The 110,282-nt window shown below is 74.5% G+C and carries 98 protein-coding genes, 2 pseudogenes and 2 riboswitches; of the genes and pseudogenes, 47 read left to right on the top strand and 53 right to left on the bottom strand.

Features of this window, described 5'->3' with window-relative positions; genetic code table 11:
• Nucleotides 1-39: 39 nt before the first annotated feature.
• The 3 genes from ACYVO2_RS22210 to ACYVO2_RS22220 form a co-directional block, all read right to left on the bottom strand.
• Nucleotides 40-996 (bottom strand): sigma-70 family RNA polymerase sigma factor, encoded by a 957-nt coding sequence (locus ACYVO2_RS22210; protein ID WP_461009682.1) that lies wholly within the window; start codon nucleotides 994-996, stop codon nucleotides 40-42.
• 10 nt (nucleotides 997-1,006) lie between these two features.
• Nucleotides 1,007-2,242, bottom strand: a complete 1,236-nt coding sequence (locus tag ACYVO2_RS22215) for an NAD(P)/FAD-dependent oxidoreductase (protein WP_461009683.1) — start codon at nucleotides 2,240-2,242, stop codon at nucleotides 1,007-1,009.
• 412 nt (nucleotides 2,243-2,654) lie between these two features.
• A complete protein-coding gene (locus ACYVO2_RS22220; RefSeq protein ID WP_461009684.1) occupies nucleotides 2,655-3,035 on the bottom strand; it encodes a VOC family protein in 381 nt (126 codons plus the stop codon).
• Nucleotides 3,036-3,183: 148 nt separating this feature from the next.
• On the opposite strand from ACYVO2_RS22220, the gene ACYVO2_RS22225 reads away from it, so the two are divergent.
• The 3 genes from ACYVO2_RS22225 (at nucleotide 3,184) to ACYVO2_RS22235 (ending at nucleotide 6,047) form a co-directional block, all read left to right on the top strand.
• Nucleotides 3,184-4,500 carry a sigma-70 family RNA polymerase sigma factor gene (locus ACYVO2_RS22225; protein ID WP_461009685.1) on the top strand — a complete coding sequence of 439 codons (1,317 nt, stop codon included), beginning with the start codon at nucleotides 3,184-3,186 and terminating at the stop codon, nucleotides 4,498-4,500.
• Nucleotides 4,501-4,555: 55 nt separating this feature from the next.
• Nucleotides 4,556-4,623: riboswitch (guanidine-III (ykkC-III) riboswitch) on the top strand.
• Nucleotides 4,624-4,634: 11 nt separating this feature from the next.
• Nucleotides 4,635-5,462 carry an MBL fold metallo-hydrolase gene (locus ACYVO2_RS22230; protein ID WP_461009686.1) on the top strand — a complete coding sequence of 276 codons (828 nt, stop codon included), beginning with the start codon at nucleotides 4,635-4,637 and terminating at the stop codon, nucleotides 5,460-5,462.
• 141 nt (nucleotides 5,463-5,603) lie between these two features.
• A complete protein-coding gene (locus ACYVO2_RS22235) occupies nucleotides 5,604-6,047 on the top strand; it encodes a nuclear transport factor 2 family protein (protein ID WP_461009687.1) in 444 nt (147 codons plus the stop codon).
• Nucleotides 6,048-6,458: 411 nt separating this feature from the next.
• Here ACYVO2_RS22235 and ACYVO2_RS22240 read toward each other — a convergent pair whose 3' ends face one another.
• The gene (locus ACYVO2_RS22240; RefSeq protein WP_461009688.1) at nucleotides 6,459-7,241 is read right to left on the bottom strand and encodes a DUF899 domain-containing protein; all 783 of its coding nucleotides are present in this window, start codon (nucleotides 7,239-7,241) and stop codon (nucleotides 6,459-6,461) included.
• Between the two features lie 475 nt (nucleotides 7,242-7,716).
• Here ACYVO2_RS22240 and ACYVO2_RS22245 point away from each other — a divergent pair, with 475 nt between their 5' ends.
• The 5 genes from ACYVO2_RS22245 to ACYVO2_RS22265 all read left to right on the top strand — a co-directional run bounded on the left by ACYVO2_RS22245 (nucleotide 7,717) and on the right by ACYVO2_RS22265 (nucleotide 18,135).
• Nucleotides 7,717-10,701, top strand: a complete 2,985-nt coding sequence (locus ACYVO2_RS22245) for an alpha-L-rhamnosidase (protein ID WP_461009689.1) — start codon at nucleotides 7,717-7,719, stop codon at nucleotides 10,699-10,701.
• Entirely contained in the window at nucleotides 10,698-12,005 is a 1,308-nt protein-coding gene (locus ACYVO2_RS22250; protein ID WP_461009690.1) for an ABC transporter substrate-binding protein, read from the top strand. The genes ACYVO2_RS22245 and ACYVO2_RS22250 overlap by 4 nt, the downstream gene beginning before the upstream one ends.
• Nucleotides 12,002-13,015, top strand: coding sequence for a carbohydrate ABC transporter permease (locus ACYVO2_RS22255; protein WP_461009691.1), 1,014 nt, complete (start codon nucleotides 12,002-12,004; stop codon nucleotides 13,013-13,015). The genes ACYVO2_RS22250 and ACYVO2_RS22255 overlap by 4 nt, the downstream gene beginning before the upstream one ends.
• On the top strand, nucleotides 13,012-13,908 hold the full coding sequence (locus ACYVO2_RS22260) for a carbohydrate ABC transporter permease (protein ID WP_461009692.1): 897 nt from the start codon (nucleotides 13,012-13,014) through the stop codon (nucleotides 13,906-13,908). Before ACYVO2_RS22255 ends, ACYVO2_RS22260 begins: the two co-directional genes overlap by 4 nt.
• Before the next feature lie 72 nt (nucleotides 13,909-13,980).
• On the top strand, nucleotides 13,981-18,135 hold the full coding sequence (locus ACYVO2_RS22265) for a glycosyl hydrolase (protein WP_461009693.1): 4,155 nt from the start codon (nucleotides 13,981-13,983) through the stop codon (nucleotides 18,133-18,135).
• A 74-nt stretch (nucleotides 18,136-18,209) separates the two neighbouring features.
• On the opposite strand, the gene ACYVO2_RS22270 is transcribed toward ACYVO2_RS22265, so the two are convergent.
• The 3 genes from ACYVO2_RS22270 to ACYVO2_RS22280 all read right to left on the bottom strand — a co-directional run bounded on the left by ACYVO2_RS22270 (nucleotide 18,210) and on the right by ACYVO2_RS22280 (nucleotide 21,676).
• The gene (locus ACYVO2_RS22270; RefSeq protein WP_461009694.1) at nucleotides 18,210-19,658 is read right to left on the bottom strand and encodes an FGGY family carbohydrate kinase; all 1,449 of its coding nucleotides are present in this window, start codon (nucleotides 19,656-19,658) and stop codon (nucleotides 18,210-18,212) included.
• A 142-nt stretch (nucleotides 19,659-19,800) separates the two neighbouring features.
• Complete coding sequence (locus tag ACYVO2_RS22275; protein WP_461009695.1) at nucleotides 19,801-20,817, bottom strand: 2-hydroxyacid dehydrogenase; 1,017 nt, start codon at nucleotides 20,815-20,817, stop codon at nucleotides 19,801-19,803.
• Nucleotides 20,818-20,884: 67 nt separating this feature from the next.
• Nucleotides 20,885-21,676 carry a DeoR/GlpR family DNA-binding transcription regulator gene (locus ACYVO2_RS22280; RefSeq protein ID WP_461009696.1) on the bottom strand — a complete coding sequence of 264 codons (792 nt, stop codon included), beginning with the start codon at nucleotides 21,674-21,676 and terminating at the stop codon, nucleotides 20,885-20,887.
• Between the two features lie 369 nt (nucleotides 21,677-22,045).
• Here ACYVO2_RS22280 and ACYVO2_RS22285 point away from each other — a divergent pair, with 369 nt between their 5' ends.
• Together ACYVO2_RS22285 and ACYVO2_RS22290 are read left to right on the top strand one after the other, a co-directional pair.
• Nucleotides 22,046-23,605, top strand: a complete 1,560-nt coding sequence (locus tag ACYVO2_RS22285; RefSeq protein ID WP_461009697.1) for an FGGY-family carbohydrate kinase — start codon at nucleotides 22,046-22,048, stop codon at nucleotides 23,603-23,605.
• Entirely contained in the window at nucleotides 23,602-24,219 is a 618-nt protein-coding gene (locus tag ACYVO2_RS22290; RefSeq protein ID WP_461009698.1) for a histidine phosphatase family protein, read from the top strand. Before ACYVO2_RS22285 ends, ACYVO2_RS22290 begins: the two co-directional genes overlap by 4 nt.
• Nucleotides 24,220-24,492: 273 nt before the next feature.
• Here the strand turns inward: ACYVO2_RS22290 and ACYVO2_RS22295 are convergent, their stop codons facing one another.
• From ACYVO2_RS22295 to ACYVO2_RS22320, 6 genes are all read right to left on the bottom strand, one after another.
• Nucleotides 24,493-24,885, bottom strand: coding sequence for a helix-turn-helix domain-containing protein (locus tag ACYVO2_RS22295; RefSeq protein WP_461009775.1), 393 nt, complete (start codon nucleotides 24,883-24,885; stop codon nucleotides 24,493-24,495).
• Between the two features lie 236 nt (nucleotides 24,886-25,121).
• Nucleotides 25,122-25,406, bottom strand: coding sequence for a DUF7848 domain-containing protein (locus ACYVO2_RS22300; RefSeq protein WP_461009699.1), 285 nt, complete (start codon nucleotides 25,404-25,406; stop codon nucleotides 25,122-25,124).
• The gene (locus tag ACYVO2_RS22305; RefSeq protein WP_461009700.1) at nucleotides 25,403-25,858 is read right to left on the bottom strand and encodes a hypothetical protein; all 456 of its coding nucleotides are present in this window, start codon (nucleotides 25,856-25,858) and stop codon (nucleotides 25,403-25,405) included. Before ACYVO2_RS22305 ends, ACYVO2_RS22300 begins: the two co-directional genes overlap by 4 nt.
• Before the next feature lie 38 nt (nucleotides 25,859-25,896).
• On the bottom strand, nucleotides 25,897-26,232 hold the full coding sequence (locus ACYVO2_RS22310) for a hypothetical protein (RefSeq protein ID WP_461009701.1): 336 nt from the start codon (nucleotides 26,230-26,232) through the stop codon (nucleotides 25,897-25,899).
• A gap of 151 nt (nucleotides 26,233-26,383) precedes the next feature.
• Entirely contained in the window at nucleotides 26,384-27,589 is a 1,206-nt protein-coding gene (locus ACYVO2_RS22315) for a helix-turn-helix domain-containing protein (protein WP_461009702.1), read from the bottom strand.
• A 331-nt stretch (nucleotides 27,590-27,920) separates the two neighbouring features.
• The gene (locus ACYVO2_RS22320) at nucleotides 27,921-28,778 is read right to left on the bottom strand and encodes an NAD(P)-dependent oxidoreductase (protein WP_461009703.1); all 858 of its coding nucleotides are present in this window, start codon (nucleotides 28,776-28,778) and stop codon (nucleotides 27,921-27,923) included.
• 157 nt (nucleotides 28,779-28,935) lie between these two features.
• On the opposite strand from ACYVO2_RS22320, the gene ACYVO2_RS22325 reads away from it, so the two are divergent.
• A complete protein-coding gene (locus ACYVO2_RS22325; RefSeq protein ID WP_461009704.1) occupies nucleotides 28,936-30,033 on the top strand; it encodes an epoxide hydrolase family protein in 1,098 nt (365 codons plus the stop codon).
• A gap of 1,515 nt (nucleotides 30,034-31,548) precedes the next feature.
• Nucleotides 31,549-33,999, top strand: coding sequence for a GH36-type glycosyl hydrolase domain-containing protein (locus ACYVO2_RS22330; protein WP_461009705.1), 2,451 nt, complete (start codon nucleotides 31,549-31,551; stop codon nucleotides 33,997-33,999).
• Between the two features lie 49 nt (nucleotides 34,000-34,048).
• On the opposite strand, the gene ACYVO2_RS22335 is transcribed toward ACYVO2_RS22330, so the two are convergent.
• A complete protein-coding gene (locus ACYVO2_RS22335) occupies nucleotides 34,049-34,993 on the bottom strand; it encodes a LysR family transcriptional regulator (RefSeq protein ID WP_461009706.1) in 945 nt (314 codons plus the stop codon).
• Between the two features lie 38 nt (nucleotides 34,994-35,031).
• Here ACYVO2_RS22335 and ACYVO2_RS22340 point away from each other — a divergent pair, with 38 nt between their 5' ends.
• Nucleotides 35,032-36,249: a nuclear transport factor 2 family protein gene (locus ACYVO2_RS22340; protein ID WP_461009707.1), complete on the top strand. Its 1,218-nt coding sequence runs from the start codon at nucleotides 35,032-35,034 to the stop codon at nucleotides 36,247-36,249.
• A 49-nt stretch (nucleotides 36,250-36,298) separates the two neighbouring features.
• Here the strand turns inward: ACYVO2_RS22340 and ACYVO2_RS22345 are convergent, their stop codons facing one another.
• A complete protein-coding gene (locus ACYVO2_RS22345; RefSeq protein ID WP_461009708.1) occupies nucleotides 36,299-37,060 on the bottom strand; it encodes an SDR family NAD(P)-dependent oxidoreductase in 762 nt (253 codons plus the stop codon).
• Nucleotides 37,061-37,158: 98 nt separating this feature from the next.
• Nucleotides 37,159-37,983, bottom strand: a complete 825-nt coding sequence (locus ACYVO2_RS22350) for an SDR family oxidoreductase (protein ID WP_461009709.1) — start codon at nucleotides 37,981-37,983, stop codon at nucleotides 37,159-37,161.
• A 71-nt stretch (nucleotides 37,984-38,054) separates the two neighbouring features.
• Between ACYVO2_RS22350 and ACYVO2_RS22355 the strand changes: the two genes are divergently transcribed.
• Nucleotides 38,055-38,924: a LysR family transcriptional regulator gene (locus ACYVO2_RS22355; RefSeq protein WP_461009710.1), complete on the top strand. Its 870-nt coding sequence runs from the start codon at nucleotides 38,055-38,057 to the stop codon at nucleotides 38,922-38,924.
• Nucleotides 38,925-38,954: 30 nt separating this feature from the next.
• On the opposite strand, the gene ACYVO2_RS22360 is transcribed toward ACYVO2_RS22355, so the two are convergent.
• Together ACYVO2_RS22360 and ACYVO2_RS22365 are read right to left on the bottom strand one after the other, a co-directional pair.
• On the bottom strand, nucleotides 38,955-39,764 hold the full coding sequence (locus ACYVO2_RS22360) for an ArsR/SmtB family transcription factor (protein ID WP_461009711.1): 810 nt from the start codon (nucleotides 39,762-39,764) through the stop codon (nucleotides 38,955-38,957).
• Between the two features lie 219 nt (nucleotides 39,765-39,983).
• Nucleotides 39,984-40,652 carry a TetR/AcrR family transcriptional regulator gene (locus ACYVO2_RS22365; protein ID WP_461009712.1) on the bottom strand — a complete coding sequence of 223 codons (669 nt, stop codon included), beginning with the start codon at nucleotides 40,650-40,652 and terminating at the stop codon, nucleotides 39,984-39,986.
• Between the two features lie 154 nt (nucleotides 40,653-40,806).
• Here ACYVO2_RS22365 and ACYVO2_RS22370 point away from each other — a divergent pair, with 154 nt between their 5' ends.
• The gene (locus tag ACYVO2_RS22370; RefSeq protein ID WP_461009713.1) at nucleotides 40,807-42,252 is read left to right on the top strand and encodes an amidase; all 1,446 of its coding nucleotides are present in this window, start codon (nucleotides 40,807-40,809) and stop codon (nucleotides 42,250-42,252) included.
• Between the two features lie 187 nt (nucleotides 42,253-42,439).
• Here the strand turns inward: ACYVO2_RS22370 and trpS are convergent, their stop codons facing one another.
• A complete protein-coding gene (gene trpS / locus ACYVO2_RS22375; RefSeq protein WP_461009714.1) occupies nucleotides 42,440-43,555 on the bottom strand; it encodes a tryptophan--tRNA ligase in 1,116 nt (371 codons plus the stop codon).
• A 329-nt stretch (nucleotides 43,556-43,884) separates the two neighbouring features.
• Here trpS and ACYVO2_RS22380 point away from each other — a divergent pair, with 329 nt between their 5' ends.
• Together ACYVO2_RS22380 and sugE are read left to right on the top strand one after the other, a co-directional pair.
• Entirely contained in the window at nucleotides 43,885-44,022 is a 138-nt protein-coding gene (locus ACYVO2_RS22380) for a SapB/AmfS family lanthipeptide (protein ID WP_461009715.1), read from the top strand.
• 44 nt (nucleotides 44,023-44,066) lie between these two features.
• Nucleotides 44,067-44,134: riboswitch (guanidine-III (ykkC-III) riboswitch) on the top strand.
• A gap of 32 nt (nucleotides 44,135-44,166) precedes the next feature.
• Nucleotides 44,167-44,487, top strand: coding sequence for a quaternary ammonium compound efflux SMR transporter SugE (gene sugE, locus ACYVO2_RS22385; RefSeq protein ID WP_461009716.1), 321 nt, complete (start codon nucleotides 44,167-44,169; stop codon nucleotides 44,485-44,487).
• Between the two features lie 15 nt (nucleotides 44,488-44,502).
• Here sugE and ACYVO2_RS22390 read toward each other — a convergent pair.
• Nucleotides 44,503-45,096, bottom strand: a pseudogene (locus ACYVO2_RS22390) (transposase family protein); the annotation flags it as partial.
• Nucleotides 45,093-46,064 carry an SDR family NAD(P)-dependent oxidoreductase gene (locus tag ACYVO2_RS22395; RefSeq protein ID WP_461009717.1) on the bottom strand — a complete coding sequence of 324 codons (972 nt, stop codon included), beginning with the start codon at nucleotides 46,062-46,064 and terminating at the stop codon, nucleotides 45,093-45,095. The gene ACYVO2_RS22395 and the pseudogene ACYVO2_RS22390, both read right to left, overlap by 4 nt.
• A gap of 55 nt (nucleotides 46,065-46,119) precedes the next feature.
• On the opposite strand from ACYVO2_RS22395, the gene ACYVO2_RS22400 reads away from it, so the two are divergent.
• The gene (locus tag ACYVO2_RS22400; RefSeq protein WP_461009718.1) at nucleotides 46,120-46,542 is read left to right on the top strand and encodes a MerR family transcriptional regulator; all 423 of its coding nucleotides are present in this window, start codon (nucleotides 46,120-46,122) and stop codon (nucleotides 46,540-46,542) included.
• A 106-nt stretch (nucleotides 46,543-46,648) separates the two neighbouring features.
• Nucleotides 46,649-47,509, top strand: coding sequence for a viomycin phosphotransferase (gene vph / locus ACYVO2_RS22405; protein ID WP_461009719.1), 861 nt, complete (start codon nucleotides 46,649-46,651; stop codon nucleotides 47,507-47,509).
• On the opposite strand, the gene ACYVO2_RS22410 is transcribed toward vph, so the two are convergent.
• On the bottom strand, nucleotides 47,500-47,829 hold the full coding sequence (locus ACYVO2_RS22410; RefSeq protein ID WP_461009720.1) for a hypothetical protein: 330 nt from the start codon (nucleotides 47,827-47,829) through the stop codon (nucleotides 47,500-47,502). The genes vph and ACYVO2_RS22410 overlap by 10 nt on opposite strands.
• Nucleotides 47,830-48,545: 716 nt before the next feature.
• On the opposite strand from ACYVO2_RS22410, the gene ACYVO2_RS22415 reads away from it, so the two are divergent.
• From ACYVO2_RS22415 to ACYVO2_RS22445, 7 genes are all read left to right on the top strand, one after another.
• Nucleotides 48,546-49,664 carry an FAD-dependent monooxygenase gene (locus ACYVO2_RS22415; RefSeq protein ID WP_461009721.1) on the top strand — a complete coding sequence of 373 codons (1,119 nt, stop codon included), beginning with the start codon at nucleotides 48,546-48,548 and terminating at the stop codon, nucleotides 49,662-49,664.
• 240 nt (nucleotides 49,665-49,904) lie between these two features.
• The gene (locus ACYVO2_RS22420; protein WP_461009722.1) at nucleotides 49,905-50,903 is read left to right on the top strand and encodes a helix-turn-helix domain-containing protein; all 999 of its coding nucleotides are present in this window, start codon (nucleotides 49,905-49,907) and stop codon (nucleotides 50,901-50,903) included.
• 138 nt (nucleotides 50,904-51,041) lie between these two features.
• Nucleotides 51,042-52,028, top strand: coding sequence for an MmyB family transcriptional regulator (locus tag ACYVO2_RS22425; protein ID WP_461009723.1), 987 nt, complete (start codon nucleotides 51,042-51,044; stop codon nucleotides 52,026-52,028).
• Between the two features lie 277 nt (nucleotides 52,029-52,305).
• Nucleotides 52,306-53,136, top strand: a complete 831-nt coding sequence (locus ACYVO2_RS22430; RefSeq protein ID WP_461009724.1) for a helix-turn-helix domain-containing protein — start codon at nucleotides 52,306-52,308, stop codon at nucleotides 53,134-53,136.
• Nucleotides 53,137-53,352: 216 nt separating this feature from the next.
• On the top strand, nucleotides 53,353-53,601 hold the full coding sequence (locus ACYVO2_RS22435; RefSeq protein ID WP_461009776.1) for an ArsR/SmtB family transcription factor: 249 nt from the start codon (nucleotides 53,353-53,355) through the stop codon (nucleotides 53,599-53,601).
• Nucleotides 53,602-53,603: 2 nt separating this feature from the next.
• On the top strand, nucleotides 53,604-54,146 hold the full coding sequence (locus tag ACYVO2_RS22440) for a YbaK/EbsC family protein (protein WP_461009725.1): 543 nt from the start codon (nucleotides 53,604-53,606) through the stop codon (nucleotides 54,144-54,146).
• A 135-nt stretch (nucleotides 54,147-54,281) separates the two neighbouring features.
• Entirely contained in the window at nucleotides 54,282-54,776 is a 495-nt protein-coding gene (locus tag ACYVO2_RS22445) for a MarR family winged helix-turn-helix transcriptional regulator (protein ID WP_461009726.1), read from the top strand.
• 36 nt (nucleotides 54,777-54,812) lie between these two features.
• Here the strand turns inward: ACYVO2_RS22445 and ACYVO2_RS22450 are convergent, their stop codons facing one another.
• Nucleotides 54,813-55,787: a hypothetical protein gene (locus tag ACYVO2_RS22450; RefSeq protein WP_461009727.1), complete on the bottom strand. Its 975-nt coding sequence runs from the start codon at nucleotides 55,785-55,787 to the stop codon at nucleotides 54,813-54,815.
• Nucleotides 55,788-56,051: 264 nt separating this feature from the next.
• On the opposite strand from ACYVO2_RS22450, the gene ACYVO2_RS22455 reads away from it, so the two are divergent.
• Complete coding sequence (locus tag ACYVO2_RS22455; protein WP_461009728.1) at nucleotides 56,052-56,921, top strand: 4Fe-4S domain-containing protein; 870 nt, start codon at nucleotides 56,052-56,054, stop codon at nucleotides 56,919-56,921.
• Between the two features lie 105 nt (nucleotides 56,922-57,026).
• On the opposite strand, the gene ACYVO2_RS22460 is transcribed toward ACYVO2_RS22455, so the two are convergent.
• Both ACYVO2_RS22460 and ACYVO2_RS22465 read right to left on the bottom strand, forming a co-directional pair.
• Nucleotides 57,027-57,710: a hypothetical protein gene (locus ACYVO2_RS22460; RefSeq protein WP_461009729.1), complete on the bottom strand. Its 684-nt coding sequence runs from the start codon at nucleotides 57,708-57,710 to the stop codon at nucleotides 57,027-57,029.
• Between the two features lie 82 nt (nucleotides 57,711-57,792).
• The gene (locus ACYVO2_RS22465; protein ID WP_461009730.1) at nucleotides 57,793-58,533 is read right to left on the bottom strand and encodes a DUF899 domain-containing protein; all 741 of its coding nucleotides are present in this window, start codon (nucleotides 58,531-58,533) and stop codon (nucleotides 57,793-57,795) included.
• Between the two features lie 102 nt (nucleotides 58,534-58,635).
• Here ACYVO2_RS22465 and ACYVO2_RS22470 point away from each other — a divergent pair, with 102 nt between their 5' ends.
• Nucleotides 58,636-59,103: a winged helix-turn-helix transcriptional regulator gene (locus ACYVO2_RS22470; RefSeq protein ID WP_461009731.1), complete on the top strand. Its 468-nt coding sequence runs from the start codon at nucleotides 58,636-58,638 to the stop codon at nucleotides 59,101-59,103.
• 272 nt (nucleotides 59,104-59,375) lie between these two features.
• Here the strand turns inward: ACYVO2_RS22470 and ACYVO2_RS22475 are convergent, their stop codons facing one another.
• The 4 genes from ACYVO2_RS22475 to ACYVO2_RS22490 all read right to left on the bottom strand — a co-directional run bounded on the left by ACYVO2_RS22475 (nucleotide 59,376) and on the right by ACYVO2_RS22490 (nucleotide 62,757).
• Nucleotides 59,376-59,534, bottom strand: a complete 159-nt coding sequence (locus ACYVO2_RS22475) for a hypothetical protein (protein WP_461009732.1) — start codon at nucleotides 59,532-59,534, stop codon at nucleotides 59,376-59,378.
• 81 nt (nucleotides 59,535-59,615) lie between these two features.
• Entirely contained in the window at nucleotides 59,616-60,758 is a 1,143-nt protein-coding gene (locus ACYVO2_RS22480) for a glycosyltransferase family 2 protein (protein ID WP_461009733.1), read from the bottom strand.
• A 537-nt stretch (nucleotides 60,759-61,295) separates the two neighbouring features.
• A complete protein-coding gene (locus tag ACYVO2_RS22485) occupies nucleotides 61,296-61,739 on the bottom strand; it encodes a hypothetical protein (protein WP_461009734.1) in 444 nt (147 codons plus the stop codon).
• A 295-nt stretch (nucleotides 61,740-62,034) separates the two neighbouring features.
• Complete coding sequence (locus tag ACYVO2_RS22490; RefSeq protein WP_461009735.1) at nucleotides 62,035-62,757, bottom strand: TetR/AcrR family transcriptional regulator; 723 nt, start codon at nucleotides 62,755-62,757, stop codon at nucleotides 62,035-62,037.
• 101 nt (nucleotides 62,758-62,858) lie between these two features.
• Here ACYVO2_RS22490 and ACYVO2_RS22495 point away from each other — a divergent pair, with 101 nt between their 5' ends.
• Nucleotides 62,859-63,191, top strand: a complete 333-nt coding sequence (locus ACYVO2_RS22495; protein WP_461009736.1) for a DUF1330 domain-containing protein — start codon at nucleotides 62,859-62,861, stop codon at nucleotides 63,189-63,191.
• A gap of 1,215 nt (nucleotides 63,192-64,406) precedes the next feature.
• A complete protein-coding gene (locus tag ACYVO2_RS22500) occupies nucleotides 64,407-66,728 on the top strand; it encodes a beta-L-arabinofuranosidase domain-containing protein (RefSeq protein WP_461009737.1) in 2,322 nt (773 codons plus the stop codon).
• 5 nt (nucleotides 66,729-66,733) lie between these two features.
• On the opposite strand, the pseudogene ACYVO2_RS22505 reads toward ACYVO2_RS22500, so the two are convergent.
• Both ACYVO2_RS22505 and ACYVO2_RS22510 read right to left on the bottom strand, forming a co-directional pair.
• Nucleotides 66,734-66,823: pseudogene (locus tag ACYVO2_RS22505) on the bottom strand (IS982 family transposase); the annotation flags it as partial.
• A gap of 509 nt (nucleotides 66,824-67,332) precedes the next feature.
• Entirely contained in the window at nucleotides 67,333-68,175 is an 843-nt protein-coding gene (locus tag ACYVO2_RS22510; RefSeq protein WP_461009738.1) for a right-handed parallel beta-helix repeat-containing protein, read from the bottom strand.
• A gap of 734 nt (nucleotides 68,176-68,909) precedes the next feature.
• On the opposite strand from ACYVO2_RS22510, the gene ACYVO2_RS22515 reads away from it, so the two are divergent.
• The 3 genes from ACYVO2_RS22515 (at nucleotide 68,910) to ACYVO2_RS22525 (ending at nucleotide 72,250) form a co-directional block, all read left to right on the top strand.
• On the top strand, nucleotides 68,910-69,323 hold the full coding sequence (locus ACYVO2_RS22515; RefSeq protein WP_461009739.1) for a hypothetical protein: 414 nt from the start codon (nucleotides 68,910-68,912) through the stop codon (nucleotides 69,321-69,323).
• 167 nt (nucleotides 69,324-69,490) lie between these two features.
• Nucleotides 69,491-70,141 (top strand): class I SAM-dependent methyltransferase, encoded by a 651-nt coding sequence (locus ACYVO2_RS22520; protein WP_461009740.1) that lies wholly within the window; start codon nucleotides 69,491-69,493, stop codon nucleotides 70,139-70,141.
• A gap of 576 nt (nucleotides 70,142-70,717) precedes the next feature.
• Nucleotides 70,718-72,250: a pectate lyase family protein gene (locus ACYVO2_RS22525; RefSeq protein WP_461009741.1), complete on the top strand. Its 1,533-nt coding sequence runs from the start codon at nucleotides 70,718-70,720 to the stop codon at nucleotides 72,248-72,250.
• Nucleotides 72,251-72,361: 111 nt separating this feature from the next.
• Here ACYVO2_RS22525 and ACYVO2_RS22530 read toward each other — a convergent pair whose 3' ends face one another.
• The 3 genes from ACYVO2_RS22530 to ACYVO2_RS22540 are packed head-to-tail and all read right to left on the bottom strand — an operon-like array spanning nucleotide 72,362 to nucleotide 74,391.
• Nucleotides 72,362-73,276 carry a MauE/DoxX family redox-associated membrane protein gene (locus tag ACYVO2_RS22530; RefSeq protein ID WP_461009742.1) on the bottom strand — a complete coding sequence of 305 codons (915 nt, stop codon included), beginning with the start codon at nucleotides 73,274-73,276 and terminating at the stop codon, nucleotides 72,362-72,364.
• Nucleotides 73,277-73,318: 42 nt separating this feature from the next.
• Nucleotides 73,319-73,951, bottom strand: a complete 633-nt coding sequence (locus ACYVO2_RS22535) for a cell wall protein (protein WP_461009743.1) — start codon at nucleotides 73,949-73,951, stop codon at nucleotides 73,319-73,321.
• A gap of 14 nt (nucleotides 73,952-73,965) precedes the next feature.
• Nucleotides 73,966-74,391: an RlpA-like double-psi beta-barrel domain-containing protein gene (locus ACYVO2_RS22540; protein WP_461009744.1), complete on the bottom strand. Its 426-nt coding sequence runs from the start codon at nucleotides 74,389-74,391 to the stop codon at nucleotides 73,966-73,968.
• Nucleotides 74,392-74,884: 493 nt separating this feature from the next.
• On the opposite strand from ACYVO2_RS22540, the gene ACYVO2_RS22545 reads away from it, so the two are divergent.
• Entirely contained in the window at nucleotides 74,885-76,453 is a 1,569-nt protein-coding gene (locus ACYVO2_RS22545; protein WP_461009745.1) for an N-acetylmuramoyl-L-alanine amidase, read from the top strand.
• 96 nt (nucleotides 76,454-76,549) lie between these two features.
• Here ACYVO2_RS22545 and ACYVO2_RS22550 read toward each other — a convergent pair whose 3' ends face one another.
• Nucleotides 76,550-77,218, bottom strand: a complete 669-nt coding sequence (locus ACYVO2_RS22550) for a TetR/AcrR family transcriptional regulator (protein WP_461009746.1) — start codon at nucleotides 77,216-77,218, stop codon at nucleotides 76,550-76,552.
• A 78-nt stretch (nucleotides 77,219-77,296) separates the two neighbouring features.
• On the opposite strand from ACYVO2_RS22550, the gene ACYVO2_RS22555 reads away from it, so the two are divergent.
• Together ACYVO2_RS22555 and ACYVO2_RS22560 are read left to right on the top strand one after the other, a co-directional pair.
• The gene (locus ACYVO2_RS22555) at nucleotides 77,297-78,082 is read left to right on the top strand and encodes an SDR family NAD(P)-dependent oxidoreductase (protein WP_461009747.1); all 786 of its coding nucleotides are present in this window, start codon (nucleotides 77,297-77,299) and stop codon (nucleotides 78,080-78,082) included.
• Nucleotides 78,079-78,420, top strand: a complete 342-nt coding sequence (locus ACYVO2_RS22560) for a DMT family transporter (protein WP_461009748.1) — start codon at nucleotides 78,079-78,081, stop codon at nucleotides 78,418-78,420. Before ACYVO2_RS22555 ends, ACYVO2_RS22560 begins: the two co-directional genes overlap by 4 nt.
• A gap of 43 nt (nucleotides 78,421-78,463) precedes the next feature.
• Here ACYVO2_RS22560 and ACYVO2_RS22565 read toward each other — a convergent pair whose 3' ends face one another.
• Nucleotides 78,464-78,823 carry a DUF6463 family protein gene (locus ACYVO2_RS22565; protein WP_461009749.1) on the bottom strand — a complete coding sequence of 120 codons (360 nt, stop codon included), beginning with the start codon at nucleotides 78,821-78,823 and terminating at the stop codon, nucleotides 78,464-78,466.
• Between the two features lie 261 nt (nucleotides 78,824-79,084).
• On the opposite strand from ACYVO2_RS22565, the gene ACYVO2_RS22570 reads away from it, so the two are divergent.
• Both ACYVO2_RS22570 and ACYVO2_RS22575 read left to right on the top strand, forming a co-directional pair.
• Entirely contained in the window at nucleotides 79,085-79,381 is a 297-nt protein-coding gene (locus ACYVO2_RS22570) for a hypothetical protein (protein WP_461009750.1), read from the top strand.
• A complete protein-coding gene (locus ACYVO2_RS22575; protein ID WP_461009751.1) occupies nucleotides 79,378-80,214 on the top strand; it encodes an alpha/beta fold hydrolase in 837 nt (278 codons plus the stop codon). The genes ACYVO2_RS22570 and ACYVO2_RS22575 overlap by 4 nt, the downstream gene beginning before the upstream one ends.
• A gap of 66 nt (nucleotides 80,215-80,280) precedes the next feature.
• Here ACYVO2_RS22575 and ACYVO2_RS22580 read toward each other — a convergent pair whose 3' ends face one another.
• The 9 genes from ACYVO2_RS22580 to ACYVO2_RS22620 form a co-directional block, all read right to left on the bottom strand.
• Nucleotides 80,281-82,038: an ATP-binding cassette domain-containing protein gene (locus tag ACYVO2_RS22580; RefSeq protein ID WP_461009752.1), complete on the bottom strand. Its 1,758-nt coding sequence runs from the start codon at nucleotides 82,036-82,038 to the stop codon at nucleotides 80,281-80,283.
• A 280-nt stretch (nucleotides 82,039-82,318) separates the two neighbouring features.
• Complete coding sequence (locus tag ACYVO2_RS22585) at nucleotides 82,319-82,558, bottom strand: helix-turn-helix domain-containing protein (RefSeq protein ID WP_461009753.1); 240 nt, start codon at nucleotides 82,556-82,558, stop codon at nucleotides 82,319-82,321.
• A complete protein-coding gene (locus ACYVO2_RS22590; RefSeq protein WP_461009754.1) occupies nucleotides 82,558-83,052 on the bottom strand; it encodes a DUF2975 domain-containing protein in 495 nt (164 codons plus the stop codon). The genes ACYVO2_RS22585 and ACYVO2_RS22590 overlap by 1 nt, the downstream gene beginning before the upstream one ends.
• A gap of 157 nt (nucleotides 83,053-83,209) precedes the next feature.
• Nucleotides 83,210-83,356, bottom strand: coding sequence for a hypothetical protein (locus ACYVO2_RS22595; protein ID WP_461009755.1), 147 nt, complete (start codon nucleotides 83,354-83,356; stop codon nucleotides 83,210-83,212).
• Between the two features lie 133 nt (nucleotides 83,357-83,489).
• Nucleotides 83,490-87,344, bottom strand: coding sequence for an nSTAND1 domain-containing NTPase (locus ACYVO2_RS22600; RefSeq protein WP_461009756.1), 3,855 nt, complete (start codon nucleotides 87,342-87,344; stop codon nucleotides 83,490-83,492).
• Nucleotides 87,345-87,533: 189 nt separating this feature from the next.
• Nucleotides 87,534-87,899 (bottom strand): hypothetical protein, encoded by a 366-nt coding sequence (locus ACYVO2_RS22605; protein WP_461009757.1) that lies wholly within the window; start codon nucleotides 87,897-87,899, stop codon nucleotides 87,534-87,536.
• 429 nt (nucleotides 87,900-88,328) lie between these two features.
• Nucleotides 88,329-88,526 carry a ferredoxin gene (locus ACYVO2_RS22610; RefSeq protein ID WP_461009758.1) on the bottom strand — a complete coding sequence of 66 codons (198 nt, stop codon included), beginning with the start codon at nucleotides 88,524-88,526 and terminating at the stop codon, nucleotides 88,329-88,331.
• 416 nt (nucleotides 88,527-88,942) lie between these two features.
• On the bottom strand, nucleotides 88,943-89,929 hold the full coding sequence (locus ACYVO2_RS22615; protein WP_461009759.1) for an aldo/keto reductase: 987 nt from the start codon (nucleotides 89,927-89,929) through the stop codon (nucleotides 88,943-88,945).
• Between the two features lie 225 nt (nucleotides 89,930-90,154).
• Nucleotides 90,155-90,601 (bottom strand): SRPBCC family protein, encoded by a 447-nt coding sequence (locus tag ACYVO2_RS22620; RefSeq protein WP_461009760.1) that lies wholly within the window; start codon nucleotides 90,599-90,601, stop codon nucleotides 90,155-90,157.
• Nucleotides 90,602-90,964: 363 nt separating this feature from the next.
• On the opposite strand from ACYVO2_RS22620, the gene ACYVO2_RS22625 reads away from it, so the two are divergent.
• Nucleotides 90,965-92,089, top strand: coding sequence for a serine hydrolase domain-containing protein (locus ACYVO2_RS22625; RefSeq protein ID WP_461009761.1), 1,125 nt, complete (start codon nucleotides 90,965-90,967; stop codon nucleotides 92,087-92,089).
• 90 nt (nucleotides 92,090-92,179) lie between these two features.
• On the opposite strand, the gene ACYVO2_RS22630 is transcribed toward ACYVO2_RS22625, so the two are convergent.
• A complete protein-coding gene (locus ACYVO2_RS22630) occupies nucleotides 92,180-92,653 on the bottom strand; it encodes a winged helix-turn-helix transcriptional regulator (protein ID WP_461009762.1) in 474 nt (157 codons plus the stop codon).
• A gap of 65 nt (nucleotides 92,654-92,718) precedes the next feature.
• Here ACYVO2_RS22630 and ACYVO2_RS22635 point away from each other — a divergent pair, with 65 nt between their 5' ends.
• A complete protein-coding gene (locus ACYVO2_RS22635; RefSeq protein WP_461009763.1) occupies nucleotides 92,719-93,657 on the top strand; it encodes an NADP-dependent oxidoreductase in 939 nt (312 codons plus the stop codon).
• A 273-nt stretch (nucleotides 93,658-93,930) separates the two neighbouring features.
• Nucleotides 93,931-94,956, top strand: coding sequence for a helix-turn-helix domain-containing protein (locus ACYVO2_RS22640; RefSeq protein ID WP_461009764.1), 1,026 nt, complete (start codon nucleotides 93,931-93,933; stop codon nucleotides 94,954-94,956).
• 293 nt (nucleotides 94,957-95,249) lie between these two features.
• On the opposite strand, the gene ACYVO2_RS22645 is transcribed toward ACYVO2_RS22640, so the two are convergent.
• The 4 genes from ACYVO2_RS22645 to ACYVO2_RS22660 are packed head-to-tail and all read right to left on the bottom strand — an operon-like array spanning nucleotide 95,250 to nucleotide 100,417.
• Entirely contained in the window at nucleotides 95,250-97,208 is a 1,959-nt protein-coding gene (locus tag ACYVO2_RS22645; protein ID WP_461009765.1) for an amylo-alpha-1,6-glucosidase, read from the bottom strand.
• Complete coding sequence (locus ACYVO2_RS22650) at nucleotides 97,205-98,563, bottom strand: MGH1-like glycoside hydrolase domain-containing protein (protein WP_461009766.1); 1,359 nt, start codon at nucleotides 98,561-98,563, stop codon at nucleotides 97,205-97,207. The genes ACYVO2_RS22645 and ACYVO2_RS22650 overlap by 4 nt, the downstream gene beginning before the upstream one ends.
• Nucleotides 98,560-99,360: a TIM barrel protein gene (locus ACYVO2_RS22655; protein ID WP_461009767.1), complete on the bottom strand. Its 801-nt coding sequence runs from the start codon at nucleotides 99,358-99,360 to the stop codon at nucleotides 98,560-98,562. The genes ACYVO2_RS22650 and ACYVO2_RS22655 overlap by 4 nt, the downstream gene beginning before the upstream one ends.
• Before the next feature lie 10 nt (nucleotides 99,361-99,370).
• Nucleotides 99,371-100,417: a zinc-dependent alcohol dehydrogenase gene (locus ACYVO2_RS22660; protein WP_461009777.1), complete on the bottom strand. Its 1,047-nt coding sequence runs from the start codon at nucleotides 100,415-100,417 to the stop codon at nucleotides 99,371-99,373.
• Nucleotides 100,418-100,542: 125 nt separating this feature from the next.
• Between ACYVO2_RS22660 and ACYVO2_RS22665 the strand changes: the two genes are divergently transcribed.
• The 6 genes from ACYVO2_RS22665 to ACYVO2_RS22690 all read left to right on the top strand — a co-directional run bounded on the left by ACYVO2_RS22665 (nucleotide 100,543) and on the right by ACYVO2_RS22690 (nucleotide 107,593).
• Nucleotides 100,543-101,946, top strand: a complete 1,404-nt coding sequence (locus tag ACYVO2_RS22665) for an ABC transporter substrate-binding protein (RefSeq protein WP_461009768.1) — start codon at nucleotides 100,543-100,545, stop codon at nucleotides 101,944-101,946.
• Nucleotides 101,947-101,977: 31 nt separating this feature from the next.
• Nucleotides 101,978-103,006, top strand: a complete 1,029-nt coding sequence (locus ACYVO2_RS22670) for a carbohydrate ABC transporter permease (RefSeq protein ID WP_461009769.1) — start codon at nucleotides 101,978-101,980, stop codon at nucleotides 103,004-103,006.
• Nucleotides 103,003-103,887 (top strand): carbohydrate ABC transporter permease, encoded by an 885-nt coding sequence (locus ACYVO2_RS22675; protein WP_461009770.1) that lies wholly within the window; start codon nucleotides 103,003-103,005, stop codon nucleotides 103,885-103,887. The genes ACYVO2_RS22670 and ACYVO2_RS22675 overlap by 4 nt, the downstream gene beginning before the upstream one ends.
• A 19-nt stretch (nucleotides 103,888-103,906) precedes the next feature.
• On the top strand, nucleotides 103,907-105,106 hold the full coding sequence (locus tag ACYVO2_RS22680) for an ROK family transcriptional regulator (RefSeq protein ID WP_461009778.1): 1,200 nt from the start codon (nucleotides 103,907-103,909) through the stop codon (nucleotides 105,104-105,106).
• Between the two features lie 49 nt (nucleotides 105,107-105,155).
• On the top strand, nucleotides 105,156-106,049 hold the full coding sequence (locus tag ACYVO2_RS22685) for a Gfo/Idh/MocA family protein (RefSeq protein ID WP_461009771.1): 894 nt from the start codon (nucleotides 105,156-105,158) through the stop codon (nucleotides 106,047-106,049).
• Nucleotides 106,050-106,243: 194 nt separating this feature from the next.
• Entirely contained in the window at nucleotides 106,244-107,593 is a 1,350-nt protein-coding gene (locus tag ACYVO2_RS22690; protein WP_461009772.1) for a S28 family serine protease, read from the top strand.
• Between the two features lie 95 nt (nucleotides 107,594-107,688).
• On the opposite strand, the gene ACYVO2_RS22695 is transcribed toward ACYVO2_RS22690, so the two are convergent.
• The 3 genes from ACYVO2_RS22695 to ACYVO2_RS22705 all read right to left on the bottom strand — a co-directional run.
• On the bottom strand, nucleotides 107,689-108,351 hold the full coding sequence (locus tag ACYVO2_RS22695) for a response regulator transcription factor (RefSeq protein ID WP_461009773.1): 663 nt from the start codon (nucleotides 108,349-108,351) through the stop codon (nucleotides 107,689-107,691).
• A 70-nt stretch (nucleotides 108,352-108,421) separates the two neighbouring features.
• Nucleotides 108,422-109,636: a sensor histidine kinase gene (locus ACYVO2_RS22700; protein WP_461009779.1), complete on the bottom strand. Its 1,215-nt coding sequence runs from the start codon at nucleotides 109,634-109,636 to the stop codon at nucleotides 108,422-108,424.
• A 459-nt stretch (nucleotides 109,637-110,095) separates the two neighbouring features.
• On the bottom strand, nucleotides 110,096-110,282 hold a 187-nt coding region (locus ACYVO2_RS22705; RefSeq protein ID WP_461009774.1), incomplete at its 5' end, for a hypothetical protein.

Raw genomic sequence — 110,282 nt, forward strand, 5'->3', positions numbered from 1 at the left:
GGTCGGCGCCGGTGCCGACCGCCGCCCCGCCGCGCCGGGTCACCACCGGGTGATGAGCGGCGGCGTGTCCGGTTCGTGCCGTCGCCAGGCCTCGGTGAGACGGACGAGGCGGGCGGGGGCGGCGATGCCGCGCACGGTCGCGATCCTGCCGCCCGCGATGTCGAACGTCACGGCGCCGACGACCCGATCGCCGAGCACGAAGAGGACGGCGGGAGCGTCGTTGACGCGCGCGTGGTGGACGGCGAGCGTGCCGCCGGCGAAGCGCCGTTTCGCGGCGGTGGGTGTGAAGCCGGCCCGTGCGACGGCGGCGATGCGCCGCGGAGTGTCGTACCGCAGCAGCGTCCCGGTCAGGCCGGCGCCGTCGGAGACCGCGATCGCGTCGTCGGTGAGCAGCGCCACCAGCCGTTCGGTGCGGCCCGAGGAGGCAGCGGCGAGGAACTCCTCGACGATCCTGCGGGCGGACGCCGGGTCGGCTTCGCCGCCGCGGCGGCGCGCCGCGGTGACGCGGCGCCGGGCCCGGTGGAGGTGCTGCTGGCTGGCGGACTCGGTGATGTCGAGGATCCCGGCGATCTCGGCGTGGCTGTAGGAGAACGCCTCGCGCAGGAGGTAGACGGCCCGCTCCAGGGGGGTCAGGCGCTCCATGAGGGTCAGCACGGCCAGGGAGACCGATTCGCGCTGCTCGAAGGTGTCGGCCGGGCCGAGCATCGGGTCGCCGTCGAGGAGCGGTTCGGGCAGCCAGGCGCCTACGGCGCGTTCGCGGCGGGCCCGCGCCGAGCGGAGCCGGTCGAGGCACAGATTGGTGACGACCTTGGTCAGCCATGCCTCCGGCACCTCGATCCGCTGCCGGTCGGCGGCCTGCCAGTGCAGGAACGCGTCCTGCACGGCGTCCTCGGCGTCGGTGGCGGAGCCGAGCAGCCGGTAGGCCAGCGAGGCCAGCCGGTTCCGGCTGGCCTCGAACCGGCCGGTGTCGAAGCGATCAGCGGGGGTGCTGTCCACTCGGATCACCCTAGGCGGCAACGCGACCGCCTCCCCGGTGGGCGGCCGCCTTCCCGGCGGTCGCGTCCGGCGCGGCGGCCAGGCGACGCCTGCGCCTCGGCATGCCGAAGGTCGGGTGCCAGGTGGCCCACAGCGCCCCCTTCTCGATGGCCGCCTTGATCCGCGCGACCCTCCGCCCGCCCATGTACCCGGGCTTCGCCCGCGCCTCGTCGTCGAACGACTGCCAGATCCCGTCCCGCCGCCCGAGACTGATGGCGTTGTACCGGTGGACCAGCTTGACGTTCGCGATCTCGCGGCCGGTCAGGCGTCCCACGATCGCCTCGATGGCCTGCCGGCCGGTGTAGCCGGCCGAGCCGCAGGACATCGGCAGCGGCCGGCCGTTGTCGCCGATGGCGTGAGCGCTGTCGCCGACGGCGTGGACGTCCGGGTGGGAGACCGACCGCATGGTGCGGTCGACGACGATCCGACCGCTCTCGGTGACCTCAAGCCCGGCGGCGGCGGCGATGGGGTCGACCGCGAACCCGGCCGCCCACACGGTCGCGTCGGACGCCAGGGCGGTGCCGTCGGCGCACAGCACCCGCGTCGCCTCGACGGCCACGACGCCGGTGTGCTCCAGGACGGTGACGCCCAGCCGGTCGCAGGCCCGGCGCAGGTGGCCGCGGGCCCCGGCGGAGAGCCGGGCGCCCAGCTCCCCGCGGGCGATCAGCGCCACCGAGAGGCCGGGCCGGGACTCGGCGATCTCGGTGGCGGTCTCGATGCCGGTCAGCCCGTCGCCGACGACCAGCACGCTCCCGCCCCCGCCCCGCCCGCCCCGCCCGTCCAGGCTGTCCAGGCGCTCGCGCAGGCGCAGCGCCGAGGGCCGGCCGGCGACGTCGAAGGCGTGCTCGGCCACGCCCGGGACGCCGTGGTCGGCGACGTGGCTGCCGAGCGCGTGGACGAGCGTGTCGTAGCCGAGTTCGCCGCCGCCGTCGGCGTCGGCCACGGCGACGACCCGGCGCTCGGGGTCCACGGCGGTGACACGGGCCAGGCGCAGCCGTATCCCCGTGCCCGCGAAGACGTCGGCGAGCTTGGGGGCCTCGATCTCCTGGCCGGCCGCGAGCCGGTGCAGTCGCAGCCGCTGGACGAAGTCCGGCTCGGCGTTGACCACGGTGATCTCGGTGTCCGCCGGGGACAGCCGGCGGGCCAGGTTCCCGGCCACATGGGCCCCGGCGTAGCCGGCGCCGAGGACGACGATGCGGTGCTTCATGGGCTGCTCCTGTCGTTTCGCTCGTTCCCGGTGGTTGAGCGGGACGGCGGCCCGATTGCTGACAGGAACCGTGTGTGGCGTGGGTCACAGGGCGGGGTGGGGCGTGGGACGGTCTCGGAGGAGCAGGCCACCCGGCCGCTCCCTGGGAGTTCGAGACGCCGCTCGGCCTCGGCCCCGACCGCCTCCGCGCCATGGCCCGGCGGGGCCACCCCACCCGCGAGTACGTCGTCTTCGGCACCGAACCGAGTGGTGGCTCTACGTGTGCAGCCGGATCGCCGAGGACCCCCAGCGCCTCCTCCAGGCCCTGGTGGACGCCGCCTGCCGAGGGCTCCACGGCACCGCGCGACGACAACCGCGTCCCCGGGCTCGCCGGGCGCGGCGTGCCCGGGGACGCTCGTGTGCGGGGTGCGGGTCAGGAGGCGTAGGTGGTGACCTTCCACAGATGGCCGTCCGGGTCGCTGAAGTAGCCGAAGTACCCGCCCCACTCGGCGGGACCCGGCTCCTTCACCACGGTGCCCCCGGCGGCCACCGCGTCGCGGATCAGCTCGTCCACCGCTTCCCTGGAGTCGGGGTTGACGTGGAACGAGGCACCGCGGAACCCGGAGCCCTCCGCGGAGACGCCGGCGTCCTGTGCCGCCGCCCCCCATTCGTACAGGGCCAGTTGCGGGGATCCGTCGCCCAGGCTGAGCGAGACGAAATGGGGGGTGTCCCTGTCGATCCCGCAGCCCAGGCCCTCGGTGTAGAACCTCTTGGCGCGGGCCAGGTCCTCGACGCCGAGCATGATGGCGCTCATCCGTAGTGGCACGGTATTTCTCCTGATGGTCTCGGTGTGTTCGCCGCCCGCGCTCGCGGTCCGGACGTCCGGGCCGGGCCCGGCTGTCACATCGGCGCGGGTTCGCCGGTCATTGGGTATGACAGGCGCGGACGGAGGAATGTGACCGATGGTCGAACACGACTGGCTGAGCGAGCGGTTCGCCGAGCACCAGGACCGCCTGCGGGCGGTGGCCCAGCGGATGCTGGGCTCGCCCGGCGAGGCCGAGGACGCGGTGCAGGAGGCGTGGCTGCGGGTCAGCCGCGCCGACACCGGCCGGGTGGAGAATCCGGCCGGGTGGCTGACCACGGTCGTCGCCCGGGTCTGCCTGAACATGCTCGAGGCGCGCCGCACCCGGTACGAGGAGCCGGCCGGGGCGCTGCCGCCCGAGCCCGCCGTGCCGCGGACGGGCATCCACCCGGGCGGCCGGGCCGGTCCTGAGGAGGAGGCGCTGCTGGCCGACTCGGTCGGTGTCGCGCTGATGGTGGTGCTGGACACGCTGACTCCCGCCGAGCGGCTCGCGTTCGTGCTGCACGACGTCTTCGCCGTGTCGTTCGGCGAGATCGGCGCCGTCATCGACCGCTCCCCGGCGGCGGCCCGGCAACTCGCCAGCCGGGCCCGGCGTCGGTTGCAGGGGGCGGCCGGGGCGTCGGACGCCGCGCGATCCGCGAAGCGGGACGTCGTCGCCGCCTTCCTCGCCGCCGCCCGGAGCGGGGACTTCGCCGCCCTGCTCGAACTGCTCGATCCGGACGCCGTGGTCGGCGAGATCCGTGGCGCCGACGCGGTGGCGGCCTTCTTCACCGGACGGGCCCAGGCCGCGCGGCTCGCTCTGGTCGACGGCGTTCCGGCGGCCGTCTGGTCGCACCGCGGCCGGGCGAAGGCCGTCCTCACGTTCGGCGTCAGCGGCGGGAGGATCACCCGCATCGCCATCGACACCGACCCGGACCGGCTGCGCGACCTGGACATCGTCCTTCTTCCCCCACAGCGGCAAGGAGCGGTGACGAGCCGTACGCCCCGGCCGGCGCGCGGTGCGACCGGTACCGATCTCAGGCTCTCGTCCTACGCTCTCGCCGTCCACGACCTCGACGAGGCGCTCGGCTTCTACGTCGACGTGCTCGGCTTCGAGATACGCGCCGACGGCCGAGCCGAGGGGGCGCGGCGGGTGGGCGTCGGCCCGCCGTCGCAGCCGGAGGTGCACATCCTCCTCGAAGCGCCCGGCGCGGCCCCGGGTGTCCCGCCGGCCGACCGGCGGGCGGTCGAGGAGCTGATGTCCAAGGGTCTGCTGGGCCGTGTCGTCCTGGGGACCGACGACTGCGACGCCGCCTTCGAGCGGATCGAGGCCGCGGGCGCGGAGGTGATGCAGGAACCGATCAGCCGGCCCGACGGCGTCCGCGACTGCGCGTTCCTCGACCCTTCCCGGAACATGGTGCGGTTCGTCCAGCGGTGAGCGGCGGCCGCGGGCCGGCGGCGTCACCGCGGCGGGCGGTCTGCTACATTCCGGCGCGGAGGCCCGTTCGGGCCTGCCCCGGACGAGATGTGCGCCGTACCCGGCCGGCGAAGACGACGCACACGGGAGTCGTCGTGCCGCACACCGTTCCGCCGCTGGACGTCCGCTGGATCCACGGCTCGCCCCCGGACGGGCCCGACACCGACCCGGCCGTCCAGGTGTACGCCCACGACGAGGACACGTTCATCCTCCGGCAGAGCAAGGCGGTGCACTGGGAGGCGCCGTTCCTCTTCCTCCTGGTGGGGAGCGAGCGGGCGCTGCTCGTGGACACCGGGGCCACCGAGTCCCCGGAGCTGTTCCCGCTGCGGCGCACGGTGGACGGGCTGCTCGCCGACCGCGGCGGGCTGCCCCTGCTCGTCCTGCACACGCATCCGCACGGGGACCACGTGGCGGGGGACGGGCAGTTCGCGGACCGGCCGCTCACCACCGTGGTGCCCGCCGAGCGGGACGCGGCGTGGGCGTTCCTCGGCCTGGACCGCGACCCGGACGGCACGGGCAGGCTCGACCTCGGCGGCCGGGTGATCGAGTACCTCGCCACGCCCGGCCACCACCGGGCCGCCGTCACCTACCACGATCCGCGCACCGGGTTCCTCCTCACCGGGGACACCGTCTACCCGGGGCGGCTGTACGTGGAGGACTGGGCGGCGTTCACCAGGACCGTGGACCGCCTCATCGCCTTCTGCGACACCCGCCGGGTCACCCACCTGCTCGGCTGCCACATCGAGATGAGCACGACGCCCGGCGTGGACTACCCCGCGGGCACCGTCCACCAGCCCGACGAGCCGCCCCTGGAGATGGCACCCGAACGGCTCCGCGCCATCCGCCGCGCCATCGAGGAGATCGGCGACCGGCCGGGGCGGCACCCCTACCCGGACTTCGTCGTCGTCCGCCACGACGGCTGAACGGGCGGGCCGGGCGCTCCGGGCGGGCGAGGAGTCGCTCGTCCTTACCTCGGAGGTAATCGTCCTCGCCCGGCCGCGCGGCGCAGTATGGGGGCACCTCCGCGTCAGTGGGACGGGGACCGGGAAGGGAAGAGGCCAGTCATGTCCACAGCCGCACCTCAGGACACGCGCACCGTCGTCGAGGAGCTGCTGCGCAGGATCGGTGAGGGCGACCCGGAGCGCATCGCCGAGCTGTACGCCGAGCCGGGCGACTGGAAGCTGAGCTGGCCGGAGGCGGAGCACGGCCGGACGGCCACACCGTGGATCCGCCACCGGTCCACCCGGGCCGACGCGGCGGCCCACTATCGGGAGCTCGCCGAGCACCACGTGCCCGAGCAGGTGGCGACCGAGATCGAGCGCATCCTCGTCGACGGCGACCACGCGGTGGTCCTCGGCGAGATCCGCCAAACCGCCCGCCCCACCGGACGCGCCTACCGGGCCCGGTTCGCCCTGCACCTGACGATCGAGAACGGCCTGGTCACCCGGCACCATGTCTACGAGGACAGCCTGGCCGTCGCCCAGGCCTTCGACACGGCCGGCGGGTGACCGCTGCCACAGCGGCGACGGGGCGGCCCGCCACGGCCACTCGTTGACCGCCGCCGCACGACGGACGACCGGAGGTGCCGGGCGGCGTGGGGCTCGCGGGCGGTCGAGTGCGGGACCGGGCGCCGGGTCCGCTTCCCGGGCCCGCCCCACGCGGCCACCGGTGCCCCCGCCGGGGCGGCGGCGTCAGCGGCGCCCGCTGCCCGTCGGGCGTCGTCGAGCCGAGGTGGAAGCGCCGCGGCGACGGACCATCACCGGCCCGGACGACGCGCGCACCCGGACTCCCGGTGGCACCGGCATGCCTTGGGCACGCCGGTGCCACCGGGAGTTCCCCGTGTTCCGGGCGAGGGCCCGCTCTCGCGTCGTTCCGGGTCGCGGGCGGCGGGTCTGCGCCGGGTCGGCGGTGGTGGGGCGTCAGTGGTGGTGGGCGGGGCGGCCCAGGGTTTCCTCAGGGGTTGCGCCGGGGCGGGTCCACTGGGGGACGGGGCGGCTGGTGGGGCCCCAGGTGGCGTTGCCGTCGGCGTCCGAGCGCCAGGACCAGCACGAGTCGCGTCCCTCGGGCCAGCCCTCGGGGGTGTCCTCCCATGCCTCCCCGCGGCCGTAGGGGGTCATGTCGAGCAGGGCGAGGGAACCGTTGACCCGCTCGTTGCCGCGGCCGGTGGTGGAGTAGGTGAGGAAGGTGCGGTCGCCGTCGCGCAGGAAGCAGGTGAGGTAGCCCATCTCCCCGCCGACCGGCGCATCCAGGCCGCGCACCGAGTACCAGGGCTGGGTGTAGCCCATGAACTCGACGTAGGGGGCCACCTCCTCCCACCGGCCCGTGGTCAGGACGGCGAACGAGACGCCGCGGGCGTTGAGGTAGACGGCGTCCTTCAGATGCCAGGCCGTGGTGGTGCAGCCTTCGCACTGCCCCTGGTGCGGGGCGCCGTCCCACCACATGTGCTGGTAGACGACGAGCTCGTCGCGGCCCTGGAACAGGTCGAGGAACGGGACCGGGCCGTCGGGTCCGACGACCTCCACCGTTCCGTCGAACTCCACCATCGGCAGTCGGCGGCGGGCCGCGGCGAGGGCGTCGCCCTCGCGGGTGTGGGCCTTCTCGCGGACCAGCAGCTCGTCGCGGGCGGCCTGCCAGGTGGCCAGGTCGACGACGGGCGGGCGGCCGGGCAGCGCGGTGGCGGGGTTGTCCGGTGTGGTGGTCACGGTGTCCTCCGTGGTGTTCGCGGTGTCGGTGGTGTCTCGTGCCGGGCGGCGCCCTGCGACGGTCACCAGGGAAGACTCGCGGCCCGGCCGGAACTCATCGCGGCGGGGCCACCGACCGGGAGCGGCCGGGACCGGGGCGGCGTACCCACGGGCTCGCACTCGTGATTTAACGCTTTACCATGTTGTAATCACAGGGCAGGTATCACGTGGCCATCGCCCGCCCCACGCCACCGCCACCCGAGCCCCAGCGCCCGCAACAAGTCTCTGTACAGGACAAACATGCTGCGGCGCGCCATCGGGTCCCCACCTCCCGGCAACACCCTTGACACCTCTCGCGAGGGGCTCCTAGTCTCCGAGCCACAGAACTGACGTTAGATTTCACATTCAAGCATGGTCGTCTTCACGTCGGACGGGTGAAGGCGGTCGGCAGCCGATGGTGATGCGCTGACGCGCCTTCCGGGCGCGAAGGAAGGACGTGCTCGTGTCCGGTCCCTCGGCGGCGGACGTGCCCGCTCCCGCCGGAGAGCGGCCCCTGCGGCCGCACGCGCTCCGGTGCGACCACCGGGCCGCCCCGCTCGGCATCGACGAGCCCGCTCCCCTGCTGTCCTGGCGCCTGGCCTCGGACCGCCGCGGCGACGACCCCGCCGCCTACCGCGTCCGCGTCGCCGAGGCGCCGGAGGACCTGGACGAGGGCGGGCGGCCGCTGTGGGACACCGGGCGGGTGGCGGACCCCGCCGCGACCGGCGTCGTCTACGCCGGGCCCGCCCTGCGGGACCGCACCCGCTACCACTGGCGGGTCACCGTGTGGCCCGCCGCGCCCGGCGCCCCCGCCGAGGACACGTCCTGGTTCGAGACCGCCCGGTACGACCGCTCCGCGTGGCGGGCCTCGTGGATCACCCACGACCCGAACCCGGTGGACGTGGTGGACGCCCCCACCGAGGGCGAGCGCGCCCTCGACCACCACGGGCTCGCCCCCTGCCCCGTCCTGCGCCGCTCCTTCACCGGCCGCGCCGCCGCCCGCGCCCGCCTGTACGTGAGCGCGCGCGGACTGTACGAGGTGCGGCTCAACGGCACCCGGGTCGGCGACGCGGAGCTCGCGCCCGGCTGGACCGACTACCGCCACCGGGTGCAGTACCAGACCTACGACGTCACCGGCCTGGTCCGGGACGGCGAGAACGTGCTCGCGGCCACCGTCGCCGACGGCTGGTGGAGCGGGTTCGTCGGCTTCGACCCGCGCCGGGCCGGGGCCCACTACGGCACGTTCCCCCAGTTCCTGGCCGAGCTGCACCTCACCCACGACGACGGAACCACCACCTCGGTGGTCACCGACGGCACCTGGCGCACGAACACGGGCCCAGTCCGCCACGCCGACCTGCTCATGGGCGAGTGCCACGACCTGCGGCACGCGCGGGACGGCTGGGACCTGCCCGGCTTCGACGCCTCCGGGTGGCGTCCCGCGCTGGTCACGGACGACGACCACGACCGGCTGGTGGCGTCCGTGGACGAGCCGGTGCGGGCGACGGCCGAGCTGCGCCCCGCCTCGATCACCCGGGTCGCCGACGACACGCACATCGTGGACTTCGGGCAGAACCTCGCCGGGCGGGTGCGCCTGCGCGTCGGCCACCTCCCGCACGGCTCCCGGGTGGTCGTCCGCCACGCCGAGGTGCTGGACGGGACGGGGCGGCTGTACACGGCCAACCTGCGCACCGCGGCGGCCACCGACACGCTCATCGGCGACGGGCGCCGGGAGGTGGTGTTCGAGCCGCGCTTCACCTACCACGGCTTCCGCTACGCGGAGATCAGCGGGCTGCCCCGGCTCCGGGAGGCGGACGTCGCCGCCGTGGTCCTGCACAGCGACACCCCGTGGGCCGGCACCTTCGACTGCTCGGACCCGGACGTGCGGCGGCTCAAGGAGTGCGTGGAGTGGGGCCAGCGCTCCAACTTCGTGAGCGTGCCCACGGACTGCCCGCAGCGCGACGAGCGGCTCGGCTGGCTCGCCGACGCCCAGGTCTTCCTGCCCACGGCCGCGCTCAACGCCGACGTCGCCGCGTTCTTCACCAAGTGGCTGCGGGACGTGGACGACGCCCGCGACGCCGACGGGGGGTTCACCAACGTGGCCCCCCGGCTGGCCGGCGTCGCGGACGAGGGCGCGCCCGGCTGGGGCGACGCCGGGGTGATCGTCCCCTGGCACCTGTACCGGGTCTACGGCGACCCGCGGTTCCTGTCCCGCGCCCTGCCCGGCATGCGTGCCTGGGTGGACCTGATCCGCCGGCACAACCCCGACCTGATCTGGCGGCGTCGCGTCGGCCCCCACTTCTCCGACTGGCTCGCCCCGGGCCGCCCGACCCCGCGCGAGCTCATCGCCACCGCCTACTTCGCGCACAGCGCCCGGCTCACCGCCCGGGCGGCCGCCGAGCTGGGCGAACCGGGCACCGCGGACGCCTACGGCCGGCTGGCCGCGGACATCCGCGCCGCGTTCACCCGGCGGTTCCTCGCCGTCACCGTCACCAGGGGCGGCCGCCCCGCGGTGCGCCTCGACGGCGACACCCAGACCGGCTACCTGGTGGCCCTGGCCTTCGACCTGCTGCCGCCGGAGCACACCGCGGCGGCGGCGCACCGCCTCGCCGAGCTGGTGGAGGCCGCGGGCCCCGCCCTCCAGACCGGCTTCCTCGGGGTGGCGCTCGCCGCGCCCGTCCTGGACGCGCACGGGCGCGACGACCTCGCGCACGCCCTGCTGCGCCGCACCGAGGTCCCGTCCTGGCTGTTCCCGCTGCGGCACGGCGCCACCACCATCTGGGAGCGCTGGGACGGGTGGACCCCGGAGGGCGGCTTCCGGGCGGCGGCGATGAACTCGTTCAACCACTACGCGCTCGGCTCGATCGGCGAGTGGCTCCACCGCGGCGTCGCCGGACTCGACCAGAGCCCGGACTCCGTCGGCTACCGCCGTCTGCGCATCCGCCCCGTCCCCGGCGACCTCGGCCACGCGAGCGCCGGGTACGAGACGGTGCGGGGCACCGCCGCGGTGCGCTGGCGGCGCGAGAACGGCCGGATCGACCTGCGCGTGCGGGTGCCCCCCGGGGCCACCGCCGAGGTGCACGTGCCCACCGCCGACCCGGACTCGGTCCGCGAGTCGGGCGCGGTGCCGGACGGCGGCCAGGTGACGCCCGCGGCGGTCCTGCCCGGGTACGCGGTGTACCGCGTGGCCTCCGGCGCCTACCACTTCACCGCCGCCTGTCCCTCGCCCGGCGAGCCCGGGACCCGACACGCGCGGCTCCCGGGCGACCCGCACCACCACGACCCGAACCGGCACGACCCGCACCGGCACGACGCACGGCCCCACGCGAGCAAGCACGCCGACACGCCTCCGGCGGGCACGCCCCTGCCGTCCCCGGCCCACCGCCCGCGCACGACGAGCCCGGCCGCTCCCCTCGCCGGCACTCACCAGGAGGACACACCATGACCACGCGATTCGGCAGCCTGTCCGACCGGGGCGCGTTCAGCCGCCGCGGCTTCCTCCGCATCGGCGGCGGGGTCGCGGCCGCCGCCGCGCTGCCCGGGGCCCTCACCGCGTGCTCGGGTTCGGGCGGCGGTTCGGGCAAGGTGCGCATCGTCGGCGTCACCGACCAGCAGAAGCCCATCGAGGAGCTGCTGAAGCTGTACCGCAAGGCCCACCCGGACGACGACTTCAGCACCTCCTTCGCGCCCACCGACCAGGTGCAGACCTCGGTGCGCACCCAGCTCGCCGGCGGCAACGCCCCCGACGTGCACGTGCTGTACCCGGGCAGCGGCAGCGCCATGTCCATGGCCGAGCTGGCCAAGGCCGACCTGCTCACCGACCTCAGCTCCCAGGCGTGGACCAGGACCATCCCGTCGAACTTCGACGGCGCCTACCGCGTCGACGGCAAGACCTACCTGTACTCGGCGGGCAGCAGCGTCATCGGCGCCGTCTACAACAAGCGGGTCTTCGCCGACGCCGGGGTCGAGCCGCCCACCACCTGGGAGGAGCTGCTCGACGTCTGCGCCAGGCTGAAGGCGAAGGGCGTCACCCCGATCGCGCTTGGCGCGCAGACGCCGTGGGTCACCCAGCTCATCACGTACGCGCTGGTGCCCAACGCCGTCTACGCGAAGGACCCGGACTTCGACGAGAAGATGGCCGCGGGCACCGCCACCTTCGCCGGCTCCGGCTGGGCCGACGCCATGGACCAGTACATGGAGCTGAAGAAGCGCGGCTTCTTCAACGACAACCCCAACGGCACCACCTACGAGCAGCAGACCTCGATGGTCGCGGGCGGGAAGGCCGCCATGGCCGTGCAGGTCTCCGCGGTGCTCTCCGCCTTCCGCTCGGCCGCGAAGAACCCCGACGACCTGGGCATGTTCCCCTTCCCCGGCGGCGACGACGCCAAGGAGCAGTGGATACCCGCGGGCATCGTCGTGGGCCTCGGCGTCGCCAGGAGGGCCGAGAACCAGGAGAAGGCCGCCGCGTTCGTGGAGTTCCTCGGCAAGCAGGAGAACATCAACCGCTGGGCCGCCGCCGTCTCCGCGATCCCGGTCACCCGCGACAAGTCGTCCACCATCGACCCCGTCCTGGAGAGCTTCCTGCCCGCCATCGACGGCGACCGCGCCGTGCCCTTCATGGACCAGCGCTGGCCGAACGCCGAGGTCCAGCCCGCGCACTTCGCGGCCGTGCAGAACCTGCTCGCGGGCAAGACCGACGTCAAGGGGGCGCTGGGACAGATGGACAAGGCCTACGGGAAGAAGTCATGACCTCGCACACCGCCGGCACCGGGCACGCCGCCGGGACCGGCCCCGGCGGGACCGGCGCGGCCGGGACCGGCGCGGCCGCGGTGAAGACGGCCGCCGGGGCCGCCGGGCGCCGCCCGGGGCCGCGCTCCCGGCTCCGCCGGGACGCCACCCTCCCGCCGTGGGTGTTCGTCGTGCCCGCGCTCGCGGTCTACGCGGCCGTGGTGCTCTACCCCAGCCTCGCCGGGGTGGTCTACGCGTTCACCGACTGGTCGGGCGTGGGCGACTACTCCTTCACGGGGCTGGAGAACTTCCAGAACCTGCTGGACGACGACCGCGCCCTGGACTCCGTGGGCAACACCCTGCTGCTCACCGTGGCCATCGTGGTGGTCCAGAACGGCGTCGGCCTGCTGCTCGCCCTGGGCGTCCACGCGAACATCAAGTCGCGCCAACTGCTGCGGGTGGTGTTCTTCGCGCCCGCCGTGGTGAGCCCGGTGATGGTCGCGTTCCTGTGGAAGTACGTCTACAACCCCGACGACGGCGAGGGCCTCAACGGCGTCCTCGGCGCGATCGGCCTGGGCGGTCTGCGCCAGGACTGGCTGGGCGACCCGTCGCTCGCCCTGTGGTCGGTCGCTGCCATGGTGGTCTGGCAGTACGCCGGGTACTCGATGGTCATCTTCCTGGCGGGCCTCCAGGGGGTGCCGCCCGAGCTGCACGAGGCCGCCAGGATCGACGGCGCCGGCACCTGGCAGCGCTTCCGCCACGTCACCTGGCCGCTGCTGGCCCCCGCCCTGACCGTCAACCTCATGCTGTCGACCATCGGCGGCCTCAAGCTCTTCGACCAGGTCTACGCCGCCACCAACGGCGGCCCCGGCACGTCGAGCGAGACGCTCTCGACCGTGCTGTACAAGGAGGCCTTCGTCTACGGCAAGTTCGGGTACAGCACCGCCGTGGCCCTGGTCCTCGCGCTGTTCGTCGCCGCCGTCTCCCTGGTCCAACTCCACTACCTGCGCTCCCGGGAGGTCACCGCGTGAGCACCGCCACGCCCCAGGCGCCCGCCGGGGGCGCCCCGCCCCGGCCGGGCGGACCGCGCCCGGCCCGGCGGCGCCGCCCCGGCTACGGGCGCTACGCCCTGGAACTCGTCATGATCGCCGTCGCGGCGGTGTTCCTGTTCCCGGTGTACGCCCTGATCACCCTGTCGATGAAGGACTCGCGGCAGATCTCCGAGTCCCCGCTGGCCCCGCCGTCGCCGCCGACGTTCGCCAACTTCGGCGACGCCTGGTCCTCGGCGTCCCTGGGCTCCGCCCTGCTGAACAGCACGATCATCACCGTGGCCAGCCTGCTGGTGCTGATCGTGCTGGGCTCCACCGGCGCCTACTACCTGGCGCGGCGCGCCCGCGGGCTCGGGTACGGGCTGTACATCCTGTTCCTGCTGGGCATCGTGCTGCCGTTTCAGCTCGGGATGATCCCGCTGTACAAGCTCGTGGACGACCTGGGCTGGCTCGGCACGTACCACGGCATGGTGCTGTTCTACACGGGCATCCAACTGCCCTTCACCGTGTTCCTGTACACCGGGTTCATCCGCGCCCTGCCGCAGGACTACGCCCACGCCGCGCTGATCGACGGCTGCAACCACCTCCAGGCGTTCACCCGGGTGGTGTTCCCGCTGCTGCGCCCGATCACCGGCACCGTGGTCATCCTGAACGCGGTGTTCATCTGGAACGACTTCTTCACGCCGCTGCTGTACCTGGGCGGCTCCGACAAGGAGACCGTGCCGGTCGCGGTGTTCTCGTTCCAGGGGCAATACGTCTCCGACTACGGCCTGGTGTTCGCCGGACTGGTGCTGGCGGCCCTGCCCGTGCTCGTGGTCTTCCTGCTCCTCCAGCGCTATGTGATCAAGGGCTTCGCGGGCGGCCTCAAGGGGTGAGGCCCCCGCCTCCCCGGCGGCCCCGCCCGGTACAGCCCGCCCCCCGCACCGAACGACGGAGACGCACACGCCATGAACCCTCCTCCCTCCGCCGGCGGCGTGGGAGCGGCCCTGCCCGCGAGCGTCGCCGCGGCCATGGGCGAGCCGCCGCGCGCCTTCTCGCCCACCGCGATCTGGTGGTGGAGCGGGGAGCGGCTGGACCGCGCCCGGCTGCGGGACCAGCTCGAACGGTTCGCCGACGGCGGGGTGTACAACCTGGTGCTGCTCAACCTCGCCCCGTCCGGGCCGCTGTTCGGCTCCGACGCCGACGACCCGCCGTACCTGTCCGAGGAGTGGTGGGCCCTGCTCGAAGGCGTGTGCGACGACGCGCGCGCCCTCGGGATCGGGCTGTGGTTCTACGACCAGCTCGGGTTCTCCGGCGCCGGCCTCCAGGCACGGCTGGTGGACGAGCGGCCCTCCTTCGCCGGACGGCGCCTGGAGCGGACCCGGGCCGTGGTGGAGGACGGCGGGGAGCTGCGCTGCCCGGCGGGCGGGGAGCCGCTCGCGGGCCGCGCGGAGCCGGTGGACGGGGCGGGGCGGCCGCTGGGCCCCGCGGTGCCGCTCGACCCCGGGACGGGGGTGCTGCGCGCGCCCGGTCCCGGGCGGTGGCGGCTGACCCTGCACCACCACACGGCGCTGGGCTTCGACTACCTGGGCGCGGACGCGTGCGCGGCCCTGCTGGACCGGGTGCACGGCGAGGTGGAGCGGCGGCTCGGCGACCGGCTGGGGAGCGTGGTCGTCGGCTCGTTCCAGGACGAGCTGCCCGGCCTGCCCACGTGGTCGCGGGAGTTCGCCGGCGCCTTCGAGCGGCGGCGCGGCTACGACCTGCTCCCCCGTCTGGACGCCCTGTACCTCGACGGCCCCGGCGGCGAAGGACCGGACGCCCGCCGGGTCCGGCGCGACTACCACCTCACCCGCGCCGAACTCGCCGAGGAGGCGTTCTTCCGGCCGCTGGCCGCCTGGCACGAGCGGCACGGGCTCACCGTCGGCTGCGACCAGCAGGACCCCGCCCGCGCCGGGCACCCCGTCGCCGGGGTGGAGCTGTACGCCGACTACGCCCGCACCCACCGCTGGTTCTCCGCGCCCGGCTCCGACCACCACGGCGACGCCCGGATCCACTCCTCCCTGGCCCACCTGTACGGCAGGCCGCGCACCTGGATCGAGGCGTTCCACTCCACCGGGTGGGGCGGCACCCTGGAGGAGACCCTCGACTGGCTGCTGCCGTGGCTGCGCGCCGGGGCCACCCTGTACAACCCGCACGCCGTCTACTACACGACCAAGGGCGGCTGGTGGGAGTGGGCGCCGCCCGGCACCGACTGGCGGCAGCCCTACTGGCGGCACCACCGGGTCTTCGCGGACGCGGTGGCGCGGCTGTGCGCGGTGCTGAGCCTGGGCCGCCACCTGTGCGACGTCGCCGTGCTGCTGCCCACCGCCACCGCGCAGGCGGGGGCCGCCCTGGACGGGGTGTCGGTGCGGGCGAAGGCCGCGCAGGCGGCGTACCTGGAGCTGGTCGGGGACATGGCGTGGTTCCGGACCCGGCCGGGGCTGCTGGACCGGCTGGGGCTGGACGCGGACGTGATCGACGACGCGTCCGTGGCGCGCGCGGTCGTCGAGGGCTCCCCGGACTCCCGCGCGGGGGACGGCGTCCGGCTGCGGGTGGCGGACGAGGCGTACGCGGCGGTGGTGCTGCCGGCGTGCGCGGTGCTCGAACAGGACACCGCGCTGCGGCTGGTGGAGTTCGCCTCCGCCGGAGGGACCGTGGTCGCGCTCGGCGCCCTGCCGGAGCAGGTCCTGGGGCCGGACGGGGACGCCGTCCTGCGCGAGGTGCGCGCGTGCTTCGCCGACGGGCGGGCCGTGTTCGCCCCCGCGGCCGGTGAGACGGCGGCGGCCCCGGAGCACGCGCTGGGGAGCGCCCTCACGGCGCGGGAGGGGCGGCGGGCCGGGGTGCGGCCGGTGGTGCGGGCGCCGGTTCCCGCGCTGGCGCGCCGGGTGGACGACGCCACCGTGGTGTTCCTCACCGCGGGCTCGCCCCGGGCCACCCGGGCGGCCGTGGCGGCGCCCGACGAGCGCGGGGCCGCCCTGGGCTGGCTGGACGTCCGATACGACTTCGACCCCGGCCGCTGCGCGGAATCCGCGACGGTGCGGGTGCGCGGGGTGGCGGGCCGCCCCGCCGTGCTGCTCGACCCGTTCGGCGGGCCGCCCCGCACCCTGCCGGCGCGGCCGGCGGGGGACGAGGCCGGGGCGGTGGAGGTGGAGGTGCCGTTCGACGGCGGGCCCGCGGCGGTGCTGGTGTTCCCCGGCCCGGGGCCGGGGGGAGAGCCGGGCGGAGAGCCGGGCGGCGGGGAGGCGGCGCCTGGGGGCGGGCGCGCGGGCGGGCGGGGCGAGCTCGTGGTGGAGGTCCCGGCGGACCGGGAGTGGGACGTGGAGCTCGTGCCCACCCTGGACAACACCTGGGGCGACTTCGCCCGGCCCGCGGCCGTACCGTCCGCCGGGCCCGCGGTGACCGAGTGCCGCGCGTTCCGCCACCGGACCGGGGACGGGGAGTACGGGCCGGACGTGCACGCCACGTTCGGGCCGCGCGCGGTCCTCGCCGGGGACGGCGGGGAGGTCCTCGCGGTGCTGGAGTGGTCCGGCAGCCGGGGCGTCCGCAAGGACCCGGTCCACCGGGACGTCCTCGGGCCCAAGGGCCATGTGCCGGAGGAGTTCGTCCGCGTCGGCCCCACGCCCGCGGGGGCGGTGGCGCGGCTGCGCACGGACCTGCTGCTCGACGCGCCCTTCGACGGGCACCTGGCCGTCGGGGCCGCGGCCGCCAAGTCGGCCAGGGTCGGCGGGGTGCCCGTGCATCTGGACGACGGCGGCCACCTGGCCCTGGGACGGGTGCGACTGGACGCGGGACGGCACCGACTTGAGCTGGACCTGACACCGGACCGGGACACGGACCTGCGGGCGCACATCGCGCTGGTCCGCGACGCGGAGCGCCACCGGCGCCCGGAGTGGATACTCGCGGACGGGACGCCCGCGGACGGGACGCCCGCGGACGGGACGCCCGGGGACGGGACTCCCGAGGACGGGGCCGTGCTCGGCACGTCCCTCACGCTGGCGGCGGTGCCCGCGCGGGCGGTCGTCCAGGTCGCCTCCCGCGGGCGGTGCGTGCTGCGGGTCAACGGGCGGGTGGTGGGCAGGCAGGGCGGCTTCGACCCGTACGCCGAGCACGCCGTGCCGCGGGTGCGGCGGCACGACGTCACCGCGGCCCTGCGCGCCGGGGAGAACGAGATCACCGTGGAGACCGGCGGCGGCGACCCCGCCGTCCTGGTGGACGCGCTCTTCGAGGACGCCGCGGGCGCCCCGGTCGCGGCGCCGCACAGCGACCGCTCCTGGTGGGCGCGGCGCGGGGGCGGGCGGGTGCCGGTCGCGGTGCGCCGGGAGCCGGTGGGCGACCCGGCCGCGCTGTACCTGCGCCGCAGGCCGCACCCGCTGCCCGGCGCCGCCTGGCTGGACCCGGACGCCGACGACGGCACCGTGGTGCCGGTGGGCTTCGCCGTGCCGGGCGCCGGGGGCGCGGTGGAGTGGTTCCGGTGCGCGCTGCCGCCCGGGGCCCGGCGGCTGTCGGTGGACACGCACGGGCCCACGACCGTGTTCGTGGACGGCGGGGAGTGCCCGTCGGCGACGGCCCCCGGCGCGGACGGGGCGCGCACCGTGACCGCGGAGCTGCCGGACGGCGGCCCCACGGGCCCGCGGGTCGCCGAGCTGCGGGTGGAGACCGGCCCCGCGCACCGGGGCGGCGCCGCCCTGGCCGGGCCGCTGCGCTGCGTCACCGGCCCCGGGCTGCTGCGCACCGGGGACTGGGAGGAGCGCGGGCTCGCCGAGTACAGCGGCGGGGTGCGGTACCGCACGGTGGTGGCGCTGCCCACCGCGGCCGCGGGCGGGCGGGTCCTGCTGGACCTGGGGCGGGTGCGCGGCACGGCGGAGGCGCGGGTGGACGGCGTGCCCGCCGGGGTGCGGATCTGCTCGCCCTACGTGTTCGACGTGACGGGCCTGGCCGGGCCGGGCGACGTCACCGTGGAGGTGACTGTGTTCGGCACCCTGGCGCCGTACCTGGACGCGGTGAGCCCCACCCACTTCGTCTTCCCCGGCCAGCGGGTCAGCGGACTGCTGGGGCCGGTGCGACTGCGGGTCGCGTCCGCCTGAGACCGGACCGGCCGCCCCAGGGGAGTGGCGGCCGGTCCGGCGCATCGGGGCCCGCGGCTGCGCGCCCGGGCGGCTCAGGCTCCCGTCGGGCCCAGCCAGCGGGACCGCGCGGCGGTCACCCGGAACAGGTAGTCGGCGTAGGCGGCCTCGTAGAACGCCACGCCCTCCGGATCCGGGTCGATCACGACTTCCGGGGCGGTCCACGCGGCGGCGTCCAGCTCGTGGCCGAGGTCGCGGCCGTGGGCGGCGACCGCGGCCAGGACGGCGCCGCGGGCGCCGGGCTCGGGGCCGCGGGCCACCCGCAGCGGGCGGCCGAGGACCTCGGCGAACAGCCGCAGCCAGGGCAGGCTGCGGGTGCCGCCGCCGCACACGGCCAGCTCTCCGGTGAGGCCCGCCGCCTCCAGGCAGTGCCGGGCCGCGAACGCTATGGCCTCGCACATGCCCCGCACCAGGTCGGCGCGGGTCGCCCGCAGGTCGAGGCCGGTGAACTCGGCGCGCGCCGCGGGGTCCACGAACGGCGCCCGCTCCCCCGAAGGCGACAGGTACGGCAGCGCGGCGACGCCGCGGGCTCCGCGCGGGCTGTCCTCCAGCATCCCGGAGACCTGCTCGTGCGAGGTGCCGGTGACGCCCAGCACCCAGTCCAGGGCGGCCGTGCCGGTCATGGCGGGCAGGGCGCGCAGATGGCGGTCGGGCCGGGCCGTGGCGAGGTGGAACCCCACGGGGTCCTCGTCCAGCGCGACCCGCTCCGCCACGACCTCGCAGGCCAGGGTGGTGCCGACGATGAGCAGCCCGTCGCCGGGCTCGGTGACGCCCGCGCCGAGGGCGCACGCGGGCAGGTCGTAGGGCCCCGAGCTGACCGGGGTGCCGCGGGTCAGGCCGGGGGTGCTCCCGTCCGCCTCGCCGTACGGCAGGGTCTCGGCGATGGGCGGCAGCAGCCCGGCGCGGTGCTCAAGGCCGAGGGCCGCCAGGACCCGCGGGGACCAGGCGCGGGCCGTCGGGTCGAGGAACGGGACGGAGGCGTCGGACAGGTCGGTGCCGCGCTCCCCGGTGAGCCGCAGGTGGATGACGTCCTTGCAGGAGGCGGCGGTGACCGCGGCGTCGAGGGACCGCGGCTCCTCGCGGTCCAGCCACGCCATCAGGGGCCCCGGCGAGCCCGGGAACAGCACGTTCCCGGTGTGCCGGTACAGCCGCTCCGCGGTGCCGTCCCGCATCCACCCGGCCACCAGCGCGCCGGCCCTGCCGTCCATCCAGGACAGGGCGGGGCGCACCGGCCGTCCCGCCCCGTCCACCAGCCACAGGCCGTCGCCCTGCCCGGTGACGGCGACGAGGGCGGGGGCGCCCCCCTCGGTCACCGCGGCCAGGACGCCGGCGGCGGCCGCGACCACCTCCTCCACGTCCTGCTCGACGCGGTCGCCGTGCCCGCCGAGCGGGATCGACTTCGACTCCACGCGCAGCGCCGTGCCGTCCTCGGCGAAGGCCACCGCCTTGGCGACCGAGGTCCCCATGTCCAGTCCGACGAACACCGTCTCTCCCTTCCCCGGCCGCGGGCGGCGCGCCGCCCCCGCGGGGGCCGCTCCGGTGCGGCGTCGCTTTCTCGTCGAGCCTTGCCGATCCTTGCCGATCACTGTCACGCCCCGCCGGACCCCGCGGACCGCCGCGGGCCGGTCAGACGACGCGGTGGGCCAGGGGCTCACCGCGCAGGAAGCGGCCGACCTCGGCGGCGGCGACACGGGCCGCGTTGTGCGCCACCGAGGTGTTGGCGCCCGCGAGATGGGGCGTCATGACGAGCCGGGGGGCGGTGCGCAGCCGGGAGTCCGCGGGCGGGGGCTCCACGGCGAACACGTCGAGACCCGCGGCGGCGAGCCGCCCGGACTCCAGGGCGTCGCAGAGCGCGTCCTCGTCCAGCAGCGCGCCCCGCGCGCAGTTGACGACGACGGCGCCCTCGGGCAGCAGGCCGAGTTCGCGCGCGCCGAGCAGCCCGCGGGTCTCGGGAGTGAGCCGCGCGTGCAGGGAGACGACATCGGAGCGGCGCAGCAGGTCGTCCAGGTCGGCGACGGGGGTGCCCGCCTCGCGCAGCGCGTCCTGGTCCGCGTACGGGTCGTACACCAGGACCTCCGCGCCGAGGGCGGCCAGCGCCCTGGCGACCCGGCTGCCGACGGCGCCGCAGCCGATCAGGCCGACCGTGGCCCCGTCCAGGCCGGGGCCGCAGTTGCCGTAGGTGTAGAACTCGCCGGCCCAGCGGCCCGCGGCCAGCGCGGCCGAGGTCTCGGGGATGCGGCGCATCGCGGCCAGCATCAGCCCGACCGTGTACTCGGCGGTGGCCGCCGCGTTGCGCCCGGGGGTGTTGCACACCCTGACGCCGCGCTCCCTGGCCGCCTCGAGGTTGACGTTGACGGGCCCGCCCCGGCCGACGACCACCAGGCGCAGGCCGGGGGCGCCCTCGATGACCTTCCGGGTGACCGGGGCCATCTGGGTGACGCACACCTCGGCCTCGCCGAGCGCCGCCAGGACGGTCTCCTCGTCGCCGGACGCCTCGTCCACCTCCGACACCGGCCCGAACGGGGTCAGCGGCCAGGGCAGGAGCAGCTCGTCGACGCGGTGACCTGTGCCGATCTGGGCCGTCAGCTCCCTGGTGAACAGTTCGGGGGCCACGAAGTGGTCGCCCGCGGCGAGGATTCTCATCGGCGAGGTCTCCTGGGTGAGAGGTCCGGGGTGAGGGGTCCGGGGTGGGCGGGGCGCGCGGGAGGTGTCAGGTCTTGACCGGGGCCAGTTCGCAGCGGACGCCGCGGTCCTCCAGGGAGCGCAGGGCGTCCGGCGGGGTGCGGTCGTCCACCAGGACGCGGTCGAACGTGCTGAGCGGGGCGAGCCGGTGCAGGGCGGTGCGGCTGAGCTTGGAGTGGTCCACCATGAGGACCTTGCGGTCGGCGGCCTTGAGCATCGCGCGCTTCACCGCGACGATGCGCTGCTCCTGGTGGAAGGCGAAGTCCCCGTACACGGAGGAGGTGGACACGAAGCACAGGTCCACCCGCAGGGCCTCCACCGCCTCCACGCAGGGCACCCCGAGGAAGGAGTCGTGCAGCGGGTCGTAGTCGCCGCCCAGCGCCATCAGGTGGATGCCCCGCTTGTCCGCGAGCAGGTTCAGCGCCTCGAGGAAGTTGGTGACGACGGTGAGGGGTTCGACGTCCGGCAGCAGCCGGGCCAGCTCCAGCACGGTGGTCGAGTCGTCGATCATGACGGACATACCGGGCTCGATCATGGTGACGGCCTTGGCGGCGAGCGCCTCCTTCTCCGCCCGCATGGACTTCTTGCGGTAGGCGACGTTGCTCTCGAACACCCCGGAGGGCTGGGCGGTCACTCCCCCGCGGGACCTGCGCAGCACGCCCTCGCGTTCGAGTTCGTCGATGTCCCGGTAGATCGTCATCAGACTCACGCCGAAGCGCTCCGCCAGATCCGACGCCGACGCCGACCCCTCCGTCAGCACGAGCTCGGAGAGCTCCCGGCGGCGCTGTGCGGGACCCCGCCGGCTCTTGTCCTGTGACATTCCTCGGTCCTGTTCCGATCCGTCTCCACGGGCGGCCCTGCCGCCGCCCCTCCGGAAGATCAGTGTGATGGCCGTCCGGGGATCGTGGGAGCGGACGCCCGGCACGGCGCAGGACGAGTGCTCTCCTTCATCGGGCCTTCATCCGGGACACCTCAACCTAACATCATTGGCTGTGGATATAACACTGATTGTTGATGTACCGTTCGGCAGTGTTCCCCATGGGCGGCTGCCGGGTCAACCCGTGGATCGCGGCTCTCCTCCCCTCCTCACCTGGTGGGACTCCGGGACACCGGGCCCTGGGGAGCCTGTGGGCGGATCCGGTGGCAGCCGTGGTGCGCGGTGTGAAAAGCGCCGTGACATCACCAACCGATGACGAGAAGGCGGACGCCTGTGACGGACACACGCCACCGGGACGTGTGGCTGGGAATCGACCTGGGGACGCAGGGCGCGCGCGCCCTGGCCGTCACCGACGACGGGCGGGTGGTCGGCCGCGGCTCCGCCCCGCTGGCCGGGCGGCTCGAAGGCGACCGCCACGAGCAGCTCCCCGCCGACTGGTGGGACGCCGTCGCCACCGCCGTCCGCGGGACCCTGCGCTCCCTGTCCCCCGCGCGGGTGCGCGGCCTCGCGGTGTGCGGCACCTCCGGCACCGTGCTGCTCACCGACTCCTCGGGCGCTCCCCTGACGCCCGCGCTGATGTACGACGACAGCCGGGCCCGGGACGAGGCGCGGCGCGCGCAGGAGGCGGGCGCGCGGCAGTGGGCGGCGATCGGCCACCGCATCCAGCCGAGCTGGGCCCTCGCCAAGCTGCTGTGGCTCACCGGGCGGCTTGACGGAGGGGCCGCGCTCGAGGGCGCCCGCGTGTGCCACCAGCCCGACTTCGTCACCGCCCGCCTGGTGGGCCGGTCCGTGCCCACCGACTCCAGCCACGCCCTGAAGACCGGCTACGACGCGCACACCGGCGCCTGGCCCACCGAGGTCCACGACCGCCTCGGCCTGTCCGGGCTCGACTTCCCCGAGGTCGTGCCCCCCGGCACCGTCCTGGGCGCGGTGTGCCGCGAGGCCGCCGACGCCACGGGCCTCGCCGAGGGCACCCCGGTGGTGGCGGGCATGACCGACGGGTGCGCCGCCCAACTGGGCTCCGGCGCCTGGGACGTGGGGCAGTGGAACACCGTCCTCGGCACCACCCTCGTCCTCAAGGGCGTCACCGCCACCGCGCCGCGCGACCCGGCGGGGGTGCTCTACAGCCACCGCTCCCCCGACGGGCACTGGCTGCCCGGCGGGGCGTCCAGCGTCGGCGCCGGAGCGCTCACCCGCGCCTTCCCCGGGGCCGACCTGGCGCGGCTCGACGCCCTGGCCGCGCACCGGGAGCCGGCGAGCGTCGTCGCCTACCCCCTGGTCTCGCGCGGGGAGCGCTTCCCCTTCCTGGCGCCCGACGCCGAGGCGTTCGTGCTGGGCCGCCCGGACGGCGACGCCGACCACCACGCCGCGCTGCTCCAGGGCGTCGCCCTGGCGGAACGGCTCTGCCTGGCCTACGTCCGCCTGCTGGGTGCCCCGGTGGAGGGCCCGATCGCGTTCACCGGCGGCGCCACCCGCAGCGCCTACTGGAACCAGTTGCGCGCGGACGTCCTGGGCCGTCCCGCCGCCATCCCCGAGCACACCGACTCCGCCCTGGGCATGGCCGTGCTGGCCGCGTACGGCGTGACCCGCGCCGCGGCGTCCGACGGGGCCGACGGGGCCGACGGGGCCGGGTCCACCGCCCCGTGGCCGCTGGCCGCCCACCGTGGCATGGTGCGGGTGCGCGCCGTCCTGGAGCCGCGCGAGCGGGTGACCGCCCGCTTCACCGAGCCCTTCCACACCCTCGTGGACGAACTGGAACGCCGCGGCTGGCTGCCCCGGGAGACGGCCCGCCACGCACGGGAGCACGGATGAGCATCCCACCCACCGCCCTGTTCCTCGCCCGCCACGGCGAGACCGTCTGGCACGACGAGAACCGCTACGTCGGCGTCAGCGACATCGCGCTGACCCCCCGCGGGCTGGAGCAGGCCGAGGCGCTGGGTGCCTGGGCCGCGCGCGCCGGGCTCAGCGCGATCGTCACCTCGCCCCTGTCCCGCGCCCGGCGCACCGCCGCCCCCGCCGTCCGCGCGACCGGCCTGGACGCCGTGGTCGAACCGGACCTGCGGGAGCTGGACTTCGGGATCGCCGAGGGCCGCACCCTGGGCGAGCTCCGGGCGTCGCACCCGGACGAGGTGGCGGCGTTCCTCCGCGACCCGGCCGCCCACCCCCTGCCCGGCGGCGAGGACCCGGCGGCAGCCGCGGAGCGCGGCGCCGCCGCCCTGCACCGCGCGGCCGGGGCGCACCCGGGCGGCCGGGTCCTCGTCGTCGCGCACAACACCCTGTTCCGGTTGGTGCTGTGCCGTCTGCTGGGCATCCCCGCCGCCGAGTACCGACGGGTGCTCCCGGGACTGCGCAACTGCGCGCTCACCGAACTGCGGGTGACGAGTGGTCGGGTGTCGCTGATGGCGTACAACGTGCCGACGTCCTGACCGCCGGCGGTCCGTGGAGGCCCGCCGCCGTTGCCGCTGGTGACCGCCTCCAGGTTGGCCGTTGTGCGCGGCGAAGACGGGCGGCGAGCAAGAGGTGGCCGGCCGATCACGGCAGTCATACGGCCCATGCGCGAGTTGACGTGGACGGAACAGCAGCGGCTCACGCGGGAGGAACCGCACCGGGTGCCGCCCGCCCGGGGTGAACGGGCGGGCGGAGGGAACGCGGCAGGGCCCTCGGCGGGGGCAGCATGACCGGCCCGGCCGAGGGCCCGTTCACTGTGTACCGGAGGGCGAAGGTCCGAGTGCCCAGAGGGCGAGTGCGGCGATGTGGCGGCGGGTGGCGTCGGTCAGGGGCGGCAGCTCGGCGTCCAGGGCCTCAAGGTGGTCGCGTGCGGCGGCCAGTGCGGGGCCGGTGCCGCGCAGGGCCTCCCGTTCGGCCTCCAGCAGCGGCACCGCCGCGCGCAGCACCCCGCCAGCGCCCAACAGGTCGTCGGCACGAGCCAACAGCCGGGGCTCAAGAGTCCGCCGCCCGTACTCCGCCATCTGGATCAGCGCGCCGGTGACGTGCAGTTTGTCTCCCAACTCCCCCTGCGTGAGCCTCGCACGCTGCCGGAAGTGCTTCAGCACCACGCCGACGTAGGTGCGGGCGGGAGTGGTCGCGGGCATGGGCAGCACGGGCGGAGTCCTTGGGGCTGGGAATACGGACAGGGACCCCCGGGCCGTGGATCGCGACCCGGGGCGCAGGTGCGCCGTTCCGGCCGGTCCGGTGACGACGAAGCCGGGACCGGCCGGAACGGGGGTTGATCAGGGGTGGCGCAGCGCGGCAGCCATGACGAACACGACGCGGAACGCCATGATCGCCAGGAACAGCGCGGGGCCGACGGCAGCGGCCAGCCGCCGTCTCACACCTCCGCCCCCCTCACGTCCTGGCGCTCACCGGACGGGCCGTCCGGTCCCGTGTCCACGCGCCAGAACGTCTCCGTCATGATCTTGAAGTGCCGGTGGTCGGGGTTGAGCTTGGTGTGGGTCAGCGTCCACGCCTGGACCGGAAGCGGTTCGTCGTCCACGGGCATCGACTCCGTCCCGCACATCAGACACACGGCGGAGTAGATCGCCCTCGGCGCGTCCTTGCTGGTGATCCGCCGGAGCACGGTCCCGGGAGCGGCCTCAGCGGCAGGGAGCGTCACAGCGCCCCCCTGCCGCGCACGCTGGTGCGGTTCGCCTCGCGCACCGCCGGGCGCAGGGCTTCGGCGAGCCCCGGGATCAGCGTGCACGGGTCGGCGGTCCACTCCCGGCCGCCGCCCAGGGGCCGCAGCCACACCCTGCCGTCCATGCGCGCCATCACCCGCCCGATCACGGGCCGGGCGTCGCTGTCCGCGGGGTGAGAGGTGTCCCGCACGATGGTGCCCACCGCCGGGGCGGGCCCGGTGCCGGAGTCCGGCCCGGCCGCGCGCTGCCACTTCAGCACCGCCGCGCCCACCCGGATCACCGACGCCAACTCCCGGGCCGTCGCGGGGAGCACCCGTCCGAGGTCCACCACCTGCGTGGCCGACGACCGCAGCACCACGGGCCCGGTCCTCAGGCCCGGCAGGAGAACTCCCGCGTCTGCCAGCGCCGACCGCAGTTCGGCCAACGCCACGACCGCCTCACGCTGCCTGTTGCGCCTACGGGCCGCCGTCACCGCCCGGCCCTCCCCGCCGCCGCGCTCCGCGCCGCCGGGACAGGGCCGAGGAACGGCGGGCGCACCGCCACCTTCACCACCACCCGCCGAGAGCGCCGCCGCTGCCGTTCGGCCACGACCAGGTACGGGCGGACCATCGCCACCTCACCGCCGTCCGGCGCCGCCGCAGGAGCGGGCGCTGCGGGGCGCGCGACGGGGGCTGTCGCGGTCGCGGGCACGGTGACAGGGGCGGCTCCCGCCGCGTGGCGGGGTCGGGCACGGTGCCGTCCGTGCGTGCGGGGGGTGAACAGCAGTTTCACCCGCTCGAGAGCGTGGGCGATAAAGTCGGTCATGCTCGTCAGCTCCTTGGAAGCTGGTGGGCCACGCCCCGGGGCCGTGTCAGCGGTCGCCGGGGTCCTGTGCCGACTCATCGTGCCGACGCGGCAAGGCTCCGCCGTCCCCAAGGTGGGGACGGCGGAGCCTTGACACAAGGTGAGCGCGGCGCTACACGCCGCTCCACTGGGCGAACTCCCGCAACGGGTCCGCCGCTCGCTGACGCGCCCGCAGCAGCGTCCCGACCGTCTCATGCACCTCCGGGTGATACCACGTCAGTTGCGGGGCGATCTCCCGTGCCTTCTCCAAAGACTCCAACGCGTCATCGTGACGTGCTGTCCACGCCTCGGCGCGGGCACGGTTGATCCAGAAGTGCGCCGTACGGTTGGGCGGACAGCCCACCGGTAGTTGCACCTCGGCGGCCTGGCGCAGCGCCTCATCATGGTCATCGGTGTCGTTGAGGTCGGAGACCCTGCTCATCCGGACCCAGCGCGGCCCGAAGGACAGCGAGTAGAGCTCTACGTCACCGGTGCTCTCCGCGATCTCGCTGGCCTGCTCAATCCAGCTATTGGCCGCACTGATGTCTCTCGACCGACGGGCGTACGTTGCTGCCCGCAGTGCCAGAATGCCGCGCACTGCGCGCACTGCCTCACTCCCGTCATCGTCCAGGTCCTGTAGAGCCTGACGCATAAGGGCAACGCTCCGATCCGCCCGACCGGCTGCCCCATGGGTGATCGCTGCGCGTTCGAAACGCTCGATCGCCACAAGGCACGGGTCCCCGGATTCTCGCGCCGCAGCGCCCATGCGTGCCACGGCAAGGCGCGCGAGATCGGAGTAACCGAGGCGATAGGCGATGCTGGCCGCTGTTCGCGCGACTTCCGCCTGAAGCGCATGCGACCTTTCCCGGTCCCGGCCCGGTGCGTCCTGCCTGCGAACCGCAGACGCCACCTCGGTGATCAGCCCCGGAAGAATCTTGGCGGTCTCCGAAAAGTTCGCTCTGAGGCGCAGACCGACGACGCGGTTGACCTCAGCCTCCAGGACGTCGATGGGACGCGGTTCCGGGTCGTCGTCAAGTTCGATGTCCCACGCCTCAAGGGCGCTACCGATCGGGGACACCATGGCGTCAAGCTGCTCTTGCTGGAGGATCTTGATGTACGGCTGGCCGTGGAGAACGGAGATGTCGACGGAGAGAGCTCGGGCCACAGCAGCGAGCACGGAAGGGCTGGCGGGCTGCTCGCCGTTCTCGACTCGGGACAGTTGACTTTTGGAGACGTGGGCCCGTCGTCCCAGTTCGGCGAGCGAGTAGTCACGGATGAGACGCATTGCGCGAATGCGCGTTCCTACGCTCTCCGCGGGCCCGTCAGCGGGATATGACATGGTGAGTCCTTGTGTTCTGACGTGTTACTCAGAACGCTACTCCCGAGGACACGCGGGAGTACTGCGAACAGCCATCGTCCATGAGAAGGGCCGTTCGGGCTGTGGCGCCCGCGTCCGCAGTCTGACCAGCGAGCAGACCGCCAGCCGCTCCCGTGCCGCGCTGGGTCGAGGCCCTGACCGGCCCGGCCGAGGGCCCCTGGACGTGAGGGAGCTGCCGCCCTGCGCCCGCGGGCGCGGCGGGGGCGGGCACCCCCCGTCCGGCGGCGGCTGACCCCGGCGGCCCGCGCCCGGCCCCGCCGCACACCGGCGGCGGGGCCGGGCGTCCGGGAGCTCACCGGGCGGGGGGCCGCGGCTGCCGCAGGCGGGCGAGCGTCTCCTCCAGCGACAGGTCGAAGGCGTCCTTGTCGCCGTCCCAGCACCGCATGACCTCCGCCGCGGCGTCGGCGAACCCGGCGGGCAGGCCCGCCGCACGCAGCGTCGAGGCGATCTCGCGCATCTCCGGCGACCACCGCCACGCCCGCGCGGCGACGCTCGGCAGGTGGTCGTCCTCGGCCAGCACCGCCGCCGGCATGCGGCGGCCCTCCTCCAGCAGGGCGTCGCGCACGCCGTAGGCGTCGGCGAGGGCGTGCGAGACGGCCGCCAGCGCCCTGGAGATCTTCTGGTGGTGGGCGAAGGCCATCTTCAGCGCGGAAGCGGCCCCGTGCGGCCGGTCCAGGATGCCCACCCGCACGTCGGTGCCGTCGAAGATCCCGGCGACGGTGCTCGCGGCGCGCGGGTCCCCGGCGACGTGGAGCCGGGTCCGCCTGCCCCCGACGGGCGGCGCGCCGATGATGGCCGCGTCGAGCACCGAGGCGTCCGGGCAGGCGTCGCGCACGATCGCGGTGATGCGCTCCAGGCGCCGGGGGCTGACCGCGTTGGCCTCCACGTACAGGCCGGAGAACCCGGTGGCGGCGACCAGGCGGGCGACGTCCTCGGCGGCCGCGGGCGGGCAGATGGACAGGACGACGTCGCTGGCGGCCAGGGCGCGCGGGAGCTCCGCGGCCGTCAGCCCGGCCTCCTCGGCCCTGCGGGCGGTGGCCGGGCCGCGCCCGTCCGGGCACCACAGGACCCAGTGCCCGGCCCTGACGGCGTGCCCGGCGACCGGGGCGCCCATCGCTCCGGGGTGCAGCAGGGTCAAGGTGAGGCTCATCGTTCGCTTCCGTCCGACGCGTTTCCCGTCCGATTGTGCGCCGAAGGACACCCGCGCCGCACTCCCCCGGCGATCGACAGAATTTGTTGGCGCAGCCAACACTCTTTCTGTATCGTTGACCACGCCAACGAAACCCGATCGTATCGCTGGAGTCGTCATGCCCCCTGCCACCCTGATCAAGCCGTTCCGCATCGACATCCCCCAGGCCGACCTCGACGACCTGACCGACCGGCTCACCCGCACCCGCTGGCCCAACGAGGTCGCCGACGCGGGGTGGCACTACGGCTTCCCGCTGGCGCGGCTCAAGGAGCTGGCCGAGCACTGGCGCACCGGCTACGACTGGCGCGCGCACGAGGCCAGGCTCAACGAGCTCCCCCACTTCACCACCGAGATCGAGGGCCAGAACATCCACTTCGTCCACGTCCGGTCCCCGAAGCCGGACGCGCTCGCGCTGGTCCTCACCCACGGCTGGCCCGGCTCATTCCTGGAGTTCCTCGACGTGATCGAGCCGCTGTCGCGCGACTTCCACCTGGTGATCCCGTCCATCCCGGGCTACGGCTTCTCCGGGCCGACCCACGAGGGCGGCTGGGATGTCGTCCGGATCGCGCGGGCCTGGGCCGAGCTCATGCGCCGCCTCGGGTACGAGCGCTACGGCGCGCAGGGCGGCGACTTCGGCTCGGGCATCTCCACGTCGCTCGGCGCGGTGGCACCCGAGCACGTCGTCGGAGTGCACGTCAACTACCTGCCGACCCGGCCGCTCCCGGACGCCGACATCGAACTGTCCGCAACGGACGAGGCCCGGCTGGACAAGGTCAGGCAGCTCATGGCGAACCGTCCGCCCTACCAGGCCCTCCAGGCCCTCACCCCGCAGACCATCGGCTACGCGCTGACCGACTCGCCGGTCGGCCAACTGGCCTGGATCGCCGAGCGCTTCGCCCAGTGGACCGACCCGCGCTCGCCCATCAGTGACGAGCGGATGCTCACCAACATCTCGCTGTACTGGCTGACCGCCACCGCGGCCTCCTCCGCGCGGCTGCACCGCGACGCTCCGCGGGGCATCGAGCCGTGCCCGGTACCGCTGGGCGTCGCGGTGTTCGCGCACGACATCACCCAGTCGGTGCGACCCCTGGCCGAGCGGCTGTACGACATCAGGCACTGGTCGGAGTTCGACCGCGGCGGCCACTTCGCCGCGATGGAGGTGCCGGAGCTGCTCGCCGAGGACGTCCGCGACTTCTTCCTCCACCACATCGAGTAGCGAACGCCCGGGGTCGGCGGGCAGAGGCGAGGGGATGGCCCGTCGCCCCGGGAGCCGGGTGGTGCGGCGGACGCCGCCTCGGGGGCGCGTGCGCACGGCGCTTCGTCACGGGTGCTTCGTCACCGGTGGTTCTCACCGGGTGATTCCTCACGGGTGGTTCCCCACGGGTGATCCCTCACCGGGGTTCCCACCGGTGGTTCCTCACTGCTGATTCCCCACTGCTGATTCCCCAGCGCCGGTCCCCCACCGACGGTCCCCGCACCGAGGCGCCTCTCCGCACGGGCACTTCGTCCAGGCGAGGTGGTCGGCGGTGTCGAGGTCGCCGGCGGCCGGGACCGGGGCGAGGACGCTGGTGGTCCGTCGATGGCCGGGGGTTCCGGCGCTGCCCGCGGTTCGATGTTGACGTCGAACTTCCGGGTTCCGCCGCGGTTCGCCCGGACCACGGGGCCAGCTCGGTCCCTTCGGTCGCCCGCACGCGTCCCCGTAGGGGGGCAGGGTCTTCTCGGGGTTCACCGGGCCCGGAGGTGGTACGACGCCTTGTGGAGCGCCGTGGCGCGCTCCTTCGGGCGCGGAACGGCCGCCGCAGCGCCGGCGACCGCGTACGGCGTGCCAGGGCCTGCGTCGTATCACCGTCCGCCCCAACGACACCCGACACGCACTCCACCGCCACACCGGGCGAAAGCCCGGGTGCGCCCGGCCCGGCACGCCGAGAGCGCGCGCCGGACGCCACGGGGCCGCCTCTCGCGCGACGACGGGGATTCGACGACGGGCCCCAGGGGATGCCTGACGATCCCCGCCGAGCGCGCGACGCCTGGCACGCGCCTCGCCGCGTCGTCCGATCACCCGAGTACACCCAGCACCCGGGGGATCCTGCGACGCACCGCCCCAGACGCCGCGCGCTGACCCGACGCGGGCCCCGGGCCTCTTGGTCCGCCCTCCTCACGGCGTCACCCCCGCGCGCAGGCGCGCCCCACGCCATGCGGCACGGTCACCCGGCCGCGCGCCGGACGGCGGGGCCCGGCTCGGGAGGGGGTGGGCGGGTTGGTGCCCGGGGTGGACGCGGGGCCGGGCGAGCGGGCCGGACCGGGCCGCCGGTTCCGTTCAGCGGACCGGTGCCTGACAGGGCGTGCCGCCGCGGGCCACCCTGGACGCACCGTGGCAAGAGCCCGGGCGGCCCGACGGGGGTGCGGGCCGCCCGGGCGCCACGGACCGACTCCCCGCCCGAACGTCCACGGCCCGCCGAGGGCCCGGGGACGGGCGCCGCGCCCGGCGCGACGGCCGCGGGCGGCCCCCACCACCCCGCGCCTGGGAACGGCGAACGCACCGCCACCGCCGCCGCCCGGCCCACCGGCCGGGTGCCCCGCCGAACCACGCCCGCCCCAACAACGTCGGACCGCTTTTGGGCGGCGGTCCGACATGACAGGATGGGAGCGCTCCCACGGCGGTGGCGCACGCTACCGCCGGTCAACCCTGTCCGCCTTTACCGTCCCCCTTACCCGTCCTGGGGAGGACCGCATGAGATACGGCCACTTCGACGACGAGCGGCGCGAGTACGTCATCACCCGCCCGGACACTCCCCTGCCCTGGATCAACTACCTGGGCACCGAGTCCTACTTCGGCATCGTCTCCAACACCGCGGGCGGCTACTCGTTCTACCAGGACGCCCGGCTCCGCCGGCTGACCCGGTACCGGTACAACAACGTGCCCCTCGACCTCGGCGGCCGCTACCTCTACCTGCGGGACAACGGATCGGGCGACTACTGGTCGCCGTCCTGGCAGCCCACGGGGAGCGACCTGGACGACTACGAGTGCCGGCACGGCCTGTCGTACACCGCGATCGCCTCCGCGCGCACGGGCGTGCGGGCCGAGACGCTGTACTTCGTGCCGCTCGGCGAGAACCTGGAGGTGTGGCGGCTGCGGGTGACCAACACCCGCGACACCGCCCTGGACCTGTCCGTCTTCTCCTCCGTGGAGTTCTGCCTCTGGGACGCCCAGGACGACGCCACCAACTTCCAGCGCAACTTCTCCACCGGCCAGGTGGAGGTGGTGGACGGGGTGATCTACCACAAGACCGAGTACCGGGAGCGCCGCGACCACTTCGCGTACTTCGCCTGCTCCGAGCCGCTGGCCGGATACGACACCCAGCGCGACACCTTCCTCGGCGCGTACCGGGGCTGGGACCGGCCGGCCGCCGTGGAGCGGGGCGAGTCGTTCGACTCGGTCGCCAACGGCTGGGCGCCGATGGGCAGCCACCACGTGCGACTGGACCTGGCCCCCGGCGAGAGCCGCGAGGTGGTCTTCGTGCTGGGCTACTGGGAGAACCCTCGCGACGAGAAGTTCGACCCGCCCGGTTCGCAGACCGTCAACAAGGCGTACGTCCGCCCGCTGATCGAGCGCTGGCTCCGCCCGGAGACGGTGAGCGAGGGGTTCGAGCGGCTGCGGGCGTCCTGGGAGGAGCGGCTGTCCACCCTGCGGGTGGCCACCGCGGACACCGACACCGACCGGATGGTCAACGTCTGGAACGCGTACCAGTCCATGGTGACGTTCAACATGAGCCGCTCGGCGTCCTCGTTCGAGTCCGGCATCGGCCGCGGGATGGGGTTCCGGGACTCCAACCAGGACCTGCTGGGCTTCGTCCACATCGTCCCGGAGCGGGCCAGGCAGCGCATCCTCGACATCGCCGCCACCCAGTTGCCCACCGGCGGCGCGTACCACCAGTACCAGCCGATGACCAAGCGGGGCAACAACGACATCGGCTCCGGCTTCAACGACGACCCACTGTGGCTGATCACCGGGGTGGCCGCGTACCTGAAGGAGACCGGCGACCTGTCCGTCCTGGACGAGCCGGTGCCGTACGACAACGACGAGTCCACCGCCGCGCCGCTGTACGAGCACCTGCAACGCTCGCTGCGCTACACCCTTGACCGGCTCGGCCCGCACGGGCTGCCGCTGATCGGCCGGGCCGACTGGAACGACTGCCTGAACCTCAACTGCTTCTCCGACACTCCCGGCGAGTCCTTCCAGATCACCGAGAACCGGGAGGGCGGGGTGGCCGAGTCCGTGTTCATCGCCGGTCTCTTCACCCTGGCCGCGCGCGAGCTGGCCGGCATCGCGGAGCTGTACGGCCGGTCCGAGGAGGTCGCCGGGTACCGCGAGGCGGCGGAGAAGATGGCGGGCACCATCACCGAGCACGGCTGGGACGGGGACTGGTTCCGGCGGGCGTACGACTACCACGGCGAGGTGATCGGCTCCAGCGAGAACGACGAGGGGCAGATCTTCATCGAGCCGCAGGGCATGTGCGTCATCGGCGGCGTGGGGCTGGAGGACGGCCTGGCGGCCCGCGCCCTGGCCAGCGTCAGGGAACGGCTGGCCAGCAGGCACGGGATCGTGTTGCAGCAGCCGCCGTACTCGCGGTACCGGCTCGAGCTCGGCGAGATCTCCTCGTACCCGCCGGGCTACAAGGAGAACGCGGGCATCTTCTGCCACACCAACCCGTGGATCATGATCGCCGAGGCCATGGTGGGCAACGGCGACGACGCGTTCGACTACTACAAGCGGATCAACCCCTCGGCCCGCGAGGAGATCAGCGACCAGCACCGCTGCGAGCCCTACGTCTACGCCCAGATGATCGCCGGGCCGGACGCGCCCACCCACGGCGAGGCCAAGAACTCCTGGCTGACCGGCACCGCGGCGTGGAACTACGTGGCGATCACCCAGTGGATCCTGGGCATCCGCCCGGACTTCGACGGCCTGCGCCTGGACCCGGTCCTGCCGGCCGCCTGGGAGGGCTTCACCGCCACCCGCAGGTTCCGGGGCGCCACCTACGAGATCACGGTCACCAAGCCGGCCGGCACCCGCGGCCGGGTCCGCCGCCTGACGGTGGACGGCCGCGAGGTGCCCGGCACCCTGCTGCCGCCCGCGCCGGCCGGATCGGTGGTCCGGGTCGAGGCGGTGATCGAGGAGTAGCCGCCGGGTGCGGCGGGTCCGCCCGGGCGGGCCCGCCGCCGTCCGCGGGTCACGTGTCGGCGGGGTGGGCGTCCGGGTCGGCCGGCCGGTGCGCGGCGGGGGCGGGACCAGGCGGGGCGAAGGCCGCCGCGAGCTCGTCCAGCAGGGGCGCCGCGGACGGGTGCGGGTCGCGGCGCGGTGTGATCCCGTAGATGCCCCGGGTCGGGGGATCGACCAGGGTCACGGTGGTGACGTCGGCCCGCAGGGCGCGGATCAGCGCACCGGGGATCAGGGCGATGGCGTGGCCGGTGGCGACCAGGGCCGTCTTGCCGGGCAGGTCGGCCGCGGTCAGGTCGATGCGGGCGGTGACTCCGGCGCGGGCGGCGTGCCGGCGCAGCAGCGCGGCCGAGCCGTCGTTGTCCTCGACCCAGGTCTCGTCGGCCAGCGCCCGGATGGGCACCGGGCCGCGCCCGGCCCGGGGATGGCCGAGGGGCAGCACCACGACCATCTCGTCCATCCCCAGGAACCGCCGTCGGACCCGCGGGACATGGGGCAGGCCCGGTGGCGCGTCGGTGACGACGGCGGCGTCGAGATCGCCGGCGGCCACGCGGTCGTGCAGGTCCGCGCTCACTCCGGGGAGCAGGCTCCACCGCAGGGGACCGCCCGCGTCCAGCAGGCGGCGGACGGCGGCGGGCACGATCCCGGCGGCCAGCGACGGTGTCGCGCCGATGGCCAGCGGCCGGCCGGGCGCCCCGTCACGGACCTCCCGTACGGCGCGCTCGGCGCGGTCGGCCTCGTGGAGCACGGCCACGGCGTGGTGGCGGAACGCCTCGCCGGCCGGCGTCGGGCGCACGCCGCGCGCGTGGCGCTCCACCAGCGGCGCCCCGAGCCGGCGCTCCAACCCGGCGATCTGCCGGGAGACGGCCGACTGGGTGTACCCGAGCTCCGCGGCCGCCGCGGACAGCGATCCGAGCCGGCACACCGTCACGAACGCCCGCCACGCTGTCAGCTCCATGGGGCAAGTATGGGCCCCGATATGCGTGGGCCGCATGGATGCTCTGCCTGATCCGCGCTTGTCGCAGATGCCGCGCCGCCGCCAAGCTGGGACGCATGACCGCACCGCGCACGATCGCCGTCCTCGGCCTGGGCCGCATGGGCACCGCGATCGCGACACGACTCGCCGGCCACGACTGGGACGTCGTCGGCTGGACCCGCTCCGGGCGCACGGCGGGCGCCGTGGGGACGACCGGCGACCCGGGGGACGCCGTGGCGAAGGCCGACATCGCGCTGCTCGCGCTGTTCGACGGCCGGGCCTGCCGACAGGTCGTCGACCACGTCCGCGCCTCGCTGCGCCCGGACGCGATCGTGCTGAACACCAGCACCATCGCCCCCGCCGAGGCGGCGGAGCTGGCCCGGCGGCTCGGCCCGCGCTACGTGCACGCGCCCGTCCTGGGCTCCGTGCCGGCCGCCGCCGCCGGCGCCCTGGGGATCCTCGCCGCCGCCGACCAGGAAGCGTTCGACCGGGCCCTGCCGGTCCTGGAGGCGCTCGGCACCGTGCGGCGCGTCGAGGACGCCGCCACCGCGGCCGCGCTCAAACTGGTCGCCAACAGCAGCCTCGCCGGCGCCGTCCTCGCGCTGCGCGAGTCACTGCGGCAGGCCGACGCCCTGGGCCTGCCCCGCGCCCAAGTGCTGGACGTCCTGGAACTCGGCCAGCTCGGCGGCCTCGTCGCCCGCAAGCGCGCCTTCCTCGACGACGGGCCGGCCGGCGCCGCCGCGGCCGAGTTCACGATCGGCGCGCTGGCCAAGGACATGGCGCTGCTGGCCGCCGCGTCGGGCAGCCCGGTGCGCGCCGCGGCCGACCTGGCCGGCACCCCCGCCGGCCCCGAGGCCGACATCGCCGTCGCCGCCACGGTTCCCGCGGTGGACGACGCCGTGCTCGAACCGCTGCGCGCCTACGTCCGCGGACACGCCACCGGCGACCCCGCCCACTTCCGCGACGCGTTCCTGCCCAGCGCCCACATCGAGGGGATCCGGGACGGGGCGTTCGTCTCGTGGGGCCTGGACGAGTACTGCGCTCTCTTCCCCGGCCGGCCGGCGCCGGACGAGTCGGCCCGCTCCCGCCGCATCGACTCCGTCGACGTCCACGGCACCGTGGCGACCGCGTCCATGACGCTGTGGCACGGCACGGACACCTTCACCGACGTCTTCCTGCTGGTGCGCGTGGACGGCGCCTGGCGCATCGCCAACAAGGCCTACCACCGGAGCGCCTGAGCGGGCGGGGCAGCGGTCGCCGCCCCGCCCCGGGCGTTCGCCGGGATGCTCAGGTGCGCAGATGGGACGCGCCGTTGAGGTCCAGTACCGTGCCGGACGCCCACACGGCCTCGGGTGAGGCGAGGTAGAGGACGGCGGCGGCCACCTCCTCCGGCGTCCCGACCCGCCCGAAGGGGCTCTGGTCCCGCACCGCCGCGCCGGCCTCCCCCGCCAGCGCGGCGGCCTGCCGCTCGGTGGCGACGAAGCCCGGGGCCACCGACGCGACGGCGATCCCGTGCGGCGCGAGCGCGACGGCCATCGACTGCCCGAAGGCGTGCAGCGCGGCCTTGCTCGCGCCGTAGGCCGGGAAGTCCGGCTCGCCGCGGAACGCCCCGCGGGAGCCGACGTTGACGATGCTGCCCGTCGCGCCCCGGTCGATGAGGTGCCGGGCGACGCCGTAGGTCAGGTTCGCCGCGCCGAGCAGATTGACGTCGATCATGCGCTGCCAGGCCCGCTGCCACTGGGCGTAGGACACCTCGGCCGGGGAGTGCCGGTTGTCGGCGGACGGCGCGACGCCGGCGTTGTTCACCAGGACGTCGACCCCGCCCAGGGCCCGCACGGCGTCGTCGACCAGGCGCCGCGCGACCTCGGGCTCACCGATGTCGCCCGCGACCAGGGTGTGGCCGTCCCCCGGCAGTCGCCGCAGCGTCTCCTGCGCGTCCTCGCGGCCGGCCGCGTAGTGCACGGCCACGCGGTCCCCCCGCTCGGCGAACGCCAGGGCGACAGCGCGGCCGATCCCCCGCGACGCCCCCGTGACCAGTACGCGCCTCATCGCGTGCCCCTCCAGCCGTGACCTGCCTGCGACCCTGCCGCCCCCATTCTGCGCACCCGCGCTTCGGCCCGGAGGCCCGGCCCCTCCCCGCGACGGGCTCACCACGGGATGGCGTCGTCCAGACAGTCCGGTCCGCGGAAGACGCCGGTGGGGCCGTCGGCGGGGAGGGTCGCGAGGAGCACCGGGACGGCCGCGCCGTCGGCCGTGGTGCGGTCGCCGCGGGGGAAGGGCGCCGCGGCGTTCTGGTCGGTCGGCACCAGGCCGGGACTGGCCGCGTTCACCTTGATGCCGTCGGCGCGGAGGGCGTTGGCGTAGACGAGGGTCAGCGCGTTGAGCGCCGCCTTGGACGAGCTGTACGCGAGGAAGCCCTGGGCCGGGAGGGGGCTGCGCGGGTCGCTCAGCAGGGTGAGCGAGCCGAGTCCGCTGGAGATGTTGACGATCCGCGGATTGCGGGAGCGGCGCAGCAGCGGCACGCAGGCGGAGGTCACGGTGACCACGCCGAAGACGTTCACCTCGTACGCGTCGCGCAGGTGCGCGGCCGTGACGTCGGCGGTGGCCACGCCCCACTCGTTCATGGTTCCGGCGTTGTTGACCAGCACGTCCAGCCGTCCGGTGGCGGTCTCGACCGTCTCGACGGCCGCCCGCACCGATGCCGCGTCGGTGACGTCCAGCCGGACGAACCGGATGTCCGGGCGGTCACGGCGTCCGCCGGGGCCGGCGTCCGGGCGGGGCGGCTCCGCGACCGGCACCGGGTCGGCCGCGGCAGCCGGCCCGCGGGTCAGCTCTTCGACGGCCGCGCGGCCGCGCCGCGGATCACGGGCGCCGAGGTAGACGGTGAAGCCCCGTTCGGCCAGCCGGCGGACGATCTCCCGGCCGATGCCCTTGTTGGCACCCGTGACGAGTGCCACCTCGTTCTCGTTCATGTCCACCACTTCAGCCGACGCGGTGCCGGGAGGGGAAAGACCGATCGGGTGCCGCCCCATACCCTGGCGGTATGCCGGAGCCGGAGATCCGCGAACTGCGTTACTTCCGCGCCGTCGCCGAGGAGTTGAACATCACCCGTGCCGCCGCGCGGCTGGGCGTCGCGCAGCCGCCGCTGTCCCGGGCCATGCGCCGACTGGAGCGCAGGCTCGGTGTGGAGCTCTTCGACCGCACCGGGCACCGGCTGGCGCTGACCCGGGCCGGGGAGGTGCTCCTGGACGAGGCGGCGGTCGTCCTCGACGCCCTCGGCTCCGCGGTGCGCCGGACGCGGCGGGCCGGCCTTCCCGGCCGGGAGCTGGTGGTCACCGCCAAGCCGGGGGTGGCCACGCGGCTGCTGCTGCGGATCGGCGAACGGTTCCGGGCGGATCCGGACGCGCCGGAGTTGCGGGTGGTGGTCAGCGGATTCGGTGAGCAGGCGGACATGGTGCGGGACGGGCGCGCGGACCTGGCCATCGCCGCCTGCGTCGACGACCGCGGCCTCGACATCGAGCTCCTCGCGACCGAACCGCGCGTCGCCGCGCTCCCCGCGGGACACGAGCTGGCCGGGCGCGACGCCCTCGGCACCGCCGACCTGCGCACCGAGCCGGCGCCGCGGTGGAGCGACCCGGGGGTGGTGGACCGCGACCACTGGCTGGGCCATCCGGACCGCCCGGACGACGGCCCGGTCGTGCGCGACAGCGCCCAACTGCTGGACGTGGTCGCCCTTGGCCAGGCCGTGGCCCTGGTGCCCGCGTCGCTGGCCGCGACGAACGTCCGGCCCGACGTGGTGTACCGCCCGGTGCCCGACGCGGCCCCGTACCGGACCCTGGCTCTGTGGCGGGCGGGCAGCAGGTCGCCCTGGATCGCCCGATTCGTGCGGACGGCGCTGGAGGAGGCGGGCTGACCGGCCGCGGGCGGTCCGGGCGGGTGTCGGTCAGCCCTGGTCGGCGGTGGGGTCGGGGTTCGGGAGTGTCTCGCCGGTCTCCAGGAGCGTCTTGAGGCCGGAGACGAGCGCGGGCCAGCCGTGCTGGACCATCTCGCGGACGGTGCTGCCGGGCGGGAAGCCGTCGTGCACGACGGTGAGCTTGACCGTCTCGCCGAGGGGCTCGATCTCGAACGTGACCTTGGACCGCTGCTCGGCGGCGATCGCGGCGAGGGTCTCGCCGTCCACTCCGGCGACCCGGGCCCACTCGGGTGTGAAGGTGTGCCAGGTGTAGGACAGCCGCCGGTGGGGGTCGGATTCTAGGACGACCTGTTCGGGGTCGGCGATCTCCGTGCCTTCCTGCCGCCAGGTCATGGCCGAGCCCGCCCTCCAGTCGGTGGCGAGTTCCAGGCCCCAGTAGCGGCGGGTGAAGGCCGGGTCGGTCAGGCCCTGCCAGAGCTTCTCCGGCGTGGTCCTGATGTAGGTGGTGTAGACGAACGCGGTGCTGTCCACGGCGGTGTCCTCCAGTGCGTGCTTGAGGTCGGCGAGCGCGCGCACGCGCTCGCGGTCGTAGCGGCTGATCCAGCGGTCGGCGATGGCGTTGATCGGCTCGGCGTTGAGGTAGTGCAGCTTCTCCCGGCCCCGCCGGACGGTGGTGACGATGTTGGCCGCCTCCAGCACCGCCAGGTGCTTGCTGACCGACTGCCGGGCCATGTCCAGCCCCGAGCACAGCTCGCGCAGGGTCTGCCCGTTGCGGGCGTTCAGGCTGTCCAGCAGTCTGCGGCGGCTGGCGTCGGCCAGCGCCTTGAAGACCTCGTCCATCTCGACCCCTCCGATATGCAGCCTGTTGGCTGCCAATGACGATAGGCAGCCATTGGGCTGCATGTCAATCGGGATCGTCTTCGCACGTCAGCGCGCGGAGAGGGCTTCACCGTCGGGATCGCTTCGCCGGGCCCGAGGGGCCCGGGGGGCTCGGGGGGCTCGGGGTGGCGTCGGCGGGGTCGGCCGGGGTTCCCTACCGCCTCCCGGACCTTCGGGAAGTCATGCGAGACCCTCGCCCCACCCGGCCGGCGCCGGCCGCTCGCGGTCGGCGGCCCCGGTGGGCAGGCGTGCCCAGAGACCGGCCAGGTGCGCGCGCAGGACGCCCTCGGCCTCCTCCGCGGTCAGGTGCCCGATGAGCACATGGCCGGTCAGGCCGTCCGCGAGGGCCAGCAGGGCCCGGGCCTCGCGCCGCGGATCGAGGGCCGCGGGGTCCGCGCCGTCCGGGCCGCCGCCCGCGGCCTCCGTGACGAGGCGGGCGAGGAGGTCGTGCAGAGCCGCGTAACTGGTTCTCAGCTCCCCGGCGAGCGGCTCGCTGACGGCGGCCTTGGCGACGAACGCCAGCCACACCCGCGCCTCGGCGCGGTGCTCCTCGCGGAGCAGGGCGACCTCGATGGCCGTGTGGCCCAGGGCGGCGGCGGCCGACCGGTCCGGGCTGCCGGCCAGGCGGGCCCGCACCCGTTCGATGACGCGTTCGCCGACGTGGCCGACGGCGAACAGCAGCATCTCCTCCTTGGTGCGGAAGCAGCGCTGCACGGCGCCCAGCGAGACCTGCGCGCGGGTGGCGACGTCGCGCATGGACACGCCCTCCGGTCCGTGCTCGTCCACCAGGAGGCAGACGGCGTCGGCGATCCGGCGGCGTCGGCTCTCGTAGTCCACCTGCTTGGGCATGGGGGCGCCTCCTTTTCCAATACGATCGTATCGCTTCTGGGTTAGGGTTCGCGGCAGGCGCTGCGACCCCGCACGCGCCGCGAACCGGCGTGCGCCTCGGCCCGTGAGGGTCCGGCCCGCACGGGTTCGGCCCGCGAGAGTGAGGACGAGGAACGTGCAGGACGCCCTGTGGAGGATGCCGGCCGCGGACCAGGCGGAGGCCGTCCGGAGCGGAGAGGTGTCGGCCGCCGAGCTGGTCGAAAGCCACCTGGACCGCATCGCCGAGGTCAACCCGCGGGTCAACGCGGTCACGCAGTTGATGGCCGACCGCGCCCGCGAGGCGGCGGCGCGGACGGACCGGCGGCGGGCCGCGGGCGAAGAGCTCGGGCCGTTGGCGGGCGTGCCGTTCACGGTGAAGGAGAGCACCGCGGTCGAGGGTGTGCCGACCACGCTCGGCACCCCGCGCTTCCGCGACCTGGTGGCGACCGCCGACGCGCCCCCGGTGGCCCGGCTGCGGGCGGCCGGAGCCGTACCGGTCGGGCACAGCAACATGCCCACGCTGATCCTGGCCGGGATGCACACCCGCAGCGAACTGTTCGGCGACACCGTCAACCCGTGGGACCCGGGCCGGACCCCGGGAGGCACCAGCGGAGGGGACGGGGTGGCCGTCGCCACCGGCATGGCCGCGCTCGGGCTCGGCAACGACTCCGGCGGATCGGTGCGGATCCCCGCCTCGTTCTGCGGCGTGGCGGGGCTCAAGCCCACCACCGGGCGGTTCCCCGCCGACCACCGCGTGCTCGGCCCGGACGACCCCGGACCGGCCTCTCAACTGCTGGTCACCGACGGGCCCCTGGCCCGCACGGTCGCCGACCTGCGACTGGCGTTCGAGGCGCTGGCCGGGACCGATCCGCGGGACCCGCGAGCGGTACCGGTGCCGGTCCGCGGTGAGCCGCTGCCGGGGCCGGTGAAGGTCGCGGTCGTCGCCGACCCCGGCGGCCACGGCGTCCACCCCGCGGTGCGCGGGGCCGTCGCGGCCGCGGCCGACGCGCTGCGGGACGCCGGGTACCAGGTGCGGGAGGTGGCGGACGTGCCGAGGCTGGACGAGGCACTGGAGGTGTACGGCCGGATCACCGTGACCGAGTTCGCCCCCACCTGGCCCGCGGTGCGGAAGCTGCTCGGCGCGGGCGGGGATCGCTACATCGACATGGCGATGGAGCGGACCCCGCCGGCGACCGCCGAGGAGTTCATGGCGTTGATGGGTGTCTGGCTGGGCGTCCGCCGGTCGTGGGCGGAGTTCCTCGACGCCTACCCGCTGCTGCTCGGCCCGGTGTTCACCGAGCCGCCCGTGGAGCCGGGGCTGGAGTCGCGCGACCGGGCGGGCCGGGACCGGGTCGCCGCGGGCATGCGCCTGTGCACGGTGACCAGCTTCGTGGGCGTGCCCGCGGTCGCCGTGCCGACCGGGGTGAGGGACGGGCTGCCGTCCGGCGTGCAGATCGTCGGGCGCGCGTTCCGGGAGGACCTGTGCCTGGCCGCCGCCCAGGAGATCGAGGACCGCCTCGGAGTGCTCACCCCGATCGACCCGCGCCCGGGGGCCCCGACCGCCGCGCCGGCCACGGGGTGACGGGCGGGAGCCGCGAGGGCATCGCCCTGGCGGCGGCCCGCCCGGCCCGGCCCCGTGTCGCTGCACCCGCGCGTCAGCGACCTGATCCTCCACCCTCCGGAGCGCCTTCGGGACGCCACCGCGGAGCAGATCGTCGCCGAGGCGCTGCGGTACCGGCCGATCGCCCGGTGACCCGGGCGGGCGCTCGTCAGTAGTGGCTGTTCATGGCGGTGCGCACCTCGGCGAGAGTGGCGTCGGCCACGGCCCGGGCCCGCTCGTTGCCCTCCCGCAGCGTCCGGCGGAGGTGGGCGCGGTCCCGCGCGTACTGGGCGCGGCGGGCCCGGATCGGGGCCAGGTACTCGTTCACGGCCTCCGTCACCGTCCTCTTCAGCGCGGCGGCTCCCGCCGAGCCGATGTCGTCGGCCACCTGCTGGGGTGTGCGGTCCAGGCAGAGAGCCGCCAGGAGGAGCAGGGAGGAGACCTCGGGCCGGGTTTCCGGGTCGTAGGTGACGCGGCGCTCGGAGTCGGTCTTCGCGCCCTTGATCAGCCGGGCGGTCTCGTCCGCGTCCGCGGCCAGGGTGATGGCGTTGCCCCTGCTCTTGCTCATCTTGGTGCCGTCGGTGCCGAGGAGCGCGGGTGCGTCCGACAGCAGGGCGTCGGGCTGCGGGAACACGGCGGCGCCGGCGCCGTAGCGGTCGTTGAAGCGGCGGGCGACGGTCCTGGTGAGTTCCAGGTGCGGGAGCTGGTCCTGGCCGACCGGGACGAGGTTGGCCTTGCAGAAGAGGATGTCGGCCGCCTGGTGGACGGGGTAGGTGAACATCAGGCCGCTGACGGAGGACTGCCGCGAGTGCGCGATCTCGTCCTTGACCGTGGGGTTGCGGTTCAGCTCGGCGACGGAGACGAGGCTGAGGAAGGGCAGCAGCAACTGGTTGAGGGCGGGCACCGCGCTGTGCGTGAAGATCGTGCTGCGCGCCGGATCGACGCCGACGGCGAGGTGGTCGAGGACCAGTTCCTCGACGTGGCCGGTCAGGTCGTCCGCCACGTCGCGGTCGGTCAGGACCTGGTAGTCCGCGATGATCACGAACATCTCCACGCCGAGGTCCTGGAGGCGCACCCGGTTGCGGAGGGTGCCGAAGTAGTGGCCCAGGTGCAGCCGTCCGGTGGGGCGGTCGCCGGTCAGCACCCGGAACCGCCCGGGGTCCCGGAGGATCAGCTCCTCCAGGGCCGCGCTGCGGGCCCGGGCCGCGGACGTGCCGAGCGCGTCGGCGGCGGAGTCGGGAGCGGGGGCGTCGTCGTGGTCCGCGGTTCGCGGGATGGTGTTCACCTGGTCTCCTGGGGGTCGGTGGCGCCGTCGGGACGGCACGGGCCCCGCTCCAGGGAATGCTCCAGGGACATCGAAGGGCCGTCCGTCCGAACGGCCCTTGGCATGCGCGAGAGGCGGCCGCTCCTACGAGGAGCGCCACCGGCTCGGGCATGACGACGGATGCATGAGCGCATTGTAGGCGCCCGGCCACCGCGGGCCAACGGCCGCACGCCCCGTTCCGCACCGCCGCGGGACACGGCATCCTCGAGGGAGCCCTTCGGGCGGCGAACCGGTCGCCCGCGGGCGGTCGGGTATCCGAGGGAACGCGGCGGAGGAAGGCGGGCAGGATCATGGTGCTTCTGGACCTACAGTCCCTGGAGACCCCCCGGGGCGGCGGCGACGTGGACCACGCTCCGGGCAGCGAGGTCAGCGTGCTGCTCTGCGACCTGGTGCCGGTGAGCGTCATGAGCCTCGTCATCTGCGGCTGAGCGCCGCCCCGGGCCTGCGCGGCGCCGGGGCGGCCTCCGGGCCTGCCCCTTTGCTACCGTGGCGGACACCCGACGAGACGCGCCGTACCGGGATTCGCAAAGACGACGCACCGCAGATGTCGTCCGTCGCGAAGGGTGCGTTCCATGGCGTGGGTTCTGCTGGTCGTGGCCGGGCTGCTGGAGGTCGGCTGGGCGGTCGGGATGAAGTACACCGACGGGTTCACCCGGCTGTGGCCCAGCGTCCTCACGGGCGCCGGGATCGTGGGCAGCATGGCACTGCTGTCGTACGCCGCGAAGTCCCTGCCCATCGGCACGGCCTACGGCGTGTGGGTGGGCATCGGGGCGGCCGGAGCGGCGGTCCTGGGCATGGTGGCGCTGGGTGAGCCGGCGACCGCCGCGCGGATCTTCTTCGTCTGCCTGCTGGTGGTGGCCGTCGTGGGACTGAAGGCCACGTCCGGGCACTAGGTGCAGGAGGGCCGAACGGTGGTGACGCCGTCCTTGAGGCGTGCTGCGGGCGAAGTCGCGCGAGCGGTAGCAGGCGCCGTGGGCGGCGAACCAGACCTTCGCCCGGGCCAGAAAAAGCGGCTCGGTGTGGGCGGGCCGGGAGAAGCCGTCGATGGCGGAGTGGAGGTGTACGCAGCCACGCTTCGTGCCCGCTGACTCCGCGCGGCCTGCTGCCTTGGCCTGTTCGGAGTCGCGACCGTGGATACGCCAGCCGCCACCGTGGGGAACCCGGCCGACCTTCTTCACGTCCAGGTGCACCGTGTGGCCGGGCCAGCGGGCGGTGATCTTGCCTGGCGTCCGGTTGCCGGCTCCGCACGGACCGAGGAACCGGCGGCGTCCGAGTCCCAGCCGGGTCGGATGCCGTGTGACGGTGCGGCGGTCGACCGTGTGGCCAGGCTCGGCCGGCTCGTGGGTGATCCGCTGCGCGGACCACTTCTTCCGGCGTCGCCAGGATTCGATCTCGATGCCCATCGCAGCGGCGACGTGCGCTATCGGGCGGGCGCGGCAGGGTTCGACGAGGCGACGTCGGCCTTCGATGGTCAGTGGTGCGTTGCGGTGCGGTGGCGTCATCGGGTGATCGGGGCGGTGCCGGTCGCGGCGATGGACAGGTCCCACAGCCGTGCGGCTGCATCGGGGTCGATGGCGTAGGCGCGGACGCCGCCGTCGTCCATGGACGCTTCGGGGGCGGAGATGCCGGCGATGTCGCAGTCCTCCAGGTAGAGGCCGCCGCAGTCGGCGAGGAGAGGGGAGGTGGCGGCCCACAGGCCGGTGGCGGCGCCCTGGGAGGGGGTCTTGAAGTCGGTGGCGATCACGTTGCCGTGCTCGTCCACCCACCCGCGGTCGATCTGTTCTTGGAGTGCCATTTCCCGCTGCAACCCGGTGATGATCTTGCCTGGATGAAGTGAGAAGGCCCGGACGCCGTCGCCGTGCCCGAGCGTGTCGAGGTGTACGGCGAAGAGGGCGTTGGCGGTCTTGGCCTGGCCGTAGGCCAGCCACTTGTCGTAGCCGGTGCGGAAGTGCGGGTCGTGCCAGCGGATGTCGGTCAGGGTGTGGCCGGCGGAGCTGTTGACCACGACGCGTGCGCCGTCGGCGGCGGCCAGGAGCGGGTAGAGCTCGCAGGCGAGGGCGAAGTGCCCGAAGTGGTTGGCGGCGAGCTGGCCCTCCCAGCCGGGTCCCACGCGCCGTTCGGGAGTGGCCATGACTCCGGCGACGGCCATGAGCAGGTCGAGCCTGGCCAGGGAGTCGCGGATGTGCGCGGCGGCCGCCCGCACGCTGGCGAGGTCGGTCAGGTCCATGGGGATGACCTCGCAGCTCTTCACATGCGCGAGTGCGGCCCGCGCGATGTCAGGCCGGCGCGCCGGAACGATGACGCGGGCTCCGGCGGCCGCGAGGGCACAGGTGGTCTCCAGGCCGAGCCCGGAGTAGCCCCCGGTCACCACGGCGTTCGTGCCGGACAGGTCGAGGCCCGCGGTGACGTCCTGGGCAGTGCTGGTGGCGGAGAAGGGCGAGCCGAGCGGCTGTTGATCAATGCTGGTCATGCCGTCGAAGCTACGATCTGGAGCGAGGTCTAGATCAAGTCCTAGACTGCGACGCATGGCTGGCACCGAGACTCCTGCAACGCCACTGAGCATCGGCGACGTGGCCGAGCAGACCGGACTCAGCGTCCACGCGCTGCGCTTCTACGAGCGCGAGGGACTGCTCGTCGGACCGGTCCGGCGAACCTCCGGAGGCCGGCGACGGTACAGCGCGTTCGACGTCGACTGGCTGCTGATCTGCGTCAAGCTACGGGAATCCGGGATGCCGCTGGCCGACCTCAAGCAGTTCGCCGAGCTGGTGCGGCACGGTCCGGGAAACGAGGCGGAACGCCTGCAACTTCTCGAAACCCACCGGCGGCGCGTCGACGCACAGATCCAGGCACTGGAGGAGTGCCGGTCCGTCATCAACTGGAAGGTCGCCGTCTACGCCGACCACCTCGCCCGCGGCAAGGCCGAAGGACTCTGGGACCCCACGACCTGAAACCTCACCGGCGGCGTCAGCAACCTTCTGCCCCCGCAACAACCAGGGCCTGTCGTCGGATCCCCGTCTGCCCCGCGGCGCCCCGCCGGGGGCAGAATCGACGATCATGGGAGTTCTGCACGCGCACCGGGCACTGCTGCGCCGGTTGCTGCCCGACGACGACCCGGCGGCGCTCGAGGTCCGCGAGGGGCAGTTCCACCACGTGGTGCTGGGCTCGGACCGCGTCGTGTGCCTCCCCCGTACCGAGGCGGCGGCCGCCCGGCTGCCCGGGCGGGCGGCCGTGCTGCGGGCGCTGGCCGGGCTCGACCCCGGGTTCCGCACCCCCGTGCCCCTGGCCGCGGGCGTTCCCGGCCCGGGCGATCCGCCGTTCCTGGTCCTCAGCCGCGTCCCCGGGGCCCCGCTGGCGGACGGCGTGCTCGCCGATCCCGCGGCGGCCGAGGCCGTCGCGGCCCAGTACGCCGCCCTGCTGACGGCGCTGGCCGCGGCGGGCGCCGACGCGAGGGCGCGGGCGGCGCTGCCGCACACGCCGCCGGACCAGTGGCGGCGGTTCGCGGCGGAAGTGCGCGCCGAGCTGTTCCCGCTCATGTCGGACGGCGGGCGCCGCCGTGCCGAGCGGGAGCTCGGGGCGCTGGCGGGCCTGCCCCACCGCACCGCCGCGGTGGTGCACGGCGACCTCGGCAGCGAGAACGTCCTGTGGGAGATCGCCGACGGGCGCCCGCGACTGAGCGGAGTGGTCGACTGGGACGAGGCGGCCCTCGGCGACCCCGCCGAGGACCTCGCGGCCGTCGGCACGAGCCACGGCGAGGACCTGCTGCGCCGGGTCCTGGCCCTGGGCGGTTGGTCGGGGAGCGGCCTGACCGCCCGCATCGCCGCGATCAGGGGCACGTTCGCGCTTCAGCAGGCCCGCCAAGCTCTCCGCGACGGCGACGAGGCGGAGCTCGCGGACGGCCTGGCCGGCTACCGCTGACCCCGGCGGGGGAACGGGGGCCGGCGGCACGCCCGGCCGGCGGGGTGCGGCCCGGCTCCCGGGGAGGCGAGGCGCAGGGCCCGGGCGGCGCCGCGGACGGCGGTGACGACCTCGCCGTCGGCCAGCAGCGCCACTTCGGTCAGATGCGCTCCGAGGTCGATCACGAGCAGCGGACGGCACAGGTCGGCGCCCGCGGCCATGGAGATGGCCGTGACGCTGTGCACGGCCAGCACGGAGTGGGGGCGCAGCACCCGGAGGACGTCCAGGGCGGTGGTGTGGTGCCGCTGGTCGCTGAGGACCGGCACGGTGAACGCGGTCACGGGCCGGGCGTTCCCCGGGACACGGTGGGCCAGCAGGCGGGACAGCATCCGGGCGGCGCCGCCCGGGTCGACGATGGTGCCGCGCCGGACGGGGCGGCTCGAGCCGGTGGTGGAGGGTGTGGGGCCCCTTGCATTCGAACAGCCATCGAACGGGGAGGAGCAGGAGGCTGGCAGCGCGCGAACGGACCCAGGACGACATCCGGCCACCCCTCCGCGAGCCCGCCGCCGGTGGCGGCGCCCGGGCCGGTGCGGCGCCCGGCAGGGGTCACGGTCGCGGTCGGCGGGTCGAAGCGGTGTGACCGAATGTCTGTCCCGCACGCGGAGACCGAGCGGGGCGCGGCGGCCGGCAGGCCCTGACCGCCCGGCTCGCCGAATACACCCCCTCCCCCACGCCTCCCTCCGCGTATCCGTCGATCGCCGCCCGCCTCGGAGCCGTCCACCGCACTCTGGCCGCGGGTCCGGGACCCGATGGGCTCCGATGTGCCCGGCGTCGTGTACGGCTGCCTGGCGCGGGAGGACCCGGAGCGGCGGTGCCGGCGGCGGGCCGGCTGAGAGCAGAATCGCACGGGTGTGCATGCCTGAGCGGGAATCGGGTGTGGCTCCGGGCATTCTCGAGCACGGCTCCGCTGCGGCGCGGCAGGCTGATGCCTCACGTGGTGATCAGTAAGCGGCGCGGCTCGGGCTGAGGCGCGCCTCTGCGAAGGACAGGTGCGAAGGTGACAGGCGTCCGTAGGGTGCTGATCATCGGCGGAGGCTCTGCGGGCAACAGCCTGGCGGTGCTGCTGCGGGCGACGGGTGTCGAGGTGGACCTCGTCGAGGCATCCGAGGACTGGAACGCCCTGGGCTCGGGGATCATCCTCCACGGCAACGCGCTGCGCGTGCTGCGGGACGTCGGCGTCTGGGAGCGCGTCGCCGAGGCGGGCGTGCCCTTCGACACCATCACCATCACCGCCCCGGACGGCACCGTCGTCAACGAGCAGCAGGACCTGCGCAGCGGCGGCCCCGACCTGCCGGCCAGCCTGGGCATCACCCGGCCGCGGCTCCAGCGGATCCTGATCGACGCGGTGCGGGCCAGCGGCACCAAGGTCCGCCTCGGCTGCGAGGTGCGCCGGCTGCACCAGGACAACCAGGGAGTGACCGCGTCGTTCAGCGACGGCACGCACGACAGGTACGACCTGGTGGCGGCGTGCGACGGCGTGAACTCCGCGACGCGGAAGCTCATCGGCATCCCCGACGAGCCCGTGGACACGGGCATGGTGGTGTGGCGTGTCCTGGTGCCCCGGGGCGACGACAGGCAGGAGACGCATCTCGCCTACGGCGGCCCCTGCTACATCGCCGGCACCAGCCCCATGGGGGACGACACCTGGTACGCCTGGTTCGTGGAGGAGGGGCAGGGCCCGGTCGAGCGCAGCGCCTACGTGGGCGAGATGCTCCACAGGGCGGCGGCCTACGGCGGGCGGTGGGAGCAGGTGCGCGGCCATCTCTCGCGGGCGTCCCGCATCCATCGCACCGGTTTCGTCAGGCATCTGGTGGAGGGGCCCTGGCACCGCGGACGCGTCGTGCTGGTCGGTGACGCCGCGCACGCCTGCCCGCCCACCCTGGCCCAGGGGGCCGCCATGTCCCTGGAGGACGCCGCGGTGCTCGCGGAGCTGGTGGCGGGCAAGGACAGCGCCGACGAGGAGGTGCTGTCCGAGTACCGCGCCCGGCGCGACCCCCGCGTGCGGATGGTGGTGGACGGCTCCATGCAGCTCGGGCAGTGGCTGCGGGACGGGCAGCAGCACCTGGCCCCGGGTCTGATCGCCGGGACCCTGACCAGCCTGGCCGCCTGCCCCTGATGTCGCCGCACAGACCGTCGCGGCACCCCGCGCCCGGCCCGCTCCCGGTCCGAGCGGGCTGCCGCGCACCCGTCCCGCGGCCCCGCGGGGCGACGGCGACGACGCCGCGGTGGCGGGCCGTCGGCGGCGGGAGCGGAACGGAGCGGGCGTTCCCGCCCGGAACCGGTGTCCCTTGAGCCTGCGTGCCCCCGCAGGCGACACCACCGTGCCACTCGCACCAGGCAGCTCAACGAGGTACTCATGGGGCACTCGTACGACGATCCGGGTGGCGGGGAGCAGGAGCTCGCCCGTCTCGCCCTGGACTACCGCACCCTGGCACCGGCCGGGCCGCCTCCTGAGGTGGCGCAGGCGCTCAGGCGACTGCTCCGCGAGCACCGCGCGAGGACCAGCCTCGCCGCGGCGCACGGGCGGTCGCGGGAGCTGGGGCTCGCCCCTCCCGGGCTGGAGTCGATGCCGGGCGCCAAGGCCGGTATCGGCATCACCCAGGAGCAGCTCGCCCTCCTGCTGTTCGTGAGCGACCGCGCCTACCAGGCGTGGGAGCGGGGCGCCGTCGCCATCCCGGCCGACCAGGTCGATGTGCTGGCGACGGTCCTCGGCATGACCGACAACGACCGGGTCCACCTGCACCGGCTGGCCAGGCGCCACGACCCCCAGCCCGTTCCCGGCCCGCCGCGCCAGGAGCTGCTGGACCCCGGGTGGCGGATCAAGGTGCGCCTGGAGAGGTTCCCGGCGTATCTGTCCACGCTCGGCTGGACGGTGCTGGAGGCCAACGGCGCCTACTACGAGTTCTTCCCGTTCGTCCGCGAGGAGGAGCCGCACAACATCGCGCGCACCACCCTGCTGCACCCCATGGCGAGGAAGGTGCTGGTGCACTGGGAGCGGGACTGGGCGACGCCCATGCTGAGGCACCTGTGGTCGCTCTACCAGTTGCACCCCGGGGACAACGAGATCTCCACCCTGATCCGGCAGGTCGCGGAGAGCCCGCAGACCCGCGACATCTGGAAGTCCAGGGCGGCCGCGAGCCGGGTGTTCTACCCGGACACGCTGATCCGCCTCATGCGCCACCCGCGACTGGGCCCCATCAGGGTGACGAGCCTGTACGCCACCCCCGAGTCGCTCAAGCCGTACGGCTACCGCTTCATCAACCTGCTGCCCCTGGACCAGTTGCCGCGCGAGCTGCTGCCCGCGGACCTGGCGCGCGCGCTGGACACCGGCCTCCCGGACCCGGACGGGAGCTGACCCCCGCCCGGGACGGGGGCGCCGCCCGGCGGGCGGCGGGGGAGGATGCGCCGAGGGGGACGCGGGCACGGTCCCGTCAACGGGAGAGCCGGAGCGGCTCGGCGTCACTCGATTCGCACAGGCGAGGATGGACACACGATGGACAACGTGGTGGCCGAGCAGCGGCCGAGGCACTCCCCGACCGGTCGGGCCCCCGATCCCGAGATAGCGAGTACGCTCAACGCCCTCCTCAAGGAGTGCCGCCTGCGGCGGTCCCTGGATCAGGCGTGGGAGGCCGCCCGGGCGGGTGGCGTGAAGCTCGCCGTGTCCTCGCTCGACGACCTGCGCCCCAGGCAGCGGGGGCCGTTGAGAGGGCTGACCCAGCAGAACATGGCGCAGCTCCTCGGTGTCTCCTCACGGCAGTACCAGAACTGGGAGCGCGGCACGTCGCCGATACCGCGGGACACGGTCCGGAGCATCGCGATCGTCCTCGGGATGCACGCGGACGAGTTCACCCTGCTGTCCCGGCTGACGCTGGGGCACGACCCGGAGCCCGTCACCGCGCTGCCCGGCGCCGAGCAGGTGCACTGGCTGTGGCAGTGCATGGTCCACGGGCTGCCCTACCCCGCCTACATCTCCGATTTCTCCTGGAACCAACTGGTGGTGAACCGCGCCTTCCACGAGGCGATGCCGTGGGCGGCGCCGGGGAGCGAGCGACCGGAGAGCAACGCCATGCGGCTCGCCCTCTTCCATCCCATGGCCCCTGCACACATGTGCGACTGGGAGCAGGAATGGGCCAGGCCGATGTTCGACCAACTCTGGTCGGCGTACCAACTGCACAGGGAGAACCGCGAGCTCGCCGCCCTGGCCGCGCAGGTGAGCCAGGCCCCGCACCTGCGGCGGGTGTGGACGCGCCGGGCCCGGCGGCCGACGGTCCATCAGGACACCGACATCCGGTTGCTGAGGCACCCCCTCTGGGGCAGGATCCGGGTGGGCATCCTGGCGGCGGCGCCGTCCCGGGCGCCGGGGTGCCGGTTCGTCGCCCTGCTCCCGCTGGACGGCCCGGAGGCGGTCCGCCTCGAGGACGTCGGCGGCATCACCGACCGCCTCAGGGCCTCCGCCGACCACCCCCTCCCGCCCGTCTGAGGGACCGGCCCGGCCCTGCTGCCGCCCACCCCGGTGGTGCCCCGCGCCCCCGTGGCCGCGGGGGCTTGGGTGGCCGGTTTCGCTCCGTGATCTCGCGGTGGACAGCGCGGCGGCGGGGGCGGCCCGGCACCGACACTGTCATTTCTAGAAGCGATTTTTCGTATCAACAGATCAACCATCTCCGGTAGATCTGTCCTCACTGGGGGATCAGCAGCAGCGCTCGGCAGCCCTTTCTCTCGCGAGGGCGGGCGCCTGGTCGCGGAGCAAGGGAGGGGCCATGGCGGTCGTATCTGCCGTTTCAGCCGACAAGGACGTGCCGGAAGGACAGCTCAGCACGGCCGACCGCGTGTGCATCCTGCTCACCACCCTGTCCGGGCTGGGCCCGGGGTGGCACCGGCTGGAGCGGCTGATGGCGGCGTCGAAGCTGCCCCGCACCACGGTGCGGCGCCTGCTGGGCACCTTGGCGGAGCACGGGCTGGTGCGCCACGACCCGGTCGTGGGCTACAGCCTGCCGCCCGCCGAGCAGCCCCTCCCCGTGCTTCCGCCACTGGCGACGGCCTGCCAGGCGCTGCTGGCGACGCTCCAGTACCGCACGGGCCAGACCGTGCTGTGCCACGGCTGCCTGGTCCCCCCGGGGCACACCCCCCTGCGCGTCTGCCTGGACTACCGCCTCGGCGGCGGCTTCCTGCACGGCCTGAGCGACGTGGAAAGGCACGAGGCGATCGAGCGGCTGAGACAGGCCCCGCTGCACCTCGACGCGCCGGGGCAGGTGATCGCGGCGTACCGCGAGGACGGCAACAGGTTCGTCGGGACCCGGTGGCGCGAGATCCGCGGCCGCGGCTTCACGCGCTCGCAGTCCCCCGTGGCGGGGTGGGATCTGCTGGCCGCCCCGGTCCAGGCGCAGGGAGCGGTCGTCGGGGCCCTGAGCATCGCGGCCAGGCGGGACGACATGACCCGGCACCTCTCCCAGTACGTGCAGCAGTTGACCGACGCCGCTCGCCGGCTGAGCTCCACACAGGCCCGCGCGGTGCCGCTCGCCGCGACCACGGGCCCCTGGCCCGCCCCGGCCGGGCCGCACCCCGGCAGCACCGCCCGCGTCTCCTGCTGACGCGGTCCCACTCCACACCCCGGCCCGACGGCGACCAGGCACCGGTCACCGTCGGGCCGGGCGCGTCCGGCGCACGGCGAGCCCACCACGGCGAGCCCATCTCCGGCCGACCGGTGAGGACAGGGCTTGACACTTCACTTAGCCAATTAGCAAACTGACTAAGTGATCGATGTCGAGGTGCTGAAGGCACTGGGCAGCGAGAAGCGCCTGGCGATCATGGAATGGCTCCGGGACCCCACCGCGCACTTCCCGCCCCAGCGGGACGGCGACCTCGTCGAGGACGGGGTCTGCTCGGTGTTCATCGCGGACAAGCTCGGGGTGAGCCAGCCCACCGCGAGCGCGCATCTCAAGCTGCTCACCGGCGCCGGCCTGCTGCGCGCCAAGAAGATCAGGCAGTGGACCTTCTACCAGCGCGACGAGCGGCGCATCGCCGAGGTCAAGAGGATGTTGAGCGAGGGATGGTGACAGTGACCCAGCAGCACGCGGCCACGCCGCGGGAGGCCGAGGACGCCGAGGCGGACGCCTACGAGCGGCTCATCTCCCTGCTCGACGCGCACGGCGCCCGGTACCGCGTCATCGACCACGCCCCCGAGGGGCGCACCGAGGTGGTCAGCGGATACCGGGGCCACCCGGTGGCCCACGCGGCCAAGTGCCTCGTCGTCATGGTGAAGACCGGCAAGCGCACCAAGCGGTACTTCCTCGCCGTCGTCCCCGGTGACGCCAGGGTCGATCTGCACGAGCTGAAGGCCCTGGCCGGCGGCACGTACGTGTCCTTCGCCTCGACGGACAAGGCCGAGGCGCTCTCGGGCTCCGTCAGCGGCACCATCCTGCCGTTCAGCTTCCACCCCGAGCTGGAACTCGTGGTGGACCCGGGGCTGCTGGAGCACGCCGAGATCTACTTCAACGCCGCCCGGCTGGACCGCTCCCTGGCACTGAACGCCGAGGACTACCGGGACCACCTGACCCGCGTCGGCGCCCGGATCATGCCGATCACCGCCGAGGAAGCCTGACGCCGGCACGGGACGACCGGTCGCGGCGACACGATCACGCCCCGGCCACGGGTCGCCGCGCTCGGGCGATCGGACGGCCGGGCGATCGGGCAGCCGGGCGACCGGCCGCCACGACGGGGGTGTAGCGTCGCGATCATGAAACCGTTCAGCGGCAGCATCACTGACCAGGCGCCGGCTGATCCGGCCGCCACGGACGAGATGTTGGCCGGCCAGCCCATCGGCTATTGGGCCGGCCTCGTCCACGAGGCTGTGACCCGGCGTCTGCGTGACGTCATGGCCAGGATCGATGTCACCCAGCCGCAGTACTGGGTACTCAACCGAGTAGCCGGCGGGCCCACGGCACCCAGCCGTGAAGAGGTGATCGCCGAGCTGACCCCCCTCGCGGGCGGGCCGCACGAGATCCCTCGGGTCATCGACCAGTTGCTGCACCGTGGCTGGCTACGGATCGACGCCGAGCAGAAGGTGCACCTCACCGAGACCGGCGAGGCCGCCAGGGTCCGGCTGCGCGGGCTGGCCACCGAGCTGCGCGCGGAGGTCCACCGGGGCATCAGTGACGAGGAGTACGTGGCCGCGCTCAAGGTGCTGCGCACAATGATCGCCAACGCCGAGGGAGACGGGACCTCCTCGTAGCTGCTTCATCGCGGCTTCGCCAGCCGCGGGTGCGGATCAGGCCGGCGGCGAGGTGGAGGGCAGCCTGGAGGGCAATGGCGAGTTCGTCCGTTCGCACGGCCGGGCCACGTCACTGCTCGAACCGGCTGATGCCCTGCCCGCCGGTGTCCCGCTGCTCGCAGGCCTCCGCGTCGAAGCCGGGTGGTCGGCCACGGCCCAGGCGGCCGTCACGGCCCCCGAGGGGGCGTCGGCGTCCGGGGGCGGGGTGCGGGAGGCGGCGGCCTGGAGCGGGCCGCGGCCGTACTTTCCGGCCTGGCTCGAGTCGACGACCTCGGAGGCGGGCGGGACGCGCACGGTCACCGGCTCGTCGAATCCGCTGAACGCCATGGTCATGGTGGCTCCCTCGGACATCAGGACCAACCGGTGGACGTACGGCCTGCCCTCGGCGGCCACATACATGGTGGCCTGCTCCCCGCCGCCCCGCTCGATGACGGGTACCACGGTCCGGCCGTCGATGGTGGTCGCGGCGCCCCTGGTGAGCGGCCGGGGAGGAGAACTCGGCCGGACTGGAAGGAAGTCGTCCATGACGCAATGGTCGAAGTCCCGGTAGCCCGGGCTCCCGCTCTCCGCCCTGATCCACCGGTCTCCGAGGGCGGCCTCCAATCTCGGCCCGCCGAGCTTCCGCCAGTCGGCCTTCCAGTGGACGGCCCGCGGCGTGATGACAACGCGGAAGCGCACGCCTTTCACGACCATGCTGCCCTCGCACTCCCCCCGTTCGCTCATCGCCAAGCGCAGGCTGTCGCCGCTGTCCTCCCTCAGATCGACGGTCACCGAGGTGAGCGACCTGGCGGTCTCCATGGCCAGGCCCGTGATCTGCCCGGCGGTCATGCCCTCGAACGGCGCGCGCTCACGCGCGGTGGGACTGGCCTTCGCCCGGTCGTGCCGCCCCTTGTCCCGCGCGTCCGGCGACGAGCACCCCGCGAGGCCGAGGGTGAGGGCGGCCAACGCCGCGCACGCAGTGGTGCCGCTCATACGCACGGGGGATCCTCGGGAGTCGATCGACTTCGGTGGCGGCGCCCACTCTCCCACGCCACACCCCGGCCCTCCGCACACGCGTTCCCCTGCCCGGCCGTATCCAGCCATGTCCCCGGCCGCGCCGCGGACACGGCGGCGCGCCCCGCGGCGGGATCGCGCCGGGGCCCATCGGCCGGCCCCGCCGATTCCGGTCGCGGGTGGGGTATGCATGCCTGAGACAGCGGCCCGGTCCGGGTCGTGCCGCCGGGAAGGAGCCCCGCCGTGGACGGCTGGTACGTGGACGAGCGCTGCACCAACTGCGATGTCGCCCGGCAGTTCGCGCCCGGCCTGATCGGCGAGGTCGGGGGAAGGTCCCGGATCCTGCGCCCGCCGCGCGACGAGGCGGAGACACGGCGTCTGCACGCGGCCGTCTTCGCCTGCCCCACACGGTCGATCCGCACGGCGTCGGGGCAGCCGGACCAGGCGCTCGACCCCTTCCCGATGGCCCTGGACGACGGCGTGCTGATCTGCGGGCACAACTCGCGGCACACCGCAGGGGCCAACTCCTACCTGCTGGTGCGGCCCTCCGGCACGGTCATGATGATCGACACCCCGCGGTGGAGCCGCGGCCTGGCCGAGCGCTGGGCGGCGACGGGCCCGGTCACCGATGTGCTGCTCACCCACCGCGACCACGCCGCCCACGGCCGCCGCTACGCGGACCACTTCGGCGCCCGGCTGTGGATCCACGAGGGCGACCTCGACGCGGCACCGGACGCGGACCGGGTGATCCGCGGCCTCGAACCCGTGGAGATCGGCGAGGGGGTGACCGCCCATCCCCTGCCCGGCCACACCCGGGGCAGTGTGCTCTACCTCGCGGACGACCGGTACTGCTTCAGCGGGGACAGCTTCTACTGGTCGCGCGCCGCCGGTGACCTGGCCGTGGCGGAGAGCGTGACCTGGTACTCCATCGAGGAGCTGGCCGGCTCCCTGGCGCGGGTGGCCGGACGGCTGCGCTTCACCTGGGTCCTGCCGGGCCACGGTGACCGCCGCTGGCTCCCCGCCGAGGAGATGTCCCGGCGGCTGGCGGCGCTGGCGGAGCGCACCCGACTGCTGCGGCCCCGGCCGATCGACTTCACGGCCGTCCGCTGGTGAGACGGCGAACGGCCGCGCGCGGGGCGCGGCCGGCACCGGGCGGGCGTGCTCGGCGGCGCTCGCCGGTGGGCGGTGGGGGGGACGTGGGGCTGAGCCGCGGCAGGGTCAGGGCCGGGGGACGGCGTCGTACCGGGGGTTCGGCCGTCCGTCCGGCAGGGTGCGCGGTGCGGTGAACGCCCCGTACAGGCCGCTGTTCCGGTAGTACGGATCGCCGATGGTCCGGCGCGGGAGGCTCAGCCCGTAGTGCTCGCCGAACAGGCGGTACACCTCGGCCGTCTCCGGGACGTACAGCGTCCACTCGTCGGGGTCGTCGGGGAAGTCGGGGTCGGGCTCGACGCCGCCGAGCCCGATCTCGGCGGTCATGCGCGCGGTGAGCGGATGATCGGCTCTGACCTGTTCGTGCACCGCGCCTTCGTGGTACGACCAGTCCCACGCGCCGTCCACGACGGCGCTCACCATCGGCGGGTCCATGGTGGTGTCGGTGATGTGCACGTAGGTGCGGCCCTCCCACAGGTGGTTCAGGTGATCGCGGTCCGACCGGAAGACGCCGTCCCCGGTCTCGAACGCGAACGCCCACCCGCCGCAGGTGCCCAGCCTGGCGAGGGCCGGCAGTCCCGCCGTCCCCTTGGCCGCCGCCACCACGGCGTCGAAGGCGGCCGGGTCCATGACGGTGCCCGGCTCCGCGCCCAGCATCGTCGCGAGGTCCTCGACCTCGGCGTCCTTCAGTGCGACCAGGTGGAAGCCCCGCCCGTGGAAAGCTCCGTGCAGCCACTCGAGCCCGTCAGTCATGATCGGCAACCTACCCGGCACCACCGACACTCCGAGCCGGTCGCGGGCGCCGGGGTGCCGGGCCGGCTCCGCGCGCCCTCCGTCAGCTCGTGAAGCCGGGGTCGGCGGGGTGCGCGGACGGCACGCGGCCCTTCGGCTCCTCCCAATCCTCGTGGCGCCCCAGCGCGGTGATGTCGAGCAGCCGGTAGGCGTGCATCATCACGTCGACGCCCCGGCCGTAGGCGGCGTAGGTGTGGAAGACCTCGTCGCCGTCGCGCAGGAACGCGCTGACCCCGGGCTGCTCGCCGACGTAGTCGACCAGCCAGCCCTGCCCGGCGGCGACCAGTTCGTCGGCGTCCCGGAAGTTGTAGGCGTTGGGCGTGACCGCCGGGTCCAGCGTGACGTGGAAGTCGTAGTTGAAGTCGCTGCCGTACGAGGAGTACCAGGGGAAGGTCCAGCCCCGCTCCCGCCGGTAGGCGGCCAGCTTCGGGTACGGCGCGCGCGAGACGGCCGCGAACGCGGTGTCGCGGGAGGCCAGGTGGGCGCGGGCGCCCTCGCTGAGGTCGTCGGCCATGGCGGTGCAACTGCCGCAGCCCCGGTCCCAGGACGGGTCGAACATGAAGTGCTGGAGCACGAGCTGGCCCCGCCCGTCGAACAGGTCGAGCAGCCCGACCTCGCCGTCCGGGCCGGTGAACCGGTAGTCCTTCTCGACCCGCACCATGGGCAGCCGCCGCCGGTCGGCGTTGAGCTCGTCCAGCGCCCGGGTCAGCTCCTTCTCCCTGGCCAGCAGCTCCCGGCGAGCGGCCAGCCACGCGTCGCGGGTGACGATCTGCGGTCGGTCCACGGTGTCCTCCGGCATCCTCGAACTTGCGTGATGCAAGCACCCTAGGAGAGCGACTTGCATCACACAAGCGACAAGCGGATTATCGAGGCCGTGCTCGGTCGTATGTATGAACGTGAGAACTGCTCGGCGGCCCGCGCGCTGGAGCTGGTCGGCGAGCGGTGGAGCCTGCTGATCATCCGCAACGCGGTGTTCTCCGGCATGACCCGGTTCTCCGACTTCGAGCGCAGGCTCGGGGTCGCGCCGAACATCCTGGCCAAGCGCTTGGACGGGTTCGTGGCCGACGGGTTGATGGAGCGGCGCGAGGGCCGGGAGTACGTGCTCACGCGGAAGGGCCGCGAGCTCGCCACGGTGATCGTCGCGCTGACCGAGTGGGGCGACCGGTGGGCCGCGCCGCAGGGCCCGCCGGTGCTGTTCGAGCACGAGGGCTGCGGCGGGCCGGTGCATGTGCGGGCCCACTGCGACGACTGCGGACAGGAGCCGGCCGCGGACGACGTGGTCGCCGTCGCCGGCCCAGGCGCGGACCCGCACCGCCGCCCGCCCCGCGACCCGAGCCGCCCCCGCACCACCTGACCGCCTCAGCCCCGGAAGCGCCGCCCCTGCGTGGGCGATGCCCGATGGACGTGAGCGCACCCTTGCGCGCCCCCGCTGGGCGCCGGCGTCCTCCGGCTGCTCCCGCGCGGGCGCCGGGGTGGGGCGACTGGCCGGGCCCGAGGTGCTGGCCTTTGTCTGAACGGCCTGCGGCGCGGACGCCGGGAGCCCTGCCGCACACGGTCGAGTGGGACCGTGTGAGGCAGGGCTCCGTCGCGTCGGTCGTATCAGTCGCGTGGCTCGCGTCGGTCGCGTCAGCGGAATCTGGGCGCGAGCTTGTACAGCGCCGCCCCGGCGGCGATCAGGGTCGCCATGGCGACCACGGTCGCCAGGATGTTCAGGCCGAAGCCGGTTGACGCCAGGGCCGCGCCGCCGGTGCCCGCGGAGCCCACGCCCATGACCTTGCCGTACATGTTTCTCCTTGTGTGTGGTGATGGCGGCCGGTGCCGGCCGGTCGTCCGCGCGGGCGGCGCCATCGCCGCCGGCACGGGTGCTCAGGTGGGGACCCAGGTCTCCTGCTTGCGTCGCAGCAGGCCCCACAGGGCGGCGAAGTACACCGCGTGCTGGAACAGGTCGTAGAGCATCTCGGGGATCATGAGCAGGGCGACCGCGACGGCCCGCCGGCCGCCCCGGCGGACGGTGACGACCTTCTCGACCACGAACAGCGCCCCCACCGCGGTCCAGAACAGCGACAGCCCGGGCCAGCCCACGACGGTCAGCATGAGGGTGAGGAAGACCAGGTAGGTGAGGAAGAACAGGGCGCCGAGACCCATGAGGATCTGCTTGAGGAAGTAGGGGGCGGTCACCCGCGTCCAGCCGTAGTCGCGCAGATTCTCCAGGGCGCCCCGCTGCCACCGCAGGCGCTGGTGCCACAGTTTGGGCAGGGTCGGCATGACCTCGGTGACCACCGAGCACCCGGCCGGGGACATGGTGCGGTAGCCCAGGGTCTTCACGGCCTTGGTGATCTCGTCGTCCTCGGTGAGCGAGGCGAGGCTGTAGTAGCTTTCGCCGCCGCCGATCCGGCCGGAGCGGCGGGCGTCCCTGACCTCGCGGAGCACCCGCGCGCGGAACACCGTGGCCGTCCCGGTCAGGACCACGGCCCGGCCGCCCTTGCGGGCGATCTCCCAGGCGTAGCGGTGGAACTCCATCCGCTGGAGCATCCCGAGCAGGCCGCCGCCCTGTTCACCGTAGAAGACGCCGCCGACCGCCCCCACCCTGCGGGTGAACGCCTCCTCGGCGGTCTTGGCGAAGTGCGGATTGAGCACCGTGTCGGAGTCCTGGATCAGCAGCAGGTCCCTGCCGTCCAGGGAGGGCAGCAGCAGGTCGATGGCCTGGTTGAGCGCTCCGGCCTTCTTGTGGACGTTGCCGACGGTCTCCAGCACCTCCGCGCCGAGGCCGCGGGCGACGGCGGCGGTCGCGTCCGTGCAGTTGTCCGCCACGACGACGATGCGGTCCACCTGGCGGACCTGCGCCCGCAGGCCGGCCACGGCGGCCGCGATCCGGTCCTGCTCGTTGTGGGCCGGGAGGAGGGCGACCAGGCGCGCCCGTGTGCCGGTGATCGCTGGTGCGGGGCCGGCCGGCTGGGTGTCCCGGCCTGCCTCCCGGCACGGAACAGCGGTCGCCGCAGCAACGGACATGGCCCCCCAACCCTCACCAACGCCACGTCGCGCTACGTTGATCAACAAGCAGTACTATTGACAGATAGTAGCCATACTGGTGATCTCTCAGTGCAACGGACAGCTTCCGTTGGGGAAACATCCGGCGGCACACCGCACCCGGTCCGCACCCGTCCAGGGCGGGCAACGGCCGCCTGCGCGGGGCCCGCACCGCCCCGGGGCCACCGCCGGTGCCGGTGCCGCGCATGGGCGGGAGCATGGCGGAAGTCACACCGCCACCGCGGACGGCCGCGGGCGGCCTGGCGCGCGGACAGGCTGAGCCACAGCGCGGGGGGCGTCGTGCTCCGCGGGGAGAAAGCGGCGGTCGAAGGCGGCGATTCGGCTCACGGGGCGCGACCGGGCGCCGATCGGGCGACGTCCCCGGGGACTCTGCGGGGGACGCACAGTGCGCGGCCCCCGCGCGGCCCACCAACGGCGACGCGCCACCACCGGAGGCGGGGTGTGGGGTCGCCCGCTCGCGTCGGAGGGAGGGGAGGGCCGGCCGTGGGCGGGCGCAGCTCACGGGGTGGGGCGGCAGGTTGGGCAGGTGTGGGTGTCGATCGCCGCGAGCAGGCTCCGCGCCGCGGCCCGTACCGCGGGGTCGCGGTCCTCGGTGAGCCGTTCCGCCGTGCCTCGCCCGTGCAGGACGGCCTGGTGGGCCTGCCGCTGGACGTCTGCCTGCGGCGGGTTGCCGTGTTCGAGGATCGTCTCCAGCAGTGCCATCACCTCGGCTCGCGGCCTCACCCGCTCGGTGACCGCGAGCTCCCACAGGAAGGGCACCGCGGGGACCGTCGCGCCGAAGACGGCGAGTTCGCCGATCCGCAGGGCGAGGTCGGACAGAGCCGTCGAGGCGGCCCGGGCATCACCCCAGGCGATCCGTGACAGCAGGCCGGGAACCTCCTCCGCGCTCCCGTACGCATGCCGCAGCTCATGCCACCGGACCCGGCGCAGCCCCTTGAGCACCCCTCACCCACCCTCGTCTCGACGCGCCCACCGCGCGCTCCCCCGCAGGCGATCATCCCCGTGCCCGATGCGGGCCAGTGTCACCCGGCACGTCGGTGCGGCGTCCGCACAGCATGCCGCCTTCCGCGGCGAGGACGCTGTGGCGCCGGCCGTCCGCCGTCGCCAGCAGGACGATGCGCCCCGGGATGCCGAAGGGAGGGCACCTTCGATCCTCCCCTGCACGTCTCGCCATGCGGCCGTCCGACACCGCGGCCGGCCGCCGGGAACCGCGCCGGCACCTCGACGCCGCCGGACGCTAGGCCAGGCCCAGCGACCTGACCAGGTCGAGCATCTCGGCGCGGTGGAGCGCCTCCGGGTTGACCGCGACCGGGTGGATGTGGCCGTCGATCTCCAGGGCCACCAGGCCGTGCATCCGGCCCCACACGCGCAGGGCGAGCGCCGCCGCCGCGGGGGGCACGTCCGGGAGGTCCGCCTGGATCTTCGCCACGTAGTCCGGGTGGAGGTCGGACCAGGAGGTGTCCTCGGGCTGTTGGTGTCGCGCGCGGGGCCACGCGGCGGCCACCAGGCGGGTCAGCTCGCGGCACACGCGGCGCGCCGTCTGGTCCACCGGCCCGTCTTCGGGGGGCTGGTAGCCGGGGATGGGGTGGCCGTAGAAGAGGCGGAAGCTCTCGGGGTTCGCCAGCGCCCATCGCCGCAGGGCCTGGCCCCAGGCGATCAGCCTGCCGCCGGGGTCGGTGTCGGGGACGGCGCCGCCCGCGGTCTCCACCGCCTCCGCGAGCGAGGCGGCGATCTCGCCGATCAGTGCCGTGATCAGGTCGTCCCTGGTGGGGAAGTAGCTGTAGATCGCGCGGGCGGTCATCCCCATCTCGCGGGCGATGCCACGCAGTGAGATCGCCCCGGGGCCTCCCTCGGCCATCTGCCGCAGCGCGATGGCCTTGATCTCCCGGCTCGTCTCCGCCCGGAGCCGCTCCCGACGGCTCGGCACACCCACGGCGCGTTCGGCCTCGTCGATGCTCACCTTGTACAGGTTACAGGGGTGCAATAGTCTGCGGCGTGACGTTAGTACACGCCGTGTCCGAACGAAACGGTGTTTCGATCAGAGGTGAAGGGAAGCGCTCCATGCCCGCTTACGTCATCGCCGATGCCGTCGTGCTCGACCAGGAGGCCGGTCTGGCCTACGCACCGGTGGCCCAGGAGTCCATCCTCAGCCACGGCGGCCGCTACCTGGTCGCGGGCCCCACGCCCGAGCCCGTCGAGGGCGCCTGGGGTTCCTCCCGCTTCATGGTCATCGAGTTTCCCGACATGGACCGGATCCGGGAGTGGTACGACTCCCCGCAGTACCGGCGGGCCCGGGAGATACGCGAGGGCAAGGTCGAGGTGAACATGCTGTTCGTCGAGGGCTCCCCGCCCGAGGGCTTCACCCTCCCCGCCCAGGCGCCGCCGTCGCGGTGACCCCGGCCGGCGGGGCGGGGTGACGGGTCACCGCGCTCCGCCGCGTCGGCCCGCCCTACCGCGGAGCGCCGGGCCTGAGGGCCACCGCTGCGGTGTCGGAGGACGCCGCGACGACCGCGTACTCCGCGCACGCCGCCGTCCACGCGGTCCCCGCGCGCCGTGAACGAGCCGTCCTGGAGCGCGATGCCCGACGTACGAGCCGCACCCGATCGAGGTGCCGCCGTCGCCGCCGGGGGCGAGCGTTGCGGGCGCCAGGATGGTGGTGGACCCGGCGACGGCCGCCTCGACGCGGGGATCGCGATGCCGACTCCGCTCCCGTGCGGTGGGCTGACCGTGGATCCGGACATCCCGGGTCCCGCGTGCCGGACGGCCCGGGCCGCGCGGCCGACGGACCCACGGCCCGGGCAGCGGGCGCTCCCCGGCGACCCGTCAGGGGCCCGCCGTCCCCCGGCGGGCGAATCTCGGCGCGCGGGTGGCGCAGGGACGAGGCCCGGTCCGCGGTCGTCCGGCGCCGTCCGACTTCCCGGGGCGTGCGGGAGTCCGCGGAAGAACCGCCGCGCGCGGAAGACGCCGAAGGCGCGCGGCCCCCGGGATGGCGATCGCCGAGAGGCCGAGCGGCCAACCGTTTGTTCGTGTATTGACACACCCTCACCCCCCTCTTATGTTTCTATTCGACATAGGAAACAGTGTTCGATATACCGGACATTGCGAGGCGTCGCCGGCGCGCGCCCTCACACGTCCGGCGCGGCCTTTCGCCGCGGCACGGAACTTCGGCCCGACGCGGCACGGGGAAGTCGCATTCCCCTGCCGACCGATCGAGCCGGCCAATTGGCATCAACGCTTGGAGACGTCATGCGCGCTCCACAAGCACGATCCTCGCCCGGCGCGGGTTTTCCGTCCCGCCGGGCGCGATTGACGTCGCCGCATTCCGTGCCCGCTCCGGCCCGCGGGCGGCGGTCACGGTAGCGACAGCGGTCGTCCGGCATTCCCACCCGCGATGCCACCGGGCCCGCCGACGCCTGATCACCGGCGTTCGATCACCGCGGCCCGATCGCCGGCGCCCGATCGCCGGCGCCTGATCACCGCCGGCGGACAGCCACCGGCGGATCGGCCGCCGGACCGGCGGCGGCACGGCCGCCCGGCCGCGCGCACACCTGCCCGCCACAGGTCCCCACCTGGACGTAAGCGCTTCCCCCACCGTCGAAAGGGTACAAGATGTCCTCCTCCTTCAGTCGGCGCCGGCTGTTGCAGGCCGCCGGGGTCGCAGCCATGGCCTCGGCCGCCGGACCCGTCCTCGGAAGCTCCACCGCCCGCGCGGCAGTCCCTCCGGTGCGGGCCGACATCGGGGTGTCCGCGTACCCGTTCGACATCGGCCAGGTCCGGTTGACCGCCAGCCGGTGGCTGGACAACCAGAACCGTACGCGGAACTATCTGCAATTCGTCGACGTCAACCGGCTGCTCTACAATTTCCGGGCCAATCACCGGCTCTCGACCAACGGCGCCGCCGCCAACGGCGGCTGGGACGCGCCGACATTCCCGTTCCGCACCCATGTGCAGGGCCACTTCCTCACCGCATGGGCGCAGATGTATGCCCTGACCGGGGACACCACATGCCGGGACAAGGCCAACCACATGGTGGCGGAGCTGGCCAAGTGCCAGGCCAACAACGGCGCCGCCGGGTTCAGCAGCGGATACCTGTCGGGATTTCCCGAGTCGGAATTCACCGCGCTCGAGCAACGCACCCTGTCCAACGGCAATGTGCCGTACTACGCCATCCACAAGACCCTGGCCGGCCTGCTGGACGTGTGGCGCCTCATGGGCAGCACCCAGGCTCGCGACGTGCTGCTGGCCCTGGCGGGCTGGGTCGACTGGCGCACCGGCCGGCTGAGCGCCCAGCAGATGCAGGCGATGCTGGCGACCGAGTTCGGCGGCATGAACGCCGTGCTGACCGACCTCTACCAGCAGACCGGCGACTCGCGGTGGCTCACCGCCGCCCGGCGGTTCGACCACGCCGCGGTGTTCGACCCGCTGGCAGCCGGCCAGGACCGGCTCAACGGGCTGCACGCCAACACCCAGGTGCCCAAGTGGATCGGGGCCGCCCGGGAGTACAAGGCCACCGGCACCACCCGCTACCGGGACATCGCCACCAACGCCTGGAACTTCTGCGTCAACGCGCACACCTACGTCATCGGCGGCAACAGCCAGGCGGAGCACTTCCGCGCCCCGAACGCCATCGCCGGCTACCTCAACAAGGACACCTGCGAGAGCTGCAACACGTTCAACATGCTCGTCCTCACCCGGGAGCTGTTCGCGCTGGACCCGAACCGGGCCGCCCTGTTCGACTACTACGAGCGGGCGTGGCTGAACCACATGATCGGCCAGCAGAACCCGGCCGACAGCCACGGCCACGTCACCTACTTCACCCCGCTCAACCCCGGCGGGCGGCGCGGTGTGGGCCCGGCGTGGGGCGGTGGCACCTGGAGCACCGACTACAACAGCTTCTGGTGCTGCCAGGGCACGGGCCTGGAGATGCACACCAGGCTGATGGACTCCATCTACTTCCGCAGCGACACCACGCTGATCGTGAACATGTTCCTGCCCTCGGTGCTCAACTGGTCGCAGCGCGGGATCACGGTCACCCAGACCACGACGTACCCCGTCGGCGACACCACGACCCTCCAGGTGACCGGCAACGTCCAAGGGACGTGGTCGATGCGCGTCCGCATCCCGAGCTGGACCACGGGGGCCACCGTCAGCGTCAACGGCGTGGTGCAGAACATCACGGCCACGCCCGGCAGCTACGCCACCCTGACCCGCTCCTGGACCTCGGGCGACACGGTCACCGTCCACCTGCCCATGCGGGTGGTCGTCCGGGCGGCCAACGACAACGCGAACGTCGCCGCGGTCACCTACGGACCGGTGGTGCTGGCCGGCAACTACGGCAACACCTCGCTCAGCGCCCTCCCGTCGCTGGACACGTCGTCGATCAGGCGGACCAGCGCCAGTTCGCTCGCCTTCACCGCGACCGCGAACGGCTCCACCATCAACCTGGGCCCGTTCCACGACGCGCACGGCCACAACTACACCGTGTACTGGAACGTCGGCGGCCAGAGCGCCTCCACCGTCCGCCTCGCCAACGCGGCCAGCGGGCTGGTGCTGGGCATCCAGGACATGTCCACGGCCGACGGCGGCCGTGCCCTGCAATGGCACGACTCGGGGACCGCGGACCACAACTGGGAGATGATCACCGACGGTGACGCGGTCCGGTTCCGCAACGCGCACAGCGGCAAGGTGCTCGGGGTCCAGGACATGTCCACGGCGGACAACGCGAGCGTCCTGCAATGGGCGGACAACGGCACCGCCGACCACAGGTGGACGCTGCTCGACCAGGGGGACGGGACGTACAAGATACGCAACGTGCACAGCGGCAAGCTGCTCGGCATCCAGGGCAACTCCACGGCCGTCGGCGCGTTCGCGGTCCAGGAGTCGGACAACGGCACCGCCGACAACCGGTGGCGGATCGTGCGCAACGGCTGAGGTCCGGGCGAACGCCCACGCCGTCGCGGGGTCTTCAAGCAGTCATCGGTGTGCACGCGCAGGGCCGCGAAGAGGGTGTCCGACTCGGTCGTCACGACCCGATGGTGGACACCCTCCCCGCGTCCGGAAATCCCGCGTCCGGAAATCCCGCGATCGGAAATCCTCGTCCTGCGGTGCCGAGGCCGGGGGACGTCCGCGGTACTGGACCACTCACACCGGCAGACCCAGGCCGCGCGCCAGGGCCCCGGCCTGAGGCGCGATCCCGTTCACCGCGCCGAGGACGATGCCGATCACGCTGTCGATCATACCGCCGACGACGGGCAGACCCATGACCACTCCTTCATTTGTGTGCCGGAATGCCGATCGAGGTGATATTACCCACTGGAATGCCTTTTCGCTCCGCATCCGCGGCCCCATCCGCAATTCACGCGAACAGCCGTGTGCGAGTTCCACCGCGGCCGGGACCGTGGGCGACGACGCGCCGTGCGGCGCGGGACCTGATGCCTTGTCCTGATGGCAGCGCGAACAGCCGGACTGCCATCAGGACCTCGCGGGGCGGCGGGCCGGATGCCCGCGGGAGCGGCCGGCCCGGAGGCACGGAACGTCAGCCGACGCAGCCCGGGACGGCGGGGGAACTGCCGGTGCAGTTGTTCGGAGTGTTGCCGCCGACGGGGGACGTGGTGAGCGTCATCGTGCCGTTCCGGCGGTAGATGCCGCCTGCCGTCAGGAGAGCCGTGTTGGCGCTGACGGGTGTGCTGGTCAGGGTGGTCGCGGTGGAGTCGATGGCGGCGATGCCGCCACCCTGGGAGGCGGTGTTGGTTCCGCTGATGAAGCTGCTGGTGGTCGTCAGCGTGCCGCGCAGACCGTTGTAGATGCCGCCGCCCCGGCCGATGGCGGTGTTGCCCGAGACGGTGCTGTCCGTGAGGGTCGCGGTCGCTCCCTTCGCGGGGGCGGCGATGTCCCTGTTGGCGAGGCCACCGCCTTTGCCCAGGGCGGTGTTTCCGGTGATGGCGCTGGAGGTGAGGGTCACGGCTCCGAAGTTGAGGATGCCGCCACCGTCCGTGGCCGCCACGCCGTTGCTGAGGGTGACGTTGCCCTTGATGGTGAGGTTGCCGCTGCCGGCGACCTTGACGATGCGGAACGCGGGTGCGCCCACCGAGCGGGTGATGATGTTGTTGTTGCCGGTCAGGGTGATGGCGGTGGTGATGACCGGAAGGGCGTTGGGGCCGTTGCCGTCGCTGCTGTGGGGCGCGGTGATGGTGTACGTGCAGCCCGCCGCCAGGACGACGTTGCCGCCGCCGGAGGCGTTGGCGGCGTCGATGGCGGCGATGAGCGCGGCCTCGTTGCAGGCCACGGCCGCGTGGGCGGAGGCCGGGAGCAGAACGGTGGTGGCGGCGGCCAGGACGACCGCCCCGGCAACGACGGGGATGGCGCGTATTCGTCGCATGACGTTCCTCTCGGAATGATGAATGGTGTACTACCTGTGTGCTGACTTTTCCAGGGCATCCGGTGCGTTCGGTTCCCGATGTCCCCTCGCTCGAGAGTGTCCCGCTGAAAGTAGGGGCTCGGGCGGTTCGAAAGCAGGGCGGGCAGGAGGACACGTGAAGTGGGCAGTGGTACCCGCGTGCCCCAGCGTGAGAGAAGGGCTTGCAGGCGCGAAGTTTCGCTCGAATGCGTTTGCCGCGCACTCCCTCCGCGGCGGCAACTGCGTCCTGACACGGGAGCGGTGAAACTGGCAGCCACGCACCGGACAGGGCGGGGAATTCGGCGAGCGGTTAATTCCCGTTCGACTTCTTACGTCTGGACGAGTGGTTCCGGTTGCGGATATCCAGACGTGGGGAGGGCGTCCGCCGTCGGGTGGCGACGACCGGGTCGGCGATCCTCTTGACGGCACCGCACATGCGCGTCGACGACCGCCTCCAAGGCCCTCGGCGCCCCCGGGACCGACGACCGGAAGGGCCCCGGCCGCCCTGGTCGACGCCGAGCCGCACCCGGCACCCGACCGGACCGCCGACCCTTGCCGGCGACGGCCACTCCGCCGCCGAGGCCGACCGCCCCCTCGCCACCCGTCGGGGTGGTTCCGAGTGACCCGGCGTGCCGCGCGCCTGGTCACAATGGCCCGGCGGGCATGTCCATGATTAAATCCTCCGGCACACAGTACGACCCGAAACAGGGAGATCCTTGAAACTCCGCCGTGTTCTCACCATGGGTGCGGCCGCCGCCGCGGCGCTCGTGCTCTCCACCGGCACCGCCTCCGCCGGCGACGTGTACGACAGCACGACCGGCTCGGCCGGCTGGGGCGACTTCAGCTACGCCAGCAAGACCCACGCCTACAGCATCCACCTCCGCCTGCGCGACACCGCCGCCGACGGGCACCACGTCCGGATCCGGGTGCAGTCCCTGGACCCGACCCGCAACGTGACCAGCTACACCTGGCGCTCGGTCACCACGGGCTACAACACCGAGGGCATCTGGAGCACCTCGCTCACCGACACGAGCGGGATCTGGGCCCTGCGCATCCAGGTGTGCACCTTCGAGGGCGACACGGCGCTGTCCTGCGCCACCTCGAGCTGGGACGGCAACAACTACTACTGATCCCCGCGGCACCGACCGCACGGGACCCCGGGTACGGCCACGCCTCCCGGGGTCCCGTGCCGTGCACCGTCCCACCCGGCCCGGACGGCGGCCGGCTGCCGGCCGGAGGTGCCTGTCCGGAGGAGGGGTTCGGCGGCGGGACCGGCGAGCCTCTAGGGTCCTCGCTTGTGACCGAACTATCCTCGTACCTGCGTACGACAGCGGACGCCTACGACGCCATCGCCGCCGTGTACGCCGATTTCGCCCGCGACTATCTCGACACCCTTCCGCTGGACCGCGCGGTACTCGCGGCGTTCGCCGAACTCGCGCGGGCCACCGAACCCGGCCTCGTCGCCGAGCTGGGGTGCGGCACCGGAGAGGTGACCGCGCACCTGCGAGCCCTGGGGCTGGACGTGTTCGGCGTCGACCTGTCGCCGGTGATGATCGATCTCGCTCGCGAGGCGCACCCGGACCTGAGGTTCGAGGTCGGCTCCATGGACGCCCTGGACCTGCCCGACGGCGGGCTGGGCGGCGTCGTGTCCTGGTACTCCGTCATCCACACGCCGCCGAAGGACCTTCCCCCTTACTTCGCCGAATTCCGGCGGGTGCTCGCGCCCGGCGGGCACCTGCTGCTCGGCTTCTTCGAGTCGGAGGGTGAGCCGGTCACCGCGTTCGACCACAGGGTGACGACCGCCTACCGGTGGCCGATCGACGACCTCGCGGGGCTGGCCCGCGAGGTCGGCTTCGTCGAGGTCGGCCGGATGCTGCGCGAGCCGCTCGAGGGGGAGCGGTTCCGCCGGGGCCATCTGCTGATGCGCCTGGACGGGCAGCCCGGGTGACCGCCCGCCCGGCGGGCGGCGCGGTGCGCGATGTCGAGGCGCACAGAGCCTTGCCGGTGTGACGGATGCCGTCCTATCCTCCCGATAGAAAGCGCTTTCCAAAGCAAGTGCGGCGCCGAGGGAACCGTTCCGGTGGAGGCGACCACCGCGGCGTGCGCCGCGTCCTCGCATGCGCCGATACCGAACCGGCGCGCCCGACCAGGGATGCCGCCGCGCCACGGGACGAAAGGTGTACGGCCATGACGAAGGCGTGCCGCGCCGTCCATCGCGGTCCCGACGGCGACGGCTCCCGCGACAGCCGCCCGGTCACACCGCCGGTTCCGGCTGCCCCCGTGTAGGCGGCGCCGCCGCCACGGGCGGCACTCGCACACCCGCGTCCGGACCGGCGCCGACGGCCGCGCCGGTCCGGGCCGCGGCGGAAACCGCCGTCCCGATCCGCACCGGGAGCACAGCACCCCCCATCCGGGCCGGGCTCCGGCCTGCCCGGTGACAGGTCGGCGAGCCCCGACGGCGCGCCGGTACGACCAGGTACGCAGCGGCACCACCCAGCATTCGAGGACGAAAGGGGAGGCGGCGATGAGACGACCGGCCTCACTGCGATTCCATGCGGCGCTGGCCACGATGGCCCTCGCGGCCGCGACCGGTGTGGTTCTGTCGATACCCGAGTCGTCGGCGGCCACCACCGGCGCCGGCGGCTACGCGACCCAGAACGGCGGGACCACCGGCGGCGCGGGCGGGCAGACGGTGCGGGCCACCACGGGGACCGCGATCCACGCGGCCCTGTGCGGCCGGGCCAGCAGCAGCACCCCGATCACCATCGAGGTCGAGGGGACCATCAACCACGGCAACACCGCCAAGGTGTCGGGCAGCAGTTGCAACACGGCCGCCGGGGTGATCGAGCTCAAGCAGATCAGCAACGTCACCATCATCGGGGTCGGCCAGGGAGCCGTCTTCGACCAGTTGGGCATCCACATCCGCGACTCCCGCAACATCGTGATCCGCAATGTGACCGTCCGGAACGTCAAGAAGTCGGGCTCGCCCACGTCCAACGGCGGTGACGCCATCGGCATGGAGAGCAATGTCCGCAACGTCTGGGTGGACCATGTGACCCTGGAGGCCTCGGGCGGGGAGTCGGAGGGGTTCGACGGCCTCTTCGACATGAAGGACAACACCCAGTACGTGACCCTGTCCTACAGCATCCTGCGCAACTCCGGCCGCGGTGGCCTGGTCGGATCCAGCGAGAGCGACCTCTCGAACGGCTTCATCACCTACCACCACAACCTGTACGAGAACATCGACTCCCGCGCGCCGCTGCTGCGCGGCGGCGTCGCGCACATCTACAACAACCACTACGTGGGCCTCAGGGAGTCCGGCATCAACTCCCGGGCCGGCGCCCGCGCCAAGGTGGACAACAACTACTTCAAGAACTCCAAGGACGTCCTGGGCACCTTCTACACCGACGCGGCCGGCTACTGGCAGGTCAGCGGCAACATCTTCGACAACGTCACCTGGTCGGCCCCGGGCAGCGAGAACAGGCCCGCGGGACCGGACCCGCGGTCCAACACCACGGTCGGCATCCCCTACTCCCACAGTCTCGACCCGGCCGATTGCGTGCCGAGCGTGGTGAGCAGGACGGCGGGCGCCAACAAGGGCCTCCAGGAGTCCGACGGCGCCTGCACGCCGCAGTCGCCGTCGCCGACCCCGCAGCCGACCGACCCGACGCCGGGACCGACCCAGCCCGGCGGGACCAACCTCAGCCTCGGGGCGGGCGCCGACGGCTCGAGCAAGGCGAGCGGGACCAGCTTCGGCAATGTGCGGGACGGTGACATGGGCACCCACTGGTCGCCGGCCGGCCCGACCGGTTCCGTCTCGGTGAAGTGGGGCTCCCCCACCACGGTGTCCAGGCTCAACGTCCGTGAGGCGTCGGGCTCCGCGGGGAGCATCGGCTCCTGGCGGGTCGTCAACGCCGACACCGGCGCCGTGCTGACCACCGGCAGCGGGGCGGGCGTGATCACGATCCCCCGGACCACGCTGAGCAAGGTCACCTTCGAGATCACCGGCTCGACCGGCACCCCGAAGGTCGCCGAGTTCGAGGCCTACGCCGGGTAGCGGTCACCGCGGACCCGGCCTTCGGGTGAAGGCCGGGTCCGCGTCCGGCGAGTGCCGAGGTGAGCGGTCCCGGCCGCGGGCGTCGTCCGGTGCCCGCGGCCGGGGCCGGGCTCAGGTGACGATCGGCAACGAGGGCCGGGCGGAGACGTCGGCGAGCACGTCCGGCAGCGGGTGCTCCCCCTCCTCGTCCAGGACGACGACGCGCACCGCGGGCCGGGGCGTGTTGTCCAGGTCGGCCCGGGCGTCCACGGCGAACACCACCAGGACGTGCCGCTGCCCGTCCGGCCCCCGGTGCAGCCCCGAGTACTGGAGGAACCGCCAGCCGTCCTCGTCCCAGTGGTCGAGCAGTCCCGAGCGGACGACCGGCGCGGCCGCCTCCCAGGCCAGCGAGCGTTCCAGGAGCTCCACCGTGGCCTCGACCGGCGCCCCCGCCCGGGCGGCGGGGCCGTCGCCGAGCGGGTGGCCGAACAGCCGTATCCGCAGCCGGCCCAGCGGCGGCAGGACGCGCCGCCGCACGTCGGCGAAGAGCGCCGCCGCGACCAGCAGGCAGGCCGCGAGGAAGCCGAGCGACGCTCCCGGCCTCTCCGGCAGCGCCCGCCACCAGGGTGTGTCCGACGCCAGTGCGGCCAGGCCGCCGAGCGGGACCAGGCCGGCCCTGGCGAACGCCCGCGGGCCGACGGGGGCGTCGTCGCGGGCCGAGCAGCCGCAGGACGACCCGGGCACGGTGGCCCGGGCGTATCCCAGGTAGCCGAGGAAGCCGGCGCCGAGCAGGGCCGCCGCCGTCCCCGGCACCACGCCCGGGCCGCCGCCCGGCGGCACCGCCAGCAGGGCGGCGGCGACCGCGAGTTCCACCGCGCCGAGCGCCCGCAGCGCCCGGGCCGCCCGGCCGAGGTCGCCGGCGGCGCGCTCCAGCGCGGTGCCGGCGACCTGGCGCTCGGCGGAGCGGCCGAACAGCTTGACCGCGCCGGTCCAGGCGAGCAGCGCGCCGAGGGCGAGCGGTGTCAGGTGCGAGGACAGCGACAGCATCCGATTCCCCTCTCGTTCATGGTGCCCAGTGGTGGCCGGGGGTCAGTGGCCGACGCTGACCCGGGCGATGTCGATGGAGTCGTCGCTCGGCCGCCAGGCCCCGAGCACCTGGGCGGCCTGGCCGATCCGCAGCCGGGACAGGTCCGAGGTGAGCGCCGCCCCGCGGTAGGAGGCGGTGGTGGTGCCCTGGACGACCCTGCCGACGACGGCGTGGTGGCCGTGGGCCAGGTGCAGCCGGTCCCTGGCGATGCCGCGGATGGTGCAGTGCAGGTTGACGATGTTCACCCACACCGCGTCCGCGGCGATGCTGCCGTCCGGCATCGGCACCCCGCGGGCGTACAGGCCGTCGCCGGGCTCGATGGCGTCGGCCGAGGTGGGGTGGAGCTTCCAGACGCTGGTGGCGTTGGTGAGCTGGATCCGGTGGGCCTCGCCGTGGGAGCCGGCCACCTCGAGCATGCTGCCGTTCCGGCCGGCGACCCGGCCCTCGGCGAACGAGGTGGTGGTGACGGCCGGGTCCAGGGAGGGCGTGGGCGCGGCGAACGCGGCGTCGGCGTCGAGCGCGCCGAGCGCCGAGGCGCCCACGATGGTGGCCCCGCCGAGCGCGGCGGCGGACAGCAGGGTGCGGCGGCCGACCCGGGGGGCGCCGTCGGAGGCGCCGGAGCGGTGTCCGTCCATGTCGTCGTCCCTCCTCACTCGTAGATCCACACGGGGAGCTTGCCGGAGGCGAGGTCGCCGATGGCGGAGAAGGCCGCCGGGGTGAGGTCGAGGATGCGGTTGGTGCGGCACTCGCCGTTGCAGCAGGCCGCCTCGCCGCACCAACTGTGCGTGCGCGGGCCGCAGTCGGTGATGGTGATGCACACCGTGGCCCCGGTGCACTGGTGTCTGACGTTCATCACCGCGCCGCAGCCCCGCCGCGGGATGTTGCCCTCACCGCACAGGTCGGGCCGGGTGATGCTCCAGCAGTTCGCGGAGGCGTTGGGCCAGGCGCCGTGGTTGGCGCCGGAGCGGCAGTTGCCGCAGGCGCCCCCGCCGGCGGTGCCGCAGGGGCCCCACGCGGCGCCGCAGCAGAACCACGTGGTCTCCCCCCGCCACAGATAGGTGGATCCGCAGGCCATGGGGTTGCTCCCTTCACCGGTCGGCCCGGGTGTGCCCGGGCGGGCCGGGGATCGCTGGGTGTCCTTCTGGGATCGCGGAGCCCGGCCGCGTGCGCGCCGCCCGACCCGATCTGCTTTGTTGCGATCATGACAACAAGCGCTCATGGCAGTGGTCGCCACGCTAAATGATCAGGTCCATGACAATACGGCGCACCCTCCGGGCTCTTTGCTCGCCACCGCCGCCGCGGCGTCCGCCGCGCAGACCGGTGGGTGACACGATGTCCGTGGGGCGTCAGTGCTGTGGAGCACCCTCATGATGCCGTGTTCTACGCGCATCATCCAGAGGGCAATATTGAGCAGTCCGCCATTGACGTGAACATGGCGCTGATGATAGGGGTGTGTCCTCACGCCGGCAGGCACCCCCGCTCCGGCGCCGCGCACACGGCAAGGTCGGCCGGTGAGCAGCCGGGCGACGCGTCCACGCACCGCCCGTGCAGGGCTGATCGGAGGAAGCATGGTCCGGCGAACGAGGCTGTGGAGGCGGACCGCGTCGTCCGTCCTCGCCGGCCTGGTCACGTCCGCGCTCCTGGCGTCGGGACAGGCCGGGGCCGCCACCGGCGACCGGGGCGCCCCCGCGGCGGCGGAGGGAGCGGTGAACCGCGCCTTCGCCGCGGCGGCCGAGGAGTACGACGTGCCGCGCGACCTGCTGGTCGCCGTCGGCTACGGCGAGACCCGCCTGGACGGCCACCAGGGGCGGCCCAGCCAGGCGGGCGGCTACGGGGTCATGCACCTGGTGAGCAATCCGGAGCGGCGCACCCTGGAGCAGGCGGCCGAGCTGACCGGCGCCGCACCGGCCGAGCTGCGCCGGGACACCCCGGCCAACATCCGCGGCGGCGCCGCCGTGCTCCGCGCCCGGGCCGACGCGCTCGGCCTGGACGCCGCGGAGCGGGACCGCGTCGGCGCGTGGTACCCGGTCGTGGCCGAGTACGGCGGGGCGGACCGGTCGTCCGCGGCGCGCCTGTACGCCGACGCCGTCTACGACATCCTGGCCCGCGGCGCCAGTGCCCGGGTGGCCGGCGGCGAACGGGTGGCCGTGGCCCCGCGCGAGGTGCGTCCGGAACGCGGCCGGTACGCCCGGTCGGCGCCCTCCGCGCTCTCCCCCGACTACCCGCCGGCCCGGTGGGTGCCGGCCAACTCCGGGAACTACCAGGTCGGGCGCTCGTCGGCCATCACCACCGTGGTGGTGCACGTGACCCAGGGCTCCTACGCCGGGACGATCAGTTGGTTCCAGAACCCGTCGTCCAACGTGAGCGCCCACTACGTGGTGCGGTCCTCCGACGGCGAGGTCACCCAGATGGTGCGCGACGCCGACACCGCCTGGCACGCCAGGTCGGGCAACCCGTACTCGCTCGGCATCGAGCACGAGGGCTATGTGGACAACCCGGCCTGGTTCACCGACTCCATGTACCGGGCGTCCGCCGACCTGACCCGGTACCTGTGCGACCACTACGGCATCCCCAAGGACCGGGCGCACATCGTCGGCCACAACGAGGTGCCGAACAACGACCACACCGACCCCGGGCCGCACTGGGACTGGAACCGCTACATGGAGCTGGTGCGCGGCGGCAGCGGCGGAACGCCGGTGCAGCTCGACTTCGCCTCGTACGAGACGCAGCGCAGCGGCGCCACCGGCGGCCAGGTGCGCGCGGTGCAGTACCTGCTGAACCAGCAGGGCTTCGACGCGGGCACCGTGGACGGCGTGTTCGGCGCCCGCACCGAGAGCGCGGTCAAGGCGTTCCAGACCAACCGCCGGCTGACCGCGGACGGCGTGGTGGGCGCCAGGACCTGGACGGCCCTGCTGTCCGCCGGGACCACCCCGCTGCTCCAGCAGGGCAGCACGGGGGCCGCGGTGCAGCGGCTGCAACGCGCGCTGACGGCGGCGCTCGGCCGGACCGTCGCCGTGGACGGCGTCTTCGGCTCCGGCACCGGCCAGGCGGTGCGCGACTACCAGTCCAGCCGGGGCCTCGGCGTGGACGGCGTCGTGGGTGGCGCCACCTGGAGCGCCCTCCAAGCCGGTCGGTGACCCCGCCGGGCGACGGCGGCGGGTGAGTTCCGTGAGCGGGCCCGGCTCCTCCCCCCGCGGGGCGGAGCCGGGCCCGGCGGCTCCGGTGCGCGGGCGCTACGGGGCTGCCGCGGGCCGGGTCAGCGTGTCCCAGGCGGCCAGGGCGGTCTCGGCCGTGCGCGCCAGTTCGTCGCGGCCGGCGCCGTCGCGGGCGCGGATGGACATGCCGTGCAGCACGGCGCTGTAGAAGGCGGCCACCGCCGCCGTGTCGGTGCCTGCCGGCAGGTCGCCGTCGCGTACGCCCTGCTCCAGACGGCGGGCCAGAGCCTCGTCGCCCTCGCGCCGCCACCGCGAGAGGAACTCGCCCGCCGCGGAGTTGGCGGGCGAGCAGTTCAGGGCGGCGACGACGATCATGCACCCCGTGGGCCTGCCCGGCTCGGTGCAGGCGCGGGCGGTCTCCCGCAGCACCGTGGCGACGGCGTCCCGCGCGGTGGGCTCCTCGCCGAGGGCGCGGGCGATGGGCACCCCCTCGGTGGCGTCGTACAGCGCGACGGCCTCGCGGAACAGCTCCTCCTTCGAGCCGAAGGCGGCGTACAGGCTGGGTGAGTTGATGCCCATGGCGGCGGTGAGGTCGCTCATCGTGGCGCCCTCGTAGCCGCGCTCCCAGAAGACCTCCATCGCCGCGGCCAGGGCCGCTCCCCGGTCGAAGCCCCGGGGCCGGCCCCGGGGCCGCCCGCCGGGCCGGGCCGTTGTCGCCATCCGCCACCGCCTTTCTGTGTCGCTCATTAAATATATGCCTTGACGTGCTCCGCCGGCTGCACGACCATTTCTGTGTCGATCAGCACAGAAATGAGGGCACCCCCCATGACCCAGCCCACCACGACCCAGCCCGCAGACACGCTCCCACGCCGGCTCACGGGCACGGCGGCCCTGGTCACGGGCGGCAGCAGGGGCATCGGCGCGGCCATCGCCCGGCGGCTGGCGCGCGAGGGCGCCGACGTGGCGTTCACCCACGTCAGCGCGGCCGGGGCGGCGCGGGCCGCCGGCGTCGTCGCGGACATCGAGGCCGCGGGACGGCGCGGGCTGGCCATCCGGGCCGACGCCGCCGACCCCCGGGCCGTGACCGCCGCCGTGGACCGGGCGGCCGCCGCGTTCGGCCGACTGGACATCGTCGTCAACAACGCGGGCATCGCCCCCATGGGCCCCGTGGAGGACGTCACCGCAGAGGAACTGGACCGGGCGCTGGCCGTGCACGTCCGCGCCGCCTTCCTCACCGTGCAGGCCGCCCTGCGCCACCTGCCCGAGGGCGGGCGCGTCATCAGCATCGGCAGCAACCTGACCGAGCGCGCCCACTTCCCCAGCACCGCCCTGTACACCATGACCAAGTCCGCGCTCTCCGGCCTGACCCGGGCGCTCGCCCGCGAACTCGGCCCGCGCGGCATCACCGCCAACGTCGTCCACCCCGGCTCGACCAACACCGACATGAACCCCGCCGCCGCCCCCGAGGCCGAGGCCGAACGCGCCCTGACCGCCCTGGGCCGCTACCTGGATCCCGACGACATCGCCGCCACCGTGGCCCACCTGGCAGGACCGGACGGTCGCGGCATCACCGGCGCGGCGATCACCGTGGACGCGGGCGCGAACGCGTGAGGACGGCGGCCCCCGGAGCGGCCTGGAGCATCCTGGTCCTGGCCGCGCTGCTCGAACTCGTCTGGGCGCTGGCCCTCAAGCAGGCCGAGGGCTTCACCCGGCTGTGGCCCAGCGTCCTGGCCCTGGCCGGGGCGCTGACCAGCTTCCTGCTGCTCAGCCTGGCGATCCGCACCCTGCCGGTCGGCACCGCCTACGCGGTGTGGGTCGGCATCGGCGCCGCCGGGGTCTTCGCGGCCGGGGCGGTCGCCCTCGGCGAACGCGTCACCCCGGCCCGGGTGCTGTGCGTGGCCCTGGTCCTCGCGGGGGTGGTGGGGCTGCGCCTGCTGGAGGACGGCTGAGGGCTGGGCGGTGCGGCGGGAGGACTCCGGGATCCCGGACGGCTCAGCCGCGCAGCGACCTGCGCAGCAGGAGGCCGCCGATGCCGACCAGGGCGGGGAAGCCGCCCTTCGGCATGGCCGCGGTGCCCGTGACGCCGACGGCGGTGAGCACGGCGCCCGCGGCGCGCTGGGCCGGGATGTCGCCGTGCTCCTCCGCGGACCGCAGCAGCCGGCCGCCCATCCACAGCGCGGGCGCGGCGGCCATGAACCAGAAGGCGGCGGCGCGGTCGCCCCGGTCGGGCACGGAGTTGACGAGCTTTCCGCGCGCGATGTCCGCGAGCACATCGCGGTAGATCACGGCACCGATGGCTCCGTGTCCGATGCCGACGACCTGGAGCCAGCGCCCGGCTGAACGTCGCTTCATCGCCTCATCGTACGAACCGCCCGGGAGCACTCCGGCGGTGGGCCGGCCCCGGGGCCGGGCGGTGCGGCGGCGGGCTCCCGCGCGGCGGGGGGGGCGGGGCCGGTGCCGGGAGACGACGGGGCCAGTAGCATCATGGGCGCTCATGGCGGCCCGGGTGAAACAGCGAGTCGGGATGGATCCGTGCGGCGGACGTGGAGCAGTGGGGAAACGTGACCGTGGGGCTGCTGGAGAGCACCGCGGAAACCGCTCGCCGAGCCGCTGGTGTCCGCGCCCGCCCGCGCCCGGCCCGGCGTCGGGCCGCGCCCGGTCACCGGGTGCTCCGGCCACTTCCAGCGGTGGCCGGACGACGGCGACCCGGACCTGACGCCGCCGTACGACCTGGGCGGCACCCCGTCGCCGCACGCGCCGCCGCCGGTGCGGGAGCGCCCGTGGGCGGTGGCGCCGCAGTGCGCCGGGGCGCCCGCCCCCGCCGGGACGCACCCGGCCGGGATCCCGGCCGCGGACGGACACGCCTCCCGCGGGGCGGGTGGCACAGGAACGGACGAAGGACCGGCATGACAGGCGACGACCAGCGGCTCCACGGCTCCACCCGCGCGCAGGACGGCACCGTCCTGGCCTACCAGTGCCGGGGCGCCGGCCGGCCGCTGGTGCTGCTGTCCGGGCAGGCGAACAACCACCACTGGTGGGACGGGGTGCGCGAGGACTTCCACGGCACCCACCGCACCATCACCATGGACTACCGCGGCACCGGGGCCAGCGGCGCCCCCGAGGGGCCCTACTCGACGGAGCTGTTCGCCGACGACGTGATCGCGGTCCTGGACGCCCTGGGCATCGACAGCGCCGACCTCTACGGCACCTCCATGGGCGGCCGTGTCGCCCAGTGGGTCGCCGCCCGCCACCCCGGGCGGGTGCGGCGCCTGGTGCTGGGCTGCACCTCGCCCGGCGGGCCGCGGGCCGTGGAGCGGGACGCGTCGGTGCGGCGCGCCCTGGCCCAGCCCGACCCGAAGGCGGCGCGGGAAACCCTGATCGACCTGATGTACACCCCCGCCTGGCGCGCCGCGCACCCCGGTCCGTACACCACGCTGGGCGACCCCGGGATGCCGCCGCACGCCCGCCGGGGCCACCTGGCCGCCAGCAACCGCCACGACGCCTGGGAGGTGCTTCCCCGGATCACCGCGCCCACCCTGGTCCTGCACGGCGGCGACGACCGGCTCACCCCCGCCGACAACGTCTCCCTGCTCACCGCCCGCATCCCCCGGGCCGCCGGCCACGTGTTCCCCGGCGCCCGCCACGCCTACTTCCAGGAGTGCCGCCCGCAGGCGAGCGCCCTGGTGGCGGAATTCCTCGCCGACGACCGGGACCGGCCGCGGCCGGTGGCGGCGCACCGCTGAGCGCGGGCCGGGCCCCGGCCCGCGCACCCCGGCCTCACCGCCGCCCCGCCTCCCCCGGCCTCGGCGTCACCCGTGAACCGGTCCGCCCGCCGACCCGGCCCGGGGCGGCGGGCCGGCGGGCGTGAGGTGGAGTCGGGGCCAGGCCGCGAGGTCGTCCAGCAGCCGGCGGTCGTGCGTGGCGACGACGACGGCGGCCGAGGTGCCGAGCAGCGCCTCGGTCAGCTCCTCGACGAGCCCAGCCGAGAGGTGGTTGGTCGGCTCGTCGAAGATGATCAGGTCGGGGCGGACGGCCAGCTTCAGCGCCAGGTCCAGGCGCCGCTGCTGCCCCAGGGACATGCGGGCCACCGGGGTGCGCATCGCCTCGCGGTCCAGCAGGCCGGTCGCGGCCAGGGGCACGAGGTCGCGCTCGTGGACGTCGCCGCGGACGAGCAGCCGCCCGGAGTGCCGGTCGTACACCTGCCGGGCGGTCAGCTCGCCGGGCCAGGCCGGGACCTCCTGGGCGACGAACGCCACCCGGGCGCCCGGCAGGTGGCGCACCGTGCCGCTGGTCGGGGGGAGCGCGGCGGCGAGCACGGAGAGCAGCGTGGACTTGCCGGCGCCGTTGCCGCCGATGACGAGCAGCCGGTCCCCGCCGTCCACCGCGAGGGTGACCGGGCCCACGAGCCGCCCGGCGACGCCCACGCCGTGCGCGCGCACCAGCGCCGTCCCGCCGCGGGTGGCCAGCTCGGGCCAGCGCAGCGAGAGCGGCGGCTCGGGGACGGTGACGCGGTGGGCCTCCAGCGCCTCCCGCTCCCGGTTCAGCGCCTGCACCACGCCCGGCGCCCGGGACTGGCGCTGGTGCTTGCCCGTGCCCTTCGGGGGCCGCCACCCGGTGCCGAGGCGGTCGCGGGCCCGGTCCACCGCGGCGGTCAGCCTGCGGTGCTCCTCCCGCTGCCGCTCGTGGTCCTGGGTCCACCGCTCGCGGTCGCGGCGGCGCCCCTCCCGCCACGCGTCGTACCCGCCGGCGTACAGGCGGGGGCGTCCGTCCTGGGTGGGGTCCAGGTCGAGGAACTCCCGGGCGACGTCGCGCAGCAGGGCGCGGTCATGGCTGACCAGGGCGACTCCCCCGCCGTGGCCGCGCAGGCGTTCGGTGAGGAAGGCCAGGCCGTCCGCGTCGAGGTGGTTGCTCGGCTCGTCCAGCAGCAGGATGTCGTGCCAGGCCCCCAGCAGGCAGGCCAGGCGCACCCGGTGCCGCTGTCCCACCGACAGGGTGCGCAGTTCGCGTGCCCGGTCGGTGCACGCGTGCAGGGCCTCCAAGGCGACGTCGACGCGCCGCTCGGCGTCCCAGGCGTCCAGGCGCGTGGCGGCGTCCAGCGCGGCGGCGTACCGGTCGGCGGCCCCTTCGGCGCCCCGGGCGAGGTCCGCGGACGCCGCGTCCAGGGCCCGCAGGGCCGTGTGCGCCGCGCGCAGCGCCTCGGCCGTCAGCGTCCCGACGGTCTCGCCGGAGCGGGAGTGCAGGGCCTGCCGGGCGAGGCCGAAGGTGCCCACCCGGTGCACCGAGCCGCGCTCGGGGGCGACGACTCCGGCGAGGACGTGCAGCAGGGTCGTCTTGCCGCGGCCGTTCTCCCCGACGACGGCCAGCCGGGAGCGGCTGGAGACGGTGACGGACACGTCGTGGAGGATGCGCCGCGCGCCGCGCGTGACGGTGATCCCGTCCGCTCGCAACTGGGCGCGCTCGCCCGCCGGGAGCCGGTCGGCGGGTGCCGGCTCGGCGAGGCTCTGGTGGGACTGGGCGGGAAGCTCGATTCGGGACGGGCCGGATGAGCCCGTACGGGGAAGGGACACAGGGTGCTCCGCGGCTCGGAAGGGAGCCGGGCAGCGTGCGAGAGCCGCCCGGCGGAGGGCCGGAACGGCGGGCAGGGAGAAGCAGGTCGAACCCGGTGCGCCGCCGTCAGCGGACGGTGCGCAGCTTCAGGGACCCGGTGCCTGTGTACCACATGAGAGCGACCGTAACACGGCAGTCCGAACGCGGCCCAACGATTATCGACCGCGCCCGCCGCCGGGGGGGCGGAGCGCCGGGGGCCGCCGGCACGGTCGGCTCGCGGTGCCGGCGGCCCCGCCCCCGTCACACCTCCGCGGGGCCCCTGGCCTCCGCGGCGTCCCTGGCCTCCCAGCGCAGCAGGTCTCCCGGCTGGCACTCGAGCGCCTCGCAGAGCGCGGCCAGCGTCGTGAAGCGCACCGCCTTGGCGCGGCCGTTCTTGAGCACCGCCAGGTTGGCGGGCGTGATCCCGACGCGCTCCGCGAGCTCGCCCACGGACATCTTCCGCTTGGCCAGCATCACGTCGATGTCCACGACGATGGGCATCAGATCACCTCGGCCAGCTCGGCCCGCATCCGCGCCGCCTCGACGTCGCGGGCGACGGCCTGGGCGAGCAGCATCCGCAGCACGAGCACGATCAGCGCCACCCCCAGGACCGCCAGGGCGACCCCGCCGATCAGCAGCACCATGCCCGGGGGGACGGCCTCGCCGGGCGCCAGGGCCACCCCGAGCAGGAACATCAGGAGGGCGGCCGCCACGAACGCGCCGATCACCGCCTCCACGTACCGGAAGGCGGCGTGGGAGAACACCGTGCCGCGCCGCACCATCGTCACCAGCCGCCACACGCAGACCAGGACGACCTGCACCGTCGCGACCCCCAGCACCGTGATCACCAGCACCGCGTGCGGGGACGCGAGCTCGGAGTCGGCGTCCTCCAGGTCCATGGCCAGCAGCGGCACCAGCACCGTCTGCACGGCCGCCGTGCCGATCAGCAGCACCACGAGCACGGCGCGCAGCGCGAGCACTGTCAGTCTGCCCATCATCCCTCCTTCGATCGAGCTTCAATAGGAATCTATCGAAAATCGATAGAAGCGGCAAGGAGCGGGCCCACCGGAGGAGCGGGCCGCCGCCCGGGTCAGGGGGCGCAGGTGGGCACGCCGTCCAGCCGGGCCGGGCCCTGGATTGGCGGGGCACGGCCTAGACGCGGGCGGCCCTCGCGGAGGGCCCGGCCTCGGTCCACACGCCGGAGCCCCAGGTCCGGAAGACGTGCCCGGTCGCCGGTCCCGGGTCGACGCGGACCGCTCCGAGGTAGGCGCCCTCGGTCAGGACGGAGCGGCGGGGCACGGGGGACCTCCCGGGTCGGTGGCGGGGACGGGCGGCGGGGTGGCCGTCGGCGGCTTCGCGGGCGCCCCGGCGGGTGGCGGCGTGGGGCGGGCGGGGGCGGGAAACGCCCGGGAAACCCCCGCCGGGCGGGGCGTCAGCCGCGGGCGCAGGGGGCGTCGCGGGAAGCGGGGAGGCCGTCGGTGAACGTGCCGCGGTGGTCCGGGTCCAGGCCGCGGCGCAGCGCGCAGACGCGTTCGAGCCGGGCCGCGACGTCCAGGTCCCACAGCCGCACGGTGCCGTCGGTGCCGCCGGTGGCCACCGTCCGGCCCCGCGCCGGGAAGGCGACGCCGGGCACCGCGTTCGTGTGCCCGGTCAGGACCGCCCACAGGCGCCGCCCGGGCACCTGCCACAGCCGCACCGTGTGGTCGTTGCCGCCGCTGGCCAGGGTGCGGCCGTCGGGTGAGAAGGCGAGGCCGCGCACCGATCCGGTGTGGCCGGTCAGCACGGCCGCCCGGCGGTGCCGCGGGGCGTCCCACAGGTGCACCGTGCCGTCGTTGGCGCTGCTGGCCAGGGTGCGGCCGTCCGGGGAGAACGCCACCGCCCGCACCGCGCCGGTGTGCCCGGTGAGCGTGGCGAGGGGGCGCCGCGCCGCCACGTCCCACAGGCGCACCGTCAGGTCGTCGCCCGCGCTGGCCAGAGTGCGCCCGCCGGGGCCGAACACGATGTCGTTGGCGTAGTCGGTGTGGCCGGTGAGGGTGGCCAGCCCCCGGCGGGCGGCGGCGTCCCACAGGCGGACCGTGCGGTCGGCGCTCGCGGACGCCAGGGTCCGGCCGTCCGGGGAGAACGCCACCGCGAACACGGCGTCGCCGTGCCCGGTCAGGGTGGTCAGGGGCCGGCGGGCGGCGGCGTCCCACAGCCGGACCGTCCGGTCGGCGCTCGCGGACGCCAGGGTCCGGCCGTCCGGGGAGAACGCCACCCCGAACACGGCCTCGCGGTGCCCGGTGAGCACGGCCGGCACCCGGCGCCCGGCCACGTCGTACAGGCGCACCGTCCCGTCGGCGCCCGCGGTGGCCAGCGTCCCGCCGTCCGGGCTGTACGCGACCTCCCCGATCTCGGTGAACGGACGCGTGGCCAGGGCGCGCCCGCGCAGGTCCCACACCACCGCGGACTTGTCGAACCCGGCGGTGGCCAGGGTGGTGCCGCGGGAGTCCACGGCCACGCCGAGCACGTAGTCGGTGTGGCCGGACAGCGTCGCGGCGAGCCGGTTGCCGCGCACGTCCCACAGCCGGGTCGTGCCGTCGCCTCCCCCGCTGACCACGGTGGTGCCGTCGGGGGTGTAGGAGACCGCGTTGACGTCGTCGCTGTGCCCGGTGAGCCGCGCGGTGGCCCGGCCGCGGGCCGCGTCCCACAGCCGCACGGTCCGGTCCATCCCGCCGCTGGCCACGGTCCGCCCGTCCGGGGAGAACGCGACGCCCAGCACCTCCTCGGTGTGCCCGCGCAGCACCGCGAGCGGGCGGCGGCGGACGGTGTCCCACAGCCGCACGGTGCGGTCGGCCCCGACCGAGGCCAGCGTCCGGCCGTCCGGGGCGTACGCCAGCGCGTTCACCCGGCCGCGGTGCCCGGGCAGGGTCGCCACGGGCCCGCGCTCCCCCGCGGCCGGCCACAGCCTGACCTTCCCGTCGACGTCCGCGGTGGCCAGCAGGCGCCCGCGCGGGTCGAACGCCACCGCCCTGGCGGCCGTGGTGACGGCGGGCAGGGCCGTCCGCTCCCGGTGCCCGGCGGTGTCCCACAGTCGCACCGGGCCCTCGGTGGAGGTCGCCGCGAGGGTGCGCCCGCGCGGGTCGAACGCGATGGCCCGCACCCGCCCCGGCCCGGTGAGGACGGCGGCCTGCCCGCGGTCGGCCGTCCGCCACAGCCGCACCGTGCCGTCGGAGCCCGCCGTGGCCAGCCACCGGTCGTCCGGGGCGAAGGCGACCGCGTTGACCGGCGCGGCGTGCCCGGTGAGCCGCGCGGAGAACCGCTGCGCCTGGGTGCTGAGCAGGGCGCCGCGCGCCTCGGTGGTCGGCGCGGCGCGGTAGGCCGCCTCGGCGAGCAGCAGCGACGCCTCCGGCCGCCCCGCGGCCAGGGCGGCCGACCGGGCGGCGAGCGCCTGCGAGCGGGCCACCCGCTCCTGGCCGCGGGCGGCCTCGCGCTGCCGGTGGGCCAGGCAGCCCGCGGTCACGGCGAGGACCAGCAGCGCGGCGAGGGTGGCCAGCAGCCGCTGCTGCACCCGCACCTGACGCCTGGCCTGGGCGGCCCTGCTGTCCTCCGCGGCCCGGCTGGCGCGCAGGAACGCCTCCTCGCGGGGGCCGAGCCTGATCCTGCCGTCGAGCTCCTCCGCGCAGGAGCGGGCCGCGGCCAGTCGGGCCCCGCGGTACAGGGCGGACGGGTCGCGGCCCTCGCGCTCCCACTCGTCGGCGGCCTGCGCGAGCTGCTGGTGGACCAGCAGCCCGGCCCGGTCGGCGTGGATCCAGCCGCGCAGCCGCGGCCAGGCGTGCAGCAGCGCCTCGTGGGCGATCTCCACCGTGTCGCTGTCCACGGTGATCAGCCGGGCCCGCACGAAGGCGTCCAGCGCGGCCCCGGCGCCGTCCGCACCGGACCGCCCCTCCGTCAGGGCGGTGCGGCCCATCCGGCGCCGCGTCGCCCCGGCGCCGTCGGCGACGTGCACCAGCCGCAGCAGGACACGGCGGATCGTCCGCTGCTCGTCCGGGCGCAGGCGGGCGAACACGTCCTCGGCGGTGCGCGCCACCGCGCCCTGGATGCCGCCGGTGCGCTCGTACCCGGCGACGGTCAGCGTGGCGCCCTCCCGGCGCTGCCAGGTCGCCAGGAGGGCGTGCGACACCAGGGGCAGCGCCCCGGAGGGCGGCGGGCAGCCGGCGGAGCCGGGTGCCCGCTCCTCGCCGCGCAGCCCCGCGTCCCGCAGGAGCAGCGGCAGCAGGCCCGGCTCAAGGGCGGCGCCGGCGCGCTCCGCCGGGCGGGTCACCGACTCCCGCAGCTCGGCCACGGACATCGGCGGCAGCACGAACAGGCCGTCGGCGAACACCGGCGCCAGCTCGGGAAGTTCCAGGCAGCTCCCGGTGAAGTCGGCCCGCACGCCGAGCACCACGACGGCGGGCTCGGGGCCGCCCCGCCCGGGCCGGGGGCCGGCCACGGCGCGCAGCACCCGCACGAAGGCGCGCCGCTCGCCGGGGTCGCGGCAGAGGGTGAACAGCTCCTCGAACTGGTCCACCAGCAGCACCGGGCGCGTCGGCGGAGGGTGCCTCCCGGGCCCGGCCGGGGTGCGGTCCAGCAGCCCGCGGACGGCCTCCGACAGCGCCCCCGGCCGGTCCGCGAGCTCTCCCGCGGTGACGCCGAGCTCGCCGCCGAGGGCCTCGGCGGCGCGGCCGAGCAGCTCCTGAAGGGGACGGGCGGTCGGGGTGAGCGTGATCACCGGCCAGCGTTCCGCGCCCGGCACGGGGAAGCCGCCCGGGCGCCGCAGCGCCGGCACCAGACCGGCGTTGAGCAGCGACGACTTGCCCGCGCCCGACGGTGCGACCACGGCGAGAGGTCCCCTGCCGACGTGTTCGAAGACCCGTTCCACCAGGGCGGCCGTGGCGCGCTCCCGGCCGAAGAACCACTCCGCGTCCCCCGGGGTGAACGCCCGCAGGCCCCGGTAGGGGCACGGCACCTCCGGCGGCGTGCCCGCGTCCGGCGCGGCCCCGTTCCCGGCCAGGCGCAGCAGTTCGCCCCCGGCGTCCAGTACCTCGTCGCAGCGGCGGGCGACGTCGGCGGTGACGCGCTTGGCCCCGGTCTCGATCTTGCTGAGGTAGCCCTTGCTGTAGTGGGTCCGCCGGGACAGGTCGGCCAGCGAGAGGCCGCGCCGCTCACGGAGGCGCCGCAGCTCGGCGGGGAACGACGCCTCGGGCGGCTCACGCGGGTGCTCGGCCCTGCCCTCGCGGTTCGGAACGCCCACCAGCACCCCCTCTGACACGGTTTCACCTGGCATCAGATGAAGTGGCCAGATTACTGAGGTGCGGAGCGGCCGGTACGCCCGATATCCACAACCGAGCGGAAATTGCTGAAAAACGACGACAACGGATCAGCGCATGGAAACTTCCGGAGCCGCCCCGTGTCGGCCCCGGAAGTGGTCTCCCGGTCTGAGCCGCGACTGCCGCCCCGGCTACGGCCGGTACAGCGTGATCGAATTGATCGGGGTGAGGTCGGCGTAGACGCCCCTGCTCTCGGCGATGCGGTCGCCGCAGCCCGCGCCGTCGCGTCCGGTGCACAGGCTCGCGGTGGCGCCACCGTACTGGTTGTTGAGCACCCAGTGGTTGCCGAACTGGTTGCTCAGGTTGTGCGCACCGTAGGTGCGGAAGACAAGGCTCGGCCTGACGGCCGGGTTCTGGTCCTGCGGGTAGACGCACACGGCCCCGTGCGGGCACCCGGCCCACTCGTTGGCCGGCCCGGCGGTGGCGGCGCCGTTGAGCGCCAGCACGGCGGCGGCAGCGGTGGCGAGTGCGGCCGCGCCGCGGATGGTCTTGCGCATGAGAGCTCATTCCCCCTTGCGGGTCCTGCTCGGTTCCTCCGACACCCGCAGCCTGCCGCCCCCGCCCTCCCGCTTAGGAGGGGTTTCCCGTCGCCCTTCCCCCCGCCCTCCCGGGAAACCCCTCCTGACCGGGGCGTTCACCGAAGGGCGGGCAACGGCGCGAGCCGGCCCCGAACCCCAGGTGCGGGTCGTCGCGGAACTCGCGCCGTGGGCGGCGCCGGGCCCGGCCGCCCGGCCCGCGGGGCATCCGCACACCGAGGTCCGCCGCGCGGTGGCCACCGACCCGCAGTCACCACCGGCCGCAGCGGCGGCGACCGGCAGGTGGCGGAATCGTGTGAACGGCGGCGGCCGACCCGTCGCCGCCCGCGGTCGTGACGGCGGAGTCGATGCCCTGAAGCGGCCGGGGGCCGGTACCGCGGGGCGCGGTGGTCAGTCCCGGTCCAGGGTGATGGCCTGTACCGGGCAGTCGCGGACGGCCTCCCCTGTGCGGGGGTCGTCGGCTGCGTGCTCCTTGCCGGGGATGACCGCTCCGAAGCCGTCGTTCGTGGTGAAGACCTCCGGAGCGGTCAGCGCGCAGTTCCCCGCGCCGACGCAGATGTCGCTGTCGATCCTGATCCGAGTGGCCACCAGGCCGCCCCTTCCGCCGTTCCCGCCGCACCGTGCAGGCGCCATGGTCACCGGACGCGGCCGCCGGTCGAACGCGCACCTCCGTGCGGGCACTCGTTCGGGTGAAGCGCGCGGGGCACGCGCAGGACACGGCCCGGTCGGCGGATCGGGCCGCCGCCGCGCACCCCCGCTTTCCCCGGCGCGGTGACGGCCCGTCCGCACCGCCCCTTCCCGCGCAGGGCGCCGTCATGCCCGGACGACGCGGACGGGGCCGGGCCCGGGCGGCGGGGGCCGACGCGCCGCGGGCAGGTCTCGCCGCCGGGCCGGACGCGGGCGATCAGCGCGGCCGGCGGGTCGGGCGGGGTCCGCAGCGGGTGGCGGGAGCGGACGGCGTCGAACCGCCACCGCCCGGGGAACGGGCGACGGCCGCGGCGGGTTCAGCCGTTGACGTAGGTGAGGCTGGTCGCGTCGTAGCGGGTGCCCGCAATCTGCTCGGGCGGCGCGGCGGCCTCGATGGCGGCGAGGTCCTCGGGGGTCAGTTCGACGGCCAGGGCGGCGAGGTTCTCCTCCAGGTACTGCTGCCGCCTGGTGCCGGGGATCGGCACCACGTCGTCGCCCCGGTGCTGCACCCAGGCCAGGGCGAGCTGACCCGCGGTGATCCCCTTCGCCGCGGCCAGCTCGTTCAGCTTCGCCACGATCGCCAGGTTCCGCTCCAGGTTGCCGTCGGCGAAACGCGGCTGGCCGCGTCGCATGTCGTCCTCCGCCAGCGCCTCGACCGAGCCGTACCGGCCGGTCAGGAAGCCGCGCCCGAGCGGGGAGAACGGGACCAGGCCGATGCCCAGTTCGCGGCAGACCGGGGCGACCTCCGCCTCCAGGTCGCGGGTCCACAGCGACCACTCGCTCTGGAGCGCGGTGATCGGGTGCACCGCGTGCGCCCGCCGGATGGTGCCCGCCCCGGCCTCGGACAGCCCCAGGTGGCGGACCTTCCCGGCCCGCACCAGCTCGGCCATGGCGCCGACGGTCTCCTCGATCGGCACCTTGGGGTCGACCCGGTGCTGGTAGTAGAGGTCGATGTGGTCGACCCCGAGCCGGCGCAGCGACGCCTCGCACGCCTGCCGGACGTAGGCGGCGTCGCCGCGGATCAGGGTGGGCTCGCCCAGGCGGTTGGCGAAGCCGAACTTCGTGGCCAGCACCACCTGGTCGCGACGCCCGGCGATCGCCCGCCCGATCAGCTCCTCGTTGTGCCCGAAGCCGTAGAAGTCGGCGGTGTCCAGCAGCGTCACCCCGAGGTCGAGGGCGCGGTGCAGCGTCGCGATCGACTGCGTGTCGTCCGCGGCGCCGTAGGCGTGGCTCATGCCCATGCACCCCAGGCCCTGCGCGGAGACTGCCAGTTCGCCCAGGTGCCGGGTGGGAATGTCGGTCATGGTGGTGCCTCCTGCGCTCGGAACCGTCTGTCCCAGGACGCTAGGTGTTGGAGTGCACTCCAAGTCAAACGGGCGTGCGGGCCGGGCCCCGGCGACGCGGGCGGGCGGCGCGGCAGGTCGGCCGCGGTCGGGGAGGACCGGGGCAGGGCAGAGGCAGGGACCATTATCGGTCCCCGCCCGTGTTCCCGCGGCCCGACCGGCGCGTTCCGGGTTCCCGAAGGGGGGTCAGGCGTCCTTGGACAGGTGGGCGTCGAGGCTGTCGAGGAGCATGGTGCTGCCCTCCTCGGCCATGTCGCGCTCCTCGGCGGAGTCGCAGGTCTGGCGGAGCACGATCCGGGTGCGGTGGCCGTCCTGCTCGTCCAGCTCCATGACGATCGCCGCGGGCTCGGGCTTGCCCGGTATGTCCATGCCGGTCACCAGGCGGCGGTTCTCCTCGACCTCGAGGTAGGAGCCGGTCAGCGGGAACTCCTGGCCGTCGGGGGTGACGACCGTGGCCTTCCACGCCCCGCCCGGCCGCACGTCCATCTCGACGGAGCCCGGGGCGGCGTGCGCCCACTGGACGTACTGGTCGGGGTCGGTCCACGCCTGCCACACCTTCGCGGCGGGGGCGTCCAGCGTCCGGGTCAGCGTGTAGGAGAAGTCCTCGGTCGCGCCGCTCTGCTCGGTGGTCATCTCTCGTCCTCTCGTCCCGCCCGTGGCCGGGCTGTCATGAAGGTAGACGTCCCCGGGGCCGAAAGGTCATCGGTCCGCCGGGGATTCTTTTCCGCGGCACCGCGCGGGCGGGATCGGGCCGCCCGACCGCGCGGTGCCGCCTCCCTCCGGAGTGGCGCCGAGCAGTACCTCCGGGGTACGTCCGGGATCCCGCCGGGGAGTGACGACCGCGCGCCCGCGGCGGCCTAGCGTTTCTGTCGGTGTTGTCGGTCGGGCACGATGTGCCCACGGCGCGAGGGAGCGCACATGGCTGGTCGGTTCCCGGTTCCCCGGGTTTCGGCTCCGCGAGTCCCGGTTCGGCGGCGCACGCTGCTGGCCGGGGGCGTGCTCGGCGCGGCGGGCGCGGCCCTGCCCGGCCGGGCGTACCCGTCGGCGGGGCGCCCCGTCGTCGGCGCACGCGCGCGGCGTCGCATCGCCGAGGGCCTCGACGCCCTGGTGCGGGCGGGCGCGGTCGGCGCGCTCGCCGCGGTGGCCCGGGGGGAGGACGAGTGGACCGGGACGGCCGGGGTCGCCGACCTGCGCACCGGCCGCCCGGTCCCGGTGGACGGCCGCGTCCGCGTCGGCAGCGTCACCAAGACCTTCGTCGCCGCCGCCACACTGCGCCTGGTGGGCGAGGGGCGGGTGCGCCTGGACGACCCGGTCGAGCGCTTCCTGCCCGGCCTGGTGCCCGGAGGCGAGGCGGTGACGGTGCGCCACCTCCTCACCCACACCTCCGGCGTCTTCAGCTACACCGAGGACCGGGACGCCCTCCCGCTCGACACCGAGAGGTTCCTCACCGACGTGCGGTTCCGCACCTTCACCCCACGCGAGCTGGTGGGCATCGCCACCCGCCACGCCCCCTACTTCCCGCCCGGCGGCGGCTTCCACTACACGAACACCGGCTATGTGCTGCTCGCGCTGGTCGTGGAGAAGGCGACCGGCCGTCCGTACGGCGAGTGGCTGCGCCACAGCGTCCTGCGCCCGCTCGGGCTGCGCCGCACCACCGTCCCCGGCACCGCCACGTCCCTGCCCGGCCCGCACCCCCGCGGCTATCTGCCGCTGACCGTGGACGGCCGCGCCCAACTGGTGGACGTCACCGCGCTCAATCCGTCCTGGGCCTTCTCGGCGGGGGAGATCGTCTCCACGCCCGCCGACCTCAACCGGTTCTTCGGCGCCCTGCTCGGCGGGAGGTTGCTCCGCCCCGCCGAGCTGAGCGCCATGCGGGAACCGGTGGCGACCGATCCGCAGGGCGTGGCCTACGGCATGGGCCTGTGGTCGCGCCCGCTCCGCGGCGGGCCGCGGGTGTGGGGCCACGGCGGCCGCATCCCCGGGTACCGCGCCCTGTCGGTCCACGCCCCGGACGGCACCCGCGGCGTCAGCCTGGCCTACGTCCCGTCCACGGCGAACGGCGCGGCGGAGGCCCTGGCGGCGGACGAGGTGGTGGAGGCGGTGTTCGCGGCCGTCTCCTGAAGCGGATTCCGCTCTCCGGCCCGCGGCGCCGGGCGGCCGCGCGACACCCCGGGCGCCGCACGGCCGCGCGCGCTCCGCCCCGCCCTGCGGTCAGGTGAGTGCCGCGGGGGCGGTGGCGGCCTGGTGGTCGAAGGCCGCGCGGGCGGCGACGATCCGGTCGGCGTGGGTGAGCGCCCACTCGCCGATGAGCACGGTCAGCCGCCCGGCCTCGTGCCCGAGCGGGGTCAGTTCGTACTCCACGCGCGGCGGCACGGTCGGGTACACCCGCCGGTCCACCAGGCCGTCGCGCTCCAGCGTGCGCAGGGTCTGGGTCAGCATCTTCTGCGTGATCCCGGGCAGGGCCCGGCCGAGTTGGTTGAACCGCATCGGCCCTCCGTGCTGCCGCAGCGCGCCCAGCACGTACAGCACCCACTTGTTGGCCAGCACCTCCAGGACCGTCCGGGAGGGGCACTCGGCGGGCGGCACGGTCCAGGGCAAGCCCTCGGTCGGCGCGGCGCGCACAGCGCCGTCGACATCTTCAGTGCCCTCGGCGGCGGCGGAAAAGTCCAGCGGGGCAGTATACATAAGGTACCTACCTTCCAATCAGGTGCCTACTTTACGTCAGGAACCACAGGCGTGAGTATGGGCGCATGACGACGATGCGAACGATCAGTCAGCGGACCGTCGGCGGTCCCGAGGTGCTCGAGGTCGTGGAGGTGGAGCGGCCCACCCCCGGCCGCGGTGAGGTCCTGGTGCGGGTGCACGCCGCGGGCGTGAACCCGGCGGACCGGAAGGTGCGCTCCGGGTATGTGCGGCTGTTCGGCGACCCGCCGTTCACCCTGGGGCACGAGTTCAGCGGCGTGGTGGCGGAGGTGGGCGAGGAGGCCGGCGGCTTCCGGCCGGGTGACGCCGTGTTCGGCTGGGTCACTCCGCCGCGCGGCGCCCACGCCGACTATGTGGTCGTGCCCCGGACGTCGCTGGCCGCGAAGCCCGTCAGCGTCGAGCACGTGCACGCCGCCGCGCTGCCCATCGCCGGGCTGACGGCCTGGCAGGCGCTGGTGGGGGTGGCCGGGGTCGGGCCGGGGCAGCGGGTGCTGGTCCTCGGGGCGGCGGGCGGGGTGGGGCACCTCGCCGTGCAGATCGCCAAGGCGCGCGGCGCCCATGTGATCGGCGTGGCCCGGGCGGCCAAGCACGGCTTCCTGCGGGAGCTCGGCGCGGACGAGCTCGTCGATCACACGGTGGAGGACTTCGCCCGGGCCCGGGACGTGGACGTGGTGCTGGACACGGTCAGCGGCGAGACCGGAGTGCGGGCGCTGGCCACCCTCCGGCCCGGTGGCACGCTGATCGACGTGGTGGGGATCGGGTTCGACCGCACGGAGGTGGCGCGGCGGGCGGCGGCGAGCGGGCGGCGCTTCGTGGAGCGCAACCTCGAGCCGGCCCCCGGAGACCTGGAGGCCCTGGCCGGGCTGGTCGACCGGGAGGGGCTGCGTCCGTTCGTGGAGGAGACGCTGCCGCTGGCGGAGGCCGCCAAGGCGCACGAGCTCGGCGAGAGCGGACGGGTGCGGGGGAAGATCGTGCTGGTGCCCTGAGCCGTTCCCCGGGGCCGGGCGCGCGGTCACGGGCCCTACGCGCCCCGCCGTCCGCCGTTCCTGCCCCGCTGCGCGCGAGCGGTACCGTGCGGTACCTCAGCCCGTCCACGCGGCGGCGGCCGGTACGCCCTTCGCCCGCTGAGGCGTCCAGGACGCCGGCTCGATCGCTTCTCCAGCGCGGCCCCCGCACCATTGCGGGTCCGTTCGGCCCCCGGTCCGGCACGGCCCGGCCGGGGGCCACCAACCGCACCGCGCACAACGGGGGAACGACACATGACGACCATGCCCGCTCCGCAGGACCTCTCGCTGCCCGAGGCCGAGCGCGCCGCGCGCTGGAGAGAGTCCTGTCTGCGCCTGCCCGTCCCGCTGCACGCCGACCTCGATCCGTCGGTGCCCTTCCGCGTCCGCGCCTCCGCCCTGACCCTCGGCGCCGTCCACACCCTCGCGGTGGACTCCTCCCGCTGCCGGATCCGCCGCACCGCGGGGCTGATCCGGCGCGCCGACCCGGAGATGCTCCTGCTCGACCTGGTGCTGCGGGGCCGCAAGACGGTGGACACCGGCCGGCAGAGCGAGGTCGGCCCGGCGGAGATGGTGCTGATGGACGGCTCCCGGCCGTGCCGGATCGCCGTGGGCACGGACGGCGACCGCGCCGTCCGGGGCATCGTCGTGATGCTCCCGCGCCAGTTGCTGCCGCTCGGCCCCCGCCTCACCCAGCGGGCGCTGGGCGTCCCGGCCAGCGCCAGGACCGGCCCCGGCAGGCTGCTGTCCGACTTCCTCACCACGCTGATGTCCGGCGAGTGCGGAGACCGGATACCGGACAGCGGCCGCCTCGGGGGCGTGGTGGCCGACCTGGTGACGGCCACGTACGCCGCCTGCCTCGACGAGGAGGCGGCGCTGCCGTCCGAGTCCGCGCGGGGCACGCTGCGGCTCCAGGTGCGGGACTTCGTCCTGCGCCACCTGGACGACGAGTCCCTGAGCCCGGCCACCATCGCCGCCGCGCACAACATCTCCGTGCGCTATCTGCACAAGCTGTTCCAGGAGGACGGCTCGACGGTCGGCGACTGGGTCCGCGGGCAGCGCCTGGAGCGCTGCCGCCGCGACCTGGCCGACCCGCTCCGGCACGACCGTCCCGTCCACGCCATCGCCACCCGCTGGGGCTTCCCCAACGCGGCCCACTTCAGCCGCGCCTTCCGGGCCGCCTACGGCCTGTCGCCGCGCGCCTTCCGCGAGCGGGCGCTGCTCGACGCCGCGGTTCACGACGAGACAAGCGGTGTGCGCTCGGGGTCAACGACTTCCTGATTCCGCTGCCCCACTCTGGGAGCACCGGGGCCCGGCCGCAGAGCGGTCGGCCGGGACCCGGCACCGGCCGTCGCCGACAGGGGGGGCGGAGCGCGGGAAGGGGCAAGGGTCAGCCCCGTCCTCCATGGGGAAGGGAGGACCGCGGTTCTCCGCGTCGGCGACGGCCGCCCACCACCGGCGGCCGTACGCCGACTGCACCGGATAGCCGCTTCAGGGCCGCGGTGCGGGCACGCATCGGGAGGGCCGGCCCGCGGCGCTGACCGCCGGACGGCCCGGCGCGCCGGACCCGCGGCTCACCGCCCCGCGCCGGCGGGTGCCGTCGCCGGCCGTTGCCGTGCGGTGCGCAGGGCCAGCGGGGTCGCCGCCGCCCAGGCCTGGGGGGAGCACGAGTGGGGGTAGGGGACGGGGCGGCCGGTGAGGGAGCGGTCGTGGCCGGCGATGACCTCGGGGAGGCGGTGGCCGTGGTGGGCGGCTGCCGCGGCGAGTCCGTCGGTGACGGTGCGGAGCTCGTCGGCGAGGCCGTGGCGGGCCAGGCCCAGGGCGATGACGGCGTTGTCGTGGGGCCAGGCGCTGCCGCGGTGGTAGGACAGCGGGTGGTAGGCCCGCTGTCCCGCGGCCAGGGTGCGGATCGCCCAGCCGGAGAAGAAGTCCGGCTCCAGCAGGCGCCGTCCGACGCGGCGGGCGCGCTCGCCGTCCAGGATGCCCGACCACAGCAGGTGGCCGGCGTCGGAGGCCAGGGCGTCCACGCGGCGTCCCGCGCCGTCCAGCGCCAGCGCCGGGAAGTCGGCCTCCGGCATCCAGAAGTCCGCCAGGAAGCGGTCGCGCAACCGGTGCGCCGTCTCCCGCAGCCGGCGCGCGTACGGCTCGTCGTGCCACAGGCGCTCGGCCAGTTCGGCGGTGCGCAGCAGCGCGTCGTAGGCGTAGCCCTGCGCCTCGGACACCGCGATGGGGCCCTGGGCCGGGGTGCCGTCGGCGAAGCAGACGGCGCCTTCGGAGTCCTTCCAGTTCTGGTTGAGCAGGCCGCCCGGGTCGGGGCTGTAGACGAGGTAGCCGCGGGTACCCAGGCCGCCGTGGTCGAGCATCCAGTCCACGGCCCGCCGGGCGTGCCGCTCGAGGCGGGTGGGCAGCGCCCGGTCGCCGGTGTGCCGGTGGTGGGCGTGCAGCAGGATCAGGAACAGCGGTGTGGCGTCCACGGCCCCGTAGTAGCGGCCGTAGGGGACCTGGCGGAAGTGGGCCAGTTCGCCGTGGCGGGTCTCGTGGACGATGCGCCCGGGCTGTTCGCCGCTGGCGGGGTCGTGCCGCCGGCCCTGGGTCGCGGCGAGGGCGCTCAGGGTGGCGGCGGCGGTGCCGGGGCGGTGCGGCAGCAGGAAGTACGACGTCAGCAGGGCGTCGCGGCCGAACAGGGTGAGGAACCACGGGATGCCCGCGGCGGGGACGCGCACCTGCTCGCCGTCCACGCCGGTGGCCCGGATGGTGAGCAGGTCGAGGTCGGCCAGGCCCCGCCGGCAGGCACGGTCCAGGTCGCCGGCCCCGGCCGGCTCCTCCGGGCGCGGCCGGGGGCGGGGCGCCGCGGGGGCGGGGGGCGGCATGCCGTGGGGGTGGGCGCGCACGGTCAGGTGGAGCTCGGCCTGCCCGTGGCCGTCGAGGGGCAGGTGCCAGGTGAGGATCCGCGCGGTGGCCCGGGGTGAGGTCTCGTCGGGGCGTACGGCGTCGGGGGCCGGGCGGCAGGTGAGGGCGGTCCTGGAGTGCCAGTCGGCGCGCCGGTGGTCGAAGAGCACGCCGTCGTCCGTGGCGCGGGCCTCGTGGCGGGCGCCGGGTCTGGGGTAGGAGCGGTCGTCGCCGCGCAGCTCGAACAGGTCGGCGAAGTCGGCGTCCACGGCGAGGTCGAGGCGCGCGGTGACCGGGTCGGGGCGGTGGCTGACCAGGCGCAGGTGCTCGGTGAACGTGGCCTCGGTGACGCTCTGGCGCCGGAACACGGTGCAGGCGGGGGGCCGGTCCCGGGTGCCCCGGGGCGTCAGCACGGCGGTGGCGGTGCCGCCGTCCTCGGTCCGCGCCGGGACCAGCGTGGCGGGGGCGGTGCCGTCCACGGTCAGGTGCCAGCGGCTGAGGTGGCGGGCGTCGCGCAGGAACAGCCCGCCGGGGACGGTGCCGTGGTCCTCGCCGATGCCGCCGTCGGGGCGGAGGTGGGCGAAGGTGCCGTCGCGGACCAGTTGCGGGTGGCCGCCGGGTCCGGGGTCGCCGGCCGCGGTCACGGCGCGGTCTCCTCGTCGGGGGCGCACAGCAGGTCGAGGGTGAGGGCGGCGGTCCAGGAGAAGTGGCGCGCGCCGCGGCCGGCGCCGGTGAGGGGGTCGATGTACTCGGCGAAATCGGACCGGACGGCCTGGGCGAGGAAGCCCGCCCGGAGGCGGTCGGCCGGGACGTGGAGGCGGTGGGCGCGCAGCCCGCGGTGGATCAGCCAGGCGGTGTTGAACCACGCCGGGCCGCGCCAGTAGCGGTGCGGGTCGAAGGCGTGGCCGGTCAGGTCGTAGCTGGGGACCAGCCGGGTGCCCGGCGCCGTGAAGTGCGGCCCGGCGAGCGTGCGGTGCAGGCGGCGGACGATGCCGCGGGGCAGGTGCGGGACGACGAGGGGGGTGAGGCCGGCGACGCTGCGCTCCTGGACCAGGGCGTCGGTGGTCAGGTCGCGGGCCCGGAACTGCCCCGAGGTGTCGTCCCACAGCCACTCCACCAGCCGCCGGGTCAGCCGTGCGGCGCGCGCCCGGTGCGGCTGCGCCGGCAGCCCCAGGTGGCGGGCGATGCGGGCGAGGGCCAGTTCGCCGACGATCAGCAGGGCGTTGAAGGAGGGGTCCTCCACGGCGAAGCGGTGGCGCGCCCTGTGGTCGTCGTAGCCGGCTTCGCGGTAGTCGCCGGCGAGCCGGACGTAGCGGCCGTAGTCCAGGTCGGTGGGCCGGTCGGCGGGGTGCCCGTGGTCCAGGTCGGCGCGGCGGAACGCGCCGGGGGCGGCGGGTTCGACGCGTTCCAGGGCCCGGTCCCAGCAGGGGCTGTTGTCCATGCCGGACTCCCAGGGGTGCACCACCGCCGCCAGGCCCGCGCCGCCGAGGTCGCGGTGGGTGAGCAGGTAGTCGTGCCAGGCGGCCAGCCGCGGGTGGACGCGGGCGAGGAACCCGCGGCGCGCGGACTGCTCCGGGTCGGCCCGGTGCACCAGCCAGGCCGCCAGGGCGTGCACCGGGGGCTGGACGATCCCGGACGTCTCCGGGGTGGCGGGCGCGCCCGCCGTCCGGCCCGCGCGGGAGGACTGCCAGAAGTCGGGGCTGGGGAAGTAGGCGCCGTGCGGCAGGGCGGGGTTGAAGACGATGTGCGGGATGCGCCCGTCGGCCCACTGCCCGGCCAGCAGCGCTTCGAGTTCCTGCTGGGCGCGGCGGGCGGACAGGTGGCGCAGCCCGATGGCGATGAACGCGGAGTCCCAGCTCCACTGGTGGGGGTAGAGGGTGCGGGAGGGCACGGTGGAGGTGCCGGTCCAGTTGGTGAGGAGCACCCGTGCCGCGGCGCGCCGCGGCGGCACGGGGTGGTGGGTCGTGCCGGGCGCGTGCCGGTCGGCGAGGGCCTTCACGCGCCGGCCCTGCGCAGGAAGCCGGGGACGGAGCGGACGGCCTCCTCGGGGTCGCCGGTGAGGCGGCACTCCAGGGCGAGGTGGCCGTCGTAGCCGATGGTGTGCAGGGCGCCCACCCAGGCGGGCCAGTCCAGGTGGCCGGCGCCGGGCTGGAAGCGGTTGGAGTCGGAGACCTGGGCGTGCCCGATGAGGTCGGCGTGGGCGAGGATCGCGGCCGCGGGGTCGCTCTCCTCGATGTTCATGTGGTAGCTGTCGATGCCGATCCGGATGGAGTCCAGGCCGATGGTCCGGATCAGGTCGGCGGCCTGTTCGAGGCGGTTGACCATGTGGTCCTCGTAGCGGTTGAGCGGTTCGAGGAACAGGGTGACGCCTTCGCCGCGCGCGTGCTCGCCCAGCTCCGCCAGCCCGGCCAGCAGGATCTCGCGGTCCTCCGCCGCCGAGCGCGGGGGTTCGAACGGGGGCAGGCGGCGGGAGAACATGCCGTAGGAGGCGGGGGTCTGGGCGCCCACGCCGCCGATCTCGGCGACCACGGTGAGCTGCGACTTCATCTGGGCGATGGCGTCGCGGCGCAGGTCGGGGTCGAACGCGCCGAGGAAGTGGAGCATGTCCACGCACACCGTCGGCATGACCACGCCGTCCTCGCGGGCCTGCTTGAGCTCCGGCAGGCGGGAGGCGAAGTGGAGGTCGCCCTTGCCGCGCAGTTCGACGGCGTCGTAGCCGGCCTGCTGCGCGAACTCCCACTTGGCCTGGAGGGTGTCCCCGGGAAGGAGCTGTTCCTGAGCAGCGATCTTGAGCATGTGGGGCCTTTCAGAATTCCAGGACGACCTGGAGCGCCTCGGCGGGGCGCTCGTCCAGCAGCGTGTAGGCGGCGGCGGCGTCCGCGGCCGGGATCACGTGGCTGACCAGGGAGGCGACGTCGATCTGCCCTTCGGCGACCAGCCGCAGGAAGGTCCGCTGGAGCCGCTCGACGGTCCAGCGGCCCGACAGTTGCGCGGGGACGCCGCCGATCTGGGAGCAGACGAGCTGCACCCGGTTGTGGTGGAACTCGTCGCCCAGGCGCAGGCCGACGCCGTCGCCCTGGTAGAAGCCGGAGGCCACCACGCGGCCGCCGACGGCGACCGAGCGCAGGGCTTCGTGCAGCGCCGGGTAGGCGCCGCTGATCTCGATGGCCAGGTCGGCGCCGAGCCCGGCGGTGGCCTCGCGGATGCGTTCGGCGACGGCGTCGGTGCGGGCGTTGAGGGTGCTGTGGGCGCCGTGGCGGGCGGCGGCCTCCAGGCGGACGTCCAGGGCGTCCACGGCGGTGACCCGGGCGCCGCTGAGCCGGGCGAGGCGGGTGGTGAGCAGCCCGATGACGCCCTGCCCGAACACGGCGACGTCCTCGCCGAGGTGGATGTCGCCGGCCAGCACCGCGTTGTGGGCGATGGCCCCGACGCGGGCGAAGGCCCCGGCCAGGGGGTCGAGGCCGGCCGGCAGGGTGTGGCCGATCATGCGCTCGGCGGGGACGATGCCCTCGCTGCGGTGCCCCCAGATGCCCCACACCACGTCGCCGGGCCGGGGCAGGCCCGGGGTGCCGGCCAGTTCGGGGGAGACCTCGACGACTTCGCCGACCTCGGAGTAGCCCCAGCCCGCCACGGGGTACCGGATGCCTGCCGCGCCGTCGCGGAACAGGCGCGCCTGCGGGTCCCAGGTCCGGGTCAGGTAGGGGTTGGTGCCGCGGTAGGCGGTGAGTTCGGTGCCGGCGGAGATGCCCGAGTAGCGGGTGCGGACGCGCAGATGTCCCGGGGGCAGTGCGGCGCCGGCGTGCTCGGTCACCTCCACCTGGCGGGGGCCGGTGAACTGGACGACGCGTTCCACGGGGGCTCCGGAGAGGTTGCTGGACGTGATCAGGACGACGATAGCCCGCACTTATGTCTTGTCAATAGGCAAAAGCCATGCTGAGATGCCTGCCCAGCAGACGTAAGTCGGAATGAGGACACGCAATGCGCCACACGAGCCGGCGGTCGAGGACGACCGCGGTGGGCCTCACCGCAGCCCTGGGACTCGGGCTGCTCACGGGCTGCGCGGGCAGCACCGGGCCCGGGAAGCCGGACCGGGAGATCACGGTCTGGTCCCAGGAGAACCTGCCCGACCGCGTCGCGGCGACGCAGGAGATCATCGACGGGTTCGAGGAGGAGACCGGCATCAAGGTCCGCCTCGTCGGCGTCGACGAGGGCCAGATGCCCCAACTGATCATGTCCGCCGCGGCCTCCGGCACACTGCCCGACGTCATCGGCGCGGCGCCGCTGGGCCAGGTCTGGCAGATGTACAGCAACGGCCTGCTGAACACGGAGATCCCGAAGCGGATCGTCGACGGGCTCGGCCGGGGCACCTTCGAGGCCAACGCGCTCGCCCTGACCTCCGACGGGGGCACCAGCCTCGGCGTGCCCTCGGACGCCTGGCTCCAGTTGCTGGTGTACCGCAAGGACCAGTTCGACCGGGAGGGCCTGGCTCCGCCGGACACCTACGCCCGCGCCCTGGCCGCCGCCGAGGCGCTCACCGCCGACGGCAACCACGGCATCTCCGCGGCCACCGACCCCGGTGACGTGTTCACCTCGCAGAGCTTCGAGAGCCTCGCCCTCGCCAACGGCTGCCAACTCGTGGACGACCACGGCGACGTGGCGCTGACGTCCCCGCGGTGCGAGAACGCCTTCGACACCTACGACCGGCTCGCCCGCGGCCACGGCGCGCCCGGCACCCAGACCGTGGACTCCACCCGCGCCACCTACTTCGCCGGCCGGTCCTCCATGGTCATCTGGTCCTCGTTCCTGCTCGACGAGCTCGCCGGGCTGCGCGAGGACGCCCTGCCGAGCTGCCCCCAGTGCCGGCGGGACCCGCGGTACCTGTCCGGCAACAGCGGCATCGTCACCGCGCTGAAGGGCCCCGACGCCGCCGAGCCCGCCCAGTTCGGCGAGATCACCTCGTGGGTGACCACCAAGACCGCCGAGACGGCCGCCTCCCGGGAGTTCATCGAGTACATGATGGGCCCCGGCTACGAGCCCTGGTTCGGCATGTCGCCCGAGGGCAAGATCCCCGTCCGGCACGGCACGGCCGCGCAGCCGGAGCGCTACCTCGACGCCTGGCGGCACAGCGACATCGGCGTGGACACCAAGAAGCCCTTCGACGAGGTCTACCCCGAGAGCCTGCTCAACCAGCTCGCCGCGGGGGTCGGCGACATGCACCGCTGGGGCATCACCCAGGGCGAGGGGGCACTCGTCGGCGCCACCAACGGCGAACTGCCCGTCCCCAAGGCCATCGGCGCCATGACCAGCGGCCAGCTCTCCCCGTCCGAGGCGGCACGCGAAGCCGACGACGAGGTCGCCGCCCTGAAGAAGTCCCTCCAGTAGCCGCCCGCACGCACCCCGCAGAGGTCCCGCCATGACGACAGCCCCCTCCGGCGCGGTGCAGCGCCGGGCGCCCGACGACGCCCCGCCCCCGCGAGCCGGCGAGCCCCGCGGCCGCTCCCGCCGCCCGATGACCGCCGCCCGCCGGGCCAACCGCGCCGGCCTCGCGTTCGTCTCCCCCACCTTCGTCGTGGTCCTGGTGGTGGTCGTGCTGCCCATCGCGTGGACCGTGCTGCTGGCGTTCCGGCACGCCAAGCTCGTCGACATCCAGGGCATGGGCCTGTTCGGCGACTGGACCCTGGACAACTTCACCCAGGTCTTCGACTCCGCCGGGTTCTGGTCGAGCCTGACCACCACGCTCGTCTACACCACGGGCGCCACGCTCGGCTCCATCCTCCTCGGCCTGGTCGCCGCCCTCGCGCTGCGCAGGCCGTTCCGGGGCCGGGGCGTGCTGCGCGCGGTGATGCTGCTGCCCTACGTGGTGCCCGTGGTGGCCGTCGCCTTCGTCTGGGAGGTGGCGCTCAGCCCGCAGTACGGCATCGTCAACGACTGGGGCCGGCGCCTGTTCGGCTGGGACGACCCGATCGCCTTCCTGTCCACCCGCGAGTACGACCTGCACCTGCTCGGCGTGCACGTCACCGTCCCGCTGGCGCTGCTGACGGTGATCGCCTTCGAGTGCTGGCGGTACTTCCCCTTCGCCTTCCTGTTCCTCCTCGCCCGCCTCCAGGCCGTGCCCGACACCCTGGAGGAGGCCGCCACCGTCGACGGGGCGACGGTGAGCCAGCGCTTCCGCCACATCCTGCTGCCCCAGTTGATGCCCGTCATCGCGCTGCTGTGCGTCCTGCGGTTCATCATGACGTTCAACAAGTTCGACGACGTGTACCTGCTGACCGGCGGCGGCGCGGGCACCGACGTCGCCGCGGTGCGGGTCTACGACTTCCTCACCGCCCGCTACGACGTGGGAGCCGCCGCCGCCCAGGCCCTGGTCCTCGCCGCCTCCCTGATGATCCTGCTGGGCCTGTACTTCAAGTTCTTCGGCAACAAGGTCCAGGAGGAGTCGTGACCCGCAAGGCCGCCCTGACCCGGGCGCGGTTCGAGGACCGGCTGTTCGGCGTGCTGCGCTGGATCGTCATCGCGTTCCTCGCCGTGATCACCCTGCTGCCCTTCTACTACATGCTGCTGCTGTCGGTGAAACCCATCGACGCGCTGCTGCTCGACCCCGGATCCCTGTGGGTCTCCACGAAGGACTTCACACTCGCCACCTACCAGGAGGTCCTGCGCTCCACCGACGACGGCGGGCAGGGCTTCGTGACGTTCCTGCGCAACTCCGCGCTGGTGTCCCTCGGCACCGTCGCGCTGACCCTGCTGGCCGCCGTGCCCGGCGCCTACGCGGTCAGCCGGCTGAAGTTCTTCGGCCACCGCCAGGTCAGCGCCCTGTTCCTGGCCGTCTACCTGTTCCCCTCGACCCTGCTGGCCGTCCCGCTGTTCGTCATCTTCGCCAAGCTGCACCTGTCGTCCAGCCTGGCGGGCCTCGCCGTCGTCTACGTCGCGCAGACCGTGCCCGTGTCGATCTACATGCTGAAGAACTACCTCGTCACCATCCCCCGCTCCATCGAGGAGGCGGCGGCCCTGGACGGCTGCACCCGCCTCCAGACCATCCGCAAGGTGATCCTGCCGCTCGCCCTGCCCTCCCTCATGGCGACCGGCCTGTACGTCTTCATGATCGCCTGGAACGAGTTCCTGTTCGCGCTGCTGTTCCTGGCCGCCGACCCCGACAAGTGGACCGTCTCCCTGGGCCTGGCCCAGTTGTCCAACGGCATCGAGGTCCCCAAGACGATCCTGATGGCCGGATCCGTGGTGCTGACCGTCCCCGTGGTACTTCTGTTCTTCGCCGCGGAGCGCGCCCTCACCGAGGGCCTGACCAGCGGCGCCGACAAGAGCTGACCCACTGGGAGCACACGTGATCTCGCCGCACCAGGTCAGCGCGGGCGAGCTGCTGCAACTGATCCGCGGCGGCCGCGCCAACACCCGCGCCGACCTGCAACGCGCCACCGGCCTGTCCCGCTCCACCATCGGCCACCGGCTCGACCTGCTCAACCGGGCCGGCTGGCTGCGGCACACCACCGGCAGCTCCACCGGCGGCCGCCCCTCCCACCGCATCGCGTTCGACCCCGGCCACGCCTCGGTCATCGCCGCCGACCTGGGCACCAGGCACGCCCGCGCCGCCGTGCTCGACCTCGCCGGCACCCTGCTCGCCGAGCACACCGGCCCCCTGAACATCAACGACGGCCCGGACCAGGTGCTGGACCAGCTCGCGAGCCGGTTCCCCGACCTGATCACCGCGGCCGGAGTGGACTCCACCAGGGTGTGCGGCATCGGCCTTTCCGTGCCCGGCCCGGTCGACTGGGAGACCGGCCGGGTCGTCCAGCCGCCCATCATGCCCGGCTGGCACCAGTACCCCATCCGGGAGCGGCTCCAGCAGGCGTACACCGACCACGTGGGCCCCGCCATGGAGGAGGACTCGGTCCCGGTCCTCGTCGACAACGACGCCAACCTCATGGCGCTGGCCGAGCACCAGGCCAACCACCGGGACTGCCCCGCCTTCCTCCTGGTCAAGGTGTCCACCGGCATCGGCGCGGGCGTCGTGGTCGGCGGCAGCGTCTACCGCGGCATCGACGGCGGCGCAGGCGACATCGGCCACATCCGCCTGCACGACCGGTCCGACGCCCTGTGCATGTGCGGCTCCTACGGCTGCCTGGCCGCCGTCGCCAGCGGCCGGGCCCTGGCCAAGGAGCTGTGCGCCCTCGGCGTGGAGACCGCCTCCGGGTCGGACGTCAGGCGCCTGCTGGTGGAGGGGCACCCGGACGCGCTGCGGCTCGCCCGGGAGGCCGGGCGGCGGGTCGGCGAGGTCCTCGTCACCGTCGTCACCCTCCTCAACCCCGGCGTGCTGATGCTGGCCGGGGACCTGTCCGGCGTCCCCTTCCTCACCGGGGTGCGCGAGCTGCTCTACCAGCGCGCCATGCCCCGCACCACCGCCCACCTCCAGATCGTCACCTCCCGCCTCGGCGACCACGCCGGGCTGATCGGCGCCGCGACCATGATCGTCGAGCACCTCTACTCGGCGGCCTGCGCGGACGCCCGGCTGGAACGCCTCGCACGCTGACCCCACCCCCCTCCCCCGCACCGACCCGCACCGCGCCGACAGGATCACCGTGACCACCGCACCCGCACCCTGGCCGCACCCGCCCGTCGAGGTCGGCCTGGTGGGCGCCGGTCCCTGGGCCAGGGCCATGCACGCCCGCATGCTCGCCACCGGCCCCGAGACCCGGCTCGCCGCCGTCTGGGCCCGCCGCCCCGAGGCCGCCCGCCAGGCCGCGGCCCCCCACGGGGCCCGCGTCGCCGCCCGCTTCGACGAGCTCCTCGACCACTGCGAGGCCGTCGCCTTCGCCGTGCCGCCCGCCGTCCAGGCCGAGCTGGCCCCCCTCGCCGCCGCGCGGGGCAAGGCGCTGCTGCTGGAGAAGCCGCTCGGCCCGGACCTGCCCGCGGCGCGGCGCCTGGCCGACGCCGCCGCCGAGGCGGGCGTCGTCACCCAGCTCGTCCTCACCAAGCGCTACCACCCCGCCACCCGCGCCTTCCTGGCGGCGGCCCGCGCGCTGGACGTCGCCGGGGCGCGCGCCTGCTACCTGCACGGCGCCTTCCTGGGCGGCGACTTCGCCACCGGCTGGCGCCTGCGCCACGGCGCGCTGCTCGACCTGGGCCCGCACCTCCTCGACCTGCTGGACACCGCGGCCGGCCCGATCACCCGCGTCCGCGGCACGGGCGATCCGCGCCGCTGGATCGAGCTGACCTGCGAGCACGTCAACGGCGCCGTGAGCCAGGCGTCGCTGTCCGGCTCGGTCGCCGTGCCGCACACCCTCACCCGGGTCGAACTCTTCGGCCCGGCCCAGCCGTTGATCTACGACACCACCGGGATCGACCACGAGGAGTGCTGGCCCGTGCTGCGCCGGGAGTTCGCCACCGCCGTGCGCACGCGCACGGCGAACGAACTGGACGCCCGGCGCGGGCTGTACCTCCAGACGCTGCTGGACAAGGCCGTCCTCGGCTGACGGTGCCGCGGGCGCCCGCGTCTCCCCCGCACGGGGGAGACGCCCCCCACCGGCAGGGGATCCGGCCCCGTCTCCCCCCGGCTGTACTGGAACGGTCAGCGGTGAAACGGACGGACGCCGACCGCGCCGGGTGGACCCCCACCACGGCCGGGAGCGGCGCGGGGAGGAGCGCGATGCGCGGGTGGACGAGGCGAGTGCTGGTACCGGCGGCGGTCACGGGGGCGCTGGTGGCGACGTTGACCGCGCCCGCGGTGGCGTCGGCCGGGACACCGGCCGCTGCGGCGGTCACCGGCGGAGCCGCACAGCAGGCGGACGTGCTCGACGCCCTGCGGGCCCTGCCGGGGCTGCGGGTCATCGAGGAGCGGCCGGGCGCCGAGCCCGGGTACCGCTTCTTCGTGCTCGGGCTGCGCCAGCCCGTCGATCACGACGACCCCTCGGCCGGCACCTTCGAGCAGCGCCTCACCCTGCTGCACACCTCGACGGACCGGCCCATGGTGCTGTTCACCACCGGGTACGAGGTGCCGCTGTCACCGCGGCGGACGGAACCGGCCGTGCTCCTCGGCGCCAACCAGATAGGCGTCGAGCACCGCTTCTTCGGCACCTCCCGGCCGGCGACGGACGACCTGTCCCGGCAGACCATCCGGCAGGCCGCCGACGACCACCACCGCGTGGTCCAGTTGTTCCGCCAGCTCTACCGCGGCGCGTGGATCTCGACCGGCGGCAGCAAGGGCGGCATGGCGTCCGTCTACCACCGCCGCTTCCACCCCGGCGACGTGGACGGCACCGTCGCCTACGCGGCGCCGCACAATGTGAACGACCGCGAGGACTCGGCGTACCTGAAGTTCTTCGACACCGTCGGCACCGCCTCCTGCCGCGAGGCCATCCAGGAGGCGCAGCGGCAGATGCTCCTGCGCCGTACCGAGATGGTCGCCCGCTACGAGGACTGGGCGGCGTCCACCGGCAACACCTTCCGCGTCATCGGCAGCGCCGACAAGGCCCTGGAGATCGCCGTGCTGCGCGCGCCGATGATGTTCTGGCAGTACCGCACCACCGCCCACTGCCCCGCCATCCCCGGCCCGGACGCCACCACCGAGGAGCTGTACACCTGGCTGGACGCCACCTCCAGGCTCACCGTCTACACCGACGCCGTGGTGGAGGAGCACATCCCGTACTTCTACCAGTTGGGCACCCAGATGGGTTACCTGGACGTCCCCACCTCCCACCTGACCGGCCTTCTGCGGTACCCGGGCGCCACCGAGCCCCGCGCCTTCGTCCCCAGCGACATCCCGATGCGCTTCGACCGGCGCGCCATGCCGGACATCGACCGCTGGGTCCGCCACCACGGCAGCCGTCTGCTGTTCGTCAACGGCGCCCAGGACTCCGCGGTCGCCGAGACCTTCCGGCTCGGCCCCGGAAGCCGCGACTCCCGCGTGCTGTGGGCACCCGACGCCAACCACAGCGTCCGTCTCGGCGACCTGTCCCCCACGGAGCGGGCCGAGGCCACCGCGACGCTACTGCGCTGGGCGGGGGTTTCCTCCCGGTAGACGGGGCCGGACACCGCCGCGCCGCACCGCAGTCCGCTGCGGGGCGGCGCGGCGGTGTGTGGCGGGTTGCGGTGGGGTGGGTTGCGGTGGGGTGATCAGCCCGGGGACACGAACCCCGACTCGTACGCCGCGATGACCGCCTGGGTGCGGTCCCGCGCCCCGAGCTTCGCCAGGACGGCGCTCACATGCGACTTGACCGTCTCGGTGCCCACCACCAGCCGCCCCGCGATCTCCGCGTTCGACAGGCCGCGCGCCATGAGGCGCAGCACCTCCTCCTCCCGCTCGGTCAGCGCGGCGCGCTCCATCGCCTCCCGGGCCGCGGCGTTGCCGTGCTCCTCGCCGTACGCGGCGGCCAACCGTCGCACCGCCGCGGGGAACAGCAGCGAGTCGCCCTCGGCCACCAGCCGCACGGCGTGCACGATCTCCGCCGGCCGCGCCCGCTTGAGCAGGAACCCGTCGGCGCCCGCGCGCAGCGCCCCGTACACGTACTCGTCGTTCTCGAAGGTCGTCACCACCACGATCTTCGGCGGGTCGGGCACCGTGCGCAGCACCGCCCGGGTCGCCTCGATGCCGTCCATCAGCGGCATCCGCACGTCCATGGCCACCACGTCGGGGCGCAGCCGCCGCACCAGGGGGATCACGGCGGCCCCGTCGGCCGCCTCGCCCACCACCTCGATGTCCGGCTGGGCCTCGAGCACGGCCCGCAGCCCCATCCTCACGAGCGGCTCGTCGTCGACCAGGAGAACGGTGAGCGGCATCCCGTCAGCCTAGATCACCGATCACTGAACACCGGGCACTGATCACCGGGCACTCGGCACTCGGTGCCGATCACCGCAGCGGCAGCTCGACGCGCAGCAGCCACTGGTCGCCGTCCCGTCCCGCCCCGGCCTCGCCTCCGAGCAGCGCGGCACGCTCACGGATCCCGCGCAGCCCGCTGCCGCCGCCGGAGCCGGTCACCGGCACCCCCACCGCAAGCGGGTTGCGCACCTCGAGCCGCAGCCGCGCCCCCTCCACCGCGATGCGGACCCGCACCGGAACGGGACCCGCGTGCCGCAGCACGTTGGTGAGCGCCTCCTGGAGGATCCGGTAGCCCTCACGGGACACCGGAGCCGGCACGTCCTCCAGCGGCCCGGTCACCTCGGCGTCGACCCGGGCGCCCGAGGACCGCGCGGAGTCCAGCAGCCGGCCCGCCTCGTCGAGGCCCGGCCTGCTGCCCGCCGGCCGCCCCGTCTCGCGCAGCACGAGCAGGACCCGCTCCAGATCCTCCAGCGCCTCCCGTCCCGTTTCCTCGATGGTCTCCAGCGCCCGGTCGACGAAGGCCGGGTCGGCGGCCGCCCGGGCGGCGCCCGCCTGCACCACGGCCAGGGTCAGGGCGTGGCCGATGGAGTCGTGCAGCTCCCGTGCGATGCGGTTGCGTTCCAGCAGCCGCTCGGTGCGCTCCTCCAACGCGGCCAGCCGCTCCTTGGCCGAGGGCCCGAGCAGCCCGCGGGCGGCCTCCGCCATGAGCGCCCCCGCCACCGCGACGACCGCGAGCAGCACCAGCAGGGGCACCGGCACCAGCAGGGCGTAGCCCCACCCCGCGCCGGTGACCTGCAACAGCGGGTCGGCTACGCCGGGGTCACCGACGATCGCCCCCGTGAGCGACAGGGACAGCGCCATCAACTGGAGCGTCACGAAGGCGACGGCGAACCCCACCTCCATGCGCAGCACCAGCCAGACGCCGGTCCTGGCCCGATCGCTCCAGGAGGCGGAGGGAACGGCGGAGACACCCGCGTCCTCGTCGCCCTTCACCCGCGCGTGCGGCCCGGGGAACAGCATCAGCCGCGCCTGCAAACCCTCCGCCCGGCGCATCGCGGGCACCACGGCCACCACCAGGACGAGGGGGACCGGCAGGACCGCGATCAGCAACCAGTCGGCCGGCGACGGATCGACCAGCCCCGGATAGACCATGGCGCAGCAGAACGGCACGATCGACCCCACCAGCAGGTGCAGCCAGCGGGTGTACGTGACCGCTCGTGTCAGCGGCGAGAGGAGGCCCGGCATCACGCCGCCATCGTGCCAGCGCGACGAGGAGGGGTGCCTCCCCCGCGCGGGGGAGGCACCCCTGGTGGTGGGGCCTGCCCCGACGGGTTCCCGTGACGGCACGAGCCGGAAACGCTCGGGGGCGCACCCTGTGGTGGGTGCGCCCCGGGGGGGTGGAGCGGTGTGGTGCCTTGGTGGTTGGTTTTTGGTCGGGTCGCGTGATCGTTGGGGTGTCGGTCGTTGGGTCGTTGGTTTCGGGTTGCGGGTCGTGGGTGGTCGGGTCGTGGGTCGTTGGGTCGTGGGTCGTGGGTCGTGGGTCGTTGGGTCGTGGGTCGTTGGGTCGTGGGTTTCGGGTTGCCGGGTCGTGGGTGGTCGGGTTGTAGGTCGTTGAGCCGTGGGTCGTTGGTTGGGGGGTTGTCGGGTCGTTGGTGGCGGGTTGTCGGGTCGTAGGGGTGGTCGGGGCGTTGGCCCTCGGGGGTGTCAGGCTGCCGTGGCGACGAGCCTGACGCTGCGGACGGTCTCGCCGCGGGTCTCGGCGACGGCCAGGATCTCGTCCAGGGCGTGCAGCGCGTTGGCGGCCTTCACGCAGGCGAACTCGCTGGTGAACCGGACCACTGCGCGGACCTGCGCCGGGGTGGCGCCTTCCAGCAGGGCCTGCTCGACGTGG

It is taken from the genome of Streptomyces capparidis, assembly GCF_054782095.1.

Excerpts from the sequence above, each read along its gene's own strand:
- ACYVO2_RS22215 (WP_461009683.1), bottom strand. The coding sequence starts at position 2,242 with ATGAAGCACCGCATCGTCGTCCTCGGCGCCGGCTACGCCGGGGCCCAT.
- ACYVO2_RS22220 (WP_461009684.1), bottom strand. The coding sequence starts at position 3,035 with ATGAGCGCCATCATGCTCGGCGTCGAGGACCTGGCCCGCGCCAAGAGG.
- ACYVO2_RS22225 (WP_461009685.1), top strand. The coding sequence starts at position 3,184 with ATGGTCGAACACGACTGGCTGAGCGAGCGGTTCGCCGAGCACCAGGAC.
- ACYVO2_RS22235 (WP_461009687.1), top strand. The coding sequence starts at position 5,604 with ATGTCCACAGCCGCACCTCAGGACACGCGCACCGTCGTCGAGGAGCTG.
- ACYVO2_RS22250 (WP_461009690.1), top strand. The coding sequence starts at position 10,698 with ATGACCACGCGATTCGGCAGCCTGTCCGACCGGGGCGCGTTCAGCCGC.
- ACYVO2_RS22255 (WP_461009691.1), top strand. The coding sequence starts at position 12,002 with ATGACCTCGCACACCGCCGGCACCGGGCACGCCGCCGGGACCGGCCCC.
- ACYVO2_RS22265 (WP_461009693.1), top strand. The coding sequence starts at position 13,981 with ATGAACCCTCCTCCCTCCGCCGGCGGCGTGGGAGCGGCCCTGCCCGCG.
- ACYVO2_RS22275 (WP_461009695.1), bottom strand. The coding sequence starts at position 20,817 with ATGAGAATCCTCGCCGCGGGCGACCACTTCGTGGCCCCCGAACTGTTC.
- ACYVO2_RS22280 (WP_461009696.1), bottom strand. The coding sequence starts at position 21,676 with ATGTCACAGGACAAGAGCCGGCGGGGTCCCGCACAGCGCCGCCGGGAG.
- ACYVO2_RS22285 (WP_461009697.1), top strand. The coding sequence starts at position 22,046 with ATGACGAGAAGGCGGACGCCTGTGACGGACACACGCCACCGGGACGTG.
- ACYVO2_RS22290 (WP_461009698.1), top strand. The coding sequence starts at position 23,602 with ATGAGCATCCCACCCACCGCCCTGTTCCTCGCCCGCCACGGCGAGACC.
- ACYVO2_RS22295 (WP_461009775.1), bottom strand. The coding sequence starts at position 24,885 with ATGCCCGCGACCACTCCCGCCCGCACCTACGTCGGCGTGGTGCTGAAG.
- ACYVO2_RS22310 (WP_461009701.1), bottom strand. The coding sequence starts at position 26,232 with ATGACCGACTTTATCGCCCACGCTCTCGAGCGGGTGAAACTGCTGTTC.
- ACYVO2_RS22315 (WP_461009702.1), bottom strand. The coding sequence starts at position 27,589 with ATGTCATATCCCGCTGACGGGCCCGCGGAGAGCGTAGGAACGCGCATT.
- ACYVO2_RS22320 (WP_461009703.1), bottom strand. The coding sequence starts at position 28,778 with ATGAGCCTCACCTTGACCCTGCTGCACCCCGGAGCGATGGGCGCCCCG.
- ACYVO2_RS22325 (WP_461009704.1), top strand. The coding sequence starts at position 28,936 with ATGCCCCCTGCCACCCTGATCAAGCCGTTCCGCATCGACATCCCCCAG.
- ACYVO2_RS22330 (WP_461009705.1), top strand. The coding sequence starts at position 31,549 with ATGAGATACGGCCACTTCGACGACGAGCGGCGCGAGTACGTCATCACC.
- ACYVO2_RS22335 (WP_461009706.1), bottom strand. The coding sequence starts at position 34,993 with ATGGAGCTGACAGCGTGGCGGGCGTTCGTGACGGTGTGCCGGCTCGGA.
- ACYVO2_RS22340 (WP_461009707.1), top strand. The coding sequence starts at position 35,032 with ATGCTCTGCCTGATCCGCGCTTGTCGCAGATGCCGCGCCGCCGCCAAG.
- ACYVO2_RS22345 (WP_461009708.1), bottom strand. The coding sequence starts at position 37,060 with ATGAGGCGCGTACTGGTCACGGGGGCGTCGCGGGGGATCGGCCGCGCT.
- ACYVO2_RS22350 (WP_461009709.1), bottom strand. The coding sequence starts at position 37,983 with ATGAACGAGAACGAGGTGGCACTCGTCACGGGTGCCAACAAGGGCATC.
- ACYVO2_RS22355 (WP_461009710.1), top strand. The coding sequence starts at position 38,055 with ATGCCGGAGCCGGAGATCCGCGAACTGCGTTACTTCCGCGCCGTCGCC.
- ACYVO2_RS22360 (WP_461009711.1), bottom strand. The coding sequence starts at position 39,764 with ATGGACGAGGTCTTCAAGGCGCTGGCCGACGCCAGCCGCCGCAGACTG.
- ACYVO2_RS22365 (WP_461009712.1), bottom strand. The coding sequence starts at position 40,652 with ATGCCCAAGCAGGTGGACTACGAGAGCCGACGCCGCCGGATCGCCGAC.
- ACYVO2_RS22380 (WP_461009715.1), top strand. The coding sequence starts at position 43,885 with ATGGTGCTTCTGGACCTACAGTCCCTGGAGACCCCCCGGGGCGGCGGC.
- sugE (WP_461009716.1), top strand. The coding sequence starts at position 44,167 with ATGGCGTGGGTTCTGCTGGTCGTGGCCGGGCTGCTGGAGGTCGGCTGG.
- ACYVO2_RS22395 (WP_461009717.1), bottom strand. The coding sequence starts at position 46,064 with ATGACCAGCATTGATCAACAGCCGCTCGGCTCGCCCTTCTCCGCCACC.
- ACYVO2_RS22400 (WP_461009718.1), top strand. The coding sequence starts at position 46,120 with ATGGCTGGCACCGAGACTCCTGCAACGCCACTGAGCATCGGCGACGTG.
- vph (WP_461009719.1), top strand. The coding sequence starts at position 46,649 with ATGGGAGTTCTGCACGCGCACCGGGCACTGCTGCGCCGGTTGCTGCCC.
- ACYVO2_RS22420 (WP_461009722.1), top strand. The coding sequence starts at position 49,905 with ATGGGGCACTCGTACGACGATCCGGGTGGCGGGGAGCAGGAGCTCGCC.
- ACYVO2_RS22425 (WP_461009723.1), top strand. The coding sequence starts at position 51,042 with ATGGACAACGTGGTGGCCGAGCAGCGGCCGAGGCACTCCCCGACCGGT.
- ACYVO2_RS22430 (WP_461009724.1), top strand. The coding sequence starts at position 52,306 with ATGGCGGTCGTATCTGCCGTTTCAGCCGACAAGGACGTGCCGGAAGGA.
- ACYVO2_RS22435 (WP_461009776.1), top strand. The coding sequence starts at position 53,353 with ATGGAATGGCTCCGGGACCCCACCGCGCACTTCCCGCCCCAGCGGGAC.
- ACYVO2_RS22445 (WP_461009726.1), top strand. The coding sequence starts at position 54,282 with ATGAAACCGTTCAGCGGCAGCATCACTGACCAGGCGCCGGCTGATCCG.
- ACYVO2_RS22450 (WP_461009727.1), bottom strand. The coding sequence starts at position 55,787 with ATGAGCGGCACCACTGCGTGCGCGGCGTTGGCCGCCCTCACCCTCGGC.
- ACYVO2_RS22460 (WP_461009729.1), bottom strand. The coding sequence starts at position 57,710 with ATGACTGACGGGCTCGAGTGGCTGCACGGAGCTTTCCACGGGCGGGGC.
- ACYVO2_RS22470 (WP_461009731.1), top strand. The coding sequence starts at position 58,636 with ATGTATGAACGTGAGAACTGCTCGGCGGCCCGCGCGCTGGAGCTGGTC.
- ACYVO2_RS22475 (WP_461009732.1), bottom strand. The coding sequence starts at position 59,534 with ATGTACGGCAAGGTCATGGGCGTGGGCTCCGCGGGCACCGGCGGCGCG.
- ACYVO2_RS22480 (WP_461009733.1), bottom strand. The coding sequence starts at position 60,758 with ATGTCCGTTGCTGCGGCGACCGCTGTTCCGTGCCGGGAGGCAGGCCGG.
- ACYVO2_RS22495 (WP_461009736.1), top strand. The coding sequence starts at position 62,859 with ATGCCCGCTTACGTCATCGCCGATGCCGTCGTGCTCGACCAGGAGGCC.
- ACYVO2_RS22500 (WP_461009737.1), top strand. The coding sequence starts at position 64,407 with ATGTCCTCCTCCTTCAGTCGGCGCCGGCTGTTGCAGGCCGCCGGGGTC.
- ACYVO2_RS22510 (WP_461009738.1), bottom strand. The coding sequence starts at position 68,175 with ATGCGACGAATACGCGCCATCCCCGTCGTTGCCGGGGCGGTCGTCCTG.
- ACYVO2_RS22525 (WP_461009741.1), top strand. The coding sequence starts at position 70,718 with ATGAGACGACCGGCCTCACTGCGATTCCATGCGGCGCTGGCCACGATG.
- ACYVO2_RS22530 (WP_461009742.1), bottom strand. The coding sequence starts at position 73,276 with ATGCTGTCGCTGTCCTCGCACCTGACACCGCTCGCCCTCGGCGCGCTG.
- ACYVO2_RS22535 (WP_461009743.1), bottom strand. The coding sequence starts at position 73,951 with ATGGACGGACACCGCTCCGGCGCCTCCGACGGCGCCCCCCGGGTCGGC.
- ACYVO2_RS22540 (WP_461009744.1), bottom strand. The coding sequence starts at position 74,391 with ATGGCCTGCGGATCCACCTATCTGTGGCGGGGGGAGACCACGTGGTTC.
- ACYVO2_RS22545 (WP_461009745.1), top strand. The coding sequence starts at position 74,885 with ATGGTCCGGCGAACGAGGCTGTGGAGGCGGACCGCGTCGTCCGTCCTC.
- ACYVO2_RS22550 (WP_461009746.1), bottom strand. The coding sequence starts at position 77,218 with ATGAGCGACACAGAAAGGCGGTGGCGGATGGCGACAACGGCCCGGCCC.
- ACYVO2_RS22555 (WP_461009747.1), top strand. The coding sequence starts at position 77,297 with ATGACCCAGCCCACCACGACCCAGCCCGCAGACACGCTCCCACGCCGG.
- ACYVO2_RS22565 (WP_461009749.1), bottom strand. The coding sequence starts at position 78,823 with ATGAAGCGACGTTCAGCCGGGCGCTGGCTCCAGGTCGTCGGCATCGGA.
- ACYVO2_RS22575 (WP_461009751.1), top strand. The coding sequence starts at position 79,378 with ATGACAGGCGACGACCAGCGGCTCCACGGCTCCACCCGCGCGCAGGAC.
- ACYVO2_RS22585 (WP_461009753.1), bottom strand. The coding sequence starts at position 82,558 with ATGCCCATCGTCGTGGACATCGACGTGATGCTGGCCAAGCGGAAGATG.
- ACYVO2_RS22590 (WP_461009754.1), bottom strand. The coding sequence starts at position 83,052 with ATGGGCAGACTGACAGTGCTCGCGCTGCGCGCCGTGCTCGTGGTGCTG.
- ACYVO2_RS22605 (WP_461009757.1), bottom strand. The coding sequence starts at position 87,899 with ATGCGCAAGACCATCCGCGGCGCGGCCGCACTCGCCACCGCTGCCGCC.
- ACYVO2_RS22615 (WP_461009759.1), bottom strand. The coding sequence starts at position 89,929 with ATGACCGACATTCCCACCCGGCACCTGGGCGAACTGGCAGTCTCCGCG.
- ACYVO2_RS22620 (WP_461009760.1), bottom strand. The coding sequence starts at position 90,601 with ATGACCACCGAGCAGAGCGGCGCGACCGAGGACTTCTCCTACACGCTG.
- ACYVO2_RS22630 (WP_461009762.1), bottom strand. The coding sequence starts at position 92,653 with ATGTATACTGCCCCGCTGGACTTTTCCGCCGCCGCCGAGGGCACTGAA.
- ACYVO2_RS22635 (WP_461009763.1), top strand. The coding sequence starts at position 92,719 with ATGACGACGATGCGAACGATCAGTCAGCGGACCGTCGGCGGTCCCGAG.
- ACYVO2_RS22640 (WP_461009764.1), top strand. The coding sequence starts at position 93,931 with ATGACGACCATGCCCGCTCCGCAGGACCTCTCGCTGCCCGAGGCCGAG.
- ACYVO2_RS22655 (WP_461009767.1), bottom strand. The coding sequence starts at position 99,360 with ATGCTCAAGATCGCTGCTCAGGAACAGCTCCTTCCCGGGGACACCCTC.
- ACYVO2_RS22665 (WP_461009768.1), top strand. The coding sequence starts at position 100,543 with ATGCGCCACACGAGCCGGCGGTCGAGGACGACCGCGGTGGGCCTCACC.
- ACYVO2_RS22670 (WP_461009769.1), top strand. The coding sequence starts at position 101,978 with ATGACGACAGCCCCCTCCGGCGCGGTGCAGCGCCGGGCGCCCGACGAC.
- ACYVO2_RS22695 (WP_461009773.1), bottom strand. The coding sequence starts at position 108,351 with ATGCCGCTCACCGTTCTCCTGGTCGACGACGAGCCGCTCGTGAGGATG.
- ACYVO2_RS22700 (WP_461009779.1), bottom strand. The coding sequence starts at position 109,636 with ATGCCGGGCCTCCTCTCGCCGCTGACACGAGCGGTCACGTACACCCGC.